Here is a 115,343-nt window from a genome sequence, read left to right as displayed (position 1 = left end):
GAGAGCTCACGCAGCCAGTGGTGGAAGGAGATGGTGTCCAGCTCGCGCGCCTTGGGATGAGCCCACGGCTCGGTGGCGCCCAGCTCCGTAGCCAGCTCATCCAGAATCCCGATCAGCCGGTCCATTTCCGCGATGGTCCGCTCACCCGCGGGGAAGGTGGAGCCCGTGTAGGTGTGCTTGGAGCCATCCGGGGCGATGTAAACGGAATCACCGTTGCGGTAGCGCGGGAAGGTCTCCAGTCCCAGGTCTTCGATCAAGCCCAGAAGCTCGGTCTGGTCCGGGGACACCCATTGCCCACCGATCTCCAGGAAAGCACCGTCAATCACCCGTGACCAAGTCCGGCCGCCCACTCGATCCCGGGCCTCCAACACGGCAACGGTTTTGCCAGCAGCCTGCAAGGTACGGGCTGCCATGAGACCGGCGGGGCCAGCACCCACAATCACGACGTCGCGTTGGATCGCCTCCGCGCTACCCAGTGTGCGTTGATCAGACATGTGGCCCCTTTCACATAAAATGAATGTGATTCATTAAGACGTATCGGGCGGACCAGGTCAAGACCCTCGGGGTAGTTTTTACGAGTCCGCAACGCACAAACCGACCGCAACCCACCATCCACACACCGTGAGGTCAGGCGATGAAAGATCCAGCAGGCAGCCAGCCCGGCGTGACGGGCGCTGGATCAACCCGCGGGCGCGGGCGCCCTGCAACGGCGGTCTTGACCAAACGCCGCATCACCTCCGCTGCCGCCAGGATCATCCACAACCGCGGTGTCAAGAGACTCACCATGGCCGCCCTGGCACGCGAGCTGGGTGTTTCCGTCTCGGCGCTCTACAACCACACCCCGTCCAAGCACCACGTGCTTCTGGGTGTTCAAGATTCACTGAATGCTGAGATTGACTGCTCGGGCTTTGGGCGCCTGCCGTGGGAGCGGGCCCTCACCGCATGGGCGCACTCCTATCGTGCGGTGTACGCCCGTAATGTTGAGCTGATCCCGGTCATGGCCGTACTTCCTGTGGCAGATGCCCCACACACGCTGAGAATGTACGAATCTGTGGCCTGCGCGCTGGTGGAAGCAGGGTTTCCACGTGAGCGGGTGGTCAACATGATCGTGGCGGTGGAGTCGCTGTTGTTCGGCGCCGCTTACGACGCCACCGCACCCGGCAACCTGTTCGACCCCGGGGAACTGGCTGAGTTGGCGCCAACCTTCACCGCCGCAGTGGCCACCCGCACGCCAGACCCAACGGAGGGCGCCGACCAAGCATTCGAGCTAGCCCTGGAAGCCCTACTGACCGGCTTCCAACGCCTCCTCCCCTAACCCCTCCTCGCTGCCGAGCGTCCGATTTTGGTCGTTTCAGCGGCACAAAAACGACCAAACTCGGACGCTCGGCAGTCAGGGTGGCGGGGGGTCCGGGGGTGCCGGCTAGCTACTGGTCTGTAGTGTCACGTAGAGCTCCGCCGCGTCCAGCGCCTCCAGTTGCTCAACTAGGACCTCGGCGGAGAAGGTTCCCTCATCCCGCAAAGTCAACAACGCCTCGCGCTGAGCCCGCACAGAACTCAGAAACTCCTGACTGCGCGCCATCATCTGCTCGCGCCTCTGCTCAATGTCCTCCGGCGAAATGGCCGCGCGCCCCGTGGCTTGATGCAGCGCCTGGCGCAGCTCTTGCCGTTCCTCCGTGGTGTCCGGCGCCATGGCGGGCTTCACCAGTCTCACGACGACGGCCAGCGTGGAACCCTGAAGGAAGAGGGAAGCTGTAGCAATCAAGAACGCCACCAAGACCAGAACTGGACGTCCGGGAGCATCCAGGGGAAGCGTTTGCACGGCTGCCACCGTGACGGCCCCGCGCATGCCCGCCCACACCAGAACGGAGCCTTCGCGCCAACCCAGGGGTTCGGCGTCGTAATAATCCATGTCCGCACGCCGTCTGCGAATCCGGGCCCAGAACTTCTCGGGATCATCAATCTTGCGGTGCGCGAACCGCTCCTCCATGGCCTCCCGATCCTGGAAGAACTCATCCATCGTCTGCCAGCGCTTGCGCCAACGGCGGTGCCGCCGCGCCGTACGCCGCAGAAGCAAGGTCACATAAACCAAGCGAACAGCCAGCACCAGCAGCAGCCCCCACCCGGCGGCCTTGACGGCAATCCACACTCCGGAATGCTGCTCATGGACCACCTGGAAGACGCCATACATCTGCAGGCCCATGACCAGGAAGATCGCGCTTTCCAACACCAACTCCACGGTGGCCCAATTGCGGCTGTCCGTCAGCCTGTGCTCGGGCGGCAGTTCGCGGGGCGCACGACTACTGACCACCAGACCGGCCACCACGGCTGCGACCAACCCGGAGCCCTCCAGCAACTCCACCGGCACGGAGGCCACAAACGGCACAGCCAGGGAGAGCACGGTACCCACCGTGGGTGAGTTCAACCGTGACCTGATTTTGAGATACAGCCATCCCACGCACCATCCGACCACGCCGGCAATCAGAACAGCCCATGCGAACGCACCCATGGCGCCCCAGAAGGAAAAGGATGCGGCCACAGCCGCCACGGCTGTGCGCAAAATGACCAGTGAGGTGGCGTCATTGAGCAAGCCCTCGCCGTCCAGAATGGAAATCACGCGCGGAGAGACACCCAGGCGCTTGGCAATACCCGTGGCCACGGCGTCTGTGGGGGAGACGATTGCACCCAGCGCAATGGCCCAGGGCAGTTCCAGACCGGGGATCACCGCAGCAAAGAAATAGCCCAGTGCCAAAGAGCTGGCCACCACCAACATGACCGAGAGCCGGCTGATGGAGCGGAATTCGCGGCGAAAGTTCATGGTGGGCATGGACACCGCGGCTGCATAGAGCAGGGGTGGCAAGATCCCAGCCAGCACAATCTCCGGATCGACGTGGATGGCGGGTAGCCACGGCAGGAATCCGATGACTGTCCCCGCGCTCACCAACAAGAGTGCTGAGGGGATCTTGGTCCGTTCGGAAATCACCGCACAGGCCACGATGACCAGCAGGCCAAGCAGGATGATGACAAAGATTTCCGTGATGCTCTCCTGAATTCGTGGGCGGCTAGGCCCGTCAGCCCCTCCCTCGGCGACTGCGACGACCGCCGGGGCCGCGGCGGCGGCCGGGGCTGCCGGGGCAACCGCCGAGCGTCCGAGTTTGGTCGCCCTGGATCCCCCGAAACGACCAAACTCGGACGCTCGGCAGTAGTCACAGTCGGGGCAGTCGGCGCGGGGTGGTGTGTGGGTAATTTACTTCAGGAAGCACGTGATCCGAGCCGTACAGATTCGCTCCCCGGTATCATTGACCACCACGATTTCGTGACTGGTGGCCGTCCGCCCCAACCTGATGGCGGTGGCCGTTGCGGTCACAAAGCCTGACGTGGCGGATTTGTGGTGCGTGGCGTTGACATCCACACCAACAGCGGCCTTACCGAACTGCGCGGCGTGCAGGAAGGCCCCTATGGAAGCCACTGATTCGCACAGGGCAATGGTGGATCCCCCGTGCAGCAACCCCATGGGTTGGCGGTTGCCTTCCACCGGCATCTTGGCCACCACCCGTTCCTTGGAGGCCTCCAGATAGGTGACCCCCAGGCGCTCGTCCAACTGGCCGGGATGGCTGTTCAACAGCTCCGCCGGGTCCTCAGCCTCAGCCAGAGCGCGGATCGCGTCCAGGCCGACTCCCGCCGGGGCGGCTGCGGCGTCGTCGTTCGGGGGCATGGCGCCGGCCAGTCGTGGGGCACGGTAATCAGAAGGGGCGGGGTCTTCGCGCAGCCAGCGGTCCGAATCGGCCGCTGTGGGGTCCTCGTGCGTGTGGGGGGTTCGTTCAGCCATCCCTGCTCCTTTGCTGATTATCCAGTGGACTTCGCCGTGAGCTACATCATCTGCCATTGTGGCTGCGGATCGCTAGGCTGGCAGAAACGTGTCACGTCAACTAATTTTGGGGATTGGACCCGGCGTGGACCGCGAACTGGCAGACATTGACATCAAGGAGTGAGCATGAAAATCGGGATCATCATTGGATCAACCCGCGAAGGTCGTAATGGCGAGGCCGTGGGCAAGTGGGTGGAAAAGCATGCAGCGGACAAGGGTGGCGCCGAGTACGAACTCATCGACCTCAAGAGCTTTGACCTGCCGCTGTTCACCTCAGAGACCCTGCCCATGATGGCCAACAAACAGTACGACTCAGAGGCAGTTACCGCCTGGTCGCGCGCCATTGATGCTTGTGACGGCTTCATTTTTGTCACTCCCGAATACAACCACGGAGTCCCGGCGCCCCTGAAGAACGCCGTGGATTCTTTGGGCAGCGAGTGGTCCAACAAGGCCAGCGCGTTTGTGGGCTACGGTGCCGTGGGCGGCGTGCGCGCCGTGGAACAGTGGCGCCAGATCATGCCGAACTTCTCACAGCACGTGGTCCGTTCCGCGGTTGATCTCAACCTCTTCACGGATTTTGAGGACGCAGGCGTTGTGCACAGCGACCTCAAAGTGAAGTCCCTCCACGGCATGCTGGATGAACTCCACGCCGCCGTGCGCCGTCAGGACGCCTGAAGTTTCTCCCGCTACGTGCGGGACATTGAGGGGGTATTGCCCGCGGCTGGTTTCGCGGTGGGCAATACCCCCTTTCCGTTGGGCGGCTCGCGTCTAGCCTGAAAGGCATGAACCACGACGACGGCGCCCTGACGGTGCTCACCCCTTCAACTTTTGATTCCGCTGTTCGGGCGCAGGACGATCTGTTCCGCCATGTCAACGGTCCGTGGCTGGATTCGGTGGAAATCCCGGATGACAAGCCTTTGACCGGCGCGTTCATGGTTTTGCGTGATCGTGCGGAGGAAGCCGTCCGCGAGATCATCACGGGAGTAGAAGCTGGAGAGCCTGGCTCCGTGGAGTCCAAGGTGGCGGACCTGTACGCATCCTTCATGGATGAGGAAGGGATCGAATCCCTGGGGGCTGCGGCATTGCGCCCGGACCTGGAGGCCGTGGAGGCCGTGAACTCGGTGGCCCAACTGCAAGAACTTTTTGGCACGCTGCTCTCCCGCGGGATCGGCTCCATCCTGGGCGTGGACACGGACGCAGATCCGGGAGATCCCACGCGCAACTTGGTCTTTGTGGGCCAAGCGGGACTGGGCCTGCCCGACGAGGAGTACTACCGGGAAGATTCACACGCCCAGATCCGTGAGCAGTACCGCCGCCATGTTCAACGGATGTTTGAGCATGCAGGGTTCCCGGATGCAGCGGATCAGGCCGAACGAGTCTTTGATCTGGAAACGGCGATTGCCGCCCACCACTGGGACAAGGTGGAGGTCCGCGATCTGACCAAGATGTACAACCCATTCACCTGGAATGACTTGAAGGCTTCCACGGAGACATTCGATTGGAACGCCGTCGTTGTCACGGGGTTGGGGTTGCCTGAATCTGCGGTGGAAACCGTGGTGAATGCACAGCCGTCGTTCTTCACGGGAATTGGTGCTCTGCTGGTGGCCGACCGTGTGGAACAGTGGAAATCCTGGGCGCGGTGGCGTGTTATCACGGGGCGCGCGGCCTACTTGTCCAGCGTGTTTGTGAATGAGGATTTTGCGTTTTACGGCACCGTGCTCTCCGGAACTCCCGAGCTGAAGGAACGGTGGAAGCGCGGAGTGGGTCTGGTCAACGGGGTGCTGGGTGAGGCCGTGGGCAAGATCTATGTGGAACGGCACTACTCCCCCACCGCCAAGGAACGCATGGATGATCTGGTGGCCAACTTGCTGGCGGCTTACCGGTCCTCCATTGAAACCCTGGACTGGATGACCGATGACACTCGCGCCGAAGCTCTCAAGAAGCTGGCCGCGTTCACACCTAAGATCGGATATCCGGAGAAGTGGAAGGATTATTCCTCCCTGGAGATTCACGCTGATGACCTGGTGGGCAACATTGTGCGCACCTCGGAATTCGAGCTGGGTGAGCTCATCCGCAAGGCAGGGCAACCTGTGGAAAAGCACGAGTGGCTGATGACGCCGCAGACGGTCAATGCTTATTACCATCCGCTACGCAATGAGATTGTTTTTCCGGCAGCCATTCTGCAACCCCCGTTCTTTGACGAATCTGCAGAGGATGCCGTGAATTACGGCGCAATCGGCGCGGTGATCGGCCACGAAATCGGTCACGGTTTTGATGACAAGGGCTCCACCGCTGATGGGGAAGGCCGCCTCCGTAACTGGTGGACCGACGCCGACCGCTCTGCTTTCGAGGACCGCACCGCCAAGTTGGTGGACCAGTACCACGGCCTGGTGCCCGAGCAGCTTGCCGGTGCTGAAGATGCTCCGTCCGTCAACGGGCAGATGACCCTGGGCGAGAACATCGGGGACCTTGGTGGGCTGTCCATCACCTACAAGGCATGGGAGCACTCCCGCGGAGTGGCCGACCCCGTGCCAGCCTCCGAATCCGTGGCGGACACTGATCCCGCCGCAGCGGACCCCTCCGCCTTCTCCACCACCGACAACGACGGCCTGACCCCCGCGCAGAAGCTCTTTCTGTCCTGGGCCTTCGTGTGGCAACAAAAGGCCCGTGATGAGGCTGTGGCTCAACGTCTTGCGGTGGATGTCCACTCCCCCAACGAGTTCCGGGCGAATCAGACAGCCCGTAACATCGACGCTTTCCACGAGGCCTTTGGGGTGACCTCATCCGATCAGATGTGGCTGGCCCCGGAGGACCGCGTGCGCATCTGGTGAGGTGATGCGACTGGGTGGGGCACGAGGGCTCCGTCGTGACCCCACCCGAGTAACTTGAACACGCGGCTCCGGCTGCCGCGGCCCACCTCAACCGAGCAACTTTGAGCACGCGAGATGCGTTTTCCACGCTTGGAATCCGCATTTCCCATGCCCAAAGTTCCGGCTCGGCTTGCTGCGACTTACGCCTCGGCCTCTGATGCACCTGACTGATCCACCCACAAGCTCGACTTCGGCTCCCACGTACCGTCCCTGCGGTCTCCCGCCAGGATCTGGTTGAGGCACTGGCCTGCAACTTCTAGCGATGCCTCCACGGGGCGGAGTTCAACGGGGTACTCCGCAAAGTCCTTGGCCGCATTCGGAAAGTCGGTCGCCCAATTTGACCCTGGTGCCACGATCTCCGAAGGCAGCTGCATCTTCCTACGGCCTACCTCCCGATCAAGGACCGTGCACAGCCGCTCGGCATCAAAAGGTAGCTGTTGCAATATTCGGACGATGTCTGCCAGGTCACGCATCCTGGTGGACGGTTTCTGTTCTGGACCGTGACGCTCATACATGGCGCAGATCTTGTCTGCCAGGTGATTCTCAACAGGAATGGTAGGAACGGAGACCAAATCACCATGAGCTTGATCAGAGATGACGGCTCGAAGTGGCACTAGATCAACGGGACTGTCCACATGGCGCCGCTGGGTGATGTCGATGCTAAACGATTCAAAAATTTGTGTACCCAAGCGACTAATCACCTTGGCTTTCATCGCCTGTGTACCGTAACCGTACTGATCAGTGCTGTTGTGGACTACGACTCCTTGAATGTCGAAGGACCACAAATCGTGCTCACTCTGGGGCTGACAATAACTCTGTAGTTCATCCTGCAGGGCCGCCTGGTCCGGCAGCTCCCCTTGACGAGCAAGGTCGATGTCCTGCGTGAACCGGCCGCCGCCAGTTCGGATGAGGAGCGCATTGCCACCAAGCAACGCCCAGTCTTCCGCCCCATTGGTGAATAGGCGGTTCAAGAACTCAGTGAAAACATACTGTTTACGGATCAATCCACTCAGGACGTTTCGCCTCTTAGCTTCAGTCCGCAGACGCGCATTCAAGGAAGTTCGGTAGGCACTGAGGTTTGCGGGCTTCGATGGATCAGGTGTCATCATCACTCGACGTCTCCCTTGGTTCGACCTGCCGTTTCCGTGCATGGTTGTCACGAAGCAGCTGTGACACGTCGACCTTGAACGCACCTGCGGGGAACCTCAGGTTCGACTGCAGACCGCCCTCTGCCGGACGCACTACTTGTGCCACCTCCGCGAGTGCCTCGGCCACGGCTTTCGGCATGGCGGCAGAGACGTACTGTTGCGTGAGTTGCTGCAGAACTGGCTTCAGCGTGCGTTCAAAAACTGGGCTCTGGAGAAAATCAGCTATGACTACCGGGTCTCCGGCCCTCTCTAAGCAGGCCTCAATCAAGGAAACTCCGTCCGGGAACCCCATCCGCTTGGCACTGCCATTGAGAGCGGTGGCCAGGTTGTCGTAGGCGACTCCCGAATGGGACAGCCCATCACGGACCACAGATGCCAGATGGTCCAGGTCAATGGCTTCAGAAGCGACGTCAGCAACCGTCCTGCTCACCGATGTGACGGGCAATCCATCAACTAGGGCAACGTCAGCATCGGACATCATCAGACGGTGGAATCGAACGTCATCCTGGGCGGATTGTTTGCGGACTGCTGACGTGAACTCATGGCGCATGGGGATGATGTCCCCTAGTCCGTGAACGGCCGCGGCTGATGAATGCGAGACAACAACATCGGGGCCAGCCAGGACACGTTCCTCACCGCCTCGGCGCCTATCTGTGGCCAACCAGGCGGCGTGGAGATCTTGTAACGGGTCAGAGCCTGCTGATGGCAGCGCGTAAACACCGTGGCGCACGCGTTGAACCACGCCATCTGCCGCCAGACGATTCATAACCACCCTGGAGACACCTAGCACTTGTGCTTGACCAGTGGTAACCAGTCCCCATTGCGTGGAGGCGAACTCCTCCAGCGCCTGTAGTGCAGTCGCAGCCGTCACGACACCCCCCCCATACCTGAGTGCTTCAAATGTATCACTTAGGTGATACATTTGAAGCACTCAGGGGCAATCCTATTGTTATAAAATCAGTACCAGGGCCAGTTCCACGCCAAAAGACCCCACCTCACTCCAGCTCGTGACCGTTGAGCGGCTCGTCGGGGTCACCGTGCGAAGCCGGTGCCCTGATCACGTCCACTAACGGGTGGTTCGTTGACTGCTTGCTCAGCTTGTTGACCGCCTCTGTAAGTGAGTACAAGCTCCCCATCGGCTGCACAGTGGTCTCTCCAATGGCGGCCAGATCGATAATGTATACCAAGTCAGGCACTGGACCGTACGGTCCCACAGCAGACACTGTCACCGACATGGGGCGCGGCTCATCTGGACCAACAACCTCTGCCGCTCCACCGAGTCTCCAGCGGAAGATGTGCCCCGGCGCTATCGACGGTAACCCCTCCCTCAGCTGACGTATGCCGTGGCATCCGGATTCATGAGCGACGTTGGGGTCAGGGTCAAATCGCACCCTGACATCCGTAGCCACAGTCGGCCCTGAGTTGCCAACTTGAAGTTCCAGCGCACCCCGAGTCACGTCACTCGGGACCAGATCAGCCCAAACGTACGGCTGTGCCTGCTCCTCCCGCTGTTGCACCTGAATTTCCAGTGTCCGCTTTGCATGCTCGGTCTGCGCCTTGGCCTCGCGGGCAGAAACGAACGCTGCCCTCGCAGACAGCGCCGCCACAATGACGGAAGCAACCGCCACCACAATGGAGATGATCGCCAAGATCATTTCCGGGCTCACTCCAGCACCAACTCCGGCAGAGAGGCCACCAACGTATTGGTTTCCAAGGACAGCCGCACAATCCGCCCGATCAGATCTACGATGTAGCGCGGCTGGTGGTGCTCACGTGACCAGTCGTTGGGGTCATTCACGATCCCGGATGCCTTGTCCGTCTTGACCTGGTAGCGCTCCAGGATCCAGTCCAGCGCAGACTTGGAGCCCAGCATGTACTCTTGCGCAGCTTCCGGGATGCCCCGCAGCACCACGTGCTTGTTGTACTGCACGGTGGTCTTGTCAAAGGCCCCTGACTTCCCGCCGTACTTCATCTTGGTCACGGCGTAGCGTTCGTATGGGTCGGCAGGTGCGGACGCAGTGCGCTTTTCCTCCAGGGGGTACGGCTCCAGATCCTCGTACCCGATATGCAGGTCGGCCAGCTTTTTCCCGACGACGGCGAAGCCCTCAAACCGTTCCTTCCCCACCACCTGGGGGATACGCGGTAGTGCCTTACGAAGATCCGACTGGTACCGCACCCTGTATTCGGGCGAGTGCAGGAGACCGTAGACGTAATAGAAGATGTCATCCTTGGTGACCTGCGGCCCGTAAACGTTGCGGTACTCCTTCAACGCCCAGTCTGTGATGTTGTCCTGGGCCACCGGTTCACCAAATAGGGAGTCCTGGCCATCCTGGGTGTAGAAGTACCGGGGGAAGAACTGGCCGCCGCTGCCCGCCCCCGTCACATGAAGGTCCGGCAGCGCATCCGTCATCAAGGCGCTAAAAGGGACTGCGGACCCGGAGCCAACGTTGTAGAATCCCACAGTCCCGTGATCCGGCGTGGGGAAGAGTTCGTTGAGACGGTAGACAGTGTTGTTGAGCCGTCGATCGAAGCAAACCTGTTGTTTGCTAAAGGGCCGGTATGTACTGAGACGGACGGAATCTGGGCGCATTTCGTAGGTTTCTCCCCGGCGCAGACGTGGATAATCGGCCCTATCCCAGCTAAAAAGAGCCGGATCCCTGTTTACGAAGCCTTGAGGCGGCCCTGCTGAACTTTGTGCGGCATAGCGGGCCACTTCTGAATTGAAGAAATCGGACATGCGCTCAACATTCGCTTCCACAGCTTGTTTGCTGAAGTTGTAGACCCACGCGTCCCGATTGGTCTTCAGTCCGCCGGAGTTGACATTAAAGATCGTGCGAGGGTTTCCCTTCTCCGCGATCAGTGGGTAGGACTCGTACTTGGGGTCACGGAGATTGATCCAGTCGCCCTGTTCGTTGGGGAATAGCGTCTGCCAGTCCAGGGATTCCAGCGTGGCGTGTTCCACCGTGGCCAGTTTGGTCTTGCGGTCCAGGTAGTCGCCAATGTCCTTGTAATGCAGGTGGCACTTGTCTACAGGTCCAGTGCGTTTGACCAGGAGCAAGATGGCTGTCGTTGTTTTGGACCCCTCACCGAAAATATTGTCTCGCTCTCTGCGTCGCAGCTCTCCGGAGGTGCGTGCGTTACCGCGCAGGTTGTAGACGTAGATGTCGTGGAACTCGTCCGTGAGGCTGAGGCGTAGACCATCTGCGGTGTTGCCGTCGACGTACCCGCCGTTGCTCACGTAGCAGACCACACCGCCGTTCTCCGAACCCAGGACCCGATTGGAGGCCCAGCGGATGGCCCGGATGTAGGAGTCATAGAGCGAGTTCTTGAGCCGAGCGGTGGAACGCGCGGCATACGTGGTGCGGATCGATTCGTCGAGGGACGGATAGGCCATGTTGGCGTTGTTGTCGTTGCCGCTGGTCTGCCCCTTGGAATAGGGCGGGTTGCCCACGATCACCCGGATGTCCAGGGCGTTTTGTTCCACCACACGATCGTTGTTGCTGGTGAACACCTTGGTGTCCAAGGTGTCGCCATCCTCGGTCATCTGAAAGGTGTCCGTTAGCACAATGCCATGGAACGGCTTGAACTCCCTCTCTGAGTACCCCCCCCCGCAATTTTTGAAGAGTCTAGGATGCTGTGAAAAGTAGCCTCAATGTTGATGGCGGCAATGTAATAGGCCATCAACAAGATTTCGTTCGCGTGCAGTTCGTGGGCATATTTTCGCGTCAGATCCTCTGGGGAAATCAGCCCCGATTGCAACAGCCTGGCCATGAACGTTCCCGTGCCGGTGAACGGGTCCAGGATGTGCACGCCTTCGGCCGTAAGCCCTACCCCAAAGTCCTTCTTCAGCACGTCGTCCACGGCGCGCAGGATGAAATCCACCACTTCCACCGGGGTGTAGACAATGCCCAGGGAGTCAGCCACGTGTGGGAAGGCCAGCTTGAAGAATCGCTCGTACAGTTCGGTGATGATCTTCTGCTTGCCTGCGGCGTTGTTGATGCCTTCAGCCCGGACCCGCACGGAACGGTAGAACTCCTCCAAGGAGTCCACTTCCGTGTCCACGTTGTAGGCATCCAATGTGGACACCATGGAGTCCATGACTTTGGAGACCGGATTGTGCGCTGTGAAGTCATGGTCCTCAAACAAAGCATCGAAAACCGGCTTGGTGATCACGTGCTGAACCAGCATGTCCACGGCGTCATCACGGTTGATGCCATCATTCAAGTTGGCTCGCAAGCCCTCCCAGAACACAGCAAATTCCTCCGCCGGACGGGCATCAGTCCCATCCAACAAGGCGCGGATGCGCATGGTCTGGCGGTCGGCGATCTCCTTAACGTTCTTGGCCCAGTCTTCCCAATAGCGGCGATCCCCAACCTTCTTGACCATGCGGGCAAAAATCGCGTTCTGCCATTCGGCGGCATCCCGCTGCAGAGCCAGCGTGCCCTGGGACGGCTTGGGGGCGTCGTCGTCACCGCCACCCGGGCCCTCAACACCGATCACGTCAACGCGGTCATTAGCCTGGCGGTCCAGGTCAATCTTGTTGACCATGGCCTCAAAGCGGTCATCGTGCGCGCGCAGAGCTTGCAGCACGTCCCAGACCACCTTGTACTTCTTGTTGTCGTTGAGCGCGGTCTCCGGATCTTGGGAGGCCGGAACCGCAATGGGCAGAATGATGTACCCGTATTCCTTGTTGGTGGCCGTGGATTTGCGCATCACTCGACCCACGGACTGCACCACGTCCACCTGGGAATTGCGCGGGTTCAGGAACAGCACTGCGTCCAGGGACGGCACATCCACGCCTTCGGACAGGCACTTGGCATTGGTCAGAATACGGCAGACATTGTCTTCGGCCTCCTCCTGCAACCAGTCCAGGCGGTGGGACCGCTCCAGCACATTGAAGGTACCGTCCACATGCTGTGCTTCCAGCTCCAAGGCTGAGTTGCGCCCGCTGTGGTGCTTGACCAATTCAGCGCCCACTTTTTCGAACTGGTCTGCCAGCGCCTTGGATTCCTTGATGTTCCGCGCGAACGCCACGGCGCGGTTCATGGGAGAGGTGTCCGTGATGCTCAACCGTTCACCGTTGACCCCGCGCTTGGACAGCCCGTTCCAGCAACCCACAATCCGCGCGACGTCGTCCAGATTCAGATCACCGTCCTCAGCCAGGAGCTCCTGGAAGGAAGAAGCCACGGATTCCTCGTCCACCGCCAGGATCAGGACCTTGTAGTCGGCCAGGTGACCCATTTCCACAGCCTTGCCAAAGCCCAGGTGGTGGAACTCGGGACCGTACGTGGCGTCGTCGTCCATGGAGTAAACCTGGACGTTGTTCTCCGTGGCCTTTGCCCGTGATGCCTCCACGTAGATGCGCGGAGTGGCAGTCATGTAAAGCCGCTTGGTGGCGCGAATGAAGGCGTCATCGTGAATCCGGACGAATGCCGAGTCATCCGCACCGGGTTGGGAGATGCCTGTGGTGCGGTGCGCTTCATCGCAGATCACCAGGTCGAACTCCGGAAGCCCAAGCTGTTGGGCTCGGCTGATGACGTCAATTGACTGGTAGGTCGAGAACACCACCGTCACGGTGTCCTGACCGGTACTGATGGAGAACCGATTGACTAACTTCTGCGGATCTGTAGTGGCGGGGAAGCCGAGGTCATGGACTGAGACATCCTCGTCATCACGTTTACGGCCCACCTTGGTGTCCGAACACACGGCAAATGGGCGCAAGGCCACATCCGCCTGCGCGGTCCACTCGTTCAGGGTCTGCTGCAGAAGCGCAATGGACGGCACCAAGAACAGCACCGAACCGCCAGCGGGAACGTACTCCTCCACCAATTTGAGTGAGGTGAAGGTCTTGCCGGTGCCACAGGCCATGATCAGGCGGCCGCGGTCGTGCTCCGTGAAGCCAACTTTGACGGCGTCGATGGCTTCCCGCTGGTACTTCCGTGGCTCCTTCGCTGGGCTCTGCGCCATGAGTTCAGGCTGTTCCGGATCAAAAACAGCCCAATCGATGGTTGAATGCGCAAAATCCTGCAGGCGAACCCGTTGGATCTGTTTGGACTGGCGGTTCAGGGCCTCCTCAGCGTGTTTGGACCACAGGTCCGTGGTGGAGACAATCAAGCCTTCACTGAACGTCTCCCGGCCCAGCTCCGTGAAGAAGGAATCAATGTCTCGCTTCTCCAGGCGGCGTTCAGGGTCATAGAACTTGGCTTGCACTGCCGTGAGCTCTCCGGTGTAGCGGTCCTGCGCCACCAGATCTACACCGGTGTCCGGCAGTCCGTCCCGGCCCGGCCACTCATCCCACAGCCACACATTGGAGAAGCGGTCCGCGTACCGGGGCTCCAACTCCAGATACCGCTTGAGCATGCGCTCAAACGCTGCACCGCGCTCCCGATGGCTAGCCTCCATGAAAAACAGGCGATCCATGACCTGGCCAAATGATGGTTCCGGCACAACAACGGTTGACATAGTGCGGTGGTCCTCCATGTGGGGGGCGTACTGCCGTGTGAACACAGCACAGGTGGTGACAGGTCAACTGTGGCACAGCTTCCGGGCAAGATCGGCCTGGGTGCCTCAAGCACCGGGCTTGTGTTGTCCGAGCCCTCTGGTTGCCTACTTTCACCAGTACAAACACGGGAACAGGAGCTCACCATGTTGCTTACCAGAATCGGGATGCAGGCTCTCGGCACCTTATTTTTCTGGGTGTTCGTTCTTTTAGTCTCACTGCCCATCTCCTGGATCTGGGGAGGGCACGTAGCCAACGTCTTCTTCGCTGTTGTATTCCTAGTCGCGCTGGTAGTGGTTCTGGCTGCTTTTTGTGTGCTTCCCCCGCCCACACCGCTGAGCGAGACGTCAATCTTCTTCCAAACAATCCACAGAATATTGCATGGTGTCTGGAGGATGCTCATGTTTGTGGCTGGTACCTATTTTGCAATTCTCATTGCACTGGATACCCGACTTCAGGGAGAACCAGACCACGTGCAGATCAATGCCTTCAATGAGAGCCTTCTGGAGACTGCGGTGCAGATGGCGGGTTTAGCGGCTGGTGTCTGCGGCCTGTTCTTTGTGATGTCAGCTTGGTTGCAGCTCGCCCGGACCCCTCGGCACGAGCGCGTAAAAACATATGAAAGGGAGTTGACTCGACTGAACCGGATCCCGGGCCAGCAGCTGCCGGTAGCTACCCTGGTCAAGGTCTGGGATTTGGGAACGCTGGGTCCACACTCATGCTTCATCTGCTACTTCGCAGTGCCCGCCATCATCCTCATACAGCCATCCTTCACCCAGGTAATGGGCCAACTAATGATCTGACCTGGCGGTGAGGTCCGCAGCGTCGTCGCTCTACCGAGGCTGTGGGGAGCGACACTGTCCGGCTGCCACGCCCGCCCACCTCACCCGAGCAACTTGGGCACGCGAAATGCGTTTTCCGGGGGCTTCCGGCGCATTCCACGTGCCCAAGTTGGCTGGGCACCACCAAGTCAGGCGGTCAAGACCACCTTGACCGCCTGGTGCTCGGCGGCATTGGCAAAGAGGTCATAGGCCTCTTCGATCTGATCGAGCTTGAAGTGGTGGGTGGCCATGGCTCGGGCGTTGAGGCGGCCGGCGCGCACCATGTTGAGCAGCTTTCCCACCGTGTTGCAGTCCACCAAACCCATGCGCAGGGTCACGTTGGAAATCCACAGATTCTGGATGGGCAGCTCCACCGCCTTGCCGTGCACACCGGCGTTGGCCACGGTTCCGTAGGGGCGCACAATGTCCAAGCAGGTCTGGAAGGTCTGCGGGATGCCCACGGCCTCGATGGCAACATCAACACCCAGACCGTCCGGCGCCATGGCACGTACCTTCTCCACCAGCTCCGGATCGGCGGCATTAACAGAATCCGTGGCTCCCAGTTCCAGAGCCTTGTTCATGCGGTTGTCATCCAGGTCAATGGTGATCACCCGGCCGGCACCGCAGAGGTTGGCGGTCATGATGGCTCCCAGACCAACCGGCCCGGCACCCACAACGGCCACGGTGTCCCCGGGCTTGGTGTTGCCGTTGAGAATCCCGATCTCAAATCCTGTGGGGAGGGCATCAGCCAGGAAGATCAGGTCTTCATCATCCAGGCCCTCCGGTGCGCGGTGTACAGAGGTCTCAGCAAACGGAACCCGCACGTATTCGGCCTGCGTGCCATCAATCAGGTGGCCGAACACCCAACCGATACCACCCAGTGTTTGGCAGTGAGACGGCTGGTTGGCCTTGCAGTAGGAACACTTCCCGCAGTTGGTCACGGCGGGCACCAGGACGCGGTCGCCCACAGCAAGGTCGGTCACGGCAGACCCGACCTCCGTGATGGTTCCCACCGCCTCATGCCCCAAAATCCGACCATCCGTCACCGCAGGAACATCACCTTTGAGGATGTGCAGATCCGTGCCGCAGATGGTGGTGGTGTCCACCTTGACGATCACATCCGTGGGGTCCTGGATCTGCGGGTCCGGGACTTCCTCCCACACCCTGTTGCCGGGTCCGTGATAAACCAATGCCTTCATGACGGCGAACCTCCTTGTTCAGCCACCGGCCGGCGGAATGCTAGGCCGGTTGCCTCCATTTTAGATCGCGGCCGTGAGCCGCGTCACCGGGCTGCGTAACCACAACTTGAACACGCGAAATGCGTTTTCCGCAGGCTTCCAGCGCATTTGCCATGCCAGAAGTTCCCACTCAACACGCGGCTCCACCTATCCTCGGTCCAGGGTCAGTTGTTGCCCAGGCCCCACCCCTCAGTCACCAGGAGAGACCCATGGCTGATCAGTTCTTGACCGTTTACCTCAGCTTCCGCGGCCAGGCCGCCGATGCCCTGAACTTCTACGCTTCCGTATTCGGCGGCGATCCGCAGATCATGCGCCACAGTGAGATGGGTGCCGAGGGCCCGGAAGCCGACTGGGTCATGCACGGTCAGCTAGATGCCCCCAATGGCATGCGGATCATGGCAGCGGACGTGCCGTCCTTCATGGATGCCCCTACGGGCGGAGCTGGTGGGGTATCACTGTGCCTCCACGGTGACGACGTCGACGCCCTCCGTGGCTACTTCACAGCCCTGTCAGAGGGTGGCACCGTGAACACCCCGCTGGAAAAGCAAGCCTGGGGCGATGAGTACGGAGACCTGGTGGACAAGTTCGGTATCCAGTGGAGCGCCAATATCGCAGCATCCTGAGCCACATCGCTCACTTCGGCATGGCAAATGCGCCAGAGAGCCTCCCCCAGCGCATTTTCCATGCCGAAGTTGGGTGAGCCGCCCAAGCTCAGCGCACTAGCATCGGTGCTATGTCGGATCAGGAGTCGCAGCCACCCCACCAGCGGCGCACCGGCCTTTCCGCGCGGGTGCTGGGTGGCGGCATCGAGCCCGATCCGCGCTTCACCCTGGCCAACGAACGCACGTTCCTGGCTTGGATTCGCACCTCTCTGGCGTTTCTGGCCGGTGGTGTGGCGCTTGAAGCCTTCACCGGAGACATCTTCCCGACGGTGATCCGCACCGGCCTGGCCATCGCGTTACTCCTGGTCGGCATGATCGTGGCAGCCGGCGCGACCGTGCGGTGGATTCGCCTGGAGCGTGCCATGCGGCGTTCCCTACCCTTACCGCTGCCGTGGATCGCACCGGTACTAGCCCTGGGAGCTGCTGTGGTCACCGGCGTCTTGCTCGCAGTCATGCTGGTGAGATGAGCCAGCACCACCACCCGGTTGACCCCGGTCTACAGCCCGAACGCACCACCCTGGCCTGGAACCGCACCCTGATGGCGTTCGTGGTGGTGGCTGCGTTCTTCCTGCGGTGGAGTGGAGAACAGGGCGGCGTGGTCATCGTGCTCTTTGCCGGAGCCCTGGCCGTGGCGCTGAGCATCTGGGCCACCCAACGCAGACGATATTCGCACCGCACGCACGTCATGCGGGCAACCACAGGTCAGCCCACTGTGGGGCCGACTCTTGCATTGGGAGCCGCCGTGGTCCTCCTGGGTGCAGCCGGCTTGGCAGTCATCGCCTGGTGAGCACAACGACGACGGCCCGCGCCCGCCGTCGTTGTGATCTCCTCAGCCCTGCACATCCTCACGGTTGCGGGAAAGATCAGCGTCCGCCGGGTTCACCCGGTGGGACTTGGTGACCACCTTGTGTCCGATCCAGAAGGCCAGGAACAGCGGCAGCCCGATGTAGGAGGACAGCAGGGACATGGGGGTCACGGTGCCGTTGATGAAGGCCTCGTAACTCTGACCCACGATCACCAGCAAACACATGGCCAAAGCAATGATCGGGCCGGCCGGGAAGAACTTGGCGCGGAAGGGTAGTTCGGAGACGGAGCGCCCCTGCGCCTTGAAGGCCTTACGGAAGTTGTAATGCGTCCAGGCAATACCCGCCCACACAATGAACCCGGCCAGGGCTGAGGCGTTGATCAACCAGGTGTAGGCAGCACCCTCGCCAATGAACGTGGTCAAGAAGGCCAGCAGACCAAAGCATGAGGTGATCAGCAGAGCATTGATGGGCACCCCGCGCTTGTTGAGCTTGCGCAGGAACTTGGGTGCTTTGCCCTCCATGGCCAGGGACCAGATCATACGGGTGGAGGCGTAGAGCCCGGAGTTACCGGCAGACAGGATGGCGGTCAGGATCACGGCGTTCATCACCGACGCCGCAAAGGCCACCCCGGCGTTTTGCAGCACCAGGGTGAACGGGGACATGGCCACTTCCGCCTCCCCGGAGGCCAACAGGTTGGGGTTGGTGTAGGGCAGCAGGAACCCGATCACCGTGATGGCACCTACGTAGAACAGCAGGATGCGGAAGAACACGGTGCGGATGGCCTTGGGCACGGTGGTTTCCGGGTCTTTGGCTTCACCTGCGGCAACACCCACCAGTTCGGTGCCTTGGAAGGAGAATCCGGCCACCATGAAGATGGCCAGGATGGTGATGGGACCACCCACGAATGGAGCTTCTCCGGTGGTCCAGTTGGCGAATCCGGGGCTTTCTCCGCCCAGGATGCCAAAGATCATCAGCACGCCCAGCACCAGGAAGACCACCACGGCAGCCACCTTGATGGCGGCCAGCCAGAACTCACCTTCACCGTAGGCGCGGGTGGACAGCGCGTTGAGGCTGAACACGATGATCAAGAACCCAGCTGACCAGATCCAGGCAGGGACATCCGGGAACCAGTACCGCATCACCATGGCGGCTGCTACTAATTCAGCCGCCAGGGTGATGGCCCAGTTGAACCAGTAGTTCCAGCCAATCGCAAACCCGAACGACGGCGACACATAGCGCCCCGCGTGATCCCCGAAAGACCCGGAGGTGGGCCGCCACGCAGCCATCTCCCCCAGGGACATCATCAGCAGATAGACCATCAACCCGATGGCGACGTATGCCACCAGGGCGCCGCCCGGGCCTGCGGTGTTGATCGAGTTGCCCGATGCCACGAACAAGCCGGTACCGATGGCACCGCCCATGGCAATCATGGTCATGTGGCGGGTGTGCAGACTGCGGCGGAGGTGACGGCCGCCGTCGTCGGGCTGAGTTTCGAGCTCAGCTGAGGAATTCACGGACACAGGCGTGCCTCTCGGTTCAAGGGAAGCGTGGATTTCACGCGGAAGCGTACTCCGTTTGACAGGGAAATGACCGCTCGCGGCAATTCGGAGCGGTCATTTCCCTGTCAAACGCGAACAGAGGTGATCAGTCGATCAGGTCACGCACTTCAATGGTGTGTTCCCGGTCCGGGCCCACACCGATTGCGGAGATACGGGTGCCGGACATGGCTTCCAGCTCACGCACGTAGGTCTGGGCGTTGGCGGGGAGCTCGTCCACGGAGCGTGCCCCTGAAATGTCCTCCGTCCAGCCCGCAAAGTTCTCAAAGATGGGCTTGGCGTGGTGGAACTCGGTCTGGGTCATGGGCATTTCGTCATGCCGCACGCCGTCGACGTCGTAGGCCACGCACACCGGAATGGACTCAATACCGGTCAGCACATCCAGCTTGGTCAGGAAGTAATCGGTGAAGCCGTTGATCCGGGAGGCGTGGCGGGCCATGACGGCGTCGTACCAGCCGGTGCGGCGCGGGCGCCCGGTGTTCACACCGAACTCGCCGCCCACCGACCGCAGGCGTTCGCCCCAGTCATCGAAGAGTTCCGTGGGGAACGGCCCGGCGCCCACACGCGTGGTGTAGGCCTTGATGATGCCAATGGAGCGAGTCATGCGAGTGGGGCCGATTCCCGCGCCCACACACGCACCACCGGTGGAAGGGTTCGAGGAAGTCACAAACGGGTACGTCCCGTGATCCACGTCCAGGAACGTTGCCTGGCCACCTTCCAGCAGCACGGTCTTGCCGGCATCCAGACCATCGTTCAGCAGACGGGTGGAGTCCACGATCATGGGAGCCAGGCGGTCCGCGTAGCCCATGAAGTAGTCCACCACCTCCTGGGTTTCAATGGCCCGCCGGTTGTAGAGCTTGACCAGAAGTTCGTTCTTCTGGCGCAAGGCGCCTTCGATCTTCTGCGCCAGGATGGATTCGTCCAGGACGTCCTGCACCCGGATGCCCAGGCGGCCCACCTTGTCCATGTAGGCAGGGCCGATGCCACGGCCCGTGGTACCGATGGCCCGCTTGCCCAAGAACCGTTCCGTGACCTGATCCATGGTCTGGTGATACGGGGCCACCAGGTGTGCATTGGCGGAAATCCGCAGCTTGGAGGTGTCCGCACCGCGGGCCTCCAGTCCGTCAATCTCCTCAAAGAGGGCCTGCGGATTGACCACCACGCCGTTACCGATCACGGGGGTGGCCTGCTCGGAGAGGATGCCGGCGGGAAGGAGCTTCAGCTCGAACTTCTCACCACCCACCACCACGGTGTGACCTGCGTTGTTACCCCCGTTGGGCTTGACCACAAAGTCAACACGACCACCCAAGATGTCCGTTGCTTTGCCCTTGCCTTCGTCGCCCCACTGGGCACCGACGATCGAGATCGCTGGCATATCTGATGCGCTCCTGAGTTCGGCGCGGGTGGCACCGGTCTGCGGTCGTGTACTGGGCGAGTCTAGCGTGCCGCTCAGCGAGCGCCCATGGTTCCAGACCACTCCTGGCTCTTCACCACATCTGACGGTGTAACCGTCCCGGTGGCATGTCACATGAAGAAATACCTCAAGGGTGAGTCGTTGCAACCCACACGCATTTGAGTTTATAAATGTCTCGCTATCTATCCAGAGCGGCTTAAGAGACCTGGCTCGTTGACGCCGCAGCAACCATCCTGTTCGCAGGAACGGTGCTCCCGCCAGGACCGATGGAGCTTTTACGTGTTCCGTGATCCACAGGACCGTCGTCGTCGGCCTTTACTGAGGCCGTGATGGGCGGCCCTGTGATTGCGTGCACTCTCTGTCGGGGGTACACGCAAAGGAGACCGTACGGTGACCGACCCCCACCACACACCCGGACCACCGGGCTTGGGCCAATCAGCGCCCGCCCTGTCCTACGAACTTTTCCCGCCCCGCAGTGAAGCCAGCCGCGAATCGCTACTGGCCACACTCACGGAATTGGCGCCCACAGCACCCGATTACGTGTCCGTGACAGCGGGGACTGATGGATTACGACGACGGCGAGCCCTGTCCCTGCTCAGCCATCTGGTGCATGAGACGCCCTTCAAGCCCCTGGCACATGTGTTGTGCACCGGGCACACCGAAGCCCAGCTGACCACTCTGCTCCATGAGCTACTGGGCATTGGGGTGCGCGGCATTCTGGCACTGCGTGGTGACCGACCCCAAGGTGTCACGGAGCCCGCCGAGGAAGAACTGCCATTCGCCCGTCACCTGGTGGATTTGATCCGCCAGGTGGAAGCCGAACGCGCCGCTCACCTGTGTGCCGGGCGAGTCTCCGTTGGCGTGGCGGCTTACCCCATCAAGCACCCGGAATCCACCAGCATCCATCAGGACCTGGAGGTCTTGTTGGCCAAGCAGCGTGCGGGGGCGGACTTTGCGATCACACAGGTCTACGGGGATCCGGAGGATTACCTGCGATTCACGCAGAACGCCCGCCGGGCCGGTGTGGAACTGCCTCTGATTCCAGGCATCCTGCCCGTGACCAATCTGCGCAGATACCTCAATGTCTGTTCCCTGGCGGGGCTGGACCCCAATCCGGTACTGGCCCACGCTTTGGAAATCGCCACCTCAGACACCGAACGCCACCGGATTGGCGTGGACACAGCGGTGCACACCGCCCGTGCCGCGCTGGATGCCGGTGCCCCGGGCTTGCACCTCTACACCTTCAACGAACACCACGCAGCACTGGATGTCCTTGAGCACCTGGATCTGCCCCGTCCTCAGCGCCCCTTGGCGGATGACATCACCGCCCCCATTCCCGTCACCCCATCCACTGATCAGGAGATCACCGTGAGCCAGCCCAACACCACCCATCAGCACGCAGCAGAAACCGCGCAGAACAAGTCCTTTCCGTCAGCAACCGTGCTGGGCTACCCACGGCTGGGCCCCAACCGGGAATTGAAGAAAGCGCTGGAGTCCTATTGGGCTTCCACGTCCTCCGCCGCGGAGTTGGAAGCCACGGCCAAGCAATTACGGGAACGTGCCACCCACCAGATCCAGGCTCTGGGCGCTGATGAACCCTCAGCCGTCCCCGCAAGTTTTGCTCTGTACGACCAAGTCTTGGACACCTTGGTGGCGGTGGGTGCGGTCCCGGAACGCTTCACTGATCTGCGCCAGACCAGCGGGGAAGCAGCGGGCTCCGTGGACCGGGACGGTGCTTTTGTGCTGGCCCGCGGTGATGCCGCCCGGCAACCCCTGGAGATGACCAAGTGGTTCGACACCAACTACCACTACCTGGTTCCGGAGATCGGCCCGCGCACCACCTTCACCGCGGCTCCGTATGAGTTGGTGCAGGCCGTCAAGGAAGCTGCCGAGCACGGCACACAGGTACGTCCCACCATTGTGGGGCCGGTGACTTTCCTGGCTCTGGCCAAGGACGACGGCACCCGCGTCACCCCCACCCGACCTCTGGATCGGCTGGAAGACCTCCTGCCCGTTTACGCGCAGATCCTTGCCCAGCTGCACCAGGCCGGGGCGGAATGGGTCCAGATCGAGGAACCGGCCGTCGTCGCAGATTTCTCCCACGTCAGTGGCGAGGACCTTCACCTGGCCATCACCCGCGCAACCACCTACCTGGCGGGACTGACCGAGCGACCCCGCATTCTGGTGGCCACCCCGTACGGTGATGCCGGCGCACTGCTCTCCCCGATCGTGCATTCCGGGGTGGAAGCCGTGCACGTGGATTTGGTGCGCGGCGGCCTCAACCAGGTCCAGTTGAGCCTGTTCACTCAGCCACAGTCACCGGTTCTGGTGGCGGGCGTGGTCAACGGTCGCAACATCTGGCGCACTGAACTGGCCCCCGCCCTGGCCCGTTTGGAGGAACTGCAGAGTGCGGGAGCCCAGGTGTCGGTGGCTACTTCCACCTCCCTCATTCACGTGCCGCACACCCTGGAAGCCGAAGATCAGCTGGAACCCGCCATCCGGGAATGGTTGGCCTTTGCGGATGAAAAAGTGGCGGAGGTGGCCACGTTGGCCCGGGGTCTGCGCCACGGTCACCAGGCCGTGGCCGCCGAACTCGAAGCCTCCGAACAGGCCGCTGCCGCTCGCCGCAATGCGGCTGGTGTCCACGATGACCAGGTGCGTGCCCGCGCCGCGGCGCAGACCCCGGAGGCCACTGAACGTGGGGAGGCCGGGCAACGCCGCACGCTGCAGGCCGAACACGCCTACGGCAAGGGCACCCTCCCGGTGCTACCGACCACCACCATCGGTTCCTTCCCACAGACCGGGGAGGTCCGCAAGGCGCGGGCCGATCACCGCGCCGGAACCATTGACGAGCAGCGCTACCACCAGTTCTTGCGGGATGAAATTGCCCGGGTGATTTCCCTGCAGGAGGAAATCGGCCTGGATGTTCTGGTGCACGGCGAACCGGAACGCAATGACATGGTGCAGTACTTTGCGGAGAACTTTGACGGGTTTGCCGTGACGCACAACGGGTGGGTGCAGTCCTACGGCTCACGGGCCACCCGCCCGTCCATCCTCTGGGGAGACGTCTCCCGCGCCGGCCATGGGCTGCGCGGGGAGGCCTTCACGGTGCCGTGGATCAGCCACGCCCAGTCCCTGACCGAACGGCCTGTCAAGGGCATGCTGACCGGCCCGGTGACCATTCTGGCTTGGTCTTTTGTCCGGGATGACCAGCCGTTGCAGGTCACCGCGGATCAGGTTGCCCTGGCGCTGCGGGATGAAGTGGCTGATCTGGAAGCCGCAGGCACCGGCATCATCCAAGTGGACGAACCCGCGCTGCGCGAACTGCTGCCGCTGCGCCAAGCTGATCGCACCGCCTACCTGGATTGGGCGGTCAACGCCTTCCGCTTGGCCACGGCCGGTGCGGATGACGCCACCCAGATCCACACGCATCTGTGCTACTCAGAGTTCGGGGACGTGATCCAGGGTGTGGATGCCCTGGACGCGGATGTCACCAGCATTGAGGCGGCCCGCTCCCGGATGGAGGTCCTGGCGGATGTACGCTCCGTAGGCTTCTCCCGAGGGCTGGGCCCGGGTGTGTGGGACATTCACTCCCCGCGGGTGCCGTCCGTGGATGAAATTGAGTCCCTGCTGCTGCTGGCCCTGGAGCACGTGGACGCCATCGTGCTGTGGGCCAACCCGGATTGCGGGCTGAAGACCCGCGGCTACCAGGAGACCAAGACGTCATTGGCCAACCTGGTGGCCGCCACCGAACGAGTGCGCGAGCGCCTCAGCGCAGGTGACCACCCTTACCAGCCGGGTGCTGCGGAGCAGTTCAGTTCTGTAGTTGCTGGGCAGCCTCAGGGTCAGAATCGTTGAGGAACTTTTGGATGCGCTCGGCCTCATCTAGCTCGCCGATGGCAGCGGCTGCCTGACCCAGTGCGGCCAATGCGCGGAGGAAGCCACGGTTCGGTTCATGTGAAAACGGAACCGGGCCGTGGCCCTTCCAACCGTGCCCGCGCAGGGCATCCAATCCACGGTGGTAGCCCACTCGCGCGTAGGCGTAGCCCTCCAGGGTCCGCCCGTCAGCCAGGGCTTCTTCTGCCAGCACGGCCCACGGCAGCTGTTCCTTGGGGAAAGAGCGGGCCAGATCCTCGGCCTCGTCCCCGGCTTCGATCCGGGCCACCAGTTGGGTGTTTTCCTCCAGGAGGGTGGGGTTGGGCTCCCCCAGCAAGTTCTTGCCGATCTGACTCATGATGTCCTTCGCATTGTTTCCTAAACTAGGCGTTGACCAGATCGGCCACTTCGGGCATGGACTTTGCCATTGCCTCCCGCTCCCATTCCGTGAGCTGAAACGACTGGTATCCACCGGACTTGCAACCGTCGTACAGCATGCCGATCGTAGATGATCCGCCGACATCGAGATTTCCGTTGCCCGTCGCGTCCTTATCGGCCACGCCCACGGCCATCATGTTGAGCTCACCGCTGCTCCGGAGGATCGCAATTGTCACGGGTGACGGGTGACGGTGCGCTCTGTCCAGGACGGAGGAGATGAGCTCGTCATAGTGAGCAGTAATAATCGCCTGTCCAGAACGGTAGCCGTTCGCCGCGAGGTAGTCGCGTCCTCGCTTCTGGGAGATGAGTCGCCCCACGAGTCGGGCAGCTTCGTTGCGCGCGGCTTGGTAATCCTCAGTCACTCCGCCCACCTTCTTCTGATCTCGTCGTAGCTGTCAACAAGCACTTCGTACTGGGTCGCAAACTGTGCGTCGACGACATTCCAAGGCTCCATCTCGGGTCGGGCGTCAATCTCGCACAAGATCTTGTAATCGGGTGATTCCTTGGACTTGTCCCGTCGGAAATCGTGCCGATGGACCACCCCGTGGCAACAATCTACCCTGCACATCTCGATTGCGTTAGTCCCCTGCGGGTCACCGAGGTACACCATGATTGCGAAGTCCACAGTCAGACCCCGGTAGGTATCTATCCTGACTTGAAGGAACACCTCACCCAAGTCAACCGGGTACTCGGTGCGCTCTGCTGGAGGCACCCCCGGTGGCTTGTACACCAAATCTGGTTCTGGTTGCAGGCCCAAGTCCGGAAGCGCTCGCGTACCACGGCCCTTGTGCTTGGTCATGAGCATGATCCTAATGACGCCGACGTGGGATGAGGTACACCTGAGACCCGTCAGGTAATCCTCGTGACACCAGGTAGGCGGCGTCGTTGTGAATCGCGGTGAGACCAAGATCACCATTGGTGGCGAAAATTGGTGACCGGCCACCCATCGACTCGCCCCGAACGCACCTAATACGCTGGCGCACGCACACCGCTGTGACACAAGGAGTTTCGTGCGCATTTTCAGCCGTTCGCGGGCGCAGGCAGCCAGCGACGACGACGCCCCCCTGATCCGTCCCTGGCACCAGGGCGCCATGACCCCGCCCCGTATGCTGCTGGCGCTCAAAGCGGCCACGGCCTGCACCATCGCCTGGATTGTGGCACCGCACATGCCCGGTGTGGTGGCTCAGTATCCGTTTTATGCACCGCTCGGGGCGCTGTCCGTCATGTATCCCACCTTGCTGGGTTCCATGCGCACGGGCGTGCAGACCATCCTGGGGCTGGCACTGGGCATGTTGTTGGCGCTGGTGGTGCTGCTGACCGATTTGAACACCGTGATCACGCTGTTCATTGTGATTGTGGTGGGCACCATTCTGGCGGGGGTGCGCAAACTGGGTGTCGGGGCGGATTACATCCCCATGACTGCACTGTTCGTGCTGGTGATCGGTGGCCCCAATGCGGATGACTACTCGGTGGGGTATCTGGTTCAGATGACCACCGGAGCGGTGATCGGGCTGGTGGTGCACCTGCTGATTGCACCGCCCGTGGACATTCGCTCCGCCTCTCTGGAACTGGGCCGGGCGGAGAAACTGCTGATGCACTATCTCCGCGACGTTGCCCGTGAGGTTCGCACCCCGGGTTCCACCACCCGCCGCGACTGGGTGGAGGTCAATCAGCAGCTGGCCCAGATGACCACGGAAGTGCGGGGCGTGGTCCAGGAGCAGGCCACGGCCATGAAGGGCAATCCCCGCATGTTGCTGCCCAACTACAAGAACCAGGACCCCAGGCTGGCCCGGCTGATCCGAGTGGAATACGTGGCCTTTTACATGCGTAACCTCACGGATGTGCTGCGTAGGTTGTTCGCCGTGGACGGCTCCCACATGGTGGTACCGGCTGAGGTTTCCAAAGAGCTGGAACGCGCATTGCGCGCCGTGGCCGAGGTGCTGCGCGTGGCTTGGCGCGTGGAGACCGACTCCCTGCAGGGGTTGACCACCGCCATCACCATTGTTCCGCTGACCTTGGACGAGCAGGAGAAGGACGAAGTCGCCATTTTGGCCCGCCGGGCGCGGGCTCGGATCACTGATCTGTCCCAACAGCTGGAGAACTTGGAGATCCGCAACACGTGGGATCACTGGTGGCTGGTTTCGGTCAGTACGGACCTGGAACGCATCCTGCAGACCGTCACCGCGCACGGCGCCAGCAACCCACCGCCCAAGCCCAAACGCACCCGCCAGTTGGCCCTCCCACCGCTCACGCTGTCCCGCCCGGTGAAGTTCTCCAGGATTAAGTGAGGGTGCGGGCTGGGCGCGCGTGGGGCTGCAACACGCACTAGGCTCATAAAGCACTGCCCGTTCCCAGGAGGCCCCAGTGAGCGCAAACCGAGCATCCGAATCCGGATGGGGTGACGTCCCATCCCAGGCTGGTGGTGCACCCGAGGGTCTCAACCCCATCTGGGTGGAGCATCCAGACCTGGAAGCCATGGGCCGCCGCGGATTTGCGCGTTTCCGTGCTGTGTTCAACCGCGAGCCGCAGGGCATCTGGATGTCACCGGGGCGGGCCAACCTCAATGGGGAGCACATTGATTTCCTGGGCGGCCGTTGCCTCCCCATGGCACTGCCCTACGGCACGTTGGTGGCGGCTGCCCCGCGTACTGACGGGCTGCTGCGGATGCGCACCCTGGAACCCAGCCTGGATGACGGGATCGTGGAAGTCCCGGTGGACAGCATTGGTCCCGGCAGCCCTGAAGGCTGGAGCGGATATGTGGCAGGTGCGTTGTGGGCGCTGAAGATCGCCGCTGTGGAGCATCCCGATTTGGCTGTTCCCCCGGGCTTTGGTGCAGACCTGCTGATCCGCTCCACCCTGCCCGTGGGCGGCGGGCTCTCCTCCTCTGCGGCTCTGGAATGCGCAGCCATGCTGGCCTTTGTTGCCTTGGCCACGGGCCGCACAGACTTGGACGATTCCACCCGCGCGGTCCTGGCCCGTGCCTGCATGATGGCCGAGGTGGAAGTGGTGGGTGCTGCCACCGGCGGACTGGATCAAACAGCCAGTCTGCGAGCGCGGCCCGGGCACATTCTGTCCCTGGACTGCCGTGATTTCAGCATCCAGCACTATCCGGCAGCGCCCCTGTTGGAGGGGCACCGTTTGGTGGGCGTGGATACCAATACGCCGCACTGGCTGGGTGGCCACGAATTCAGTTCCCGCCGCCAGGACGCGGAGGCTGCTGCCCGGTTCCTGGGGACGGATCGCCTACGGGACCTGTTACCCGAATCCCCCACCCGGGCAGATGTTGAGGGAGTTTTGCAGCGGTGGGATGCGGCGGCGCCGTCGTCGGATGAAGTGGAGGGCCGGGATCCGCAGGATGCACGACGACGCCTCACCCACGCCCTGACTGAAATGTTGCGCTCCGAACGGATTGACGCCCTGCTGCGCGGTGGCGGCAACCTGCAGGTCCCGGGCGGTCCCCCCGCCGAGCTAGGACGAATTCTCACCGAAGGTCACGCCTCCATGCGGGACGACGCCCAAGCCTCCTTCCCCACGGCAGATCTGATCGTGGAAACTGCTGTGGCAACGGGTGCCGCCGGTGCACGACTGATCGGAGGCGGTTTTGGCGGCTCCGTGTTGACCCTGCTGCCCATGGAGGCAGTGGACACCGTGGTCAGCGCCATTGACCGCGCGGTTCTGGCCGCGGGAATGCCCAGGCCACGGTTTCTGTGCATTGAGCCCAGTGCACCGGGCGGCCAACTGTGCCGCGACTGCGGTTGAGGAAGTTGCCACCTGCTGCGCGGTGGGTTTGCTGTCAGCGCTCAGCAGGGCAGGCGGTCAAACTGCAGCGAGTTCATCGTCAACGTGACCGCCCCGGGCCACCTTTCGGCCAAAATAGATCAAGGGAAACGACGACGCCAGGAGCAGCAGCAGCGGAATGGTCCAACTCCCGGTCCAGCCGTGAATCATCCCAATGAGCAGCGGGCCGAATCCGGCCATGAGGTAACCCACCGGTTGGATGAATCCGGAGACCCGCGCTGTGACATGCGGGTCACGTGATCTGGCAGTGATCAGGGCCAATGCCGTGGGGAAGGCCAATGAGCCCAGCCCCAGGAGGAAGGCCCACACGAACGGCACGGTGTCAGGTGCCACAAGAAGCCCCGCGTAACCGGCCACCATGCACAGGCCCATGACTGTGATCCAGAAAGCCAACCTGGGTGAATGGGACACCAACCAGGACATGGCAAATCCACCGGGAACACCCAACACCGCGATCACCCCCACCAATGCTGAGGCATGACCAAGGCTCAGTCCCGCATCCCGGTAAATCTGGGCCATCCACCCGAACTGGATGTAGGCGTTGGTGGACTGCAAACCAAAAAACAACGCCAAGGCCATGGCCGTGGGTGATTTCCAGATTCGCACTGATGCCACGCTTTGACGCCCAGCGTGAGTCACGTGATGGCTGGACTGGGGAACGGCCTCCCGTTCCGCAGTGGTCAGCGGAGGTTCACTGGGTGTTTCTGCGCTTGCCTCTGTTGAATCCGACTGTGGTTTGGTTCGGCCCAGCTGCCCGCCGGAGCGAAGGAGCAGTACCAACCAGAGGGCGGCTGCCCCAACGGAAAGCCAGCCCCAAGATGCAAGAGCCAGCTGCCAACCGCCGGTCACAGCCAACAGGAAACCGGCCATCAAGAGCGGAGCGGCACCTCCCACTGCCAAACCGGTGGAGTACACACCAGCCAGAAAAGCCGGCCGGTCCCGGCCAAAAATCCTGATGACAGCAGGGACCAACACGTTGCCAATGGCCATCCCGGACAGCGCAATCGCGCTGAGCAAGATGAACAGCACACCCGACCCCAGGTAAGGGCGCAGCAGCAGGCATACTGCGGTGACCATCAGCCCAGCTCCGATGGAGGCCCCAATGCCCCATTTTTTGGACAGCGGAACAGCCAACACACCGGCAGCGGCAAACATGAACCCGGGAAGTGCCGTCAAAATCCCGGCGGAAAAGCTGGTGAGCTCAAGCCCCGCGCTGATCTCCGCAAGCACGGGCCCCACGGAGGTGGCTCCTGGCCGTAGCGTGATGGCTGCGGCCAAGATGGCTAGGGCTACAAGAGCAAGGGCCGGGCCGCGGGTTTTGGTCATTCAGCGATCGTAGCCGCAGGCTCAATGCCACCGCGCAGTGCTTGCCGTGCCGTGCTTGCCGGGCAGCACACTCGCGGACCGGTGAGCCAGGTTGGTCTCAGCTGCGTCCCTTGAAGATCTGGCCTGCCGTGATCCCTTCCTCCACCTTCTCCAAGGACAGTCCACGGGTCTCCGGCAGGAATCGGTAAAAGAACACCACGGCAATCACATTGAGGGCGGCAAAGCCGAAGAACGTAGGGGTCAAGCCAAGGCTGCGCACCATGGGCAGGAACACCAACGCCAGAGTTCCGTTCATGATCCACATGCAGAACACGGACACGCCCATGCCCACGGCGCGCATGTGAAGCGGGAAGATCTCGCTGAGCAAGACCCACGTGGCCACGTTCAGGAAAGTCTGCATGGAACCCACAAAGCCCACGATGAGAACCAGCAGCACATAGGGCCGCGCCGGGACGTCTTCCGGAATGAGCAGTGAAGCCGCAGCGATCAAAACGTGAAATGTGGCGGTGAGCGTATAACCCGTGAGGATGGTGGTCCGCCGGTTGATCTTCTCCATCATCCAGAGGGCTATGAAGGCACCAATCACAGCGATCACGCCGGGGGCAATGTTGGCCACCAGTGCAGCACTGCGGCTGAAGCCGGCTTCTCCCAACACAATCGTCCCGTAGTACATGATCGAGTTGATGCCGGTGAGCTGCTGGAACACAGCAATGGCAATGCCCACCACCAAGATCCGCAGCAGGTACTTGTTCTCCATCACACTGCGCAGACCAGTTGTTTGCACCGAGTGCTCCTGCTGGATCAAGCTCTGTATCTCAGCGATTTCAGCCTTGGCCCGCTCCGGTGAGCGAATGGTCATCAGGACAGCCAGTGCCTCCCGGTCTCTGCCTTTGACCATGAGCCATCGTGGGGACTCGGGCATCCGCAGCATTCCCACGAACAGGAACACCGCTGGGATGGCCGACATGACCAGCATGATGCGCCACACGCCCTCCCAGTGGCTCAGGGCACTGCCCAGCACCGCATTCATCACAAATGCAGCCAGCTGGCCCACCACGATCATGAGTTCGTTGCGCCCGGACAGGGAACCCCGGATTTCGTAGGGCGCCATCTCCGCCAGGAACACGGGCACCACCGCCGATGCCCCACCGACCGCCAACCCCAAGATCGCCCGTCCAGCCAGCAGAACAATCAAGTTGGGGGCAACAAAGCACAGGACGGCCCCCGCAAAGAACATGACAGCCAGTAGCAGCACGGTGCTGCGCCGTCCCCAGGCATCGGACAGTCTGCCGATGCCCAATGCCCCTGCGGCTGCCCCGAACAACAGGGTTGAGGTGACCAAGCTCTGAGCGCTTGTCTCCAAACCCAGTTCGGCAGCCATGGGCTCCAAGGCGCCGTTGATCACGCCTGTGTCGTAGCCAAAAAGTAATCCGCCCAAGGTGGCCACCATGGCCACAACGCCCAGCCGTTGGCTATGAGGGCCTTTGGTGAGCGGCGGCAACGGCACCTTGCTGACCTGGTTAGCACTACCGCTCACATCGGCTCCTTTGTCCACGCCCAGCGGACAGCTGAATCCGCGAGTTCGATAGTAGTCACCCCCTGCACCATCCACTCCCCAAAAAACACGCGAGCTCCCACGCTAAAACGTGGGAGCTCGCGGCTGGATGGGGAGTCGGTCGTTGGAGTGAGCGTTAACCACACCAGCGTCCGGTGCTCACATCACGATGCGCCGGGGTTACTTCCCCGCGAAAGCCTCTTCAATGGGCTGGTCGCCGTCGGTGTAATTCACGGTGCGCCCCACCGCGGCGTCGTTCTGGATGGCGGCCAGAATGGTGCGGGCCACGTTGGCTCGGGAGGTTGAGGAGTCGTCCACGGATTCACCGTCTGCCACCACGTGGATCTTGCCCGTGGGCTCGTCCAGAGTCAGCGTGCCCGGGCCCAGAATGGTCCACCGCAGGGAGGATTCCCGCAAGTGGGCGTCAGCCTCAGTCTTGGACTGGGCGTAGGCGTAGAAGGAGTTGTCCTCCGGGACACCGTGATCCGGCCCGGCGCCCAGGTAGGACACCATGATGTAGCGCCCCACTCCTGCCCGCTCTGCTGCGTCCATGCTGCGGATGGCAGCATCACGGTCCACCGCCCAGGTGCGCTGCGGATCGCCCCCACCGGCTCCTGCGGACCATACGACGACGTCGACCCCCTCAAATGCCCGTTCCAACTCATCGGTGGATGCGTACTGGACGTCAAGAACCACCGGAGTGGCGCCGGTTTGATCAATCTCCGCCGCATGTTCGGGGTTTCGGATCCAAGAGCTGACTTCTTCCCCGGCCTCCACCAACAGGGGCGCGGCCACTAGGGCAACCTTGCCGTGTCCGCCGATCAAAACTACGTTCGTCATGAGAGATCCTTTTCGGGTTGGACAGAGGGCACCACGCCACCACCGATGGGGTGCAAGACGCGGCACCACTGAGTTCCCCACTAGGCTCCCACTTGAGAAGACCTACCGTCAGCCCTGTTCACCTAGAGCTACACACGGGTCATGTGCCGTCACTGATGCACCGTAATCATGCTGCGGTCAGCCACAGGGTTTATTCTTTAGCATCAAAATCAGATCAGTTCTCGTGGAGCATCATGCGTCCCCCTAAGCCGTATTCCTGTTCTCGCTCGGTGGAGATCCCCCTGTCCCTCCAGGAGACGGGTCATTTCATGGAGGATGCACGGTCGTTCCTGGGGTTCTGGGCATCACCGGGAGGCAGAACTTCCTCCTCCACAGAACGTATTGCCCCGGGCACGGTCCTGGAGTATCCGCTGGCTCTGGGCCCCTTCACCCCGTCCTGGATTGCCGTGGTTTCCCAGTTCCGGCGCGAAGAAAAGATCGTGCTGCGCTCCACCCGCGGCCCCGTTGATGCCAGAACCACCGTGGCGTGGGAGCCCGTTCCGGGTGAACCCACCAGGACTCGGATCACCCTGAGTGTGGCCGGCCGCCCGGCGCGCCGTTGGAGCCGATTCCCCGGGCTGCTCAACACCGTGACGGAGCGGTATCTGGCTGCCACCGCACGGCGTCTGGTCAAACACGTGGAACGTCACCGGTAGCCAGAGCGCAGGCGCCACCCCCTGCCCCTGACTTGTCCCTGGCGGTACACTCAGCGCCGTGAGCGAAAACACCCGCAGTGACGCACAGTTGGAAGCCATCCGTACCGGTTACGCCTTTGACGGCGCCACGCTGAACCTGGGGGCCGCTGTGTCCGATGGCCAGCCGGTTCCCGCCGTGCAAGTGGGACTGCCATTGGCCACCATGAACCGCCACGGCCTGATTGCCGGGGCAACGGGCACCGGCAAGACCAAAACCCTCCAGATGATGGCAGAACAGCTCTCCGAGGCTGGCGTGCCCGTCTTCCTGGCAGACATGAAGGGAGATTTGTCCGGGATCGCAGTGGAGGGTCAGGCCAATCCCAAACTGGAAGAGCGCACCAAGGCCATCGGGCAGGACTGGCAGCCCAAATCCGCCCCCGTGGACTTTTTGACCCTTGGCGGCCAGGGCAAAGGCGCACCGATCCGCACCACGGTCACGGATTTTGGTCCGGTCCTCTTTGCCAAGGTCCTGGGCCTGAACCAGACCCAGGAATCGGCGCTGGGGTTGATTTTCCATTACGCAGATCAGGCGGGCCTGGCCCTGCTGGACCTCAAAGATCTACGGGAAGTCATCCTGTTCCTCACCTCGGATGAGGGCAAGGGCGAACTCAAGAACATTGGCGGGGTCTCATCCCAGACCGCTGGGGTGATTCTGCGCGAGCTGACCACCTTTGCCAACAACGGTGCGGACGTATTTTTTGGCGAACCTGAATTCGACACGGCAGATTTGCTCCGCATTTCCGACGACGGCCGCGGAGTCATCTCCAATCTTCAACTACCCGGTGTGGCCTCCCGCCCGGAGTTGTTTTCCACGTTTCTGATGTGGCTGCTGGCGGACCTGTTCCAAGACCTGCCTGAAGTGGGTGACGTTGACAAGCCCAAACTGGTGTTCTTCTTTGATGAGGCGCATCTGCTGTTCAAGGGCGCCAGCAAGGAGTTCCTGTCCTCCATTGAGCAGACCGTGCGATTGATCCGTTCCAAGGGCGTGGGAGTCTTTTTCATCACCCAAACGCCCAAAGATGTCCCGGGGGAGGTGCTGGGGCAGTTGGGCAACCGCGTTCAGCATGCTTTGCGCGCCTTCACCCCGGATGACGCCAAAGCCCTGAAGGCCACGGCACGGACCTACCCCTCTTCTGAGTACGATCTTGAACAGCTCCTGACACAGTTGGGCACCGGTGAGGCCGTGGTGACCGTGCTTTCGGAGACCGGTGCCCCCACACCGGTGGCGTGGACCCGCATGCGAGCACCGCAGTCACTGATGGACGTGGCCCCGGATGCCACGTTCGACGCCGTCATCTCCGCCTCTCCGTTGACACCCAAGTATGCGGAGGCCATCGACCGCGAATCGGCGTACGAAATCCTGCGGGGCCGCCTGGAGCAAGCTCCCCGGGAAACGGAGCAGACGCCCACGGCACAGCAAGCACCCCCTACCCCGCGTGAAACGTCCCGCCGCCAACCTTCTGGGGACACCGAGCAGTCCAGTGGCGGCGGCTTCTTGGACAACCCGGCCGTGCGCTCCATGATGCGTTCGGCAGGTACGGTTCTGGGCCGCGAGATCACCCGGTCGCTGTTCGGAACCGCGCGGCGTCGTCGTTGATCAGCTGCCGTGCCAGACCCAGCAACCCACGGTGCACTCAGGCGGTGACCTGCCCGTCCTGGACCCGGAAGCTCAACCGGACGCTCTGCAAGATGACTTCAGGAGCGCCGTCCATGGCGGCGCGGATCTCCAAGGTGTAGTCGCCATCGCCGCCCAGCTCAACGGTGGTGCGGTTGGAATCTGAATCCTTGCCGGATTCTCCATCGGGACCAACCATGCGCCAGGAGATTTCCGCTGAAGTGTTCTGAGCGGAGGGGGAAGCGTTGATGATCAACTCCCCGGCAGTTGCCTGTTCCACCACAACGGGCAGGGTTCGGGTGTGAGTTTCCGGGACTGCGGCCGTCATGCTGGTGTTGGCAATACTCATGTCCACCACACCGATCCCGGAGATCCATCCTTCGCTGTCCACGTCAAGCAGGGCGATGGTGTACTGGCCGTCTTCCAGCGCGGGGTGATTGGCCACGCCGGAATCCAAGCGCCCAGTGGCCACCCGGGCGGTGTCTGAGTCATCCACGATCACAACGTGACGTCCCGTACCCAGTTCCTCAATGGGGGTCTCCATTTCGGACGGATCCTTGGACTGTTCTGCGGATGGATCCACTTCCTCCAAGTAGGCCTCCGTGGTGGGGTCATTCTCCGGAGTGGCGGTACCGATCCGTCCAGACCCCACCCCACCGGCCGCCATGGTCAGGTCTTGCCCGGGGCCCTGGGCAACCTGGATTTGCAGGCTGGTTGGAGCGGAGGAGTTCATGCGGCCCGTGACGTCCGTTGCTTCTTCACCGGGTCGGCAGCCAGTGAGAACCAGCACGGCAACAGCTGCCACCACGGCACCGGTACGTCGTAGATAGGCAGGGGCTTTCACCTGAGATACCTCTTCCAGCAAAACTTGTGAACTCTTGCCATGGACCGCACACATCCTATGTTCCAGGTCAGGGGACGGGCGTGTCACCCCGGACAAAAGCGGCGAACTCCGGTGTGGCATCCAGGCACACACACTGCTCATGGGGCGTGCCCGGATACAGCAGCACCTGCACGTAAGCCACATCCGCCCCCGCAAGGACCGCAAACATGCTCCTGACAGTGTCCAAACCCTCCGGCTCCTGAGCCCAGGTCCACAGCCGAGCGGACAGCCGGGCTGCGGGCTGGGAAGGCACGGAGAGCTCAACCCGGGACTGCACACCCTCCGGACCAGACACCGGCCTGATCATCAGCCCTTTGCCCTGATTGTCCAGAGCCATGGCCAGCCCCCGCAGCAAAGCCATCAGCTCAGATGATGCTTCCCGCAAAACCGCATCCACGGCAGTCTGCCAGCTCTCCTTGGTGGTCACCCAGCGCTTGAAAAGCCCTCTGCGATCCTGGATGTCGAACCACAGCGCATAATCGCCCTGCTCGATCGGCAGGTACCCCACGGCAAGATCATTTCCACTGGCGTCATGGGAAGACTCAATGCTCTCCAATGCCGAGGTGAGGCAACGCTGAAAGACCTCACGAACACCGGCAAAGGACCGTTGCAGTAGCTCATCCTGGACGCCCACCAGCTCCCCGGCACAGTTACGCATCTGGATACGTGCACGCCAAGCACTGGCGCTACCCACATTCGGGAACCTCATTGACTGCCCTGACAATGAGCCCATGCAGGACCACCCCCTGATCCTCAAGCCCCCAGACCCGCAACACTTCACAGCGTTCCGGGCAATTTCTCTCCTTGAAGGCGGAGACTACCTGCAAACGCATGAACAAGTAGTTCAGAATGTGAAGTTCCCGAGCATGAGAGAGAGCCGCCTACCACTCAGGGGTCAAGTGGCAAGCGGCTCTCTTCTGTCCCCCTCCTGCAACAAGGCTCTTGATGACGACGCACCACCACCGTCATCGTTGCCACAGGAAGCTCAGCAGGTCCGAACCCTCCAGTCGGAGCTGCCGTCCTCTCTTCGAGGTAGCTACTACTTAACCGTGCCTGCCTGGCATCCGGCTGAAACGGGGTTGGTATTTAACCCAAGAAGACCTCAACGTTTCCTGTACGCGGCAGCTCATGACGCTGGATGTGTTGAGCACCACGCCATACGCCGCTCCGGTGCATCACATCGAGCCAAGACCGGCAGAATTTCATGCAGAAGTCGGCAACTTAACGCACCTCTTGACTAATTTTTGGCGCGAAAGCGACCGCAGGGCCCTCCCTCGTGTACCGTCAGATGTAGTTGTTGTAGTAACCCCCGCCATTGCGGGACCCCGCCGTTCGCGGCCGACTGTCCACCGGGACCTAGTCGTGAGGAGCACAACGACGGCAATCGGTCGCCGAAGGTCGGCGCCCGTTACCGTTCCGGAAGGATCGACCAGCAATAATGCAGACCGGCACTGTCAAGTGGTTCAACGCCGACAAGGGCTTCGGCTTCATCAGCCCCGATGACTCTCAGCAGGACGTTTTCGCACACTTCTCCGCCATCAACGGCAATGGCTACCGCTCCCTGGAGGAGAACCAGCGCGTGGAGTTCGAGGTCCAGGAAGGCCCCAAGGGTCTCCAGGCTGCGAACATCACCGTCATCGACTGAGACTAGTTCCAGTCTTCCAATCGGGCTCGGCATCCTTTCGGATGCCGAGCCCGATTGCCATGTACGGACCGACGTGTACGAGCAGGGACGTTCGGGGCGGTACCTGTTCCCGTTCTCCCGCTCATCGGAGCCTCAACGCGGCCCACGATCGCTCCTGACCCACGTTCACTTCCCATCCAGCTGTCGGCTTCCCACAAATGCGCCGAACTCCCACGTTGCGGGCGGTGAACTCGCGGTCAGATGGGAAGTCGGCGGAAAGGGGGCCGAGGGCGGGGACGGGTTCAGTATTCGCCACTCACCGGCGATGGCCGTATGTTGGAATCAATGGGTGTTGCCCCCAGCACACCTTGTGATGACTTCTGATCAAACGGGCAAGGAGAGGATCATGCCGCACAACCCGATCCCCGGACATGACCAGCACCAACAAGCCAATCCGAACAGCGGGCTCCAGAACACCGTCCACAAGGAACACCAGTCCAGCGATGACTCCAGTCCCCTTGATGTGAACGCCCCGGACAGCGCTGGGCAGGATTCACACGCCAGCGCCCAGCAAGAGCACACTAAGGACCGCGGTGCCAGCTACGCGGGTGCCGCCGAGGTTTCCCAGACCTCCCGCGACCCCGACGGCGGCGCACCGGTCAAGGGCAATGATTGGAACCGCCCGGCTGGCTCCAATCCACCCCGTCGTGACCAGTCGGCCAACCACTGGACCGAGGACGATCGCGTTGGTTTGGTGGTTGCCGGCGCCGTGGTGGCCCTGGTGCTCCTGGCAGCATGGGCGGCACACCGCAATGACTGAGCCACACCTGTAACAGGCTCGGTCCCACACCACACACGACGACGGCCGGGTGAACCTTGGATTCAAGGTTCACCCGGCCGTCGTCGTCGTTTGAGAATGCTCAGAGCAAGGGACGCAGCGGCGCCAACGCAGCCTCACCGACCCATGCCAGCGGGTGGCGGGCCTGCCATTCATCCAACGTCAGGCGATGGGCGTTGGAGCTGTCCACCTCAAAGACTCGTTCCATGACAGCGGCAAGGTCATTGTCAATGATCTCCAAGTTGACCTCGTAGTTGAAGGACAGGGAGAGTCGGTCAATGTTTGCGGTGCCAACCGTGGACCACACGCCGTCAATGGTGGCGGTCTTGGCGTGAATCATGGCGTCCTTGTAGAGCAGCAGGGTGACCCCGGCTTTGAGCAAGGTGACGTAGAACCCGCGGGAGCCCCAGTCGGCCAGAACGTGGTTGGAGTCCATGGGAACCAGGATGCGCACATCCACACCACGCTCCTGTGCCCGGATGAGGGCATCCAAGATCTGGTGATCCGGGATGAAGTACGGGGTGGAAATGTAAATGTGGTCCTTGGCGCGGTCGATGGCCTGCAGATACATACCGCGGATGGGGTAAACACGGCGCATGGGCAAGTTGGACCAGCAGCGCACCCGAGAATCCCATTCGGGCGGATCCATGCGCGGAATCTTGTCCTCACGTGCGGCAACGGTATTCCACACAGTCACAAACGACTGCCGCAGCACCCAAGAATCCGGGCCGCGGACCCGCAGGTGGGTGTCCCGCCATTCGGTGGCGTAGGTGGAGCCCAGGTTGTAACCGCCGATGTAGGCCACCTGGTCATCCACAATCAGCAGCTTGCGGTGCGTGAACCCGGAGGCGCGGATGGGAGTGATGAGCAGCCGAGGCCGGAACACCGGGAACCGGTAAACGTGAACGTCCTTGTGAAATTGGTAGAACTTGTCCGGCACCACAAGGTTTCCAAAACCGTCGTACACCACACGCACATCCACACCGCGTTCGGAGGCTCGGTTGACGGCGTCCAAGAACTTCTGACCGTATTCATCCCCCTTCCAGATGAAGGACTCCAGAAAAACGGTCTGCGCAGCGTTGTCGATCTGTTCGAGCATGTCATCGAACAAGTCCGCACCGAAGGTGAAGACATCAACATCCGAGTTGGCAACGTCCGTGCCGTAGTGCCCCGGCTTGGGAAAGCCTGCACGCACTTTACGACTCTTTTTGGTCAGGGCGTCGTAGCCAACCAGCCCACCAATGGTGGCCGCCTGGATTCCGACAAGACCCACGGCGGTGCGCACCAGCGCCTTGCGGACAAATTGACGCAGCGGTGAATTCTCCTGAGCGGCCATGACCTCAGCTTACTGGACCGGCGGATACATGTACGGGGCGGGGACTGGCTTTTCCCAGGTCCTGGCGGCCGCCACAATCCAGGCGATGTTCACGCCGATGAACAGCAGCGCCAAAATGACCAGCAGCATGGCAAGGACGGGACCGTACATGGTCACCCCGATCAAGCCGATCAGAGCCGCCAAGATCCCGAGTCCGGCCAGCACAAAACCCACAATTCGGCCCCAGTTCTTGCCGTAAGTGATGGGAATCAACACCAAGACGTAGAGGCCCATGAAGAACACCATGGTCAGCACGGCACCCAAAAGAAAGCCCACGGCGTTGGCACCGGACACGCTGGAGGCAGCTATCCAACCATCCGCCAGCGGCACAATCCGCATGATCGTATACAGGGCCGCTGAGATCAGCAGAAGCAAATAAACGGGTTTGGTGACCAGATGCACCAGAGCAAAATCCCGTGCTTTGGCCGGCGCATCATGGGGGTTGTACCACTGTGCATACTGCTGAGGAATCGGATAGGGAGTCACCCCGGGGTACGGACCGGCCTGCGCTCCGGGGTATGGACCGGGCTGTGCGCCAGAATAGGTGCCCGGTTGCACTCCGGGGTAGGCGCCGGGTTGTGCACCAGGTTGGGCATCGGAAGATGCACCAGTGTGCGCACCGGCTTGAATGCCTGGCTGCCCCTGGTCGTACCCCTGCGGCTGAGGCGTCGGCTGGCCCTCCGCAGCATGGGGCTGCGATTGCTGTTGCCACTGCTCACTCTGGTGAGGGTTCTCCTGCTGGTGAGGTTGCTCGGGGTTCTGGGACATTGGTTGCCTATCGTGCTCGTCGTTCGGATCTTGGCGTGTGGAGGGTCTGTTGGGCTCTGGATCAGCGTCCGCGAACAGCAGCCACAATCCACACCACATTCACGGCGATGAAAGCCACCACACCCAGGGCAACAACAATTCCGAAGGCGCCATAAAAGAGAATGTTGAACATGCCGAACAAGGCAGCAGCGGAGCCAAGGCAGGCCAGCACAATGCCGGTCACGCGGGCCCAGTTCTTACCCTGCCGCAGGAAGGCATTGATCAAGGCATAGAGCCCCAGAACCACAGCCCACATCAAAAGGTTGGTCACTCCCACCGCAGGCTCAGGAGTCATCGTGACCCCGGACTCACCCATCAGCTCATTGACGGCGGATGTCACGTTTGTTTGGTAAGTCTCCGTGGTGCGGGCAATCACGTGCAGGAGGTTCATCACCAGGTAAGCACCGGCCGAGATCAACAGCCACGTGCTGAGTTTCTTGGAATTGAACTGACCATCGCTGGAACCACGGGGGGACTGCGGAACGGGGAACTGAGACACGAATGGTCCTCTTTTCAAGCGTCAGGAGAGTTGGTCGCGGCCGCGAAACCACAACACCACAGGTTTGGTGAAGGCCACGCTAAGCCACAACAGATTCACAGCCATAAAAACGATGGCAAGGATTACAGCAAAGTGCCCGTAAATCCCCGGGGCTGAGGCAGTGGCCGACCACGGCAGCACCCGCCAGACATTCCAGAGCAGGAACGCCACAGTCAGCGTCAAACCGCTCCACCGCCCCCAATCACTGCCGGACAAGAGCCCAAACAGGACGACGACGAACAGGCTGGTGATCAACAGGCCCAGAACCACGTTGCCCAGGGTGGATGCCAGCAGAGAGTTACGCAGAGCGTCGTCGTGCATGAGATCAGCGGGAACTCCCGCCAAGCTGTATTGCTCCCGTAAAGCATCCAGCATGGGGGCGCTGCGAAGTGCTGCGATGCTGGCAATCGAACCGGCTACGTGCAGGAACAGTGACAGCACCGTGAGACCCACCAACGCATTGACCAACCGTGGTCGGATGGCCCTGTTGATGGGTGTACTGCTGGGCATGCCCCCGCCCGGGACGCATGAATCATGCGTCCCGGGCGGAAACGGGGTTCGTTCAGTCAATGACGTACAGGCTCAGGCGCGGCGTGCCATCCAGGTGGCAATGCTGCGGTTGAAGGCCAAGATCAGCCAGTAGACGTTGACAACCACCAGCAGCAGCGTGATCAGCACCGAACCGATACCCAGCGCTCCGCTGGCTCCGACAATTGCCAAAGAGCTAATGAGGTTCCAGGCGAAGAACAGCGTGGCCACAATGGCCACCACGATGCCCAAAATGCGCGCCCAGTTCCAGCGCTTTTTGATCCCCAGCAAAACCAAGGCGTAGACCACGAGGCCGAGCACGGCGGCGATCGCAAAGACGACAGCACCGCCGATCTGGCTGGCGGCCACCATGTCATCCATGCTCATACCCTGGGGAAGAGCCTGGCCGCTGTCCTCGAACTGCTGACGGAAGAGGTCCCTGGCCTCCGGCTGGAACAGGGCAATGATGCCAATCACGATGAACAGCAGGAACAGCAGCAATGACCCCACGGTCGCTTGGGACCAGCGCTTGATCCGGGGCGGCTCGGTCATCTCGAAGTTCTGGTTGGGGTCATAGCCGGCAGTGCCGTACTTGTTCCCTGCCTGCGCGTATTGCGGGTTCTGGGAGTAGTCAGGGTTCTGTGGTGCGTTTGTCATGGAAACTGCCCTCCTTGAGGTGATGTGTTCGGGGTTGGGGACGGAATCAAATGGATGTTGCGGGGTGGCTCAGAGGCTTCCGATCATTCGTAGCGCAGCGCCTCAATGGGGTCCTTGCGAGCCGCACGCGCAGCCGGCAGGGTGCCCGCGATGAAGGCAATCAACATGATCAGGAGAACAATGCCCACCAGCTGAAGTGGTGCAATGCCGTAGAGCGTCAGACCGGCCACATTGGCCAAAGCTCCACCTTCACCTGTCAGCGTGGCATTGGCCACGGTGCCGACCAGCACGCCGGCACCCACACCAATCAGCGAACCGATCAGACCGATCAGCACAGCCTCGGAGGAGAACAGACCGAAGATCTTGCCCGGGGACATGCCCAAGGACTTCATCAGACCGATCTCACGGGTGCGTTCCTGCACGGACATCAGCAGGGTGTTCACAATGCCGAAGGCCGCGGCCAGCAAAGCTATAAGCGCAAAGCCATTCAGCACCCAGGTCACGGTGTTGATGATGCCGCGGATCACGCCAATTTGGTCCTCGACCGTCATGCCCACCAAACCGTCGTCGGAAAGCTGGTTCTTGACCGAAGTCTGCTGGTCCACGTTCGGCACTGTGGCCACAGCCATGGCAAAGCCCTGACTTTGCACTGCCTCCTCCGGGAGGCCTTGGTTCTGATAGTCGTACAGATCATTGTTGAAAGAAATTGACGGTGTGGGCTGGGAACCTTGGCCTGACAGCATGATCTCCGTGACACCGGAAATGGTGGCATCAAAATCTTGCTGCTCACCCACCGCATCGGTCATCCCAATCTTGACGGAGCCACCGACTGCGTCATCTGCGTTGTTGTAACCCAGCGCGTCCAGCCACGTGGAGGGGACGGTGACTTCGTCCTGCCCGTCCTCCGGAGCCTGTCCGGCTGCGTACTCCAGACTTCCGGCGTCGGTGGGGAAACCCAGGGAGGCGATGTACTTGTCACCGTTCTCAGCCTCAAGATAAGTGGGTGATACGGCGACCACCGGCTCCACTGAATCCACACCGTCAATGCCACGGATGGTCTCAATGTCACTTTCGTTGAGCATCTGCATCCCAAAGCTGCCCTCCCGCGCACCTTGGGCTTGCTCGGGATCATACGATTGGGGTCCGGAATCCGACTGCTGCGAAGTCTGTTGCGAAGATTTCTGCACGTAGATCTGATCCACGCTGCCAAAACCCTGCAGCAAGCGATCAATGTAGTTGTTGATGCCCACACCCAGACCGGAGGTCAAGGTCAAGGTGAAAGCACCAATGAAAATGGCGATCACCGTCAGGATGGTGCGGGCTTTGGAGCGCATGGTGTTGCCAAGGGCGGTGGTGACAACATCTGTGGATTTCATCGGGTGCCCTCCTCACGGTGCTTGGGGCCGTCGTCGGTGCTGAGGTTGGCCCTGGACCAGGGCTCGGTGGCGGTGTAGGTGGGCGCCTGAACAGCATTGGTCTGCGCGGGTTGCGCCTGAGCCTGGGCTTCAGCGGTGTCCAGACGGCCTTCCTCAATGGAGATGATTTCGCCATCTTTGAGATAGATGCGGCGGTCGCACTTGGCAGCAAGGTCGTCGTCGTGAGTGACGATCACCAAGGTGATGCCGCGTTCGCGCTGCAGGCCGAACAAGATGTCCTCCACCACGTCAGAGGTGTTAGAGTCCAGGTTGCCCGTGGGCTCATCCGCAAAAATCACGGACGGGTTGGTCACCAGAGCACGGGCAATGCAGGCGCGCTGCTTCTGACCACCGGACAGGTCTGTTGCCTTGTTACGGGCCTTGTCCGCCATTTCCAGGCGCTCCAGGGCCTCCATGCCGCGTTCATTGCGTTCACGCTTGGGCAGACCCGCAATTTTCAGCGGCAGCACCACGTTTTCCAGAACGGTCTGATTGGGGTTCAGGAAGAACTGCTGGAAGACAAACCCAAAGCTCTCATTACGCAGCTTGTGGATGTCCTTGTTCTTCAATTCGGACACGGGGCGGCCTTCAAGGGCCACAATCCCCTGGGATGGCCGGTCCAACAGCGCCATGAGGTGCATGAGCGTGGACTTTCCCGATCCGGACTTGCCAACTATTGCCACAGATTCACCGCGCTTGATCTCCAAGGTCAATCCTTTGAGCGCGTCAAATCTGTTTTCGCCTCGGCCATACACTTTGACCAGGTTCTCGGTCTCAAGGACAGGCGGTTCCATCGCCTTCGCCTCCTGCGGTTGTTACGTACGCTGAGCCTGCGCACCAATGAACGAACACTTCCATAGTCTCCAACCTTGTGGCCGCACACATCCACCGAGAGGATGAACCGCCGCACTTAACGCCATGTTTCGTGGCGGAGAGTTCCGACTTAGGGATGAACTGGGAGGACGTGGTAGACGATCACCTAAGCTGAGCGCGTGAGCCGACCCCGCCGCAGCTTGGCTTCAGCCAGGACAAACTCAAAGCATCAGAGGCTGCGAACACGTCTCAGTGTTGTGGTGAGCAGCGGATTTCCAGCGGGCACCATTGCTCGGGATGCCCTGATCGCCGCGGGGCTGGCCGAATACACCGTGGTGGTTTTGGGGCCGCAGGGAGCACACCGGGGAGACGGGCAAGCGCTGGAGGGTTCGACGTCGCACTCTGCCACTGGCGGGTCTCCGGCAGGCCGACCTCCCACAGGCCGGTCTCCCACTGGCCAAGCTCCCGCGGGACGCTCTCCCCGGGAGCTGTATGTGGCAGCACAGCAGGCCCGGGAGCTGGCCTCCTCCTGCGCCCACCCGCGAGCGGTGCTGATTCCGGGACCGATGGACCCGATTCCCGGTCGGTGGGTGGAGCAGATAGTGCGAGTCACCCCCATGTACGCACGACAAACCGATCTGTCCGCCGTAGCTGCCGCGGTGGGGCGACCGCGTAACCACGTGCGGCGGGAGCTGGAGAGCACCGACCCCTACGTTCTGGCCAATCTGCTGCGAGCGCGCCGCGCAGTGCTGGTTGAGGGGCCCACGGACCGGGCGGTTTTTGAGGTGCTGCTGCAGCGTTCGGGGCTGAACTTCACGGTGGTGGCCGCACACGGCAAGGTTCAGTTGGCGGCTTTACGCAGTTTGGCGGCGCAGTTGGGGGTGGCCACCTATGTGATTTTCGACGGCGACGCCGGGCCGCTTCCAGCCGCGCCTTCCACAGCCCACCGTGTGCGCCAGACCCGGCGGACACAAACGCTGGCCCTGACCACCGCCCTGCCTTGCTCCCAGGAACAAGCTGACTGGAGCTGCGGTGACCCGGGGAGCATCGGGCCGTTCTGGTGTGCGTGGGAGGAGAGTCTGGAAACCGAACTGAGCACCTGGCCCTCCTTCATGGCCGCTTTGGAGGCGACGGGGGTTGCACTGGCGGACAAGAACCACGGTGCGTTGCGCGCTGCGGCTCAGGAAGCCGACCTCCACGATCTGCCCGAATCGTTCGGCACTTTGATTCAGACTCTGCGAAAGTCGCGCATCCATCAGATGTGAGTCCGGCCACATAAACCCGCAAAATTCTAGTCGTGTCCGCATCCATCCGTCCGCTTTTGCAGGGTCATTCGGCGGCGGATGCTGGATCAATGGCGCACGTGACAGGCGTTGGCCATAACCTACGGGACATGACCGTACTCCCCCACGTTGTTGTGGATGTCTTTGCGCCCTCTCCGTTCCAGGGCAGCCCCATTGCAGTGGTCCTGGATGCCGATGCACTCAGCACGGAGGACATGTCCACCATTGCCAAGTGGTCGGCCTTCACGGAGGTGGCTTTTGTGCTCGCTGCCTCCGATTCCACTGCGGATTACCGCGTGCGATTTTTCAGCCCCACCACGGAGGTCAGGTTTGCCGGGTTGTCCACGCTGGCCGCCTGCCGGGCGTGGCTGGACCACGGCCATGAACCCCGCTCCCCAGGCCAGGTGATTCAGGAATGTGCTGCGGGTACCGTGCAGATTTCTGTAGAGGAGGACAGTCATCTGCAGTTCACCGCACCACCCCTCTACGACCGCGGCGGACCGGATGAGCTGACAGTGGAAATGGCCCGGGAAGTTCTGGGCCTGGAAGCTGGGGACATCAAGGCCACCACCTGGCTGGACAATGGCCCAGGCTTTTTGGGCCTGCTGATCGCAGATGCAGACACGGTCATCAGCATGGATCCCAACATCAACGAACTCGGTCAACTGTGCGTTGGTGTGATGGGTGCCTACCCGGATGGCGGCCCGGCAGATTTTGAGATGCGCTCCTTTGCTCCGTCCCTGGGAGTGAATGAATATCCCGCGGCAGCGGCCCTCAGCGCCAGTTTTGCCACGTGGCTGGTCCCGCAGGAGATTGCGCCCGCTTCCTACACGGTTTCCCAGGGCACCGTTTTGGGTCGATCAGCCAAGGTGCACGTTCACACCCGGGGAGCTGAGATCTGGGTTGGGGGCCCCGTGACCTCCCGGGTGCAGGGCCAAGTCACCGTGGGAGTCACGGTCTGACCCGGTCCTGCACCAGCGCGGCCCGTTCATCAGCTCAGAACGGGTACTGGGGAATCTCCGCCGCCACGGTGACCCACTGGGTTTCGGTGAAGGCCTCAATGTTGGCCTCAGCACCACCGAATCGGGAGCCCGTGCCGGAGGCGCCGACTCCACCAAATGGAGCTTGGGCCTGATCCGCCACGGTCATCTCATTGATGTGCACCTTGCCCGAATGCACGCGGTCGGCCACCTTCATGGCTTCCCCCACCGGTCCGATGACGGACACGGAGAGCCCATAATCGGAGGCATTGACCATTTCCACGGCCTCGTCCACGGAGCCTACGGCGAGCACGGGAGCCACCGGGCCAAAGATTTCGTCCTTCCACGCAGGCATGTCAGGGCTGAGGTCGGTCAAGACCGTTGGCCGGTAGAACAGTCCGTCATGGGTGGCCCCAGCTCTGACTGAACCGCCTGCCATCACGGTCTCCTGGACAATCGAGTCCACATTCTTGAGCTGCTTCTCATCAATGATGGGCCCCAGATGCACGGGACCGGCGGAGGGGTCACCCACCACCAGGTTCTCGGCTCGTTCGCTGAGTTTTGCCACGTAGTCGTCGTAAACATCCTGGTGGACCACGTGACGCCCCGTGGTCATGCAGATCTGGCCCTGATGGAAGAACGAACCCATGGCCCCGGCCGATGCCGCCAAGTCCAGATCTGCCCCCGGCAGCACGACGACGGCGTTGTTGCCTCCCAGTTCGAGATGCGTCCGCTTCAGGTGTTTGGCACCTTCCGCCCCCACAATCCGCCCTGCAGCGGTGGAACCGGTGAAAGAGATGATTCGCACTGCCTCTGCGGCCACGGCAGCGGCACCAACATCTCCACCGCCGGGCAAAACCTGGAGAACCCCCTCCGGGAGTCCAGCTTCCTCAAATACCCGCGCCAGCAGGAAACCACCCGTGACGGTGGTGCGAGGATCTGGTTTCAGCAGCACGCTGTTACCCAGAGCCAAAGCGGGGGCCACTGACCGGATGGAGAGGATCAACGGAAAGTTGAACGGGGAAATCACCGTGACCACACCGGCCGGACGGCGGCGCGCCAAGGACCAATGCGGGGAATCTGAGGACAACCACTGACCCTGCGGGTGGGTGGGAAGAGCCGCAGCCTCAAAGCATTCGGCGGCACCGTTGTGGACCTCCAGACCCGCTTTGGGAGTGATCCCACCGGTTTCACGCACGATCCAATCGGAGATCTCCTCCGCGTTGTCCTCGATGATCTGGCCTGCGCGGCGCAGCACAGCTGCTCGTTCCGATGGTGGAATTTGAGCCCATTGCCTCTGTGCAGCGGCAGCACGTTCTGCCGCGTCATGCACCTGATCAGGCGTCACGGTACCCAGGGTGGTGAGCAGCTCATCATTGGCGGGATTGCGAACGGGAAGGGGATCACCACCGCCGTCGTTCCACTGACCGGTGAAAACCTTGTGCTCAAAAATGGACGTGTCCAGAAGTCCCACGTTCGCTCCTTTGCGCTCGGGTGACCGCAGGCCGGCAGGCCCGCGGAATACTGCCGGGTGCGCGGAGAGGACAACCGGCTGGGACCTGAATCGTATGTGATCCAGGTCCCAGCCGGTCTCATGCACTGGAGGACAGGGCGGGTCTCAGTCCGCGCTGACTACCTCCTGATCCTCGGAAGCCACCCGATTGGAGGTACGCAGCTTGGTTTCCGGCACAAAGAGCATCAGGACTGCACCGATCACCACAAAGGGAACCAGCCAGATGTAAATGGGGATCAGGGCATCGTTGTACGCACCCACCACAATGCTCTGAATCTGCTCCGGCAAGGTGTGCACCAGCTCCGGGGTGAAGCCGGCAGAGGCATCCGTGCCACCTGCACTGGCCATGGCGCCGGCGGGCATCCGGTCGTCCAGCAGGTCCATCAACCGGGAAGCGAACAGGCTGCCCACCACAGCGGAACCCAAGGTGGCTCCCACCTGGCGGAAGAAGTTGTTACCGGCAGTGGCTGTTCCCACCATGACGGGCGAAAACACGTTCTGCACAATCAACACCAGAATCTGCATGGTCATACCCAAGCCCAAGCCCAAAACACCCAGGGCAAGGCACACCCGCCACACGGGCAGGTCCACGGACAGCTGGCCCAACATGACCAGGGCAACACCAATGATCACCATGCCAACCACCGGGAAGAACTTGTAACGCCCGGTCCTGGAAACAATCTGCCCGGACACAATGGAGGTGATCAGCATGGCGCCCATCATGGGGATCATCAGAAGACCGGATTCCGTGGCGGTGGCCCCGTGCACCATCTGCAGATACGTGGGCATGTAGCCCAGGGCACCGAACATGGCAATTCCCATGAACAACCCTGCGGACATGGTCAACACAAAACTGCGGTTGCGGAACAGGCTCAGCGGCAGGACCGGCTGGGCCGCCTTGCGTTCGATCAGCACAAACACCACGGAGAGCACCACTACCGCGCCGAACAGGGACAGAATCTGCCATGAGTTCCAGTCGAACTCACTGCCGCCCCACGTGGCAGCCAGAATCAAGGCAACCGTGGCGGCACCCAAGGTGATCATGCCGGCAAAATCCACCTTCACCTTGTTCTCCGGGCGGGGAAGTTTCAGCAGGAAGGCAAAGAGCCCAAATGCCAACAAGCCCAAGGGGATGTTGATCCAGAAGGCCCAGCGCCATCCGGGGCCGGTGGTCAACCAACCACCCAGCAACGGCCCGGCCACGGAGGCCAGCGCGAACACGCCACCAATCAGGCCCATGTACCGCCCACGGTCACGCGGGGGAACAATGTCTGCAATCACGGTCTGGGACAGAATCATCAAACCGCCGCCACCAAGACCCTGGATCACACGGCCCGTGATCATCCAGTCAATGTTGGTGGCCAGCCCGCTGACGGTGGAGCCCGCCATGAAGAGCGCAATGGCCACCAACAGCACTGGCTTGCGCCCCACCTGGTCACCGATCTTCCCGTACACGGGCATCATCACGGTGGAGGCCAAGATGTAGCCGGTGATCACCCACTGCATCTGATGCACGCCATCAAGGTCTCCCACAATGGTGGGCAGCGCCGTGGAGAAGATGGTCTGGTCCAGCGCGGAGAGCAGCATGGCCACCATCAGGCCCAGGAAGATGGGCAAAAGGCGCTGATTGTTGTGTTCCGCTGCGGGGCGTTTGCCAGGTTCCCAACCCACCACGCTAATCGAGCCCGTGGATGCCCCCACCACGGTGGTGGGGGCTGTTTCCGGGTGTGGAGTGGGGGGCGTGTTCTGTGTTGTGCTCATGACAAGTCCGTTCTGTTCAAAAAGTGATAAGTGTCCACAGCCCGTTGGAAGTCCTGGGGCGTGGGGTCCTGTCCGGGCACGTGTTCCGGCCCGGTCCAGGCGAACCGCAGAATGCTGCCGGCCACCAGAACCAGGAGGCGGACCCGTTCGGAGGTGGGAACGTCGTCGTTTTCCTGCAACTCCGTGTCCCCGGTCTCTGCCAGCCGAGCCAGCAGAGCCTGGCGAACCAAATCCTCCGTGCGATGCAGAGACTGTTTGTGCAGCCCCATGAGCTGCGGATGCTCCGCCAGGAGCCGATGCCGCATGGAATGTTGAGTGGGAGGACGCGCCGAACGCACCACCTGATCCAAAAGGTCCACCACCTGGGAGAGCAGGTCCGGACCCGGTTTCAGCTGCGCCACCACGCTTTCCGGGACCACGGGGTCCTTCAACCCCAGCACAGCGTGATCCTTGGACGGGAAATAGTTGAAGAAGGTCCGCGGGGAGATCCCCACGGCTTGGGCGATCTCCTCCACCTTCACCGCATCCAGTCCGCGGTCCAGCACAGCTTGTGCCGCGTGCTGGTGGATGGACTCCCAGGTTTCTACCTTCTTGCGTTCTCGCAAACTCATTTCTTGCACGCGTGCAATGTTTGCACTCCGGCATTTTTTGCACAACTGCAATTTGAGAGATCTACGCCACGTCCGCGCCTACCCTGGAGGCATGCGTCTTGCCACCATTGGAACCAGTGCCATCACCCTCAGCCTGTTGACGGCCAGCAATCACGTCACGGGAGTTGAACACGGGGCGGTTGTCTCCCGGGATGCCCAACGCGGGCGCGACTTTGCCCAGCAGGCAGCCGCAATCACGGCAACGACGCCGCACGTGGTGACGGACCTGGGGGAGGTTGCAGCCAGCGGGGGGATCGACGCCGTCTACGTCGCCAGCCCCAACGCGGTGCACCACCGGCAGGTCCGCGAACTCCTGGAGGGCGGCAAACACGTGCTGGTGGAAAAGTCAGCCACCTCCAACCGCGCGCAGTTCGCGGACCTGCTCACGGTGGCCCAGCAACACGGGGTGGTGCTCATGGAGGCCATGCGATCCGTCCACGACCCCGGATTCACCAAGATCAAGCACCTGCTGCCCAACTTGGGCGCACTGCGCCGGGCCGAGTTCCGGTTGTGCCAATACTCCAGCCGATATCAGCGCTTTCTGGATGGGGAAACTCCGGCCATCTTTGACCCGAACCTCTCCGCTGGTGCCTTGATGGACATTGGCACGTACTGCGCCCATCCCGCCGCAGCACTGTGGGGTGAACCGGCACGCGTTCACGCGGAGGCCACCATCCTGCGCTCGGGGGCCGACGGCGCCGGGACCGTTGTGTGCGGCTACGACTCTCCTACTGGGCTGGCGGTGAGTCTGCACTATTCCAAGATCACCACCTCACGGTTGCCCAGCACCATCGAGGGCGAACTGGCCACATTGGAAATCGACTCCATCACCACACCGCGCCACCTGAGCGTGATCGGCACGGACGGCAGCCATGAGGACATCACGGTGGATGGACTGGGTGGTGGATCATCTGCCCCGGAGAACATGAGCTACGAACTGGCGGAGTTCACCCGCCTGGCCTCAGCGCAGGAGGAGCAACGCGATCATCAAGCACTCCACCGGCACCAGCAAGCCACCCTGGACACACTGGCCATCCTGGATCGGACGCGGCAAATTCTGGGTGTTCATTTCCCGGATGATCCCTGGTCCGTCAACGGCCTGTGACACGAACCTGCTCACTGCGAGCACAGTTCAGATTCACCACTAGACAGATCTGTCTATTTTGGGGTTGGATGGGGGTGTTCGTCGTCGTCACCCCGTGAGGAATCTGCCATGCCACCACGCACCCCAGCCCGCGAGCGCATCCTGAGCGCGGCCGCGCGCTGCTTTTACGCACACGGCATTGCGGCCACGGGAATCGACACCGTGATTGCGGAAGCCGGAGTGGCCAAGATGAGCCTTTACAACAACTTTGCCAACAAGTCCGCCCTGGTGGAGGGGTACATTGACGCCCGCCACCAGGAGTGGATGGACCTGCACCGTCTACGGGCTGCGGATGCCCACTCACCGCAGGAGCGGGTGCTGGCCGTGTTCGATGCTTATCTGGATCATGCACAGGGCGCTTACCAGAACGGTTTTCGCGGTTGCGGTTTGCTCAATGCTGCGGGGGAACTGCCGGTGGGTGATCCGGCTCGGGCAGCAGTGGCCAGGCACAAAGCTGAAGTGCAGGCCATCGTGATCACCGCGCTGCGTGAGCTGGTGGATGAAACCAGCGCCACCCAGCTCACGGAGCATCTGGCTTTTCTACTGGAAGGCTCCATGTCCCTTGCGGGGCTGGAGGGCTCCCCAGATCGAATCCTGCACGCCCGGACCTTGGCGCAGGCCCTACTGAATGGGTTACAGCGTTGAGCCGCACAGCGCCCGGCACCACTCCGGGCATCTTGGCCGTTGGGGCCACTTCCATCCTGTGGGGCACCACCGGCACCGCTGCCACCTTTGCCCCGGAGGTCAGTCCAGTGGCCATCGGGGCGGTTGCCATGGGGATTGGCGGGTTGCTGCAAGCGGCCATTGCATGGCGGTCAATTCGGCGAGACAGGCCGTTGTTACGCACCCATGCCTGGCTGATGCTGCTGGGGGCCTGCGCCGTGGTGGTCTATCCATTGGCGTTTTACAGCTCCATGCACCTGGCCGGGGTGGCCATTGGCACTGTGGTCTCCCTGGCCAGCGCCCCGTTGGCCTCCGGCCTGCTGGAACGCATCCTTGACGGCCGCAAGTTGGGCATCTGGTGGATGGTGGCCGCCACCCTGGGCATCCTGGGTGGGGCCCTGTTGTGCCTGGCCAAAACGGCCCAGCCGGAGGCCTCCGCCCTGGAGACTTTGGCTGGAATTGGCTTGGGACTGGTGGCCGGTACCAGCTACGCCATGTATTCCTGGGTGGTGCATCGCCTTCTGGAAGCAGGAGTGTCCCGCGGCGCCGCCATGGGCTGCGTTTTCGGCACCGGCGGTCTCCTGCTGCTGCCCGTCCTGCTGGCAACCGGGGCACCGCTGCTGGCCTCACCCGGCAACTTTGCAGTGGGTGCCTACATGGCGCTGGTCCCCATGTTCTTGGGCTATGTGCTGTTCGGCATTGGCCTCACCCGCATTCGCCCCAGCACGGCCACCACCATCACCCTGAGCGAACCCGCCGTGGCAGCGCTTTTGGCCGTCCTGGTGGTGGGCGAACAACTCTCCTCCACCGGATGGGCTGGCCTGAGTGTTTTGGGAATTGCCCTGGTCATCTTGGCTCTTGCCCCGGACACTCCCCCGGCACCCCCTCTGGCACGCACCCCCAACTCTCAGGAGTCAGAGGTTCTGGACACCACCGCGAATTCCTCCACCACCACCGAAGTTGAATCATTCAGCACAAAGTCTGGACCCAATTCAGCCCGCAGCTGCTCAGAACCCCAAAAGGTCTGATGAGCCGCCCGCCATTGCTCCACCGTCTGGAATCCCTCACCTTCGGCCACCGCGTGGGCCAGGGAAACGGAACCCAGGGGTATCACCTCGACCGCTCTGAACTGGATCACGCACACCACCTGACCGGATGAATCCACCACGGCACTGCACTCCCCCACCTGCGGCAACGCCTCCCCCGCAGCAAGGTGCTGCTGCAACAGCGAACTGGTGGTGGTTTTGGTGCCGTCCAGAATGGCCGCAACCAAGGCATCACGCAACGGTCCGGGGAAGGCGAATTCAGCCAGTGGCAGCTCAGACATCGCCCCAGCGTACCGACCAGCTGCCCGATTCACGCCGCAGGGCCAGCGCGGAGAGGCAAGAAGGACGACGAAAATGCCAAGATCATCCCGTGACACATTTTCAGTTTTCCCAGGTGGACGTATTCTCCGCCGATCCTCACCGCGGCAACCCCGTGGCGGTGGTGCACCATGCTGATGCCTTGACGCAGGAGCAGATGCAGCGCTTTGCCCAGTGGACCAACCTCTCCGAGACCACTTTCCTACTAGCGCCCACGGAACCTGGCGCTGACTACCGGGTACGTATTTTCACCCCGGATGAAGAACTGCCCTTTGCCGGCCATCCAACGCTGGGCTCAGCCCGCGCCTGGTTGGCTGTCGGCGGTTCCCCGCACACTGCGGGTCGGCCGGTTCAGCAGTGTGCGGCGGGCCTGATCACCGTGACCGCAGACGACGACGGTGGGCTCGCCTTTGCTGCCCCACCCCTGCTCCGCGCAGGTGAAGTGGCTTCCGAGACCCTGGCCACAGTGTGCGATGCCCTGGGGCTGGCCCCGGGTCAGATTCAAGCCGCCAACTGGGTGGACAATGGCCCAGGATGGATGGGGCTGGTGCTCACAGATGCCCAAACGGTGCTCGGGTGCACCCCGGATCCTGGAGCTTTTGCGCAGCATGATCTGCGGGTGGGCCTGCTGGGTGCCCACTCAACTCAGGGGCAGACAGCTACGGGTGAACAGCCTGCCGACGTGGAGGTCCGCGCGTTGATTTCCATGGGCGGGACCGTGCGGGAAGACCCCGTGACGGGGAGTTTGAACGCGGGATTTGCCTCCTGGTTGATCCCGGCAGGACTGGCACCGGAGAACTACGTTGCAGCCCAGGGCACGGTAATGGGCCGCTCAGGCAGGGTGCAGGTCCACCACGATGGCCAAGACATTTGGGTGGGTGGCCAGTCCCGCGTGCTGATCCAGGGGACCGTGGAGTTTTAGTGTGCTGGACCACCGACCGCGCGCAGTTCCAAGGGATTCATCTCCACATGCCCGTGGAGTTCAGTTCCACAGGTCCGTGGAGTTCAGTTCCACGGGGACACTGCGCGCCCCAGAACGGCTTGTTCATGCTGGAGCAGTCGGCTCCGATGACGGTCTGATCCAGAAGCTTCCCCCGTGGACCCATCCGCCCGGGTGACACGGTGCACCGGGAGGAACAGGGAGACAGGAATGTCCCGGCACGCCGTTCCCACGGCACGGGCTGCTCGCGGAGAGCCGGCCAGTGCAGCAACCTCCCCGTACGTGGCTGTCTGCCCGAACGGAATCTCCTGAATCACCCGGTAGATCTCCAACCGAAAACCGTGCTGCCCGGTCAAATCAGGGGCCACGTCAAAATCTTGGCGGTGGCCATCAAACCACTGCTCCACCTGACTGCGCAGTTCGGCCAGGCTGGCTGCCCCCGGCTGCGGGTAGGAGCCCAGGTCTTGTGCGGACGCCTCCAACACGTGCACTTGCTCAAAGGACTCATCCAGGTGCACCTCATGGGGCGAACCCAGTGCGGCTCCTGAGTTTGCTGCTGCCGTTGGGTCTGTTCGCTTGCGCCCCGGCTCCAGACCCACAGCTCGTCGGGTCTCCTGAACCACCGCCTGCGTGGACCAAAATTCCGTGCGATAGATCCCGCGAGCTGTGGTCACCACCAGCAGATCACCCAGCGGTGTATCCATCCAGGTCCAGGCGGGGTGCGAAGGCAGGTGCATGACTCAATGGTCACACGGCACGGCTTACATCACTCCACAGACCCCGACAATTAGGGCATAGCATCATGACCTAATTGTCGGTCAAGCCTTGACTGCACTCCCACTGAACAGGTTAGGTTCACCTCAGTTGTTGCGACGGCGGAAGCACAAGGAACCCTCAGCACGGGAACCACAAGCACCACTCAAAGACCTGGAGAACCGGATGACACCCCCACGTGAAAGCGCGAACACTCGCAGCCACACCACCGCTGAATCCGGCACCCAGTCCCAGCAGCCCTGCCACCTTGACGTGGCCGCCACGGATGCCGCAGCACGTCTACTCAATGGCGCCGGCAAACTCACCGTGGTGTGTCACGACGGCGAACGCGGCTTCACCCTGGAAACCGCTTTTCACGGTGCAGGCGCAGATGGTCGCCGCTATCTGGTGGCAGCCCCCACTGATGACGCCTGGCCAACCATGGAACCGGGGCGGCCATTACGGGTTGCCATGACCATTGCAGCGGAGGCTCCGGTGGCGGAAATCCGCATGAACACGGCGGAGCTTTCCGGACACGCGTGGCTCACACGCTGCACAGAAGATGAGGAACACGCGCTGTTGGCCGAGGGGCCCCTGCCCTCTGACATCGCTCGAACCCTGGCGTGCTGGCCCGGAGCCCAACTGTGGCACGTGGAGCCACTGCGGATGACCGTTCATCACGTGCACGGCTCGCACGCCCTGGACCATGAAGCCCTCAAGCCGCGTTCTGCATGGCCCACTCCAGAGGTGGAGGTTGAGGCCGTTGAAGCATTGCGCTGCCAGTGGGGAACGTATCTGACGGAGATTGTTCCCGCACTGCGGGCTGCGGCCAGCGTGACCGCAGCCTTCCCTGACGCACCGGGTAGCGTGCACTGCGCCACGGGGCGCGCCTACCCGGTAGCGGTGACTGACCGCGAAATCGCGTTCCTGGTGGCCGAAGGCCCCCGGCGCGAAACGGTGGTGGTTCCGCTGGATCGAACGGTGAAATCGGTTGAAGACCTGCTGCTGGCAGTACGGGATCTCACCGAAATCAACGCCTGACAGCACCACGGAAGACCCCACCCGGCAAGACAACGGTGGCCCGGTGACCTACCCCTACGTGGGGGATCACCGGGCCACTGTTGTGACAACTACAGGCCAGTCTGGCTCTTGTGCGTCAGCAGAAAGGGCTGAAACTCAGCGAGCCTCAAAGGACATGCAGGCTTCCGAGTCCCCCACGGTAATGGCGGAGGCGGTGCACAGCAGGTCCTGGTTGAACTTGCAGTTGGCGCGCTGGCAGGCCCCTACGTGGGCACTGGCGGTGGGCAGGCCACCGCGGGCGTCCAGGGAAATGAAGGTGGCACAGCCGGAATCCGTGATGGTCACGGCTTCCGCGGTGCAGCCCTGGTTGTTGTATGCGCAGGCGGTGACGGTGCAGGTCTTGACGTCGGTGACAGTGGCCATGATGCGATTTCTCCTTGAAGTGAGCTTCGGAACCGGGCGTCCCGTTCAGCGTGGTCTGGAAGTGCGACTGACTGGCTCTTGTGGGTAACCCTTCAATCAACCTGATGCACTCAGACTAAAGAACGTAATCACCTACCACAAGCAAGGAAAGCCTTACAATAATTAGCGAAAGATCATATTTCCTAATCGAGTATTAGGCACCTGACAAGCCGATTCACCATTTCAGTGCGTAATTCAACGTATTAGGTCAATAAAACCTTCGCTAACTCCGGGAACGTAATCGAGCATTAGGCAGGGGTGGAGCAGGAAGTGCTTGCGGCTGCCCGGCTGGATACGGGCCGAATCGCTGCGCATGATCTGCTGAAAGTCCAGCAGCAGCCAAGACAACCTCATCCGGAGGCCCATCCACTCCGATCTCATGCTGATAGATGGCCCGGTAGGCCACCACTTCCTCGTGTGACCGGCCAATGAAGTTCCACCACATCACGATCTCCTCACCCAGCGGAACGCCACCGAGAAGCAGAAGGCGGGTGGGTGCGGCGTCGTCGTCGTGAGTGGTCACGGTCAATGTTGAGCGGCCCGGAGAAAAGTAAGCCAAGTGATCCACGGGTATCTCCACGCCATCCGCGCGTGGTGCACCACGATCCACCAGCAGAGCATGTTCGAAACTGGGGTCAAGGCCCAACTCCACGGAGGCGCCGGGCTCCACCACCAGCTCAGCACCCAGCAGCGGCGGGGTGCGCGTGTCCACGGGTGCCGTGGAACCGGCCAGGGAACCCAGGAACACTCGCAGGCTCCATCCAGAGCCAGCCACCGGCTCCGGAACGTAGTGCACAAAATCGTGCTCACCGTGGCGCGTGGACTCCGGCAGCGCATACCAGAGTTGAGCCCCGTGCAGCACCCTGGTCTGCGCGGTGGAGAACTCCTGGTGTGTGATCCCGCGCCCTGCCAGCATCAGGTTCATTTCCCCGGGCCGCACCACGGCGCTGTTACCGGCGGAATCCAGGTGGTCGATCTCTCCCGTGAACAGCCAAGACACCGTGGCCAGCCCGGTGTGCGGGTGCCGGGCCACATTCATGCCGTTGGATTCTGAGACATCGTCAGGACCGTAACTGTCCAGGAAACACCACGCTCCCACCAGGGAACGTTTGCGCTGCGGCAAGGTACGGCGCACCGTCATGCTCCGCGGTCCACCCAGGGGAACCATGCGCGGTGGCAGGATCTGAATGTCTTGACCCCCATCCGAGCTACAGACAGTCTCCAAGGGGACGGGTTCGGTGTTGCTCATGATCTCCTCAGCGGGTCAGGTGCTGATAATCGGTGTTCTTACGCAGCCAGATTCGGATGTAAGGGCATGTGGGGATCACTTTCCGGTCGGCTGCGGCCGCAGCATCCATGGCTGCCCTGACCAGCTGAGCTGCCAGACCTTGATTGCGATACTCAGGACGCACCCCGGTGTGGATCAGGTTCCAGGCCGGTGAACCATCGGCCAGCTGAGCCTCCTGATAGTTGAGTTCACCGATCACCTGATCCTCATGGAGCAGTTCAAAAACCTGTCCGGCGGGATTGTGCCGCACGGAAAACGAGGTGTCCGGAATCTGGGTCATGATCTGGCCTTTCGGCAGTTGTGGGAGCCGTGGGACTGACGCGCGGGCTGGCAGCGCCGCTTTCCGCGACTCCAAGGATTGGGTGACACTTCACGTAACGGGAGCGGTGATCCGAGTATTCCTGGCAGCATGTCACGATGTCCCCTGACAGACGAGCCGCGCAGCAGTGGTGCGCAAGGCATGGATCGGGGAAGGTAGCCGGTGGATTTTTTGGAGCGCCACCAGGTGGGTTTTTACCTGGGTTCCGTGGCGGTGGGGCTACTTCTGGGCTTGACGGTACCGACCTTTGCCACAGGTTTGGAGGCGCTGATCAATCCCGCCATTGCCGTCATGCTGTGGAGCACTTTCCTGGCCATCCCAATGGTTCGAGTGGTTCAGGCGTTGCGGGACATCAAGTTTCTGGGGCTGCTGCTGGGATTGAACTTCCTGGTGGTCCCGGCGGTGGTGTGGCTACTGACCCGCCCCTTGACCGATCACCCCGCTCTGCTCCTGGGGGTTGTGCTGGTGTTGCTGGTTCCCTGCGTTGACTGGGTCATTGTGTTCACCGGATTGGCCGGCGGAGACAGCGCCCGTATGACGGCAGCAACCCCCGTGCTGATGGTGGCTCAAATGCTGGTTCTGGCCCCGCTGGTGGTACTGATCGGAGGACCGGAGCTGGTGGTGGACGTGGCACCCGGGCCGTTCATCACCGCACTGCTGGTCTTGCTTGTGCTCCCCCTGTTGCTTGCCGCAGGCGTGCAGTCCTGGGCGACTCGGAGCGCTGCGGCTGCTCGGATACAGCGGGTGGGCCAGGGCGCCATGGTCCCGTCCCTGATGGTGGTCCTGGTCCTGGTGGTGGCTTCCCAAATTGCCGGTGTGGGCTCGCGGTGGGTTGAGGTGATCTGGACCGTACCCGTATTCGTCGCCTTCGTGGTGACCATGACGGCCTTGGCAACGTTGAGCACGCGCGTATTCCGCACAACGACGTCGCCTGCCCGAGCCATTGTTTTCAGCTGTGTGGCGCGCAATTCCCTGGTGGTATTGCCCTTGGCCTTGGCGCTGCCGGAGCAGTTCGATCTGGTGCCTCTGGTGGTGCTGACTCAAACCGTGGTGGAACTGGCCGCCATGGTGCTACTGCTGCGGGTGGTCCCGGCCTTGGTACCCGAACGTGGGATTGCGGAGTGAACTTTGCGCACGCCAAATGCGTTTTCCGCCCTGCCACAGCGCATTTGCCATGCGCAAAGTTCCCAGGGTCCGTGGCATCTCAGGTCCGTGGCAGGAGTCATCCCGTAGTGATGTCCCGCCGGCTTACCAGGGCCGCCGCAGCCAGCGTTCCCACCACACCCACCCCGGCCAGCAACCCCATCTGCGCCCAGGGCCAGCTGTCCCCGGGTGCCGGCGCCCAAGCGTAAAGACCGAGATTCCGGATCCACTGCGGAAGATTCACCAACCCACCAAAGGTTTGCAAGAACGCTGAAACGGCAATCACGGCCCAGATGGCACCGGCCGCCCTTGGCACCAGTGCAATGAGCAGGGCTGCCCCACCGATTCCAGCCATCACCGCTGGAAGTTGTCCAAAGGTTGACGTCATGGATTGCCGGAAGGGCTCACCGGCTCCGACGTCGTTGGCCATTTGCAGCTCCCCCAGCCAGCCCATGACACCGGCTGCGGCGGCCAGCAGGAAAGCAGAGCTGAACATTGCAACCGTGCAGCGGGCCAACAGCGAGCGCCAGCGGCGAGTTCCCGCCGTCAGCTCCAGATCCAGGTGGCCAGATTTTTCCTCCACCCGCCATTTCAGCACCGCAGAGATGGCGAACACAGCCACCAGGAGGGCCACGTAGAACCCCAAGAACTCGTAATACTGGGCAAGGAGGTAAGCGGGATCTGAGACCTGCTGCTGCGGCACCGAACCACTGGCGGACATCTGTTCAATCAAGTCTCGCGTGGGCTGGCTGTCCCGCAAGGTCTGCACCAATCCTGCCGTCATGGAGCCGAACAGGGCAGCCACCAACAATACGGCAACAAACCAGCCGAGCACATGAGGGCGCCCGGAGGCCCAGCTCCACCCCTCCACCGTGGCCACGCTCAGTCTGCGCCGCGACGCCGAACGATTGGGGAGAACTGCGGCCAGGTACTCCCGGGAACGGTAGAGCGCAGTGACCACTGCCAGCAGCACCACACACACTCCCGCAAACACAGCCAGGGTCCACAGCCGGTCTTCCGTGTACGGGGAAACCACTTGTTTCCAGCCGAACGGAGTCCACCAGTTGAGCGTCTTCAACCACTGGGGCCACGCGGAATCGGCAATGGCTTGATCCGCCACCACCCGCATCAGGAACGCCACACCCAGCCCGGTGAACGCCAAGGCCCTGGCGCCGCGTGCCTCATCGCGCAGTTGGGCACAGAGTATGGCCGCCAACCCAACAGTGAATGCTGCGAGTGTGGTCACGGCTCCGAAGCCCAAGGCCCCACTCACGGTGAGTTCGGTGGTGGAGGTCATCTGCACCAACAGGATGGCTGCGGACCCGCCGCCCACCAGCGCACACGCGGTGAACACCAGGATGACGGCTCCCACCAGCGGTGCTACAGGATGCACCCCGGAGGTACGTACCAGTTCCAGACCTCCGGAATCCTCCTCCCCGCGAGTGGTGGAGATTCCCAACAGCAGTGCCATCACGCACGTCAGGATCACCACGTAGGAGCCCACCTCCCACGTGAACAATTGCCCCAGAGTCCCGGGATCATTGAGAATCCCGTAGAGCAACCGCATACCATCCGTGTTTTGCATCTGAGCCACCAACGGTGCTCTCTGCTCCAACCCGGGATAGGTGCTTTGATAAGCCGGAACGGTGATGGCAACCATCAGCAGCAACGGCACACACCAAGCCACCAATGCCACTCGATGCCGCCGGAACATCAGCGCCGTGGCGGCCCGGACACCCCATGATGGGTGACGCTGGGCGCTTGCAGCTCGGTGGTTTGCAGTGCTGCGGGAGGCTCGGACAGTCATCGTGCATCCACCTGGTAATGCCGCAGGAACAGATCCTCCAACGACGCCGCTGCAACCGTCACGTCCGTGCAGCCCGCGGCCGCCACTTCCGCAAGTGCTGCGGGCAGAGTGGAGCGTTCAAGCTGGATAGTGAGGGTGGTTGCGTCGGCTTGGCCCGCATCTGACAGGTTCCCGGTGGGCGGCACAGGTTCTACGTCAACACTCCCCGGGCGTGCACCATTGATCCCCCGCGCGGAGAGGGTTCGGGCCAGAGAGGTGAGGGTGGCGGCGTCGTCGTGAATGGTGAGCTGCACGGCAGCCAAATGCTGCAAATGCGCCAAGGAACCGGACTCCACCACTCGACCGTCCTTGATGATGGTTACATCCGTGCAGAGACGTTCGACCTCGCTGAGGATGTGGGAGGAGAGCAAGACCGTGCGGCCGTGAGCAGCTGCCTCCTCCACACACTCCTGAAAGACCTGCTCCATCAACGGGTCCAAACCGGACGTGGGTTCATCCAGGATGAGCAGGTCCGTTGGCGCAGCAAAGGCGGCAACCAGCATGACCTTCTTGCGGTTACCCGTGGAGTAGGAGCGAACTTTCTTGGTGGGGTCCAGGGACAGGCGCTCGATCAGCTCACGCTCCCGGCTCTTGTCACGCGTCCCTCGCAGCCCAGCCAACACATCCAACACCTGGTAGCCAGTGAGATTGGGCCACAGCGCGGTGTCCCCGGGGATGTAGGACACCCGGCGGGTGACCTCCGCGGGGTGCTTGCCGGGGTCCATGCCCAGCACCGTCACCGTGCCCCGGGTGGCTCGGTACAACCCCAGAAGCACCCGAATGGCCGTGGACTTCCCGGCCCCGTTGGGGCCCAGAAAACCGTGCACCGATCCACGTTCAACAGCCAGATCCACACCATCCAAAGCACGGAAGGGTCCGAAAGTCTTGACCAGGTTCTCAACCTGAATGGGGATTTGGTGAGTCATGACGTTACTCCAGTGATGGTTGCTCCACTGATGGGGACCGGACCCGCGGGGTGTCTCTGACGTGGATTCCCCTCAAAAACACCTTGCTCTATGAGCTGTGTCAGCCCCTCCAAGGTCCGGTTCAGCAGCATTCGTTGATGGGGATCGCGGTACTCCAGCATCAACAGGCGCATGACCACGGAGCGAACTGCCGGCACCTGCCACCCGGGGATCACTGCCAGGTAGAGCCGCACCAGATCCGGGTGATCCTGGCACCACACCAGCATGTCCTCGGACAATTCAACGACGGCGGGGCCCACCGCCTCTCCCTCCATCTCTTTGAGCGCCACAAATCTGACCAAGAAGTCCACGCACTGCTCAATATGGGCTTCCTCCATATCCAATGCCTCCACCAGATCCCTGTGGATCAGCCCGCGGTGACACAGCATCTCCGCCATGCGCCGCTCCCTGCGCAAAACGCGCTGGATGTGAGGATCGTCAGGGACAGCTTGTTCAAAACGGGTGTAGATGCGGTCAATACGCAATGGAACGGAGCTCAACCCCCGGCCAGATTTGGCCGATTCGATCAAGTGCAGAATGCGGTCGCGCTGGTGGTGGAGTTCTTCCATGGAGGCCTCCACCTGAGCCAGCGCGGCTTGCAGATCGCTGAGACCGGCCACAGGCGTGGGAGTGCTCTCCTGGACGGCCACGACTGTGCCGGTTTCAGACCTGCCGGGGCTCTCCCGGTCAAGGAGATCACGCACGCTGCTCAGTGGTAGGCCGGCTTGCGCCAACCAGCGAACCCGGAGAATGCGAGCAATGTGGGGGAGGTCGTAATCACGACGACCACCCTGGACCTCCGGGACCGGCACCAGTCCCTCACGGTGGTACCACCGGATGGTACGCACCGTGGTGCCGGTGAGTTCAGCGGCATCTTTGATCTTCATGCTGCCATGGTGCGCTGTGACGCAACGTCACAGTCAACGGGGCCGTGAAATTGCCGTACTTGCCAAGGGTCAGGCACCCACACCGAACTTTGCGCACGCCAAATGCGTTTTGCGGACTGTCACAGCGCATTTGCCATGCGCAAAGTTGCCAGGGTCAGGTGGAGAAGTCACTGTCAGGTGAAGAAGAAGCGCACCAGGTGGAAGAACACGGGTGCGGCGAATACCAGGGAGTCGAACCGGTCCATGATGCCGCCGTGCCCCGGGATGGCTGAACCAAAGTCTTTGACCCCGCGGTCACGTTTGATGGAACTCATCACCAGTCCGCCCAGGAATCCCATCACGCAGGAGACCAGCGCCAACAAGGCTGCTTGCCACGGGCTGAACGGGGTGGCCCACCACAGCGCAGCACCTAGTGCGGTGGCGCTGAGTACCCCTCCGATCAGACCCTCCCAGGTCTTGTTGGGACTCACCGACGGCGCCACGGGGTGCTTGCCCAGGGTTTTGCCCCAGACGTATTGCAGCACGTCAGAACCTTGAACCACGATCACCAGGAACAGCATCAACGCCGCCCCCTGCACTCCACCGGATCCCGGCGCCGAGCCTTCTGCGGCAGCGCGTCCCAGTTCCATCCCCACGGGAAGCTGCAGCAATGCCGGAACATGGGAGACCGCGTAAACACAGACCATCAACGCCCACTGAACGGAAGCCGCGCGGTACATGAAGTTGCGAGTCTGGCCTTGCAGCGCAGCCACCGCGGGTAAGAACAGGAAGGCGTACACGGGGATGAACACTGCAAACATGCCGTACCAGTGCTCCCACAGGAACCAGTAGTGCAGCGGGGTGATCACAGCCAGCCACACGATGGTGTGACGATCCCGTTTTCGATCCGGCAGCAGTGCCGCCATCTCCCGCAACCCCACCAGGGAGAGCACAGCGAACATCACAACGACGGCGGTCTCCCCCACCAACAGCATGAGACCCAATGCGCCAATCATGATCCACCAGGCCCAGGTGCGCTGGCGCAGCTCAGATTTGAACGCGGGCTTGTTCTTGAGCCACACGGCGCTGATGGTTTCCACGATCACGGTGGCCACCAGCAACACGGACACCGCCCCGAACAGAAGCCACGCAGACTGGCCGCCGATGAGACCGATGGGTGCGGCGTCGTCGAAAAATTGGTGAATCCAAGTCATGGTGCAATGCCCCCTGAAGCCTGCTGGCGCAGGTCAGCGGCGATTTTACGGAGGCGCACCACCACGGTGACCAGGGACCCCAGTGCAATCGCACCCAGTGCCACCACCAAGAATGTGCCCGGCGGAAGGTTCAACTGTGCGGTGGTGGCCGGCTCGATGGTGGCCAGCACACAACCCGAGGCCAGAATCCACATGCGGCGCGGTTTGGACATGGGGCCGTCAAAGTAATTGGACAACCCCTGGGCCGCACCCAGAGCGCGCACATACGCGGTCAACACGGCCAATGAGGCAGCCACCCAGCCCAGCGTGACCCCGCCGGGTACCTGCGTGGCGGCATATCCGGCACCGGCCAGAAACAGGATGTCCGACAGCCGATCGGGAAGTTCGTTGTAGAGATCACCCACCGGCGAGCTCATGCCACCTTCCACCGCGAGCATGCCGTCCAGCATGTTGGCCAGCAGTCGCAAAGGTGCGCACAACGCCGCGCAGAGGAGAAGAAGGGAGCGGGTGAGGGCGTCGTCGTTGATTCCGGCCAGGACCAGGCATGCGCAGCCAACGGCGGCGATGATCACGGAGGCCACGGAAATCATGTTGGGCGTGACGTGCAGGTTTTTCAGGATGACGGCTGTACGTTGCGCCCAGCCAGTGGTGCGTTGGGGAACGTGCCGGCGCATGGTGCGATCTTGCTGAGTCACGGGGCGTCCTCTCCCGACGATTGGTGCTCAGGTACTCTCCCCTATACTTTACACAAGCAAACTCAGGGAGGGTGTTGTGAACAATCGCAGGCGGTTGCGGGATCACGGGATTGCTTTCGGGTGGGGAGTGGCTGAGGCCACGGTGTTTTTTGTGGTGCCGGACGCCTGGACCTCCTACCTCGCGCTGCATAAACCACGGCGCGGATTCATCACGACGGCGACCGCCACCGCGGGTGCCCTACTGGGCGGTGCCGTGGTGCATCGGTGGGCCTCCATGGTTCCGGCAGCTCACTCCGCTGAATGGGCTGCGCGGATTCCGGCCATCAACACCGCGATGGTGAGCAAGGTTGACCGGCAGATGGCCGAACACGGGTTGAAGTCGCTCATGATCGGGCCGTTCACGGGTACTCCGTACAAGCTGTATGCACGGTCAGCGGGGGTCCAGGGCTTTGCCTTGGTGCCGTTCGTGGCATGGTCGATTCCCGCGCGAATGACACGGTTTGTGCTGGTCACGGGCGTTGTGGGAGCGCTCGCGGGAACGGCCCGGCGAATCGGTGTCTCCGGACCGGGGCGGGGGCTGGCCCGGATTCCCGGAGTCACGGCGGAAGGTGCTGAGCGCGTGGTGTTCGTAGCGAGCTGGGCGGCGTTCTACGCGTGGTTCTTCCGGTCCGTGGGACGGTGAGGTCTCGTGTTGTCCCGGCTGGTTCAGTGCCGCTCAGTGCCGCGGGCAAGCCGTGCGCAGTTTGATACCCCATCAGGGCTGATGGAGTATCAAACTGCGCACGGCTTGCCCTTACAACTCTGCCCAGAATCGTGACATGGTGGGCCCAGACTTCGGACATCACAAACCACGGAGGCTCGTTTGAAGATCTCGCTGGCTCAGATCAACACCACGCCGGACGTGGACCAAAACCTCTCCCGTGTGGTGACCGCAATCCAGCAAGCCGCCCAAGACGGCGCTGAGGTGGTGGTGTTTCCCGAGGCCACCGCCTGTTCATTCGACGGTGACTTTTCCGGCTTCGCCCGCGAACGCTCGGACAGCTTCCATCAAGCCGTTCAAGCCGCTGCCAACAAACATCAGATTGCAGTGATCCTGGGGTCCTTCACTCCCAATACGGAGGACGCCCGAACATCGAACACGCTGGTGGTGGCCCGCCCCGACCGGGAGCTGGTGCTCTACAACAAGATTCACCTCTTTGATGCCTTCGGATTCAAGGAATCAAAAGGCATTGCCCCTGGTGATCAGACTGTCACCGTGGAGATCAACGGTGTGACAGTCGGCTTAGCCATTTGTTATGACCTGCGCTTCCCAGAACTCTTCACGCGATTGGCGCGGGAGGGGGCAGAGGTCGTCGTCGTTATTGCATCCTGGGGGGACGGACCGGGGAAGGCCGAGCAGTGGGACTTGCTGACGCGAGCCAGGGCCCTGGATTCGACGTCCTTTGTGGTGGCCTGTGGGCAAGCGGTTCGGGATCTCCGCCGAGAGGGAGAAGCCACGCGGACCCCGCTGGGAGTCGGCCACAGTGCGGTGGTTGGACCCAACGGCGCCGATATTGCGCGCCTGGACGGCGCTCAGGCGCAGCGCACGGTGCTTCTGGACCTGGACAACGTGAATCAAACCCGCGAATCCATCCCGGTGCTGGCCAACCACCGCTTGTAATCGAACTGGCCGGCCCCTTCACGGCAACGACGACGGCCCGCGACCGACAATCGTCGAGCAGCATCTTGCCCGCATGAAAGTCCTGATGCCGCACAAATAGTTACCACGGTCACACGCGTTGCAGAGCCATACCCAGGGTCATGCCCACCACCACGGCAGCCACCGCCGCTAAAGCGGACCCCGTCAGATAAGCCGCAGCAAGCCATCTCTTGCGCTGATAAAACAACTGCGTCACCTCAAACATGGCGGTGGAAAAAGTGGTGAATCCCCCGCAAAATCCCACCACTGCAAGGCCCGTCAAGGACCATGCGTACCCGGGGCCAGCACCCTGAAAAGCCACCACCGCCGGAGAAATCACCGCACCGGCCAACCCCACGGTCAGCCCCAGCAGCAGAGATCCCATCAGGTTGATCAGCAGCGTGGACAGCGGCAGGGCGCCGTGCCATCGCAGCCGAATCTCACCGTCCACCACAAACCGTGCGGCTGCACCCAGGCCTCCGGCGCTCGCAGCCAGCAGCATCAAGATCACGGACGACCCTCCCGCGACTGCACCATCTGCCTGCCCACCTTGGCGCCCAACCACACGCCCACAAACGCCAGGACCAAACCACCCACCAGACTCACCGCCAGATAAAGACCCGCAGCCACCAACGGCGCAGCGGACCCAAACCCGCTGGCAGAGCTGACAGCCAACGACGGCGACCACCCCAACAACGTGATCGTGTCCAAAGCAAAGCCCGAGTACGTGGTGAAACCACCGAAGAAGCCGGTGCCCAGAACCAGCCTCATGAGCCGACGCCCGGGGCCTTCCTGCCCGACCTGGACCAGAGCCTGCAGCAGAACCCCCAAACCAAAGGCCCCCAGCAGATTCACCACCACAGTGGCCAGGGCCGCGCCGCCAAACCACAACGTCAGCACATCCCCTAGCGCCAGCCGCATTCCGGCACCCAGCGCACCGCCCAAGGTCACGGCAAGAATCAGCCCGGGGCGCCTGTGCAGCAGCATCGGTGCTCCGCGGTCTGCAGCCTTGAAACGACCGCGTTGGGCCTGACTCAGTGATCCATGCTGGGCCCGCCACATCCGGCCGCAGGATGCCAACTCTGGGTCACCGTGATCCTTCACGACTTCACCCGCGCCAGCGATCCAAGGCGCGAGCCAGACGGTCCAGTCCTTCACTGATGACTTCCGGTGGGTTGGTCACGTAGGACAGACGCATGGTGGAACGGTCGGGATCATGGGCAAAAAAAGATTCGCCGGGCACAAACGCCACGCCCTCCTGCACGGCAATCGGCAACAGCGCAGTGGTGTCAATACCGTTGCCCAACGCCGCCCACAAGAACATGCCACCATCCGGTGAGGTCACGGTGGCACCTTCGGGCACAATCTCCAGAATCTCCCGCCGCATCCCGTCACGCCGTTGTTTGTAAACCTCCACCACGGTGCGGATGTGGGCGTCGACGTCGTACGCCTCCAGATACCGCGCCACCGCCAGCTGGTCCACCACCGAGGAATGCAGCCCCATGGCCTCCTTGGCAATGGAAATGGTGTTCATGATCGGCCCTTCACCGCGAATCCATCCCATCCGGATTCCGGGCGCCATGATCTTGGAAATCGAGTTCAGCAGCAGGCTTTGATGCGCCATGCCCGGCAGGGCCGAAATCTGCGGGATGGGTTCGCCCGCAAACCGCAACTCGCCGTAGGGGTCGTCCTCCACCAGCGGAGTTCCGGTGCGCAGCAGCACGTCCGCGATCTCCTGGCGCCGCACGGCCGGCATGCACACCCCGGACGGGTTCTGAAACGTGGGGATCAGGTACACAAACTTGGGCTGGTGTTCGCGGATCAGGTCTTCCAGCGCATCGGGGCGAGCGCCGTCGTCGTCCGCGGGAATGCCGATCATCCGGGCACCGGAGGATGCAAAGGCTTGCACCGCGGCAAGGTAGGTGGGGCGTTCCACCAGGACGACGTCGCCCGGGTTCAGCATGGCGTTACCCACCAGATAAATGGCCTCCTGGGAGCCTGTGGTCACCTGAATCTGATCGGCTCGGGTGGGGATGGAGCGTGAAACCCGCGCCGCGGCCTGTTCGCGCAACTCCGGCTCACCCGGTGTGGAGGCGTACTGCAACGCCTTGGCGGGGCGGTTGGCAAATACCCAATCGAAGCTGGCGCGGATGTCCTCCGCAGCAAAAAACTCCGCGGCCGGGGCGCCGCCCGCAAAGGAAATGACGTTGCCCTGGGAGAGCACGTCCAACAGATCCCGCACCGCTGTGGTGGTCACTCCGGCGTAGCGGTCAGCCACGGGGAAGGTCACGGGCGGGTTCTGGGGTGCGGCGGCAGACAGGTCAGACATACCCACGATCATCCCACTCCGGCCCGCAACGCACGCCACCGCGCAGCACTTCTTGCACATTCAGCTGCGCATCGAACACCACCAGATCCGCACGCGCCCCCGCTTGGATGCGCCCAACACCTGCCAGTCCCAGCACCTGAGCCGGGATCGACGACGCCGCCCGCACGGCCACTTCCAGCCCCACCCCCACCGTCTGGATCGCATACTGCACGGCCTGGTCCAGCGTCAGGGTGGACCCAGCGATGGCCCCGGTGTCCCGGATACGCGCCACCCCATCCACCACGTCCACGTCCAGCGGCCCCAGGCGGTAGGAACCATCCGGTTTCCCCGCGGCGGACATGGCATCTGTGATGAGCGCAAACCGCCCCTGGGCGGCAGCAACGGCCATCCGCAGGACGGAGGGGTGGACGTGGACGCCGTCGGCAATCAGCTCCACCACCACGGTTGGATCGGAAAGGAGCTGTGGGATAGGCCCTGGCTTGCGATGATGCACGGAAGGTAAAGCATTGAACAGATGCGTTCCAACGGTGGCTCCGGCGTGGATGGCTGCCTCCGTCTGCTCATCGGAGGCATCGGTGTGTCCCACAGCAGCCACCACCCCCCGCGAGTGCAACACCTTGATGGCCTCCGAGGCACCGGGGCGTTCGGGAGCCAGCGTGACCATCCGGATGTGCCCGTCTCCTGCATCAAGCAGTCGGTTCAGGTCTGCCAGGTTGGGGTCGATCAGCAAGTCAGGATCGTGGGCACCGCAGCGGCGCGGAGAAAGCCACGGGCCCTCCAGATGGATGCCCGCCAGCTCACCGGCTTGGCACAGCGGGACCAACTGCCAGATTTGCCGTTCCAGATTGTTGATGGTGTCTGTGACCAGGGAGGCCACCATGCTGGTGGTGCCGCGCGCACGGTGTGCAGCCAAAACCGCTTGGGCGGCCTCCCCGCCTTCCGTGAAAGCTGCTCCTCCCCCACCGTGTACGTGCATGTCAACCAAGCCCGGGGCCAGGATGTTCTCCCCGAGTCTGCGAACCTCAGCGCTCCCGTCGTGATCCGGAACCCCGCCAGGTCCCGCGTCAACGATCTGCGAACCACGCACTTGCACCCATCCGGGGCGCGCCGGACCCTGGGGGAAGATCACCCGCTGGGCATGCAGGATCAGCTGCTCTGCTCTCACAGTCCCTGCCAGTCCGGCTTGGACTCCCAGGCCTGCCGAGCGTAGGAGGCCAACTGCAGACGGCACGCCGCGGCCTCATCCAGAACCACCGTGACATGCGGGTGGAACTGCAAAGCGGTGGCAGGCCACATGGCGGACACGGAGCCTTCCACCAGGTGATGCACGGCCTCCGCTTTGGCCTGCCCAAAGGCCAGCAGCACCAGATGACCGGCCTCCATGATGGTGGCAACACCCTGGGTGAGGCAGTGCCGGGGGACCGTGGCGACGTCGTTGTCAAAGAACCGAGCGTTGTCCACCCGGGTCTGTTTTGTCAGGGTTTTCAAGCGCATCCGCGAGCCCAGCGATGACCCGGGTTCGTTGAATGCAATGTGACCGTCCGAACCTATGCCCAATATCTGAAGGTCGATTCCACCGGCGCCGGCAATGGCACGTTCGTAATCGGCGCAGGCAGCAGCAATGTCCTGTGCCGCACCGTCAGGGCCGTGAACATTCTCCGGTTTGATGTCTGTTGGTCGCACGAATTCACGGTCGATCACCGTCCGGTAGCGCTGCGGGTGATCAGCACTCAGGCCAACGTACTCATCCAGCATGAAGGCCTGAGCCGATGCCAGGCTCAGTTCCCCCGCCGTCACCCGCCGCCCCAGCTCACGGTAGACCGCACCCGGACTGGAACCCGTGGCCACCCCCAGCACCGGGTTCGGCTTGGACTGCACCAATTCAACGACGGCGTCTGCCACCAAGGCGCCGGCCTGTTCCTGGCTTTCCACAATGACAACTTCCATGGGTCAGACCTGCCCTTCAGGGTTCGGCTGATCGGATGCGGGGTTGTTGCGGGGGCTGGGTTCCTTGGCACGCCCAGACCCCGCCTTTGCACTCTTGGCTCCAGCCTTCTGCAGCTGCGGGTCCACGGCCATGGAGGTGTCGCCGTCGCCCTCACGGCCGGGAGTCCGCAGATTCCAGAAGCGAATGACCACCCGGAAGAGGATGTAGTAGATCACCGCATACATCAGTCCAATGGGAATCAGCATCCATGCACGCTGGCCAAGCCCAAAGTTCATGACGTAGTCAATGGCACCCGCTGAGAAGCCAAAACCCATGTGAATGTCCAACGCATTGACCAGCGCCAAAGAGGTACCGGTCAGCACTGCGTGCACCAGATAAAGCGGCCAGGCCACGAACATGAAGACAAATTCCAGGGGTTCGGTGATACCCGTGACAAATGCGGTCAGCCCCACGGAGAGCATCACACCACCCACGGCCTTGCGGTTCTCCGGACGAGCCTCATGGGTGATGGCCAAAGCGGCTGCGGGAAGGGCAAACATCATGATGGGGAAGAAACCCGTGGTGAAGATTCCGGCAGATGGATCACCCGCAAAGAACCGGGCAATGTCCCCGTGGGCACCCTCAAAATCACCCAGCTGGAACCACGGAAAGAAGTTCCACAGGTGGTGCAATCCCAATGGGATGAGCAGCCGGTTGACGAATCCAAAAATTCCGCCGCCCAAAACGGCGTTGTCCGCCACGGTTTCACCGGTCCACAACAGACCCGAGGCAAACAGGGGGTAGGGGAAAGCCAGGAGAACGCCCAGGATCACGGCGGCCCCGGCCACCATCATGGGCACAAGGCGGCGCCCACCAAAGAATCCCAACCAGTCCGGCAACTTGGTTCTGTGAAACCGCTCCCAGAGTTTGGCAGTCACCAAACCGATGATGATGCCTGCCAGCACGCCGTAGTTGATGACCGGCGGTGCACCGTCCGGGCCTGCGGGAAGCACCACAGGGGCCATGGCATCAAAGACCGCCAGCAGGACGAGGTAACCCACCACAGCGGCCAAGGCCGTGGAGCCATCGCCCTTCTTGGCAAAACCGAAGGCGATACCCACCGCGAACAGCAGCCCCAGGTTCTCGAACAGCGTGCTACCGGCTGAACCAATGACGGCCGCCACCGTGTGAAGGCCGTCGAACCGGCCCAAGAGATCGTCCTGCCCCAGCCGCATGAGCAGTGCTGCCACGGGCAAACTGGCGATGGGCAACATGAGGCTACGGCCCAGGCGTTGCAAGACCTGCAGCGTCTTGGACGGTTCCTTACCTTCAGCTTTTTGATGGGCGCTGGCACCCAGAATCCCCAGCAGCGGCATGGACTGGCCCTCTCCGTCTCCCGTACAGTGCATTCAACTGGTCATAACCAGTGTTGTTGGTCACTGTGACGGACCACATGAGAAGCTGTCAATAGTCTGGGAAACAGCTCAACACATCAATCCCGGATGTACTTGCGCAAGGAGGAGTCATGTCCAAGCCCCAAGAGATTCTGGCCGCCCTGGGTGGCGCTGAGAACGTGGAAGAAATCGAAGGCTGCATCACCCGCCTGCGCACGGAGGTGGTGGACAGCTCCCTGGTGGACCAGGAGACCCTGAAGTCTCTGGGAGCCCACGGGGTGATGGTGGCAGGCACAGTGGTTCAAGTTGTGGTGGGCCCGGAGGCGGAAAACCTGGCCGAAGACATCCAGGATCTCCTGTGAGCACGCCCGTCCTCACCCCGTTCGGCGGCACTGCCGTCGCCTTGAGCGATGTCCCGGATCCGGTGTTCGCCCAGGGGATGCTGGGCCCCGGTGCCGCAGTGATTCCCGACGACGACGTTGCGCACCTGACCGTCGTCGCCCCCATTTCCGGCACGGTCATGAAAGCCATGCCGCATGCTGTGGCCTTGGTGGCTGAATCCGGCCTGGGGGTTTTGGTGCACGTGGGGATTGACACTGTTCAGCTCAAAGGTGCCGGTTTTGAAGTCCTGGTGGAGAAAAGGCAGACCGTGACGGCCGGCCAGGCGATGCTGCACGTGGACGCCGCAGCGGTGCGCGCTCAGGGTTACAACCTGATCAGCCCGGTCGTGCTCATGGACGGGGATTCGGGTCAGATCACGCAACCCACCGTGGGGCTGGTGGTCCCCGGCCAGCCGCTTTTCCAGTTGAGCACCTGAGCACGGCAGGTGAGCACACCATCAGGGGCAAAACACGCTCAGCTACGTGATGCGCTGGAACACATGATCCAGCAGGACCTCACGGTGGGTGACAGATTGCCCGGCGAACGTCAATTGGTGGTGGACTTTGGCGTTTCCCGAATCACGGTGCGCCACGCCATAGCTCAGCTGGTCAACGACGGTCTGCTGATCCGGGAACATGGGCGCGGAACTTTTGTGGCCCACGGCATGGCCAGGTCGCGCCTTCATCTGGCTTCATTCAATGAGGACATGCGCGCCGCAGGGTTGAGGCCATCAACCCGCGTGGACCTGGTTCAGGAGGGACAAGCCCCGGAACATGCCGCTGCCCACCTTGGGGCAGACCGTGCCCTGCGGGTCCGGCGGCTGCGCTTGGGAGACGGGGTTCCCGTGAGCGTCGATGACAGTTGGGTGCCCACCGGGGTGTTGCCGGTCAGCTCCGACTGGGAGCACTCGTTGTACGCCATGCTGAGCCGGGCTGGAACCCCCGTGACTCGCGCCGAGCAGACGGTTCAAGCCCAGGCGGCCACCGCAACCGATGCAGCCCTCCTGCAGATAACCCCGGGTACCCCGGTGCTGGTGTTTCATCGCCGATCATTCAGCACCCCTACACAGCCTCACCCGAACGACCGTGAAATACCCATTGAGTATTCGATTTCCGTGTACCGAGCGGATCGCTACCAACTCCACATGGAAGTGGTGGCGTGATCTGCGACTGACCCGCAGGTGGTCACAGATCAGGTTTAGGCTCCAAGAACACCAGCAGGATCCAGCAAAGGAACCGTCACCCATGGCCGAGCACCCGGAATCCACCCCATCAAGCAGCGCCAGCCCACTGGGCGGTACTGGCCCGATGAGTAGTTGCAGCCCGGTGAGTAGTCCCGGAACGCTGAGCAGCAATGTCACAGACACCGCTCTGATTTTTGAGGGCGGCGGTATGCGCGGCAGTTACACCGCCGGCGCCGTGACCACCCTGCTGGGGGCCGGTATCCATTTTGACTGGGTGGGTGGCATCTCCGCCGGTGCCAGTCACACGTGTAATTACATTTCCCGGGACGCCCCCCGGGCACGCCGCACGTTTGTGGAGTTCTCCCAAGACCCCCAATTCGGCAACTTGCGCACCTTTGCCCGCGGGCAGGGCCTGTTCAACGCGGAGTACATTTACGAAAAATCCGGGTTGCCCAACGCCTCCCTACCGTTTGACTACCAAACCTTCACCCGGAACCCCGCCCGGTACAGAATCGGAGCGCTCAATGCCTCCACCGGAGAGCACGTTTATTTCTCACGGGAGGATTTGGAGTCCCAGCGGGATTTGATGGTTCAGGTCCGGGCGTCGTCGTCCATGCCGGTGCTGATGCCACCGGTGCACTACCGGGATGCCACGTGGGTGGACGGGGCCCTGGGGCCTACGGGAGGCATTGCCATCGACGCCGCCCGGGCGGATGGCTTCTCCAAGTTCCTGGTGATCCTGACCCGGGAGCGCAGCTACATCAAACAGCCCGAACGATTCGCCTCCGTGTACCGGCGGCAGTTCCGCAACCACCCCGCCGTCGTTGAAGCGCTGGATGCCCGCCCCGCCAACTACAACCGCACGCGGGAGGAGCTGTACGACCTCCAGGATTCCGGGCAGGCCATGATTTTCACCCCGGCCACCATGCCGGTGTCCAACGGTGAGCGGCGGATCAACCGGCTCCAGGCCGCGTACGCCGCCGGGTACGTCCAGGCTCAGCGGGAGCTACCGCGGTGGCGGGAGTTCTTAGGGCTTTAGACAGCGGGGCGAGTCCGCGCGGCAATCGACGGGCGGAAGTCAGCTCTCAGCCGGCGGCCAGGAGGCCCTTGTTCCGAATTGTGATCCAGCGGCCAGAGCCCAAGGACAGCGCACCTTGATCGGACAAACTGCGCAGGCGCCGGGACAGGGTTTCCGGTGTGGTCCCGATCAGGCTGGCCAGATCCTTCTTGCTGATCGGTAGCTCAAAGGGCTGATCCACCACCCCGTTGGAGGTTGTGATCAGGTAATCGCCCAGCCGCTGAGCCACGGTGCGGTCAGCCAGGGAAGCCAACTGAGCTTCCGTTTCTTCCAGGCGCCGCGTGACCGCTTGCAGCATGTTCACCGCCATTTGCGGGCGCTGATCCAACCACTGCTGAACATCCAAGCGGGACAGGGTGCACACCTGGGCTTCGGTCAGGGCAGCGGCCATCCGTGGTGCCGGGGTGCCTGTGAGGACCGAGTGCTCCCCCATGAACTCCCCCGGACCCAGGATGCGCAGCAGACGTTCGGAACCATCAGCGGCAAGACGCACCTGCTTGACCTGACCGGCATGCACAATCTGCAACGCCGGCATGGCACCTTGGGCCTGAACCACCTCACCGCGGGAGACAACTCGTGCCGTGATCCTGGAGGCAATGCTGCGCCGCTCTTGAATGGGCAGATCCCGGAACAGGGGAACTTTGCTCACGCACGCAAACCGCGATTCCAGATCCAAAGCCAAGTTCCCGGAGGCATCCGGGGTTGCGCGGGCACACCCACAACCGCAGCTGGTGGACAAGAAATACCTCCTGTTTTGCATCAGCGTCACTGCTGATACCTGATGAAGCCACTTGCATACTTCTTCTTTGAAATGCCAGCGATATTTTGCCTGTCATGCCTCAATCAGCACGCCATGGGTGCCAATACTTGCCTGTATGGCCTTGGTCACCCTGTTTTTTTGCGGAGTCTTCCGGCCGTCACTTTTGCCCGGGCACCGGTGTTCAGGCCGTAGTGTTTGCGAACATGAGCACTTCTCTGGACGACGTCGCCGGCCTGGGTAATCCCGCGCGCAGCGCCCTACGCGCTGCCGGGTACAACACGTTGGAAGACCTGAACGGTGTGGCTTACAAAGACCTCCTGGCTCTTCACGGAGTGGGAGCCCGCGGGTTGGAGAGGGCCCAAGGCGCGCTGGTGGAGCGCGGATTGTCGCTGGACGGGGCGCCCGTTCCGCAAGATCGTTCCGCTGTGGTCACCCCAGGTAACACCGGCATCGGGGCGGCCGACCTCAAAACCCATCCGACTGCCGTGGAACCGGCTGAGTTCATCCGCTCGTTGGAATCACCGCGCCGGGTGCAGCAAGGACTGGCCTTGTTGGCCATGTTCAACCAGGTCACGGGAGAGCAGCCCGTCATGTGGGGGCCGTCCATGATCGGTTACGGGCAGGTCCATTACCGCTACGCCACCGGCCGGGAGGGCGACACCTTCCACATGGGCTTCAGCCCGCGCAAGGCCGCGATCAGCCTTTACGGGCTGCAGAATCACCCGCGGTCAGAAGAACTGCTCAGCCGCCTGGGCAAGCACCGCACCGCCGTGAGCTGCATCTACATCAACCAATTGCACGACGTCGACCAGCACGTCCTGCGCAAATTACTCACCCACGCGTGGGAGGCGGAGCCAAAGGTCTGCTGACCCCCTGCCCCTGCCCCTGGCTGCCGAGTGTCCGAGTTTGGTCGATTCGGCGCCCTGGAATCGACCAAACTCGGACACTCGGCAGCCAGGGGTGCGCGCACGTGGAGAAATCGCACAGAGTGCGTACAGGAACCCGAAAGCAGCAGCAAAACATCCAGGCATTTGATGTGTTCCATGATGAACACACAGATGAATACCCCTTTCCGCACGCGCCAGTGGCGTCAGCGCACCACCAAAGTGGTTGCATCGTTGGCTCTCCTGGGCGGGCTCACCCTGACCGGTTGCGCGCAAGCCTCCACCACCAGTGACTCAACCAGCGCATCCAACACTTCCACCACAGCGGCCGCCCAGAGCAGTGCCGCCGCCACCAGTTCGGGCAGCACCACCACGGCTGAGACCATCAGCTCCACCACCGAAGCCAGTGAGGCTTTCCTGTCCACGCTTTCCGATGAGCAGCGTGAAGCCGTCCTCTACGACTACGACGACGACACCAAATCCACCTCCTGGTCCAACTTCCCTGTGACGTTTGTGGACCGCGCCGGGTTGAACCTCAGCGACTTGACCGAGGAACAACAGCAAGCTGCCTTGGCGGTACTGCAAGAGCTGATGAGTGAAGAGTCCTATGCCACCGTGGAAGGCATCATGGGCGGAGACCAGTACCTCAACGACAACAGCAGCACCACGGAAGATTCTCTGGGCCAGTACTACATTGCGTTCTTCGGGGACCCGTCAGACACAGAAGCCTGGTCCCTACAATTCGGTGGTCACCACCTGGGAATCAATGCGGACCTCAATGGCACTGAGGACACCATCACTTTTGCCCCCACCCATTTGGGCGTGCAACCGGCCGTTTACACCAATGAAGACGGCGAGGAAGTGCAGCCTTTCGACGGCATCTACACTGACGCCTTTGCCTTCTACAACAGTCTCAGCGCTGACCAGCAGGAAACCCTGACCTCGGGCGAGGTCACCATGTGCGCCCCCGGTGACACCTGCGACTTTGAGACCGGCTCAGGCCTGTCTGGCTCAGACCTGACCGATGAACAAAAAGACCTGCTGTTGGAGCTGATCGCCAATTGGGCGGGAATGTCAGATGAACAGACCAATGAGACGGCCATGGCGGAGATCGAGGCAACCCTTGATGACACCGTGATCGCCTGGTCCGGTGAAACCACCTATGACATGAGCACCGGCGACGGCATCTCCTTCTCCATCTCAGGGCCCAATGTTTACGTAGCCTTCCAGGCCCAGTCTGGTTCAGCTGGAGCGGATGTGGAGGGCGTGTCCACCTCCGGCTGGGGCCACGTGCACACCATCTACCGTGACCCCACCAACGATTACGCAGGCAGCGTCACCCAGGAAGCAGCCACCGGAATGGGCGCTGGAGCCCCGGCCGGCGCCTGACCTCAGCCAGCACCCCCACCCCCTGCTGCCGAGTGTCCGAGTTTGGTCGATTCCAGGGCGCTGAAACGACCAAACTCGGACACTCGGCAGTCAGGGTGGGGTGGGGTTAGCGGGGGTAGACGCGTAGCCATCGGACCGAGTGCGGCGGGAGGTCCACACCGTCTGCCAGGTCCAGGATGCGGTCATCCAGCAGGGAGATGGCTTCCCGCTCAAAACCGGACACGGTAATGGGCTCCACCCGGTGGGCGTAGTCATCCACATTGGCCAGGCACAGCACCGTGCTGGGCCAGCCCTCCGGGTCCAGGCCCGGGCGTTGGTAGGCCACCACGTGCTGGTTGTTGGGCTCAAAGCCGATCAGATCGGCGCCGTCGAACTCCGTGACCTGCTGGCGCACCCGCAGCAGGTGTTGAATCCCCTGAAACACCCGACCCGCAACCGTGCTGGAGTTCTCACGATCCCGGTATCCCTGTTCCGGGAATCGAGGGCGGTGAGCCCACCGGGAGTCATTGCCGTTGGCTGGGTCAAGGTGCCAGTCCGGATCATTTGTCTGGGCCAGCTCATCCCCCAGGTAGAGCAGCGGCAACCCTCCCGTGGACATGGCGATGGCGTGAGCCAACAGAACCCGGTTGACGCCGTCGTCCGGGTTGCCCGTGGTGGTTCCCGCCAAGGAAGCGGTGGTGCCACAAACCCGTGCGTCCCCGGTTTTCGGGTTGTACTGGAAGGCCACACCGTCCGCAAAGGAGCCCGGGAAGCGGCCCGTGTAGAAGTCGTTGAGGAACCGCCGGTGGTGGTAGCCGTCTATGCCGCGGCGGGCGGCGTCCTCATCAGAGAAGGTCCAGCCGATGTCGTCATGACTGCGCACGTAATTGACCCAGGCGGTACCGGCCGGGAGGCCGTGGCGCTCGCTGATGGCATCGTTGAGCAGGGAAGCCTGACGGGTGGCCAGAGCCTCCCAGGTCAGCGCCATCTGCAACGGGTTGTAGGAGATCTGACATTCGTCCGGGTGGATGTACTGCACCACCTCGTCCGGGTGCACAATCGCCTCCGACTTGAAAATGGTGGCCGGAGCCGCAATCCGGCACACGCGGTTGAGCATCTGCACAATCCAATGCGCCTGCGGCAGTGACTCGCAGGAGGTACCCAGCTCCTTCCAGAGGAAGGCCACCGCATCAAAGCGCAGCACCTCCGCGCCTTGATTGGCCAGGAACAACATTTCCCCCGCCATGGCCGCCAGAACTTCCGGGTTGGTCCAATTCAGATCCCACTGGAAGTCATGGAACGTGGTCCACACCCAACGGTGATCCCCGGGAGCCACCGGAGTGAAGGAACCCGCGTGGTCATCCGGGAAGATCTCCCGCGTGGTCAACTCAAAGGCATCCGGCATGGTGCGGTCCGGGTAGATCCAGTAGTAATTCTGATACTTGGGATCCCCCGCACGGGCGGCTTGCGCCCATTCGTGATCATTGGCGGTGTGGTTGAGCACAAAGTCCACCACCAGGCTGATTCCGCGATCACGCAGGTCACCGGAGAGTTCGGCCAGCTCATCCATGGTGCCCAACCGGGGATCTATCTCCCGGTAGGAGGAGACTGCGTAGCCGCCGTCGTTATTACCCTCCGGAACCGCAAAGGCGGGCATCAGATGCAGGTAAGTCAGCCCCAGTTCTTCCATGTAGGGGATTCGCTCCCGCAGACCCGCCAAGTTTCCCGCCCAACGGTCCACGTAGCACACCCCACCCAGCTGATGCCGGGAGAGGAACCAATCCGGGTCCGAACTGCGGCGTTCGTCCAGTTCACGCAAGTCCGCCGAGCGTTCACCCCAAGAACGCGCCAACGCAGCGCCCAGCCCCACCATCACGGAGGTCACGTGCTCCCCGGAACCGTAGGTGCGCCGCACCAGATCAATCAGTGCCGGGTAATGCAGGTCCAGGCGCTGCACAAAACCCAACGCCTCCGATTCCTCCACGGTTCCGGCTGCCATGAGTGCTTCCAGGTGCTCCAGGGCACCCGCCTTGGCAGCCTCCACCACGGCTGTGGTGTTGTTCAGGTCCGTGGGCTGCTCGGTGGAGGGCGGCACGGGCGTGGAGGACCAGAATCCATCGGGTGATGATTGCATTGCACTATGGTCGCCTGTCCCGGTCAGTCACGGCAAAAGTTGACAGGTCATCGGGTCAAGATTTGCGTCACGTTGGGGCGCGTCGAGCGCGAATGCGCAGGCTTAGGGCCGCTGACGCGCGCACGGGCCTCAGAACTGGCAGTTCGACACGGTCAGCCGCCCGGAAGACCACCTACCCAAGGACCGCACGCATCCTGGGATGCTGGTGGCAGAACGCGGATCAAGGAGGCACCGCATGACAGTCCCCACTCGTCCCCGGCGCCCCGGCGCAGCACGGCAGGATCCCCTCCTGGAACAGCTACGAGCCTGGCCCGGGGACACTGTCACCTCCGAGCTGCAGCGGCTGACCACCGCTCACGATGCCTCTCACTACCTCCTTTATCCACGCGCCCTGGTGCGCCCCCACACGGCCGCCCAAGTTGGTTCCCTGCTCCGCATTCTGGAGCGCCACGGTGCGGGGCTGACATTACGCTCAGGTGGCACCTCCCTGTCCGGGCAGGCGGTCACGGATCAAGTTCTGGTGGATGTGCGGCGGCATTTCCGGGGATTCGAGATCCTTGACGACGGCGCCCGCATCCGTATTCGCCCCGGCTCCACCGTCCGTGAGGCCAATACGGCCCTGGCCCCGTACGGGCGCAAGTTGGGGCCGGATCCCGCCTCTGAGTCGGCCTGCACCGTGGGTGGAGTGATTGCCAACAACTCCTCCGGAATGCACTGCGGAACGGAGTTCAACACCTATCAGACCTTGGAATCCATGGTGCTGGTGACCCCCAGCGGAACGGTGGTGGACACCGCCGTCCCTGATGCTGACCAGCTCTTGCGAGAGGCCGAGCCCGAACTCCACGAAGGGTTGCTGCGTCTGCGGCAGCGCGTGAGAGAGAACGCGGATTCGGTGGCCACCATCCAGCGACTTTTCGCCATGAAAAACACCATGGGGTATGGACTCAACGCTTTCCTGGATCAGGCCGTACCGGTCAAAATCCTGGAGCGGTTGATGATTGGGGCGGAGGGCACCCTGGGGTTTGTGGCGGAGGCCGTGTTCCGCACCGTGCCGATTCACCCTCATGTGGCCACTGGTTTACTGGTGTTCCCCGATCTGTATGCGGCAGCTGAAGCCGTTCCCCAGTTGGTGGCAACACACTCCGGGACCGTGGAACTCATGGATGCCACGTCCTTGAAAGTTGCCCAGGCCTCCGGCCAGGCACCACGCGCCATCACCGGGATCGCCGTGGATCAACACACCGCTCTGCTGGTGGAATACCAAGGTGATGACACGGAGGAGTTGGCCCAACGCACCCACGGCGCCCACCACCTGTTTGCCCAGCTTCCACTGGTCGCACGTCCGGAGCTGACCCAGGACCCCGCCGCCCGCGCTGGTTTGTGGACCGTACGCAAGGGTCTCTACGCCGCGGTTGCGGGACACCGCCCCTCCGGCACCAATGCTCTGTTGGAGGACGTGGTGGTTCCGGTGCAGCGGTTGGGCAGCACGTGTGAAGCTCTCACGGAGATGTTCAGCGCCCATGACTACCGGGATTCAGTGATCTTTGGTCACGCCAAGGACGGCAATGTCCACTTCCTGCTCAACGAAGACTTCTCCGACCCCACCTGCTTGGCCCGTTACGAACGGTTCACGGAGGACATGGTGGACCTGATCCTGGGCCACGGGGGATCACTGAAGGCCGAACACGGCACCGGGCGCATCATGGCCCCCTACGTAGAGCGCCAATACGGGACCGAGTTGTACGCAGTCATGCGGGAACTGAAAACCCTGGTGGACCCCGGTGGGCTGTTCAATCCGGGGGTCATCCTCAACAGTGACCCCCGCTGTTACCTCCAAGACCTCAAAATTGCCCCCACCCTCACCGATCCGGCGGAGGCAGAAGCTGACCGCTGCGTGGAGTGCGGGTACTGCGAACCCGTCTGCCCCTCCAAGGACCTCACGCTCACCCCGCGACAGCGCATTGTGGGTCGCCGTGAAATCACGGCAGCCCACAACCGCGGGGATCACGACGACGCCGCTGCCCTCCTCACCGAGTACTCCTACCAGGGCGAACAGACATGTGCCGTGGACGGCATGTGTTCCACGGCCTGCCCCGTGTTCATTGACACCGGGGACTTGGTGCGGAAGCTGCGGACCGAAAACACCGGTTGGTCAGAAGGAAAAGTGTGGGATGCAGCGGCCAAGAACTGGGGGTCGGCCGTCACGGCGGCCTCCACGGCACTGAGCGTGGCCAAGGCCGTCCCGCCCGTGCTACCGCGCACGGCCACTTCACTGGGTCGCAAGATATTGGGGGCAGATCGCGTACCCGAATACGTGGCTGGGTTACCGCGGGGCGGTGAGTCGCGGCCCAGCGGGGTGAAGGCAGAAAATCCCGTGGCGGTGTTCTTCCCTGCCTGCGTGTCCACCATGTTCGGGGCATCTCCCGCACGGAGAGGGACTGATCAGGCAGACCGTGGGGAGCGGGAGGAGGGTGCGGCGTCGTCGTTGTCCTCGGCCCAAGCGTTCCTGGCGCTGTGTGAGCGGGCGGATGTTGAAATCACGGTTCCGGACAATGTCTCCGGAGCGTGCTGCGGAACCCCGTGGAAATCCAAGGGAAAAACCGCCGGGTACACACGGATGCAGGAGATCACCCTGCCGCTGCTGTGGGAGGCCACGGACCGTGGGCGGTTGCCCGTGGTGTGCGATGCTTCCTCCTGCACGGAAGGGTTGGAGGTGATGAAGGCTCACGCGGCGGCTTCCGAGTTCAGCGATCTGCGGTTTGTGGATGCCGTGGAGTTCGTGGCCAATCAGGTGCTGCCGGAGCTCACTGTCCGCCGCAGGAAAGGGTCCATGGCGCTGCACCCCACGTGCTCCTCCACGCAGCTGGGGCTCAATGGCGCGCTGAACGTATTGGCCCAGGCGGTGGCGGAGGAAGTGGTCACCCCGGTGGCCTGGAACTGCTGCGGCTACGCCGGGGACCGCGGAATGCTGCACCCGGAACTGACCGCCTCCGCCACGGCCCGGGAGGCCGCAGAAATCACCCAGCGCGACTTTGACGCCTACGCCTCCCTGAACCGCACCTGCGAACTGGGAATGACTCAGGCCACCGGCAAGCCGTACCGCCACATCCTGCAACACCTGGAGAACGCCACCTCCCCCACCTCCCCCTGACTGCCGAGTGTCCGAGTTTGGTCGTTTCTAGCCGTCAGAAACGACCAAACTCGGACACTCGGCAGTCAGGGGGTGGTGGGGGTGGGGGCTTCTGCACGCTTGGGCACAAAGAAGGACACCGCAATGGCCAGCACGGAAATCCCCGCCGCCACCAGGAACGCCACGTGGATACCGTGAGCCTGAGCGGCAATCGCGTCTGATCCCGCGGCAGCAGCACTCACCGCGCCCAGGGACATCAAGGTGATGAACAGCGCCGAACCAGCTGCGCCGGAGACCTGCTGCAAAGTGTTGAGCAGAGCACTGCCGTGGGAGTACAGGGACTGCGGCAGGCTACCCAACGCGGAGGTCATCAACGGGGTGATCAACAAGGCCAGCCCGGAGCTCATGACCACGTGAGCGGCCACAATCAGCCACAGCGCAGTGTCCTGCCCCACCGTGGCAAAAGTCCACATGGCAATGCTGAGCACCACGGTCCCGGGAATGACCAGGACCTTGGCTCCGTGACGGTCATAGAGCCGCCCCACAAAGGGAGCCAGAAGACCCATGATCAGACCACCCGGAAGCATGGTCAGACCAGTGGTCAGGGTGGAGTGACCCAACACGTTCTGCATGTAAAGCGGCAGCAAGATGACCACGCCGAACAGCGTGCTGAAGGAAACGATCATCAAGCCCAAGGAGATGCTGTACGTGGGCTGCTTGAAGGGCCGCAGGTCCAGCAGCGCCCGATTCTCCCGCTGCAGACGCAGCTGACGCCACACGAACAACGTCAGGGAAATGACCCCCACCACCAGCGCCGGAACCGGCGGGACACCGCCACCGGTCTCCGCGGATTGGCCGGCATGGCTGCCAAAACCGCTCAGACCCATCACCAGGCCGCCAAAGCCCAGCACGGAGAGCACCACGGAGAGCAGATCCAGCTTGACCTTACGGGGCGTTCCCATGGAAGGCATCATCAAGGCACCCACCACAAGGGCGGTTATGGCAATCGGCAGCATGATCAGGAACAGCCAGCGCCAGGTCAGTGCACCCAGAATGATCCCGGAGATGGTGGGGCCAATGGCCGGGGCCACGGAAATCACCACGGAGATCATGCCCATGACCGACCCACGGCGTTCGGCAGGCACCACCGTCAGCACGGTGGTCATCAGCAACGGCAGCAGAAGAGCGGTTCCGGAGGCCTGGATCACTCGCCCGGTCATCAGCACCGGGAAGTTGGGGGCGGCTGCGGCCAACATGGTGCCTGCCGTGAACAGGGACAGTGCGGTCATGAAAACCACACGGTGCGGCAGACGCTCCAACAGGAAGCCTGTGGTGGGAATGACCACCGCCATGGTCAGCATGAAACCAGCAGTCAACCACTGGGCCGTGGTGGCGGGGATCTGCAGATCATCCATCAGATCCGGCAATGCCACGGAGAGCACCGTCTCATTGAGAATCACCACAAAGGCAGAGACGATCAGCACGCCCAGCAGCGTCCGGACACGCTGAGGTGCCAGATCTGTGGAAGATGCTGATGAGTCCACGCCTGCCACGCCCTCAGTGTTCTGGCCTGGGCTGGGGACCTGGGGAAGTGAACCGGTGTGGGTCACGGACATGTGGTGCTGCTCCTCAAGAAAAGCCCGGCCAGACGCGTTGAGGTGGCCGGGAGCGCGGGAGATTTCCCGAGCACTGAACAGTACAACTTCAGTGATGCGTCCCGTAAGTGGTTCAGCGCAGGTGTGACGCATCGGACAGCACACCTGCCGCCACCCTCTCAGCGGCAGCCCTCAGTGACAGCCCCAGCAGGCAGCCATGAACCCACAGCAATGTCAGCAGGCGCTCACCGCAACCTCACTTCTTCTTGCTGCGAACCTTGGCGGCAGCACCCTTCTCCGTGCGGGCACCGGCGTTGGCCAGTTCGCCGCCGTCGTTCTCCAGGTGGGCGCGCACAAACCACTGGAAGAGCTCCAGTTCCTTGACCTGCCCAATCAGCATGTCTTCCGTGACCGGGTCAATGTCCCCGGCCTTGGCCAGAGCCTTGCGATGGTCCTCCAACAGACCCGTGTAGACCAGGTCCAGGGCCGCCAGGTGCTCGTACACCCCCGCGCGGCCAATGCTGTAGTCATCCCAGGAACGTTCGGCCACAATGGCCCCGGACAGCCCGTTCGGGGCGTACCCCAGGGTGGCAATGCGCTCGGCGACCTCGTCCACAAAGCCGCGAACCAGCTCCACCTGCGGGTCCAGCATTTCGTGCACGCTGATGAAGCCGCGGCCGGTCACGTTCCAGTGGGCGTGTTTGAGCACCAGCTGCAGATCGTTGAGGGCATGCAGACGGTCCTGCAGCACGGAGGCCAGTTCCAAGCCCTGCTGATCGGTCAGACCCGGAACGGTGTAGTGCGCAACTTCGGTTTTCTTCTTGGCAGTCTTTGCGTTCTTGGCAGCCATTCTTGCCTCCCTTGGCTCGGCGCCCGCCGTCGTTGGCAGGGTGAGCACACCCCAACAAACGACGACGACGGTGGGTGTCACCCACCGTCGTCGCTCTCAGCAGGCTACTGATGATCTACGTAACCATCATGAGCCAGCGGTTTGATCCGTGTAAACGCTGTTCGCTGACAGGCTCAGCAAACCTCACCTGCGGGAGCGGCCCAACGCCGAGTCGATCTCCGCATCCACGGACTCCTGGGCCATGCGCTGGTCCCGCGCCTCCGGAGACTCCACCGGCGTGCGGTCCTGATGCAGCGAATCGCCCTCCACGTCCACGTTGGGCAGGATCTTGTCCAGCCAGCCGGGGAGCCACCATGCCTTGTCCCCCAGCAGGGTCATGAGCGCAGGCATGATGGTCATGCGGACCACAAAGGCGTCCAGCAGCACGCCCACGGCCAGGCCAAAGCCCATGGGGCGAATCATGGACAGGTGGGAGAACATGAAGCCTGCAAAAACGGAGGCCATGATGATCGCCGCAGCAGTGACCACTGCTCGTCCACCCACCAAGCCGCGAACCACCGCCACCCGGGCTGGGTGCCCGTGGACGTAGGCTTCCCGCATCCCCGTGGCAATGAACAGCTGATAGTCCATGGCAAGGCCGAACAGGATGCCCACCATCAACGTGGGGAGGAAGCTCAACACCGGCCCGGGGTCAGACACCCCGAACAGCGAGCCCAACCAGCCCCACTGGTACACGGCCACCAGGGCACCCAAACCACCCAGCAGGGAGAGCAGGAAGCCCAGGGAAGCGATCACCGGGACCACAATTGAGCGGAACACGATCACCAGCAGCACCAGGGAAATGGCGATCACCACGCCCAGGTACACAGGCAGGGCATCCGCAAGAACCTGAGAGATGTCAATGTTGGCTGCGGTCTGGCCGGCCACCCCAATGGAGGCATCGTCCGAGGACTGGAAGTCTGCCGAGAGCCCCCGGATGTCATTGACCAAAGTTTCCGTGGCTTCATCTGCGGGACCGGAATCCGGGACCACCTGGAGAATGGCCAGGTTGGTGCCGTCCTCAATGGGCGCGGGGACCACATTGTGCACGTCATCCAGTTCAGCAATGCGTTCGCCCACGTTGAGCTGAAGGTTGGTGGCATCAGCCGTGGAGGTGCCCTCCGGGTATTCCACCACCACGGTCATGGGACCGTTGCGCCCGGCACCAAAGGTCTCATCCACAATCTGGTAGGCCTGGTACTGGGTGGAATCGGCCGGCTCAGAAGAACCGTCCGGCAGGCCAAGGCGCATGCTCATCACCGGGATGGCCAGCAGGATCAGCGCCACGGAGGCCACCAACACGGTCACCAAAGGACGCCGCACTGCGCGCGGAGTCTTGACGTGAGCCGCCTCCTCCACCAGGTGGCCGGCCCGGATCTCCTCACGCTGTGCGGCAGGCAGCAACTTGAAGCCCACCAGGCCCAACAACGCCGGGGTCAAGGTAATGGTGATCAGCACGGCCACCAGCACGGAGAATCCGGCAACACCACCCATCAGGGCCAGGAACGGAATCCCCGTGACCGTCAAAGCCACCAGAGCAATCATCACCGTGCAACCGGCAAACACCACGGCCGAGCCCGCAGTTCCGGTGGCCAGGCCAATGGATTCGTAGAGTTCAACGCCACGGTGCAACTGCTGACGGTGCTTGTTGAGCACGAACAGGGAGTAATCAATCCCCACGGCCAGCCCCAACATCAGGCCCAACACCGGAGTCACGGAAGCCATCTGCACCACACCGGACAGTGACAGCGCGGCGGTGGCGGCAACGCCCACCCCCACCAGGGCGGTCAGCACCGGAAGGGCGGCACCAATGAAGGTGCGCAGCATGATGAACAGCACGATTGCAGCCACAATCAGACCGATCACCTCAGCTGCGCCAAAGACCTCCAGGTTTTGGGCCAGTTCGGTGGAGTAGTTCACCTCAACGCCACTGATGTTGGCATCGTCAATGGCGGACATGACCCCGTCTTTTTCTTCGGGTGCAATGTCCGGCTGAGCTGCGTGGAAGTTCACCGTGGCAATGGCAGTGGTGCCGTCCCCGGAGACAAATCCGTAGTCACCCATCAGGTCCATGGAACGCTGACCGGTCTCCAGCTGCGCTTCCTGTTCCGTCACGGTTTCCGCGGTGGTGCCCTCGGGTACCGCCCCGGCGGCTACCGCTCCTTCCAGCTGCCCGGAGTCACGCAGTTCAATGAGCTGCCCCAGTTGCTGTTCGCCGTCGGAAATTTGCTGCCGCTGAGAGTCCAACTGGTCCTGGGCCTCGAACGGGTTGGTCACGGAGGCCACCCCGGAGACCTCCCTGGCGTCCTGAAGAGCTTGGCCGATCTGTTCACGCTGCGAATCCGTGAACGCAGAGCCGTCCTCGGTGCTGAACACCACGGTGCCCACGCCCTCGTTGGCTTCCGGAAGCTCCTGGGAGAGCTGATCGGCCAGTCGTTGAGTCTCCGTTCCTGGGATCTCGAACTGGTTGGTCAGGTTGCCACCAAAGCCAATGAATGCGCCGATGGACAGAGCCAGGATGACCACCCAGGCCGCCACCACGGCCCACGCCTTCCTGGCGGCCCCCAGGCCGAGACGGTAGAGAAATTTAGCCATTGATCAGGCCTTTCAGTGCATATCCCGGACTTGCGGCCCGGGCCGGTTGAGGTTGTTTGTGGATGCTGTGATGAGTTGGTCGGTGAAAATTGGGTTGGGTAGGTAGGGCTGCGCCTGACGACGCCGCTAGGTGGCGATTCCCTTGCCCAAGGAATCCATGCCCTGGCGCAGAAGCTGCTGCCACAGAGCACGGGTTTCCTCAGTCAGCTCTCCATGTGTGGCGGCAAACCATCGGTCCGCGCACACGGTGATGGTGGTGATCAGGTACTCGCCCAACAGGTGGGCCTGGAACGGGTCTGCGTGATCCACCCGGTCCTGCAGGATGCTCACAATTTCGCGCGCGGTGGCATCCGTGGCACGCACGGCCAACAGTTCAATGTCCGTGGTGGCCTGGCCGGGAATGTTCGCGGGTTTGTAATCGACCGATTGAGCACGGGGCTTGCCCTGACCCTCCGGAAGAAACGGGGCGATGGCCTGACACACCGTGCCCACCACGTCCAGATGAGACGCCTCCTGGGCAAACTGCCGGAAGGCCGTGGGCAGATCAGGAAAGCGCTGCTCCCCCAAGCTGGTGCGGAACTGGGCGTACAACCCCGCAATGGCGTCCAGGAAGGAGGCCTGAACAGCCTCCTCCACTCCACCAAAGTGATTGAAAACGGTCCGGCGGGAGACCCCGGCAGCCTGCGCCAAGTCATTGACCGTGAAGCCCTGGAGGCCGCGTTCGCGGGCCAGCTGGGCTGCTGCCACCACAATGGCGCGGCGGTTGTGCCATTTCAGCGCTTCACGCTTGTCACTTGGAGGGGTGCCTTGGGTCAAATCCACGGGATAGAATCTACTCAAGTTCTTGCACACCGTGCAACATCATTGAATGTGAGGTACATCCCATGCCGCGCAGCAGCGCCACTCACCAGTCCGTGGGGCCCATCAAACGAGCCCTGACCTCCCCCAAAGCACTGGCCGTTGGCATGTCTCTGTGGCCGCCCTACTTGGGCGCCGGTGTCCAGGTGCAGGAGATTTCTCCGGATTGGCGTCGCGTGCGAATTAGCATCCGTGCCCGCCCGTGGACCTCCAATTACGTGGGCACGGTATTCGGCGGGACCATGCTTTCGGCCACCGATCCGTTCTGGATGCTGATCCTCATGAAGAACTTGGGCTCCGATTACATCGTGTGGGACCGCCAGGTGGAGGCCCGCTTCCGCAAGCCCGGCCACGGCCACCTCCATGCCGAGTTCGCCATGGACCAGGAGACTCTGGAAGAACTGCGCGCGGCAGCGGACACCGGCGAGCGCGTACTGCGCTGGTTCAGCACCGACCTCAAGAACACCGACGGTCAGGTGGTGGCCACCGTGCGCCGGGAGATTTACGTCAAGCGGAAGGGTTGATGCAGCTCTTTCACCGCTCAGCTCACCAAAGGCGCACCCCAACCGGCTCTCAGCCCGCTTTCTGCTCCAGTCACGCTCGGTGCTAAGTTCGCCGTCATGACTTCTACCCCCAGCGGCTCGCGCAACACCCCCGCGCAGTCCTCCACCGCAGGTTCAGGCACCACCCCGGAGGCTGTCGCTGACGCAGCAACACCACACGTCACCAGCCATCTGGGTACCTCCATGAAGGCCCGCCACCTGGTGATGATGAGTTTGGGCTCTGCCATTGGCGCGGGTCTGTTCATCGGTTCCGGCGCGGGTATTGCGGCGGCGGGGCCTGCGGTGTTGCTGTCCTACGTGATTGCCGGTCTGGTGGTCATCATCATGATGCGTGCGCTGGGGGAAATGGTGGCCGCTGCCCCCGCCTCCGGCGCTTTCTCCGTGTATGCGGAGCGCGCACTGGGCCCGGCGGCCGGATTCACGGTGGGCTGGCTGTGGTGGATTCAGCTGTGTCTGGTGATTGCGGCCGAGGCCACCGCCTCCGCCCAGCTTCTGGTGGGCCTGTGGCCTGTGGTCCCCCAGTGGGTGCTGGCGCTGGTGTTCATGGTGGTGTTCACCGCCATCAATCTGATGGGCGTGGGCAAGTTCGGCGAGTTCGAGTTCTGGTTCTCCATGCTCAAGGTTGGCGCCGTGGTGGCATTTTTGATCGTGGGTGTGGTGTTCCTGTTCGGCGGCACCCCCGCCGATCCCCCGGGCTTCAGCAACCTGACCGAGCACGGTGGCTTCTTCCCCATGGGCATTGCCGGAGTGGCAGCGGGACTTTTGGTGGTTGCCTTTGCTTTTGGCGGCATTGAGATTGTGGCCGTGGCCGCGGCCGAAACCTCCGACCCCGCCCGCAATGTCTCCCGCGCCATCCGCACCATTGTGTGGCGCATCCTGCTGTTCTACATGGGCTCGGTGGCCCTGATGGTCATTGCACTGCCCTGGAACTCGGAGTCATTGGGCGCTTCTCCGTTCGTGGCCACCCTGGATGCGGCTGGCCTGCCGGGGCTGGGGGCGGTGCTGGGCATCGTGATCGTGATTGCTCTGCTGTCCTCCCTCAACGCCAACCTGTACGGCGCCTCCCGCATGGTCTTCTCCCTCTCCGAGCGCGGCCTGGCACCGCGCGCTCTCCACCAGGTCAACAAACGCCGCGTCCCCGTGGCGGCAGTGATGGCTTCCACCGCCTTCGGTTTCCTGTGCGTGGGCCTGAACTACCTCTGGGCGGAAGCCATCCTGGGCATCTTGCTCAACATTGTGGGTTCAACACTGATCGTGACCTGGCTGGCCACCTTGATCTCCCACCTCATTCTGCGCCGCCGCGCGCACCGCAATGGTGAGCCCTGGCCCTACGCAACCCGGCTGTTCCCCTGGTCCAACGTGGTGGCTCTGGTTGTGGTGGCTGCCATTGTGGGCCTGGGCCTCACCGTTCCGGAGGTCCGTTTCCAGATTGTGGCCACCACAGCGCTGGTGGTTGCGCTCATGGTCATCGGCACCGTGATCGCCAGACGCCATGGCGGCAAGCGCCTCATGGAGGCACACACCGGTTCCCAGGCGCGCACCCCCGCACCGTGAGCCTCCCGCCCAGGTGTGCGGGCGTCGTCGTGACCTGGCAACTCCCACCCAACGACGACGCCCCCACCCCACCCTGCGTAGTCTGGAACCATGCGCACATTGATCTCTTTGATTCTGAACATCATCTGGCTCATCACGGCGGGGTGGTTGCTGTTCCTGGGCTACGTGCTGGCGGGGATTGTGGCCTGCATCCTGATTGTCACCATCCCGTTCGGGCTGGCCTCCTTCCGCATTGCCGGGTTTGTGCTGTGGCCGTTCGGGCGGGAAGTGATTGACACGGGCAAGCCCAGCGGGTTGAGCACTCTGGGCAATGTGATCTGGTTTGTGGTGGCAGGTCTGTGGCTGGCCATCGGACACGTGCTGACCGCCATTCCCCAGGCTCTGACCATCATTGGGCTGCCGTTGGCCTGGGCAAACCTCAAGCTCATTCCCGTGACCTGTTTCCCGTTCGGCAAGCAGGTGGTCTCCTCCTCTGACGCTCGGGCACAGATGCTCCCGGTGGCCCGGAGCTGACTTCCGCCTGCGTTTGAAACACGTTTTTGGCCGCATCCACGTGTTTGGATGCGGCCAAAAACGTGTTGGGACCGAGCACCATGGCCTATGCTGGCGTGCATGTGGACGTGACTGACAACCCATCCCGCGACTGAGGCTTTTTGCTTGACCCTCGCTGCCAATCGGCACGCATAGGACCCAAAGCTGCGCGCCCGGCGGGTACGTCACCACGCTACGGAGCACCATGCCCAGCCCCAATCCACCACGTTCCGCCACGCGCCCTCTGCCCAAGCCCACGGCTCAATCCACCCCGCCCATACTGCTGGATGGCCTGTCCTTCACGTATTCGAGTGCATCAAGGGCCACCATCACCAATCTGTCCTTGACCGCCCAACCGGGACAGGTCACCGGCCTGATCGGAGAGAACGGCAGCGGGAAGTCCACCGTGCTGCGCCTCGTCGCCGGTCACTTGGAAGCACCGGTGGGGATGGTCCGGGCGCCGTCGTCGTTGGGTTATCTCAGTCAGCGCGCCAAAGGCCCCGGAATCGGCACCATCACGACGGCGATCCACCAGGCCACCGCATCCATCAGGGCCTTGGAGCGGGACATTGAAGCTCTTTCAGAGCAGCTGGCCACCCAGGCCGAGAATCCTGAGATCGCCCAGGCTTGGGACACCACCCTGGCCCAGGCAGAACTGCGCGGACTGTGGAGCCTGGACGCCCGTATCAACAACATCCTCGAAGGACTGGGGCTCGGAGACCTACCACGCAGCAAACCACTCGCGGAAATGTCCGGAGGGCAGCGCCGTCGTCTGGATCTTGCCCTCACTTTGGTGGAGCGCCCCGACGCCCTGGTCTTGGACGAACCCACCAACCATCTGGACGACGCCGCAGCGGACTTCCTGGTGTCCGAACTCCAGACCTGGCGCGGGCCCGTGCTGGTGGCCAGCCACGATCGCTGGTTCTTGGATGCAGCAGCCCAAGCACTGGTTGATCTGGACCCGGGACTGGACCCCCACGGGCGCGGCGGTGACCTTCAGGGCACGGCCTACCGTGGTAATTACACAAATTATTTGAAGCAGCGCGAGGCCTTGCGACTGCGGTGGGCCCACCGGTTCACCGATCAAGAAGAGCAACGCGAGCGGTGGCAGGCCGAGGCCGAGTTGGAGGCCGGCAGCGTGTTCCACCGGTCAACGGCAAAGTCAGAGGCCCGAATAGCGCAGAAGTTCTACGCCGACCGCGCTGCCTCCACCCTCACACGACGTTCCCGCAATGCCCTGCGCCGACTGGAGGCAATCGAGCGAGAAGAAATCTTGCCTCCGCCAACGCCGCTTCGGATCGGTCCCGTAGAAGCCAACGCTGTGGAACACGCCGCGGACACCGCCATCACCGTCAGCCAGGTGGCGGTCACCGGTCGGCTCGAACCGGTGTCATTCGAGCTGACTCCCGGCGAACACCTGCTGCTGACCGGGCCCAATGGGGTGGGGAAATCCACTCTGCTCAAGGTGCTCAGTGGTGCCCTCCGCGCCGATGCCGGCACCGTCCGGGTTGATCCTCATTCAAGAATCGGCCTTCTGACGCAGGAACTCAGCGACCGCGGGGCCTGTCCACAGGAGGACCTTCCACCTGCCCGGAACACCCACGTGGAATCCGAGCACGATCAACACCTGAGCCCGGGATTACGACGACGCCGCGAACTCCAGCGCCTTCTGGCCGATCCGCCGGACATCCTGCTCCTTGATGAGCCGACCAACCACCTGTCGCTGGGACTGTCTGAAGACCTGGAGGCCGCGCTGAGCACGTGGGAAGGCACCTTGATCCTGTGCACCCACGACCGCTGGATTCGACGTCGCTGGCAAGGCCGCCGCTTGGAACTGCCCGTCTGATGCTCCAAGCCCAGCTGAGGGGCCTTCTCCGGCAATCGCCATAACAATGTCGATCGGACTCAGGATGTTCAACAGAAACCGTTACAGGTGTGGTCCATCTGTAACAGATTCCGTCGGTCCGAGGATGACCTTGGGCGTTGCAAGTTGCCAAGCGCGTTCCACGGGGTTCCATAGAGCTTCAGCCTCCAAGCCGCTGAGAACCGGATCCACAAACCCAGCCACGGCCGCCACCGTGTCGGCAAACTGCGAGGGGAGACTTCCACCTACCTCACCCAAACCTTTCCGGTAAGCGGCATAAGTCGAGTCACGCAACTCACCGAGCCCGTCAGCGGCACGTTCCAGTGGGATCAAGGCAGTTGCCCGAAACTCGGCGGTTGCCGCGAGTGCATCACGGAGTGGACCGCACTTGAGAACCTGGGTGCCGGTCAGAAGGTAGAGATCAGCGAAATCGCGCACGCGTGTGTTCGCTCTTCCCAGCTCGATTGCAGTGGTGAGCTTTTCAGCAAGCACGGTTTCTATCGGGTACCCCAGGAGGCGGATCGGTGGGGAACCTGGCCGCAATGTTGGCAGATCGACCGTACGCGGAGAAGGAGTGACGGGGTCGCCGAAATTGATGTCCAAGCGCAACTTGACCTGAGCGGTGGCAAGCTGCGCCGTCATTGTCACTCGCACGCCGGAGTACAGGGCGTCATCACGAATCACCGCGGTAGTAATGGTCTGGGGCAGGAACTCCACGCCGTCGTCAGGGTCTTTCATCGCGGCAATCTCGGCAACACGGGAAGCGACCGATTCTTCGTCGGATGCCATGTTACGTGCGAGCGCATCGGCATCGACTGTTGGACGGCGTGTGCCGAATGAGGCCAACAGCATCCCACCCTTCAAGATGAAATCTTCCGCGTATGCGGAACGGGACATACGCGACAGCCACCGCTCGACCACGTACATCGTGAGGAGTTCTTGCGTGCCCCGCTTCTGACGGCGAGCCTGGTTTTGCAAATCGAGGTATGCGCGTCCCGCCGCGCTGTCTCGTGTTGGTCGGCTCATCGGGCACTCGCAATATCAACCGCAGCACGCATCGGGCCGAACGCCCCCAGCGTGTCCGCGTAGTCCAACAGGAGTGCGGGCCGCGCACCTGGCGCGGCCATGTAGCGGCGCAAGGCTGCGTGCGCAATCGGCTCACCAAAACGCCTCCGAAATCTCATGAGATCCACCACCGTCCTCGCCGCGTCATACATGCGCACCGACTCTCCCGGTCCCGCCTCGAACGAGGTCAGACCGAGCTCGAACGCAGCCTCCTCGAAGCGGAACACCGTCACCGGTGGGTATGAGATCACCGGTGTATGTGATCGCTTGGGTACAGCGATCTGTACCGATGCCGGCATCTCATCCGTCAGGTCATGGATCGCCGCCGCCGAGATACAGCACACGATGGCCCGAGGTGCCCGATGCGCCACTGCGACCAGGTCTGGGTAGGACGCCGGTGGTGCATCAGCCCGACGGAAGACTCCCCGTGAGAGTTCAATGATCTCTCCCTGGTCGCGCCAGACGTAGAGGTCGCGCGGATGTACTCCGTGTGCCCGTGAGGTCTCCGTTGTGAACGTTGACGGGAGTGACTCGGCCAGCTTCTTCATGGATACAATCCTTACACACATCTCACGCCTGTGTGCTGTTTTTATCCACTCTCCGATCGGTCCACGGTCGGAATGAGCATCAATCGCTGAGGGCTTTCGGCCTACAGGCACCTGGCGTAGACCCGCGCTTGCCGGAAACGTCCCACAGCACCCGGACATGACCGTGGGGCACCCAAGTCCACCCTCGGGTACCCCACAGCTGGGCCTTTTCAGCGCCCTGGAGGTGATCGGCGGGACACGGACGGAACCGGTCGATCACCTCACATCTATGTCATCACATCTTAGATGCGATCCGTGCGACCACCCCGGTGGCCACCATCAGTTTCCTGACCGTCAACGCTGCCAGCCCGGTCATCAGCGACGTCGGCGTCGTTGATCACCTCAACCTCTTCGCGCTCCACCGGGACCGTGATGGTTTCCTGCTCGGTCACAACGCGCTTGCGCAGACGGGCCCGGCCGGTCTGTACGCGCTCGGTGCCCACGTTGACCTGCTCTTCGTGACGGACCACGGAGTTCTCCTCCGCACCCGGCGCCTGGTTGCGTGGTTGATTCTCTGCGCTGCGATCCTCCGCGCAGTCCAGCCCGTGCTGACCCTGGTCACCTTCATGGACGTACTCGCCGCGCTCATCTGGATAGTCGCCGGCAGCACCAGCTTGCTGACCCCGCGTGTACTGACCTTGGGATTCCGGGGTGTCATCGTGACCCAGACGCGCCCGGTCATCCTCCACATCACGTTCCTGGTGTGACGCGGCAACACCACCCGCTGCCCCGGCCGCACCCGCGGCACCAGCAGTTCCGGCGGCACCAGCACTTTCAGCGGTGCCATCAGCGTCCCCACGCTCTCCCAGACCGTCATGCTGGCCGGCCTGTCCCGCATCCGTGGTGCCGCCGATCAAACCGTAATAGCGGTACAACTCGTCTTCCTGGTGCTCATCAATGTGAGCGTCTGCGTCCAGGTTGGGGGCATCCTTGATGAAGTCTTTGGGGTAGGGCACGTGAATTTCGCCGTTGTTCACGCGGGCCTGATCCAGCGGCACAAAGGTCTCATTCGTGCCAAACAATCCGGTGTTCACGGTGACCCAGTTGGGCTCACCGGTGGCGTCATCCAGGTACAGCTGGGCAACGTCACCCACCTTGCTGCCGTCCTGGTCGTAGAGGGTTCCGTTTTCGAGCTCTTCAATGTTGAACGTGGCCACGATGACTCCTGATTCATGCTCGGGAAAACAATAAGACTGCTTCGCAATCCATCAGTAAACTTATCGTTTATTGTGTTTGCCGTCACGCGATACTTTGAGTTCACAGCCAATTTCCGGGAACCCTTCAGGTCTTCACTCGGGAACTCCCACCACCCAGTCCCCGCAAGCCCGCCAAGCACCCCTCACCGCAGCGGCAACTGCGCAGCCAGCCGCGCTGCCGCCTCCTTCAGCACCGGGACCTGCCCCTCCAGGTCAGCGCGTTCACAGCGAAACATCGGGGCCGCCAAAGCCACCGCACCCAACAGGCAACCACCGGCGGTCACAACAGGCACGGCCACTGCCCCCATACCGACGTCGTGCTCCTCCCACTGGGAAGCCCACCCCCGAGTACGGGCCTGAGCCACCTCCTCCCGCAAGCGTTCCCGATCCACCAGAGAACCGGGGGTCCGCGGGGTGAGGTCAAGGGAGTTCAGCAGCTTTTCACGCTGCGCCTGTGGCGCAAACGCCAGAAGGGCCCGCCCCAGAGCGGATGTGTGCAGGGGCCCACGATCACCTGGATCAGTAGTGGTTCGGTACTGCGGACCATCCACCGTGTGCACCGTGAGGAAGTGATCGCCGTCCAACACGGCCAGTAGCGCACTCTCCCCCGTGCGCTCGGTGACGGTGCGCAGAACGGCGAGCGCGACGGCGTCGTACCCCCTTGCGCTGGCCACCCGCTGGCCGAGTTCAAAGACCCGCAGCCCCAAGTGATAGCGCTTGGTCACTGCATCCAATTCAACGTATTCAGCTTCCACCAAGGTGTTGAGTAGCCGGTAGGCGGTGCTGAATGGCAGGCCCGATTCCTGCGCCACCTCCCCCGCGGTGGCACCGTGCGGGTGCTCGCCCAGGAGCGAGAGCGCAGCAAGTCCCTTGTGAATGGTGCCCGAGGTCTGCCCCATGACAGCCGCCTTTCTTGTTCTAACGAACTTGCTATTCCCATGCCGCAGGTGAATTTCGCCCAGACGGCCACGCGTGGCCCATGCGCCCCGTACAGGACGCACTCCATGAACAATTCAAGCGCGTCATGTTCACAATGCGTACAAATTGGCACTTGACGTACACGTGTGACTCACATCATGCTTAGCGCGCAGTTATTCGGCAACTGTTGCCACATATTGGAAATCACGCTGGCACCAACTGTTGCAGACCCGCCCCCAGACATGAGGGACAGGCCCGCACCCTTGCTTGAAGGAAGTTCCCATGTCCGCCACCGCCGCCACCCCGGAAGCCGGGCGCCCGCAGAAGACACCCCGGAAGGCCGCCCTGGCGGCTTGGGTGGGCTCAGCCCTGGAGTATTACGACTTTGCGGTTTACGGCACCGCCGCTGCACTGGTGATCAACCACCTTTTCTTCCCGCCGGACTCATCCCCGGGCGTGGCCATCCTGCTCTCCATGTCCACCGTGGGCATCGCCTACGTGGTCCGCCCCCTGGGCGCGCTGATCATGGGGCCGCTGGGGGATCGTTACGGGCGCCGTTTTGTGATGATGTTGACCCTTTTCATGATGGGTGCCGCCACCTTTGTGGTGGGCTGCCTCCCCACGTACGACCAAATCGGCATGCTGGCCCCAGCACTGTTGGTGCTGTGCCGCATTGTGCAGGGCCTCTCCGCCTCCGGCGAGCAAGCCTCTGCCATCTCCGTGTCCCTGGAACATGCCAATGAGGAACACCGTGCGCTGACCACCAGCTGGACCCTGCAAGGCACCCAGTTCGGCACGTTGCTGGCCACGGCCGTGTTCATCCCCTTCACGTTGATTCTCACGGAAGAGCAGCTGTTCTCCTGGGGCTGGCGCATCCCCTTCTGGATGTCCGCCCTGGTGGTGGTGGCCGCCTACATCATTCGCCGCACTCTGGAAGAGCCCCCGCAGTTCAAGGAAACTGTGGCCCACAAGGACCAGTCCACGCCGCTTGGCCACTTGATTCGCTTCCACAAGGCAGCCGTGATCCGCATTGCCTGCGCTGCCATGATCAACACCGTGCTGATTGTGTTCCAGGTCTGGGCGCTGTCCTACGGCACGTCCGTGGTGGGCTTGGACCGCTCCACCATGCTGTTGGTGGCGGTGCTGGCCAACGGCGTGGCCTTGGGCGCCATCCCGCTGGCAGCCATGGTGGCCGATCGCATTGGACGCCGCCCCGTGTTCATTGCGGGAACCATTGGGTCCGCTGTGATGACTTACCCGTATCTGGCCGCCGTGTCCTCCGGGAACTGGACCCTGATTTTCCTGATCGGCGCCACCATGGCCGGGTTCTTCTACTCCATGGCCAACGGCATCTGGCCCTCCTTCTACTCGGAGATGTTCCCCACCCGGGTCCGGGTGACCGGCCTGGCCCTGGGCACGCAGATCGGCTTTGCCGTCTCCGGAGGTTTTGCACCGCTGGTGGCCTCCGCACTGGCCGGCGAGTCCGGAAGCAACTGGGTTGCGGTGGCCGTCATGGTCTCTTGCGCCTGCCTGATCTCCGGTGTGGCTGCATTCACCGCCACAGAAACCAAGGACCGTACCTTGGATCAGATCGACAACCTCCACACCTCCCGCACCGGGGCTCTGGTTCTGGGGGATCTCAGCACCAAACGCTGATCCTGTGGGCCTACTCTGGGTTCCATGACTCAAGAGCAGAGCCCTGTGACGGCACCCGTTCAACCGCTGGTCCTGGCAGTCGTGCAATCGCATGAACCCGCACCGGACCAGCGGTTGCTCGTTGGCAGGGATGGGTCCACCGTGGTGGCCCTGTCCCGTGACCTGGCCTGCGATCAGCAGCGGGCCTGGGACTTTCTCACGACGCCGGCGGGGCTGGCCGCATGGTCACCCTGCGTACCGGATCGCAGTTTGGCAGAGACCGGAGCGGCCACCATGCGGGAGAACCCCACCGATGACCCGGTGGACGGCACCGTGGAGGCCGCCCAAGCGCCGTCGTACCTGGTGCATCAGTGGGGTCCGGAACGGTTGGAGTGGCATCTGACGCCCACCGCCCAGGGCACTCGCTTGGAGCTGATCATGGACTGCACCTCGGCGGAGATGGCCGCGGCCTGCGGTGCCGGGTGGCATGTGTGCCTGGCGGTTCTGGAGGTTCTGGCCCGGGGAGAGCAGGCCGACCGCGTGGTGGGCTATGACGCCTTTGGTTACGGGTGGGAGGCCATGAACGCCTCTTACGCCGATCATGTGGAGCGGGCCCAGTGAGCGCCACACGCTCCGGGCAACCCACCAAGGCAGCCGCGATCGCCGATGCCACGGGCTTGCAGTGGGCGCGGTGGGCACAGATTCTCGACGACGCCGGTGGCGCCCAGCTGACTCACAAACAACTGGCCGAGGTGGCGTATGCAGCCATGCCGGCATCGGTGGACAACGGGGGCTGGTGGGCGCAAGCCGTGACCGTGGCCTACGAACAGTGGATCGGGCGCCGTGTCCCGGGCCAGGCCCATGACGGCACCTTCCAAGTTTCCGCCACGCGCACGGTTACCGGTGACATGCAGGAAGTCTTTGACCGCTGGTGCGCCTTGGCGGCTGACCTCACGCAGCTGGACGGGACAGAGGTCAAGGACGGCCCGCGCACCTCCGGCACGGCAAAACGTCTGCACTGGGGTGTGACCTTGGTGGATGGCAGCCGCGGCAGCGTGGACGTCAGCCAGAAGAGCGCGGACAAGGTGCTGGTGGCGGCCTCGCAGGTGAATCTGAAGGCTGCCGATCAGGTGGACCGGTGGCGTGCGGTCTGGAAGGACCAGCTCAAAGGCCTGTGAGGGCACCCGCCCTCGACCATCCAGTCCCGTTGCCCATAAGCACACATGGTCTGTTAACGGTTAAGGGTCTAACCTTTAACAAGGAGAGGCTGAGATGAAGGATCAACAGAGCGGGCCCGGACCGTCACCGTGGGCCACGCAATGGGAGCAACGGCCCTGGAACGGTGGGACAACCCGAACGGAACCCATGTCCAGGCGGATGCAATTGCGCTCACGCGGACCGTATGACGCCTGCATTCCGGTCCCATTGGCGCAGATGAAGATTGACCTGCCCGCAGAAGTCACAGCTGAATCCGAAGACGCCCTGACTGAGATCATCAGATTCGACGCCGAATTGGCCACTGCCCTCCCTGTGCCAGAGCGCGGGCACCAGCAGTTGGCCCCTTTGTCAGCTGTGCTGCTTCGCACGGAATCCGCATCCTCGTCACAGATCGAGAAGATCACAGCGGGAGCAAAAGCACTGGCCCTGGCCAGTATTGGGGCTTCCAGCGGGCCCAACGCACGCCTGGTGGTGGCCAATGTGGCCGCAATGGAAGCCGCACTGGAGCTGTCTCAGAACCTCTCCGAGGATTCCATCAAGGCGGCGCATGCCGCGTTACTGGATGGCCAGGAGGCACTGGATCCTGGACGGTATCGGAGCCAACAGGTATGGATCGGGGGATCAGCTCCCACCCCGCACACCGCGACCTTTGTTCCTCCGCATCCGGACCGGGTGCCGGCAGCCATGAGCGACTTGCTGCGTTTCATCCGCCGGACAGATGTCCCCGTTTTGACGCATGCAGCGCTGGCCCATGCTCAGTTTGAGACCATCCACCCTTTTGCCGACGGCAACGGCCGAACGGGCCGGGCCCTCATCCACGCCATGCTGCACTCCGCTGGTCGAACAAACAGCCTGACCATCCCGGTTTCTGCCGGGTTGCTCAGCAATACGTCCGCCTACTTTGCGGCACTGATGGATTTTCGCAACGGTGACCCCGCACCAGTGGTTCAACAACTGGCTCGTGCAGGTTTCAAAGGTGTCCACAACGGGCGACTCTTGGCACAGGACATCCTGGACATGCACGGCACTTGGCAGGATCGGGTCAGGTCCCGCCGCGGCGCCAGCGTGTGGGCGTTGTTACCGTTGCTGATTGCCCAACCGGCAATCACCACAGCTTTTGTGGTCAGCCAGCTGGAGATCAGCACCCCTGCCGCCCAAACCGCCATTGACCACCTGGTGGAGATCGGTGTTCTGCAACCAGTCAGTTCAGCCGCCCGGAATCGCGTGTGGGTTGCCGGGGAAGTCATTGCCGCACTGGATGCCTTCGGCAAGCGGGCCCGACGAGCCTGACCACCCAGCCGCGTTGCCCTGCAAGGACCGGACCGTCCAGCAGTGAGTTGTGCCGCCCGCTGATGGGCGGCACAACTCGACGCTCAGTGAGCGCTGGGCATGCAGCTCAGCGGCGCAGCCACACCGTGGTCTCCCCCGGCAGCATCCGGCCTTCCAAGGGTTGGCTGCCCACCACGACATCGCCGTCCTCCGGCAGCTCCACCGGCTCCGTGCCGAAATTGGTCACGGACTCCCAACCACCGGGACGCACCAGGTGCACCACGTGACCGCCGTTGAGTCCACCCCATTCCAGTTCCTCAGCAGACTGCAATGCCCGGCGAGCCGCCAGGGCTGAACGGTAGAGGTTCAGCGTTGACTCGCGGTCTTCGCTTTCGACGTCGGCGGCGTGATCGGCAAACCACGCCGGCTGCGGCAGATGTGCGCGGCCACCAAACCCAAAGTCATCTGCTGACTTCTCCCAGGGCAGTGGTACGCGGCAGCCGTCACGGCCCTGATCCTTGCCCGGGTTGCGGAAGAAGGAGGGGTCTTGGCGGTCGACGTCGTCAATCTCCACCACTTCATACAGCCCCAGCTCGGAGCCCTGGTAGATGTAGGCGGAGCCTGGGAGGGCCAGCACCAGGAGTTCAGCGGCACGGGCACGGCGCAGGCCGCGTTCCCGGTCCAGCAGGTCATCCGGGGAGCCCAAAAGCAGCCATTTCTTGGCGGCCACACTCAAATCGGTACCGCCGGAGGGCGTCAAGGGCCGTTCCTCCAGACGTCCCAGGAGGGCTTCCAGGTTCAGGCCGTAACGGGTGGGGTGACGGACGATGTCGTGATTGGAGAGCACCCACGTACTGGACGCCCCGCTGCGGTGAGCTTCATCCAGGTTCTTGGTGATGGCCGTGCGGAAGTCCTCAGCGGTGAACGGGACTTCCAACAGGTCAAAGCTGAAAGCCTGCCCCAACCCGTCCGGGCTGGCGTAGCGCGCCAACCGATCCGGGTGCACCCAGGCCTCTGCCACCGCAGTGCGGGGTGGGTTGTACTGGTTGAAAACCTCCCGCCATTCCGCGTAAATCTCATGCACTTCATCCCGGTCCCAGAACGGGTGAGCACCAAAGTTCTCAAACTCGTTGGGCAGCTGAGCGGTGTCCGTCAGCTCCTCCCCCAAGTCCTTGGCCAGAGCGTGGGCAACGTCAATCCGGAATCCATCCACTCCGCGATCCGCCCAGAAGCGGATGGTGGTCAGGAACTCCCGGTGAACATCCGGGTGATCCCAATTCCAGTCGGGCTGCTCACTGGCAAAAATGTGCATGTACCACTGCCCCGGCGTGCCATCCGGTTCGGTGACGCGAGTCCACGCCGGACCACCGAACAGGGACTGCCAATCAGATGGCGGCAGTTCCCCGTGCTCACCGCGGCCTTCGCGGAAAATGTAACGCTCCCGCTCCGGCGAACCTGGCCCGGCGGCAAGTGCGGCCTGGAACATCTCATGCAGGTTGGAGCTGTGGTTGGGCACAATGTCCACCACAACCTTGATCCGACGCTCATGCAGAGCCGTCACCATGGCGTCAAAGTCGTCCAGGGTGCCCAGGCGGGGATCAACGTTGCGGTAGTCATCCACGTCATAACCGCCATCTGCCAGCTGCGACGGATAGAACGGGCTCAGCCACACGGCGTCCACCCCCAGATCCCGCAGGTAATCGGCCTTGGCCGTCACACCTTTGATGTCGCCCAGACCATCCCCGTTGGCATCGTAAAAACTGCGGGGGTAAATCTGATAGACCACCGCCTGCCGCCACCAGTCGGGGCTTGCGAACAGGTCAGCGCGCTCGGCCTGTTCAGTTGCGGTGGAGGTGGCATCAGATGCGGTCAAGGGTGCACTCCTCATGGTGGTTGCAGGTCACGACGACGACGCCCCGAACAGCTCGGGGTGTCCCACCAGGCTATGGGCCAGACACGTCCAGGGGCCAGCCGTGAGGAGACAGGGATGTGCGCGCAGAAACACTGACACCCGTTCTCAGATCAGTGCTGCCGCTCCCCCCCTTCTGCCGAGTCCCCACCCCACCGCGAAATCACCGCCCGCAACGTGGGAACTCGGCGCATTAATGGGGAGTGAACGACTGGGTGCGAACCTCAGCCACCGTACGGGGGGATGGTGATGGATTCACCGGCCACAATTCGATCCGCGGAGGCCAGGTCGGAGTTGGCATTGACGATCTCATCAACGGAGACCCCGGAGCGCTCGGCGATCGAGCTCAGGGTATCCCCGGCCTGCACTGTGTAGTCACCTGCAGGGATGGAGCCAGCGGCGGAACCACCAGTGCCCTCAGCGCCACCGGAGCCCGCAGACCCGTCAGCGATTGAACCTTCGGCACCAGCACCGTCAGAGCCAGCGCCTGCACCACCTGCACCAGAACCGGCCCCATCAGCGCCGTCGGCAGAACCGTCCGCCCCGGTCCCGTCAGCACCCGTGCCATCAGCACCGGTCCCATCAGCACCGGTCCCACCAGCACCATCGGAACCAGCTACACCAGTGCCACCGTCAGCAGAACCGTCCGTTGCACCGTTGGTCATCGCAGCGGTGGCCCCACCCGTGGCACCGTCAGTGGCAGCATCGGTGGCGCCACCCGTTGCATCTGCGGTAGCGGTGTTGGTGGCTTGGGCCGTGGTGGTGGTTTCGGTGGCCGTGGCGTCACCACTGGCGTCGTCGTTTCCGCCGCCGCAACCAGCCAGTGCCAAGCCCAGGCCTACTGCCAGGGCAATCGGTGCGAGTCGAAGGTTTTTGCGTTCCATGGTCTCGACCTTTCGTCGTGAGTTCCACCGATTCGTCTCACCGCGGCCCCTGAGACCTGCATGACAAATCGATTGAGGACTGCCGTCCTCGGCCCACCCTAGTTGTCATGTGCAAATATGACCCGCATCACAGGTGAAAGGAAGTGGTGTGTCTTCTGATGCAACTTGGGTGGTCAAAGGCTGACAGGCAGGCATACGGTCGAAAGGTGACCACAGCCTCCCAGCACCAGTCCCTCCCAGCAGCCACTCAAGATCGCCACGGCACGGTGACAGTTCACGGCCATGCCGCAGCCGTTGCCGTGGCGCAGGATCCGCAGACCTTTTCCAATGCGGTCTCCCGCCACCTCCAGATCCCCAACGGTCTGGACGGGGCCGAGCACCGGCGGTACCGGGCCTTGATCGACCGCTATTTCACCCCGGAAGCCATGGCGGATTTTGCACCTGCGTGTCAAGCGGTTGCCCAACGCATTGCGGGCCAACTGCCGCTTGGCACGGTGTTCGACGCCGTGGAAGACCTGGGCATGCGGTTTGCGGTGGAAGCGCAGTCGGCGTGGCTGGGCTGGCCGGTTGAGCTCGCGGATTCCCTGGTGACGTGGGTCCGGGAGAATCAAGCAGCCACCCGCTCCGGTGACCCGGCACGCACCGCGCAGGTGGCCCGGGATTTTGACCGGATCATTCACAGCCTGATCGAGCCCCGCCGGAATTCGGATGGCTCCGCTGACCTCACGGACCAGTTGATTCACGACGACGCCGCCGGCCAACTGTCGGATGAATACATTGTGTCCATCCTGCGCAACTGGACTGGCGGGGATCTGGCCTCGATTGCCCAGTGCACTGGAGTGATCCTGCATCACTTGGCGCACAACCCCCGCATCAGCGCACGGATTGCGCAGGGGGTATCTGATGCTGAGGTGGATGCCATGGTGGAGGAGTTCCTGCGGATCGAGGACCCTTTTGTGTCCAACAGACGTGTGGCCACCCAGGACACCCACATTGCCGGATGCCCCGTTCCCAGCGGCACGCGTGTGGTGATCAACTGGGCTGATGCCAACCGTGACCCGGAGGTTTTTGCGGACCCGTATGCCTTTGATCCACACGGAAATGCTGCCGCCAACCTGGTCTACGGGATCGGTCCGCACGTGTGCCCGGGGCGGCCACTGGCCCGCCTGGAGTTACGAGAGTTGACTCGCGCAGTTCTTGCCGTGGGAACACCCCAACCAGCCGGGGACTCCGCGCGGGAGGAGGCTCCCATGGGAGGTTTCCGCACCGTGCCTGTGGTCTTGACCTGACGGAAAGCACGGGCATGTGGGCTCACAGGACTCAGCGCTGACCGTGCTCCAACACAATGATGGCCACCTGCACTCTGTTGGTCACATCCAGCTTGGTGAAGATCCTTGCCACATGCGTTTTCACGGTGGTGATGGACAGGAACATCTCCTCCGCGATCTCAGTGTTGGTTAGCCCGCGCGCCACGGCGTCGGCAATCTCCCGCTCACGTTCGCTCAGTGCATCCAAAGGATTGGGACCAGCCGCAGCCGACGACGTCGTGACCTCCGCAGCCCCGCTGACTTCACCTTCCAGTGGCTCACCGCTGTCAGGCGGCCCGGCATCAAATCCGGGCCGCCGCCCGTGGGCCGTGGCCACGGCAATCAGCCGGGACAGCACCGACGGGGACACGCTGGAGGTCCCCTGGGCCGCGTCCTGCACCGCTTGCACCAGTTGCCGCGGCGGGGTGTCTTTCAGGAGAAAACCCAGTGCTCCAGCCTCCAGGGCCTCCAAAATGAAGGCATCCGTGTCAAAGGCCGTGAGCATCAACACCTGCGGGGCCTCCGGAAACTCCCGAACCGCCCGGCATCCGTGAATGCCGTCCGTACCGGGCATCCGAATGTCCATGAGCACCACATCTGGGCGCAGTGCCCGGGCTTGCTCGGCTGCCTCAGCCCCATTTCCGGCCTCACCCACCACGCGAATGTTCTCCGCACCGTCCAGAATGAGTCGCAGGCCGGTGCGCATGAGGGCTTCGTCGTCCACCAGAAGCACTCGGATCTGCCCGGAGTCTGCCTGAGTGGGTTCAGAACTGCCTTGTGAAGCGGTATGTGTGGACTCGGCATTGTTCAGCTGCGGCATGGGACGGAGGCCTCCAGTCGAAACTCGGTTGCGGTTTTGGTGGTCTTGACGTTACCGCCCAAGGCCTTGGCACGTTCCTCCAGGCCGATCAGTCCAAAACCACTGCTGAGGCTTTGCCCGGGATGATCCAGCCCGGTGAGTGGATTGGTCACGGTCAACTCCACGGTGTTCTCATCCCCACCCCACTCAACCCGCACTGGTGCACCGGGGGCGTGCTTGACCGCATTGGTCAGCGCCTCCTGCAGCATGCGGTACAGCGTGCGGGAGGTGGTGTCCGGCAAAGTACCTGCCGCTGGACCGGCCACGGTGGAGTCCACGCGCACGCCGGTGGCGCGAACCTCCGCCAACAAACCATCCAATTGGGTGAGATCCGGCTCCGGGCGGGTGTCCGCAGGATCATCGCGCAACACATCCAGGACGGTACGCAGCTCAGCCGAAGCCGTGGCAGCCGTCTGCTGGACCAGCCGGGCCGTGGAACGCACCGTCTCCCGGTCCAAATCCTCCCGATAATCCAGAGCTCCCGCATAAGTACTGATCAAGGCCAGCCTGTGGGAGAGGGTGTCGTGCATTTCGCGGGCAATCCGGGTCCGCTCCTCAGCGCGGGTTTTTTCAGCGCGCGCCTGTTCGGCTCGAATCACCGCTTGCGCCTCCCTTTGGGCGAACGCCGCCTCCGAACGCAATGCCCTGATTTGCCGACGCCGCGACCACCGCAGCAAACCAATCACGATGGGCAATGCGGTCATGGCCAGGTACAACGCAAACACCAAGGCGACTTCCCAGAACACGGAAGAGCTGGGTGTCACCACAAAACTCAGGACAATGGAGAGCACTGCCACCGGGGGAATCCAGTAGATCCAACGCCGGATACCCCGCGAACTGATGGAGATGACGGCAATGAACCACGCTGGGAACGCAGCGGCGGAGGTTGCCACCAACATCCCGATGATCAAGGCCACCACCAACGCGGAGGTCGGTTCTTTGAGGTGATGGATGGAACGGTCCCGCCCGGGGTCCAACACCCCAGACTCTGGGGCACGGCGTAAGGCGAAGGGCAGCAGCACCACGGCCACCACTCCCACGCCCACATCCAGAATCATCCTCCACATCAGCTCGCTTTCGGAGTACGGAAAATCAGCGAACTCCGGATCACCACTGGCCAAGCCAAGACTGAACAACCCATACAGGCCCACTGAAAGCACGGGGCCCAGGAAGAAAGCCAGCGCAGTCAACACCGCGACCACCGCGCCGCGGGGCATCCCCGAGCTCTCCGGCTGGTGGCTTGAGCTGAACGGTGGCCGGGTTGGGCTGGCTGCCGGGTGGCCTGGGCTGGTAGTTGGCGTACCTGAGCTGATCGGTGGCTGGGCCTGAGCTTCCCCACCGGTTTCCGCGGCCTTGGACCACGGAGCGTGCTCCACATCAGATGTCATGACGCCAGATTAGGCGCCCGGCCGTCACTCGCGCGTCCTCCGCAAGCAGGATGCCTGCTGGCCGGAAGCATGAGAATCATCAGCCTCTGGGTCAGCCGCTCACATGGCCGGGAACTGCGTACCAGTGGCGGCCTGGGCAAACTCCCAGAACACGTCCGCCAACTCAGGGTTGGAGGCATGGGCTGATCTTCCCACCAACGACGGCGCCCCCTTCATTTCCCCCCGCCCGTCCGGCCCCACGTAGCTGCACTCGGGCAGATCCCTGGTGGCTGCCACCAGAATGTTCTGCGCACCGTCCTGAGCAGACTGTCCACCAAAGATGGCAGCCGCTCCCACCAGTCCGCTGACCACCTTCCACGAGGTTTGATTCTGCAAGTTGGTGTGCGCCCAACCGGGGTGGGCCAACTGGACGGCGGGGTGGGCGTCGTCGTCGTTCAAGCGATGTGCAGCCGGTGTACGGGCGCTCGTGGGGATCACGGCGGCGGGAGGTGTGCGTGCCAGCCTGCGGGACAAACCCAACCCCCACAACATCCCAGCCAGTTTGGACTGGCCGTACCCCACCTGGAAGGAGAACTTGCGCCGAGTGAAGTGGGGGTCCGCAAAATCCATCCGGGTCCAGCGGTGGGCACCGGAGCCCACAATCACAATGCGGTCTTTGACCAGCGGCAATATCAAGTTGGTGAACGCAAAAGGGCCCAGAGCATTGGTGCCGAGCATCAGCTCAAAGCCATCAACCGTCTCCCGCCGCTGACCGGACACCGTTCCCGCATTGTTCACCACAACATCCACGGGCTCGGTCACAGCCGCGGCGGCTGCACGCACGGAAGCCAGATCGGCCAGGTCAAGTGGCACCACGGAGGCGTCACTGAGCCCCCGGGCCACCTGCTGACCGCGTTCTACATCACGCACTGCAAGGAGCACTCGCGCACCCGCTGAAGCAGCTGACTGAGCCACTTCACGACCCAGTCCGTTGGTGGCACCGGTGACCAGCCAGGTCCGTCCCGATTGGTCCGGGAGGCTCAGCGGTGGCAAAGAGTTACGCACAAGTCCAGAGTATGGCCGATCAGGCCATACTTCAGCGACCCCAAGCCTCCCGCAAGACTGCCAAGGAATCCTCCGCAAGTTCCGCCGTGGAACCCACCGGTGCAACTATCAGCTCATCTGCCTGCGAGCGCTGGGCGAACTGCTCCAGGTAGGTCTTGACCGCGGCACCATCGCCCACTGCGGTGTATTTGAGCATGTGCAAGATCTGCTGACCGGCAGCGGAGTGCATGACAAGATCCAACTCATCGTCAGTGAGCGTGCGGCCCCGCCCCGCCATGAGCTTGACGCGATTACGGCGGTACCACTCGTTCTCCGCCACGGCAACATTGGGGTCACGGTGTGCCACCACGTTGACCGCCGCCATCATGTACGGCTCAGACAGCTGCTCGGAAGGCTCGAACTCCGCTCGGTACACCTCCGCAGCCTGTTCCAAAGCGTCCGGGGCAAAGTGGGAGGCAAAGGCGTACGGCAGACCGAAGGCGGCCGCCAGTCGAGCCCCGAACAGGGAGGACCCCAGGATGTAGAGCGGAACGTTGGTGCCGGCACCCGGAATTGCGCGGATACCTGGAATCTTGGACTCATCCCGCAAGTAACCCTGCAGTTCCTTGACGTCTGCGGGGAACTCTTCTGCGGCACGCGGATCACGCCGCATGGCCCGCACCGCCACCTGATCCGTTCCGGGCGCGCGGCCCAATCCAAGGTCAATGCGATTGGGGTGCAATTCCGCCAGAGTTCCGAACTGTTCGGCAATGGTCAGCGGTGAGTGGTTGGGCAGCATCACACCACCGGAACCCAAACGAATCGTGGTGGTCTGGGTGGCAACGTGTGCGATCAGCACGGCGGGCGCAGCCGAAGCAATCGCGCCCATGTTGTGGTGTTCGGTGTACCAAACACGGGTGTAGCCCAGCTTTTCTGCCACCTGCGCCAGACTCACGGACTCTTGGAAGGCCTCCCCCACGGAGTGATCCGGACGAACGGTGGCAAAATCAAGAACGGACAGCGGCAAAGCCATGACAGTAGACCTTTCACGGACTGGATCGGGCCCGCGGGTACCCCACGGGTGTTACCTGACCTTTACAGCCACGCTCCACCCGCGGAGATTCCCGACGCCGCCCGGTCCCCCTGTGATCTTGCTGTCAGCGAATCTGAGCCTCGGCCAGCTTTGGCCGGCAACCGGCTGTGCTCGTCAGCCGATTGTGGCCATCAGCCAGCCGCACCCGTCAACCGATGGTGACTATCCACCAGTTTTTGGTCATCAGCCACCGTGAGAGTTACTTCTGCAGCGCGCCGCCGTAGATTTCGTCAATGATCTCCTGGTTGTTGGTCAGCACATGGCGACGCCGCAGCTTCATGGACGGAGTCAAGGTGCCGTCCGTTTCGGAGAAATCATGGTCCAGGATGCGGAACTCCCGGATCTGTTCCGCGCGGGACACATTGTCATTGGCCTTGGTGATGGCTTCCTGAACAGCCTGTTTGACATTGTTGTCCTGGATGGCCTGCTCAACGGTCAAGCTGCTGTCCAGCCCGTGAGCTTCCAACCAGCCCGGAAGGGCCTCCTCATCCAGGGTGACCAGAGCGGCAATGAAGGGGCGGTTTTCCCCCACTGCAATGCACTGTGAAACCAGCGGATGAGCCCGGACCTGATCCTCCAAGACCACCGGACTGACGTTCTTGCCGCCGGCGGTGACAATGAGCTCCTTGATGCGGCCGGTGATGCGCAGATAGCCGTCCTCATCCAGGCTGCCCAGGTCGCCGGTCTTGAACCAACCATCCTCGTCAAAGGTCTCCCGGGTCTTTTCCTCATTGCGCCAGTAGCCATTCATCACACAGATGCCCTTGGCCAGGACTTCGCCGTCGTCGGAAATCTTGACCGCATTGCCGGGCAGGGGGGTTCCCACCGAGCCGATCTTGATCTTCTGGACCGTGTTGACCGTGATGGGTGCGGTGGTTTCGGTCAGGCCGTAGCCCTCCAGAACCAACAGGCCGATGCCGTGGAAGAAGTGTCCCAGTCGCTCGCCCAGCGGCCCGCCACCGGAGACCGCATACTCCACCTGGCCACCCATGGCTGCGCGGAGTTTGCCGTAGACCAGCTTGTCGAACAGCTTGTGCTGCAACTTCAGGGCCAGGGGCACCTTGCCCGCTTCATCAGCGCGGGACCATTCAATGGCCACATTGGCCGCCCGGTTGAAGATCTTGCCCTTGCCTTCGCCCTCGGCCTTTTGCTGGGCGGAGTTGTAGACCTTCTCGAACACACGCGGAACCACCAGCAGGAAGGTGGGCTGGAAGGATTTGAGATCACCCAGCAGATCCTTGATGTCAGCAGTGTGCGCCACATTCACCCCGGCGCCCACGGCCATGACCTCAATGAAGCGGGCAAACACGTGGGCCAGCGGCAAGAACATGACCGTCTTGGCGCCCTCGTGCACGGGTTCCTTCATGGCCGCAGCTGCATTGTCCGCCAGCTCCACAAAGTTCCCGTGGGTCAGCTCACAGCCCTTGGGTCGTCCGGTGGTGCCCGAGGTGTAAATGATGGTGGCCAGATCATCCAGATTGGCCAGCTGGCGGCGTCGTTCAATCTCTTCATCCGGAACGTCCACGCCACCTTGGCGGAGATGATCCATACCGCCTTCATCCATGCACCACACGCTGTGAACGTGGGACAGGTCCTCGTTGTGGGCAGCCCGTTGCCACACACCCTTGTGCGCTTCCGTCTCCACCACCAGGGCCACGGCACCGGAATCGGACAGGTTCCACGCCAGCTGAGTGGGCGCGGAAGATTCGTAGACGGGAACCACCACGCCACCGGCAAACCAGATGGCAAAGTCCAGCAGGGACCATTCCAGTCGGTTCTTGGACATCAGAGCCACGCGGTCCCCGGGCTCCACGCCGGCTGCCACCAGGCCCTTGGCCAGGGAAATCACATCCGCCATGACCTTGCTGGCCGGGATGGATTCCCATTGGTCAGGGCCCACCTTCTTGGAAAACAGCGCTGGATCGCTGGACTTACGCGCATTGCGCACCATCAGATCGGTCGTATTGGTACTGGGCGGTGTCTCCACCAGTAGTGGCAAGCTGATCTCGCGCAAGGGTGCTCCTTGGATCGGGGGCGGTGGCTGCTCAGACGGTGGATCACCGCCGTCGCAGGCCGCGCGCTCCCACTGAGCGCACGGCAGGCCACCGTGATTGACGTGCCGTGACCGTTGAGGACAACCACCGCGCGTCAAAGGACGTCCTACAAATCTAGGGCATTGTGAGTACGGTCACAAAGTGACCTGTTGCTGCCCATGGCGGACATTGCCACGCATCAGATGGGGTCACGGGCGACACATGGGCGAATTGGCGCCACAAAAATTGGTTCGGGCGTGGTTGGCTGTTAGTTTTTTGACACCGTTCCCCAAAAGTGAGGTTCACCACATGTCATCACCCAGTGCAAGTTCCAGCCCGCCCACGGCGGAACACCAAGTGGCCGTGACCGACGGCAAACAAACCCCCGCCAACCAAACCGGCAAACTGTGGCTCTTCCGCCTGCTCGGTGTGGTGGCGTTTTTCCTGGTCTGGTTCCTTCTGGGCACCACCGACCTCTCCAACGATGCTCGCACAGTGGGAGCCATCGGCTCCCTCATGGCCGTCTGGTGGATGACCGAAGCAATGCCGCTTCCCGTCACCTCCCTGATGCCCATTGTGTTGTTCCCCGTCCTCACTGAGATCACCCCGGCAGAGGCCACCACGCCTTACGCCAACCCGATTGTCTTCCTGTTCCTGGGGGGCTTCCTCATTGCCATTGCCATGCAGAAGTGGAACCTCCACCGCCGTATTGCTCTGCTCACGCTGCGCGCGGTGGGCACTCAACCGCGTCAAATCATCTTGGGCATGATGATCGCCACGGCGTTCCTGTCCATGTGGGTTTCCAACACCGCCACCACCTTGATGATGTTGCCCATCGGTTTGAGCGTGCTGACCCTGGTGGTGGAAAACAGCCAGAAGCAGGGCAAGGCCGAGGACGTGGACACGGCCTCCATCACCACCGATCTCACCGCCACGGAAACCCTCAGCGAGGTCATCGACAATCCGGACATCCGTAAGTTCGGTGTGGCCCTGGTGCTCTCCATCGCGTGGGCAGCAACCATCGGCGGCTTGGGCACCCTGCTGGGCAGCCCGCCCAACGCCATCGTGGCCGGTTACATCAGCGAGGAACTGGGGCAAACCGTCGGCTTTGCCCAGTGGATGATCCTGGCCGTGCCGATCGTCGTCGTTTTCATTGGCATCTCCTGGTTCCTGATCACCCATGTGGTGTTCCGCTTCAATCTCAAAGAGATCCCCGGTGGCAAGCAGCTGATCCAGAAGGAAATCAACGATCTTGGGCGCATGACCCAGGGCGAATGGGTGGTGCTGGCTGTTTTTGTGGCCGCTGCATTCTTCTGGATCGTGCCCGGCATCCTGGCCGGTATCCCGGAGATCGGCGACAGCGAAAGCTGGGCCTTCCTGGGCCGCTTCAATGACACCGTGATCGCCATTGCAGCCGGCGTGCTGCTGTTCCTGATCCCCGGGGACAAGCGCGGCAACATGACCCTGAAGTGGAAGGACGCAGAGGAAGGTCTGCCCTGGGGCGTTCTGCTGCTGTTCGGCGGTGGCCTGTCTCTGGCCGCAGCCGTTGCTGCCACCGGCCTGGATGCCTGGTTCGGCGACCAGGTGGGCGGCCTGGGTGCCCTACCCCTGGTGGTTCTCCTGGCGGTAGTGGTGGGCATTGTCCTGCTGCTGACGGAAATCACCTCCAACACCGCAACTGCGGCGGCCTTCATCCCCATCCTGGGCGGTGTGGCCATCGGCTTGGGAATCGACCCGATCACCCTGCTGATTCCGGCCGCACTTGCCGCCACCTGCGCCTTCATGCTGCCCGTTGGTACTCCCCCCAACGCCATCGTGTTTGCGTCCGGGCATGTGAAGATCGCGGAAATGATCCGCGGCGGCATTGTGCTCAACGTGGTGGGCATTGTGCTCATCACCCTGTTCACCGTTCTGCTCGGCCCTCTGGCCTTCGGGATGGTGTTCTGAGACCCTCCAGCTGACGCGGCTTCCGCCGGCGTCGGCACTGAGTACGCAAATCGCCACGAAACGGACTGTTTCGTGGCGATTTGCGTACTCACCGCCGCAGTCTGGCCTCCCACCGCCATGGAACCTGAGCCACCCAGTTGCCTGTGACCGCAAGTGCACCGCGAGCTTGGGTACCGTGGCGGTAAGCAGTGACCACAAACCAGCGAGCCGGATGGTGGATACCAGCATGAACGTGTTGTGGGGCCTGGGCGGGATGGTTTTCATCGTCGCCATTGCCGTGTTGTTTTCCGTTGATCGCCGCAAAATCAGGCTGCGCACCGTATCGCTGGCGCTGCTCACGCAGATCTTGTTTGGCGTGTTGGTGCTCTACGTTCCCATTGGCCGCGCGGTGCTGGAGACCTTGACCGGGGGCGTTCAGGCGGTGATCGACTCCGCCAACGCCGGGATCAGCTTCCTGTTCGGCCCCATCCTGCCGGAGGAAGGTTCCGTCTTTGCCTTCCAAGTGCTGCCGGTGATCGTCTACTTTGCCTCCCTGACCGCAGTGCTCTACTACGTGGGCGTGCTGCAGTGGGTGGTCAAGATCATTGGCGGGGCCATGGCCAAACTGTTCGGCACCACCGTCCCGGAATCCATGAATGCGGCAGCCAATATCTTCTTGGGCCAGTCGGAGGCACCGCTGCTCATCAAGCGCCATTTGCCCAACCTCAAAACCTCCGAACTGTTTGCCGTGATGGTGGGCGGTATGGCCACGGTGGCCGGCTCCGTGATGGTGGGCTACTCGCTGCTGGGGGCTGAGCTGCAATACCTGATCGCGGCCAGTTTCATGGCTGCCCCCGGCGCCTTGTTCATGGCCAAGATCATTGTTCCCGCCGGATCGCTGGAGGGCGCCCAGTGGCAGGGCAACGGCGG

General features: G+C 62.5%; 103 protein-coding genes, 1 pseudogene and 1 riboswitch (2 of these 105 cut by a window edge). Of the genes and pseudogenes, 42 read left to right on the top strand and 62 right to left on the bottom strand.

Features of this window, described 5'->3' with window-relative positions:
• Positions 1-494, bottom strand: partial view of a flavin monoamine oxidase family protein gene (locus Q4G32_RS05490; RefSeq protein WP_303349834.1) — the 5' end (the start) only. Its footprint begins 952 nt before the window's first position; the window shows 494 of its 1,446 coding nt (coding positions 1-494); its start codon is at positions 492-494; its stop codon lies off the left edge, out of view.
• A 140-nt stretch (positions 495-634) separates the two neighbouring features.
• Here Q4G32_RS05490 and Q4G32_RS05485 point away from each other — a divergent pair, with 140 nt between their 5' ends.
• Positions 635-1,315, top strand: coding sequence for a TetR/AcrR family transcriptional regulator (locus Q4G32_RS05485; RefSeq protein WP_303349833.1), 681 nt, complete (start codon positions 635-637; stop codon positions 1,313-1,315).
• Positions 1,316-1,420: 105 nt separating this feature from the next.
• Here the strand turns inward: Q4G32_RS05485 and Q4G32_RS05480 are convergent, their stop codons facing one another.
• Both Q4G32_RS05480 and Q4G32_RS05475 read right to left on the bottom strand, forming a co-directional pair.
• Positions 1,421-2,992 (bottom strand): cation:proton antiporter, encoded by a 1,572-nt coding sequence (locus Q4G32_RS05480; RefSeq protein WP_441327465.1) that lies wholly within the window; start codon positions 2,990-2,992, stop codon positions 1,421-1,423.
• 252 nt (positions 2,993-3,244) lie between these two features.
• The gene (locus tag Q4G32_RS05475) at positions 3,245-3,826 is read right to left on the bottom strand and encodes a PaaI family thioesterase (RefSeq protein ID WP_368660364.1); all 582 of its coding nucleotides are present in this window, start codon (positions 3,824-3,826) and stop codon (positions 3,245-3,247) included.
• 165 nt (positions 3,827-3,991) lie between these two features.
• Between Q4G32_RS05475 and Q4G32_RS05470 the strand changes: the two genes are divergently transcribed.
• Both Q4G32_RS05470 and Q4G32_RS05465 read left to right on the top strand, forming a co-directional pair.
• Complete coding sequence (locus tag Q4G32_RS05470) at positions 3,992-4,540, top strand: NADPH-dependent FMN reductase (protein WP_303349832.1); 549 nt, start codon at positions 3,992-3,994, stop codon at positions 4,538-4,540.
• 107 nt (positions 4,541-4,647) lie between these two features.
• Positions 4,648-6,696, top strand: a complete 2,049-nt coding sequence (locus Q4G32_RS05465) for a M13 family metallopeptidase (RefSeq protein ID WP_303349831.1) — start codon at positions 4,648-4,650, stop codon at positions 6,694-6,696.
• 179 nt (positions 6,697-6,875) lie between these two features.
• Here Q4G32_RS05465 and Q4G32_RS05460 read toward each other — a convergent pair whose 3' ends face one another.
• The 5 genes from Q4G32_RS05460 to Q4G32_RS05440 form a co-directional block, all read right to left on the bottom strand.
• Positions 6,876-7,706, bottom strand: a complete 831-nt coding sequence (locus tag Q4G32_RS05460) for a nucleotidyl transferase AbiEii/AbiGii toxin family protein (RefSeq protein ID WP_303349829.1) — start codon at positions 7,704-7,706, stop codon at positions 6,876-6,878.
• A gap of 124 nt (positions 7,707-7,830) precedes the next feature.
• Positions 7,831-8,805 (bottom strand): type IV toxin-antitoxin system AbiEi family antitoxin domain-containing protein, encoded by a 975-nt coding sequence (locus tag Q4G32_RS05455; protein WP_303349828.1) that lies wholly within the window; start codon positions 8,803-8,805, stop codon positions 7,831-7,833.
• Positions 8,806-8,878: 73 nt separating this feature from the next.
• Positions 8,879-9,538, bottom strand: a complete 660-nt coding sequence (locus Q4G32_RS05450; protein WP_303349827.1) for a hypothetical protein — start codon at positions 9,536-9,538, stop codon at positions 8,879-8,881.
• A gap of 8 nt (positions 9,539-9,546) precedes the next feature.
• Positions 9,547-11,427, bottom strand: a complete 1,881-nt coding sequence (locus tag Q4G32_RS05445) for a type ISP restriction/modification enzyme (RefSeq protein ID WP_303349825.1) — start codon at positions 11,425-11,427, stop codon at positions 9,547-9,549.
• 14 nt (positions 11,428-11,441) lie between these two features.
• Positions 11,442-14,345 (bottom strand): restriction endonuclease, encoded by a 2,904-nt coding sequence (locus tag Q4G32_RS05440; RefSeq protein ID WP_303349823.1) that lies wholly within the window; start codon positions 14,343-14,345, stop codon positions 11,442-11,444.
• 69 nt (positions 14,346-14,414) lie between these two features.
• Between Q4G32_RS05440 and Q4G32_RS05435 the strand changes: the two genes are divergently transcribed.
• The gene (locus tag Q4G32_RS05435; RefSeq protein WP_303349821.1) at positions 14,415-15,185 is read left to right on the top strand and encodes a hypothetical protein; all 771 of its coding nucleotides are present in this window, start codon (positions 14,415-14,417) and stop codon (positions 15,183-15,185) included.
• A gap of 167 nt (positions 15,186-15,352) precedes the next feature.
• Here Q4G32_RS05435 and Q4G32_RS05430 read toward each other — a convergent pair whose 3' ends face one another.
• Positions 15,353-16,402: a zinc-dependent alcohol dehydrogenase family protein gene (locus Q4G32_RS05430; RefSeq protein ID WP_303349819.1), complete on the bottom strand. Its 1,050-nt coding sequence runs from the start codon at positions 16,400-16,402 to the stop codon at positions 15,353-15,355.
• A 248-nt stretch (positions 16,403-16,650) separates the two neighbouring features.
• Here Q4G32_RS05430 and Q4G32_RS05425 point away from each other — a divergent pair, with 248 nt between their 5' ends.
• From Q4G32_RS05425 to Q4G32_RS05415, 3 genes are all read left to right on the top strand, one after another.
• On the top strand, positions 16,651-17,064 hold the full coding sequence (locus Q4G32_RS05425) for a VOC family protein (RefSeq protein WP_303349817.1): 414 nt from the start codon (positions 16,651-16,653) through the stop codon (positions 17,062-17,064).
• A gap of 110 nt (positions 17,065-17,174) precedes the next feature.
• Positions 17,175-17,570 (top strand): YidH family protein, encoded by a 396-nt coding sequence (locus Q4G32_RS05420; RefSeq protein ID WP_303349816.1) that lies wholly within the window; start codon positions 17,175-17,177, stop codon positions 17,568-17,570.
• A complete protein-coding gene (locus Q4G32_RS05415; RefSeq protein ID WP_303349815.1) occupies positions 17,567-17,890 on the top strand; it encodes a DUF202 domain-containing protein in 324 nt (107 codons plus the stop codon). The genes Q4G32_RS05420 and Q4G32_RS05415 overlap by 4 nt, the downstream gene beginning before the upstream one ends.
• A 42-nt stretch (positions 17,891-17,932) precedes the next feature.
• Here Q4G32_RS05415 and Q4G32_RS05410 read toward each other — a convergent pair whose 3' ends face one another.
• Both Q4G32_RS05410 and Q4G32_RS05405 read right to left on the bottom strand, forming a co-directional pair.
• Positions 17,933-19,423: an amino acid permease gene (locus Q4G32_RS05410; protein ID WP_303349814.1), complete on the bottom strand. Its 1,491-nt coding sequence runs from the start codon at positions 19,421-19,423 to the stop codon at positions 17,933-17,935.
• 130 nt (positions 19,424-19,553) lie between these two features.
• The gene (locus Q4G32_RS05405) at positions 19,554-20,840 is read right to left on the bottom strand and encodes an adenylosuccinate synthase (protein WP_303349812.1); all 1,287 of its coding nucleotides are present in this window, start codon (positions 20,838-20,840) and stop codon (positions 19,554-19,556) included.
• A gap of 218 nt (positions 20,841-21,058) precedes the next feature.
• Positions 21,059-21,152, top strand: a riboswitch (SAM riboswitch).
• Between the two features lie 117 nt (positions 21,153-21,269).
• On the opposite strand from Q4G32_RS05405, the gene metE reads away from it, so the two are divergent.
• A complete protein-coding gene (metE, locus tag Q4G32_RS05395) occupies positions 21,270-24,737 on the top strand; it encodes a 5-methyltetrahydropteroyltriglutamate--homocysteine S-methyltransferase (protein ID WP_368660363.1) in 3,468 nt (1,155 codons plus the stop codon).
• On the opposite strand, the gene Q4G32_RS05390 is transcribed toward metE, so the two are convergent.
• Genes Q4G32_RS05390 through Q4G32_RS05380 form a run of 3 tightly spaced genes read right to left on the bottom strand, consistent with a single transcriptional unit; the run spans position 24,694 to position 25,992 of the window.
• Entirely contained in the window at positions 24,694-25,113 is a 420-nt protein-coding gene (locus Q4G32_RS05390; RefSeq protein WP_303349810.1) for a DUF3151 domain-containing protein, read from the bottom strand. The two genes, metE and Q4G32_RS05390, sit on opposite strands and share 44 nt — an antisense overlap.
• A 25-nt stretch (positions 25,114-25,138) precedes the next feature.
• Positions 25,139-25,555: a hypothetical protein gene (locus tag Q4G32_RS05385; RefSeq protein WP_303349808.1), complete on the bottom strand. Its 417-nt coding sequence runs from the start codon at positions 25,553-25,555 to the stop codon at positions 25,139-25,141.
• Positions 25,552-25,992: a hypothetical protein gene (locus tag Q4G32_RS05380; RefSeq protein ID WP_303349806.1), complete on the bottom strand. Its 441-nt coding sequence runs from the start codon at positions 25,990-25,992 to the stop codon at positions 25,552-25,554. The genes Q4G32_RS05385 and Q4G32_RS05380 overlap by 4 nt, the downstream gene beginning before the upstream one ends.
• 211 nt (positions 25,993-26,203) lie before the next feature.
• Here Q4G32_RS05380 and Q4G32_RS05375 point away from each other — a divergent pair, with 211 nt between their 5' ends.
• Positions 26,204-27,481 (top strand): FUSC family protein, encoded by a 1,278-nt coding sequence (locus tag Q4G32_RS05375; protein WP_303349804.1) that lies wholly within the window; start codon positions 26,204-26,206, stop codon positions 27,479-27,481.
• A gap of 76 nt (positions 27,482-27,557) precedes the next feature.
• Positions 27,558-28,952 carry a galactokinase gene (locus tag Q4G32_RS05370; protein ID WP_303349802.1) on the top strand — a complete coding sequence of 465 codons (1,395 nt, stop codon included), beginning with the start codon at positions 27,558-27,560 and terminating at the stop codon, positions 28,950-28,952.
• Positions 28,953-29,009: 57 nt separating this feature from the next.
• Here the strand turns inward: Q4G32_RS05370 and Q4G32_RS05365 are convergent, their stop codons facing one another.
• From Q4G32_RS05365 to Q4G32_RS05355, 3 genes are all read right to left on the bottom strand, one after another.
• Positions 29,010-30,317, bottom strand: coding sequence for an MFS transporter (locus Q4G32_RS05365; RefSeq protein ID WP_303349801.1), 1,308 nt, complete (start codon positions 30,315-30,317; stop codon positions 29,010-29,012).
• 97 nt (positions 30,318-30,414) lie between these two features.
• Positions 30,415-31,854: a sugar porter family MFS transporter gene (locus Q4G32_RS05360; RefSeq protein ID WP_303349800.1), complete on the bottom strand. Its 1,440-nt coding sequence runs from the start codon at positions 31,852-31,854 to the stop codon at positions 30,415-30,417.
• Positions 31,855-32,052: 198 nt separating this feature from the next.
• On the bottom strand, positions 32,053-32,712 hold the full coding sequence (locus tag Q4G32_RS05355; RefSeq protein WP_303349799.1) for an SDR family oxidoreductase: 660 nt from the start codon (positions 32,710-32,712) through the stop codon (positions 32,053-32,055).
• 233 nt (positions 32,713-32,945) lie between these two features.
• Here Q4G32_RS05355 and Q4G32_RS05350 point away from each other — a divergent pair, with 233 nt between their 5' ends.
• Positions 32,946-33,407, top strand: a complete 462-nt coding sequence (locus Q4G32_RS05350) for a hypothetical protein (protein WP_303349797.1) — start codon at positions 32,946-32,948, stop codon at positions 33,405-33,407.
• A gap of 58 nt (positions 33,408-33,465) precedes the next feature.
• Positions 33,466-35,043, top strand: a complete 1,578-nt coding sequence (locus Q4G32_RS05345) for a helicase HerA-like domain-containing protein (RefSeq protein ID WP_303349795.1) — start codon at positions 33,466-33,468, stop codon at positions 35,041-35,043.
• A 37-nt stretch (positions 35,044-35,080) separates the two neighbouring features.
• Here Q4G32_RS05345 and Q4G32_RS05340 read toward each other — a convergent pair whose 3' ends face one another.
• On the bottom strand, positions 35,081-35,905 hold the full coding sequence (locus tag Q4G32_RS05340) for a hypothetical protein (protein ID WP_303349794.1): 825 nt from the start codon (positions 35,903-35,905) through the stop codon (positions 35,081-35,083).
• A gap of 67 nt (positions 35,906-35,972) precedes the next feature.
• The gene (locus Q4G32_RS05335; protein WP_303349792.1) at positions 35,973-36,638 is read right to left on the bottom strand and encodes a hypothetical protein; all 666 of its coding nucleotides are present in this window, start codon (positions 36,636-36,638) and stop codon (positions 35,973-35,975) included.
• Between the two features lie 744 nt (positions 36,639-37,382).
• On the opposite strand from Q4G32_RS05335, the gene Q4G32_RS05330 reads away from it, so the two are divergent.
• Positions 37,383-37,589, top strand: coding sequence for a cold-shock protein (locus Q4G32_RS05330; protein ID WP_047691429.1), 207 nt, complete (start codon positions 37,383-37,385; stop codon positions 37,587-37,589).
• A 385-nt stretch (positions 37,590-37,974) separates the two neighbouring features.
• Positions 37,975-38,388 carry a hypothetical protein gene (locus tag Q4G32_RS05325; protein WP_303349789.1) on the top strand — a complete coding sequence of 138 codons (414 nt, stop codon included), beginning with the start codon at positions 37,975-37,977 and terminating at the stop codon, positions 38,386-38,388.
• Positions 38,389-38,488: 100 nt separating this feature from the next.
• Here the strand turns inward: Q4G32_RS05325 and Q4G32_RS05320 are convergent, their stop codons facing one another.
• From Q4G32_RS05320 to Q4G32_RS05290, 7 genes are all read right to left on the bottom strand, one after another.
• The gene (locus Q4G32_RS05320; protein ID WP_303349786.1) at positions 38,489-39,742 is read right to left on the bottom strand and encodes a phospholipase D-like domain-containing protein; all 1,254 of its coding nucleotides are present in this window, start codon (positions 39,740-39,742) and stop codon (positions 38,489-38,491) included.
• Between the two features lie 9 nt (positions 39,743-39,751).
• The gene (locus tag Q4G32_RS05315; protein WP_303349784.1) at positions 39,752-40,549 is read right to left on the bottom strand and encodes a hypothetical protein; all 798 of its coding nucleotides are present in this window, start codon (positions 40,547-40,549) and stop codon (positions 39,752-39,754) included.
• Between the two features lie 61 nt (positions 40,550-40,610).
• Positions 40,611-41,087 carry a hypothetical protein gene (locus Q4G32_RS05310; RefSeq protein ID WP_303349783.1) on the bottom strand — a complete coding sequence of 159 codons (477 nt, stop codon included), beginning with the start codon at positions 41,085-41,087 and terminating at the stop codon, positions 40,611-40,613.
• Positions 41,088-41,108: 21 nt separating this feature from the next.
• Positions 41,109-41,636, bottom strand: coding sequence for a hypothetical protein (locus Q4G32_RS05305; RefSeq protein WP_303349781.1), 528 nt, complete (start codon positions 41,634-41,636; stop codon positions 41,109-41,111).
• Positions 41,637-41,708: 72 nt separating this feature from the next.
• Positions 41,709-42,311: a hypothetical protein gene (locus Q4G32_RS05300; RefSeq protein WP_303349780.1), complete on the bottom strand. Its 603-nt coding sequence runs from the start codon at positions 42,309-42,311 to the stop codon at positions 41,709-41,711.
• An 83-nt stretch (positions 42,312-42,394) separates the two neighbouring features.
• A complete protein-coding gene (locus Q4G32_RS05295) occupies positions 42,395-43,687 on the bottom strand; it encodes an ABC transporter permease (protein WP_303349779.1) in 1,293 nt (430 codons plus the stop codon).
• Positions 43,684-44,520 (bottom strand): ABC transporter ATP-binding protein, encoded by an 837-nt coding sequence (locus tag Q4G32_RS05290; protein ID WP_303349777.1) that lies wholly within the window; start codon positions 44,518-44,520, stop codon positions 43,684-43,686. Before Q4G32_RS05290 ends, Q4G32_RS05295 begins: the two co-directional genes overlap by 4 nt.
• 279 nt (positions 44,521-44,799) lie before the next feature.
• Here Q4G32_RS05290 and Q4G32_RS05285 point away from each other — a divergent pair, with 279 nt between their 5' ends.
• Both Q4G32_RS05285 and Q4G32_RS05280 read left to right on the top strand, forming a co-directional pair.
• Positions 44,800-45,804 (top strand): TOPRIM nucleotidyl transferase/hydrolase domain-containing protein, encoded by a 1,005-nt coding sequence (locus tag Q4G32_RS05285; protein WP_303349775.1) that lies wholly within the window; start codon positions 44,800-44,802, stop codon positions 45,802-45,804.
• Between the two features lie 128 nt (positions 45,805-45,932).
• Positions 45,933-46,784, top strand: a complete 852-nt coding sequence (locus tag Q4G32_RS05280) for a PhzF family phenazine biosynthesis protein (protein ID WP_303349773.1) — start codon at positions 45,933-45,935, stop codon at positions 46,782-46,784.
• Positions 46,785-46,818: 34 nt separating this feature from the next.
• Here the strand turns inward: Q4G32_RS05280 and Q4G32_RS05275 are convergent, their stop codons facing one another.
• From Q4G32_RS05275 to Q4G32_RS05265, 3 genes are all read right to left on the bottom strand, one after another.
• Positions 46,819-48,276: an aldehyde dehydrogenase family protein gene (locus tag Q4G32_RS05275; RefSeq protein WP_303349772.1), complete on the bottom strand. Its 1,458-nt coding sequence runs from the start codon at positions 48,274-48,276 to the stop codon at positions 46,819-46,821.
• 144 nt (positions 48,277-48,420) lie between these two features.
• Complete coding sequence (locus Q4G32_RS05270) at positions 48,421-50,076, bottom strand: MDR family MFS transporter (RefSeq protein ID WP_303349770.1); 1,656 nt, start codon at positions 50,074-50,076, stop codon at positions 48,421-48,423.
• Positions 50,073-50,687: a TetR/AcrR family transcriptional regulator gene (locus Q4G32_RS05265; protein WP_303349768.1), complete on the bottom strand. Its 615-nt coding sequence runs from the start codon at positions 50,685-50,687 to the stop codon at positions 50,073-50,075. The genes Q4G32_RS05270 and Q4G32_RS05265 overlap by 4 nt, the downstream gene beginning before the upstream one ends.
• 91 nt (positions 50,688-50,778) lie before the next feature.
• On the opposite strand from Q4G32_RS05265, the gene Q4G32_RS05260 reads away from it, so the two are divergent.
• The 3 genes from Q4G32_RS05260 (at position 50,779) to Q4G32_RS05250 (ending at position 53,561) form a co-directional block, all read left to right on the top strand.
• Positions 50,779-51,831: a Gfo/Idh/MocA family protein gene (locus Q4G32_RS05260; RefSeq protein ID WP_303349766.1), complete on the top strand. Its 1,053-nt coding sequence runs from the start codon at positions 50,779-50,781 to the stop codon at positions 51,829-51,831.
• Positions 51,832-51,939: 108 nt separating this feature from the next.
• Positions 51,940-52,515, top strand: a complete 576-nt coding sequence (locus Q4G32_RS05255; protein ID WP_303349765.1) for a TetR/AcrR family transcriptional regulator — start codon at positions 51,940-51,942, stop codon at positions 52,513-52,515.
• Positions 52,512-53,561 (top strand): DMT family transporter, encoded by a 1,050-nt coding sequence (locus Q4G32_RS05250; RefSeq protein WP_303349763.1) that lies wholly within the window; start codon positions 52,512-52,514, stop codon positions 53,559-53,561. Before Q4G32_RS05255 ends, Q4G32_RS05250 begins: the two co-directional genes overlap by 4 nt.
• On the opposite strand, the pseudogene Q4G32_RS05245 reads toward Q4G32_RS05250, so the two are convergent.
• Positions 53,522-53,860: pseudogene (locus Q4G32_RS05245) on the bottom strand (ASCH domain-containing protein); the annotation flags it as partial. The gene Q4G32_RS05250 and the pseudogene Q4G32_RS05245 sit on opposite strands and share 40 nt — an antisense overlap.
• Before the next feature lie 89 nt (positions 53,861-53,949).
• Here Q4G32_RS05245 and Q4G32_RS05240 point away from each other — a divergent pair.
• On the top strand, positions 53,950-54,819 hold the full coding sequence (locus Q4G32_RS05240; RefSeq protein WP_303349761.1) for a PhzF family phenazine biosynthesis protein: 870 nt from the start codon (positions 53,950-53,952) through the stop codon (positions 54,817-54,819).
• A gap of 83 nt (positions 54,820-54,902) precedes the next feature.
• Here the strand turns inward: Q4G32_RS05240 and Q4G32_RS05235 are convergent, their stop codons facing one another.
• Positions 54,903-55,574 (bottom strand): methylated-DNA--[protein]-cysteine S-methyltransferase, encoded by a 672-nt coding sequence (locus Q4G32_RS05235; protein ID WP_303349759.1) that lies wholly within the window; start codon positions 55,572-55,574, stop codon positions 54,903-54,905.
• 202 nt (positions 55,575-55,776) lie between these two features.
• Between Q4G32_RS05235 and Q4G32_RS05230 the strand changes: the two genes are divergently transcribed.
• Positions 55,777-56,631: a hypothetical protein gene (locus Q4G32_RS05230; RefSeq protein WP_303349757.1), complete on the top strand. Its 855-nt coding sequence runs from the start codon at positions 55,777-55,779 to the stop codon at positions 56,629-56,631.
• Positions 56,632-56,766: 135 nt separating this feature from the next.
• Here the strand turns inward: Q4G32_RS05230 and Q4G32_RS05225 are convergent, their stop codons facing one another.
• The 3 genes from Q4G32_RS05225 to Q4G32_RS05215 all read right to left on the bottom strand — a co-directional run bounded on the left by Q4G32_RS05225 (position 56,767) and on the right by Q4G32_RS05215 (position 58,640).
• Positions 56,767-57,033 (bottom strand): DUF1540 domain-containing protein, encoded by a 267-nt coding sequence (locus Q4G32_RS05225; RefSeq protein ID WP_303349755.1) that lies wholly within the window; start codon positions 57,031-57,033, stop codon positions 56,767-56,769.
• A gap of 262 nt (positions 57,034-57,295) precedes the next feature.
• Positions 57,296-58,321 carry a pirin family protein gene (locus Q4G32_RS05220; RefSeq protein ID WP_303349753.1) on the bottom strand — a complete coding sequence of 342 codons (1,026 nt, stop codon included), beginning with the start codon at positions 58,319-58,321 and terminating at the stop codon, positions 57,296-57,298.
• 7 nt (positions 58,322-58,328) lie between these two features.
• A complete protein-coding gene (locus tag Q4G32_RS05215; RefSeq protein WP_303349752.1) occupies positions 58,329-58,640 on the bottom strand; it encodes a GNAT family N-acetyltransferase in 312 nt (103 codons plus the stop codon).
• A 201-nt stretch (positions 58,641-58,841) separates the two neighbouring features.
• Here Q4G32_RS05215 and Q4G32_RS05210 point away from each other — a divergent pair, with 201 nt between their 5' ends.
• Complete coding sequence (locus Q4G32_RS05210; RefSeq protein ID WP_303349751.1) at positions 58,842-59,804, top strand: arsenic resistance protein; 963 nt, start codon at positions 58,842-58,844, stop codon at positions 59,802-59,804.
• A 97-nt stretch (positions 59,805-59,901) separates the two neighbouring features.
• On the opposite strand, the gene Q4G32_RS05205 is transcribed toward Q4G32_RS05210, so the two are convergent.
• The 5 genes from Q4G32_RS05205 to Q4G32_RS05185 form a co-directional block, all read right to left on the bottom strand.
• On the bottom strand, positions 59,902-61,629 hold the full coding sequence (locus Q4G32_RS05205; RefSeq protein ID WP_303349749.1) for an ABC transporter permease: 1,728 nt from the start codon (positions 61,627-61,629) through the stop codon (positions 59,902-59,904).
• Positions 61,626-62,594 carry an ABC transporter ATP-binding protein gene (locus tag Q4G32_RS05200; protein ID WP_303349747.1) on the bottom strand — a complete coding sequence of 323 codons (969 nt, stop codon included), beginning with the start codon at positions 62,592-62,594 and terminating at the stop codon, positions 61,626-61,628. The genes Q4G32_RS05205 and Q4G32_RS05200 overlap by 4 nt, the downstream gene beginning before the upstream one ends.
• Positions 62,591-63,520, bottom strand: a complete 930-nt coding sequence (locus Q4G32_RS05195; protein WP_303349745.1) for a MerR family transcriptional regulator — start codon at positions 63,518-63,520, stop codon at positions 62,591-62,593. Before Q4G32_RS05195 ends, Q4G32_RS05200 begins: the two co-directional genes overlap by 4 nt.
• Before the next feature lie 173 nt (positions 63,521-63,693).
• Positions 63,694-64,713 (bottom strand): phosphatidate cytidylyltransferase, encoded by a 1,020-nt coding sequence (locus Q4G32_RS05190; protein WP_303349743.1) that lies wholly within the window; start codon positions 64,711-64,713, stop codon positions 63,694-63,696.
• Positions 64,710-65,408: a CDP-alcohol phosphatidyltransferase family protein gene (locus Q4G32_RS05185; RefSeq protein WP_303349741.1), complete on the bottom strand. Its 699-nt coding sequence runs from the start codon at positions 65,406-65,408 to the stop codon at positions 64,710-64,712. The genes Q4G32_RS05190 and Q4G32_RS05185 overlap by 4 nt, the downstream gene beginning before the upstream one ends.
• A 76-nt stretch (positions 65,409-65,484) precedes the next feature.
• On the opposite strand from Q4G32_RS05185, the gene Q4G32_RS05180 reads away from it, so the two are divergent.
• Positions 65,485-66,090 carry a hypothetical protein gene (locus tag Q4G32_RS05180; protein ID WP_303349739.1) on the top strand — a complete coding sequence of 202 codons (606 nt, stop codon included), beginning with the start codon at positions 65,485-65,487 and terminating at the stop codon, positions 66,088-66,090.
• 180 nt (positions 66,091-66,270) lie between these two features.
• A complete protein-coding gene (locus Q4G32_RS05175; protein ID WP_303349737.1) occupies positions 66,271-67,068 on the top strand; it encodes a carbon-nitrogen hydrolase family protein in 798 nt (265 codons plus the stop codon).
• A 109-nt stretch (positions 67,069-67,177) separates the two neighbouring features.
• Here Q4G32_RS05175 and Q4G32_RS05170 read toward each other — a convergent pair whose 3' ends face one another.
• From Q4G32_RS05170 to Q4G32_RS05145, 6 genes are all read right to left on the bottom strand, one after another.
• The gene (locus Q4G32_RS05170; protein WP_303349876.1) at positions 67,178-67,588 is read right to left on the bottom strand and encodes a fluoride efflux transporter FluC; all 411 of its coding nucleotides are present in this window, start codon (positions 67,586-67,588) and stop codon (positions 67,178-67,180) included.
• A 5-nt stretch (positions 67,589-67,593) separates the two neighbouring features.
• On the bottom strand, positions 67,594-68,073 hold the full coding sequence (locus Q4G32_RS05165) for a fluoride efflux transporter FluC (protein ID WP_303349735.1): 480 nt from the start codon (positions 68,071-68,073) through the stop codon (positions 67,594-67,596).
• 121 nt (positions 68,074-68,194) lie between these two features.
• Positions 68,195-69,415: an aminotransferase-like domain-containing protein gene (locus Q4G32_RS05160; RefSeq protein ID WP_303349733.1), complete on the bottom strand. Its 1,221-nt coding sequence runs from the start codon at positions 69,413-69,415 to the stop codon at positions 68,195-68,197.
• Entirely contained in the window at positions 69,408-70,580 is a 1,173-nt protein-coding gene (gene nagA / locus Q4G32_RS05155) for an N-acetylglucosamine-6-phosphate deacetylase (protein WP_303349731.1), read from the bottom strand. The genes Q4G32_RS05160 and nagA overlap by 8 nt, the downstream gene beginning before the upstream one ends.
• A complete protein-coding gene (gene nagB / locus Q4G32_RS05150; protein ID WP_303349729.1) occupies positions 70,577-71,362 on the bottom strand; it encodes a glucosamine-6-phosphate deaminase in 786 nt (261 codons plus the stop codon). The genes nagA and nagB overlap by 4 nt, the downstream gene beginning before the upstream one ends.
• Positions 71,363-71,365: 3 nt before the next feature.
• A complete protein-coding gene (locus Q4G32_RS05145) occupies positions 71,366-72,718 on the bottom strand; it encodes a PTS transporter subunit EIIC (protein WP_303349874.1) in 1,353 nt (450 codons plus the stop codon).
• Positions 72,719-72,867: 149 nt separating this feature from the next.
• Here Q4G32_RS05145 and Q4G32_RS05140 point away from each other — a divergent pair, with 149 nt between their 5' ends.
• The 4 genes from Q4G32_RS05140 (at position 72,868) to Q4G32_RS05125 (ending at position 75,339) form a co-directional block, all read left to right on the top strand.
• The gene (locus tag Q4G32_RS05140; RefSeq protein WP_303349727.1) at positions 72,868-73,098 is read left to right on the top strand and encodes a glucose PTS transporter subunit EIIB; all 231 of its coding nucleotides are present in this window, start codon (positions 72,868-72,870) and stop codon (positions 73,096-73,098) included.
• On the top strand, positions 73,095-73,553 hold the full coding sequence (locus Q4G32_RS05135; protein WP_303349726.1) for a PTS sugar transporter subunit IIA: 459 nt from the start codon (positions 73,095-73,097) through the stop codon (positions 73,551-73,553). The genes Q4G32_RS05140 and Q4G32_RS05135 overlap by 4 nt, the downstream gene beginning before the upstream one ends.
• Before the next feature lie 9 nt (positions 73,554-73,562).
• A complete protein-coding gene (locus Q4G32_RS05130; RefSeq protein WP_303349724.1) occupies positions 73,563-74,279 on the top strand; it encodes a GntR family transcriptional regulator in 717 nt (238 codons plus the stop codon).
• A gap of 163 nt (positions 74,280-74,442) precedes the next feature.
• Positions 74,443-75,339: a patatin-like phospholipase family protein gene (locus tag Q4G32_RS05125; protein WP_303349722.1), complete on the top strand. Its 897-nt coding sequence runs from the start codon at positions 74,443-74,445 to the stop codon at positions 75,337-75,339.
• 46 nt (positions 75,340-75,385) lie between these two features.
• Here the strand turns inward: Q4G32_RS05125 and Q4G32_RS05120 are convergent, their stop codons facing one another.
• On the bottom strand, positions 75,386-76,117 hold the full coding sequence (locus tag Q4G32_RS05120; protein WP_303349720.1) for a Crp/Fnr family transcriptional regulator: 732 nt from the start codon (positions 76,115-76,117) through the stop codon (positions 75,386-75,388).
• 224 nt (positions 76,118-76,341) lie between these two features.
• On the opposite strand from Q4G32_RS05120, the gene Q4G32_RS05115 reads away from it, so the two are divergent.
• Both Q4G32_RS05115 and Q4G32_RS05110 read left to right on the top strand, forming a co-directional pair.
• On the top strand, positions 76,342-77,007 hold the full coding sequence (locus Q4G32_RS05115) for a DUF1801 domain-containing protein (protein WP_303349719.1): 666 nt from the start codon (positions 76,342-76,344) through the stop codon (positions 77,005-77,007).
• A 189-nt stretch (positions 77,008-77,196) separates the two neighbouring features.
• Positions 77,197-78,411 carry a DUF3500 domain-containing protein gene (locus Q4G32_RS05110; RefSeq protein WP_303349717.1) on the top strand — a complete coding sequence of 405 codons (1,215 nt, stop codon included), beginning with the start codon at positions 77,197-77,199 and terminating at the stop codon, positions 78,409-78,411.
• 106 nt (positions 78,412-78,517) lie between these two features.
• Here the strand turns inward: Q4G32_RS05110 and Q4G32_RS05105 are convergent, their stop codons facing one another.
• Complete coding sequence (locus Q4G32_RS05105; protein ID WP_441327468.1) at positions 78,518-80,389, bottom strand: alpha-amylase family protein; 1,872 nt, start codon at positions 80,387-80,389, stop codon at positions 78,518-78,520.
• A gap of 370 nt (positions 80,390-80,759) precedes the next feature.
• Between Q4G32_RS05105 and Q4G32_RS05100 the strand changes: the two genes are divergently transcribed.
• Positions 80,760-83,675, top strand: coding sequence for an FAD-binding and (Fe-S)-binding domain-containing protein (locus Q4G32_RS05100; protein WP_303349713.1), 2,916 nt, complete (start codon positions 80,760-80,762; stop codon positions 83,673-83,675).
• Positions 83,676-83,740: 65 nt separating this feature from the next.
• Here Q4G32_RS05100 and Q4G32_RS05095 read toward each other — a convergent pair whose 3' ends face one another.
• The 4 genes from Q4G32_RS05095 to Q4G32_RS05080 all read right to left on the bottom strand — a co-directional run bounded on the left by Q4G32_RS05095 (position 83,741) and on the right by Q4G32_RS05080 (position 89,555).
• Positions 83,741-85,270 carry an MDR family MFS transporter gene (locus Q4G32_RS05095; RefSeq protein WP_303349711.1) on the bottom strand — a complete coding sequence of 510 codons (1,530 nt, stop codon included), beginning with the start codon at positions 85,268-85,270 and terminating at the stop codon, positions 83,741-83,743.
• Between the two features lie 235 nt (positions 85,271-85,505).
• Complete coding sequence (locus tag Q4G32_RS05090; RefSeq protein WP_303349709.1) at positions 85,506-86,099, bottom strand: Dps family protein; 594 nt, start codon at positions 86,097-86,099, stop codon at positions 85,506-85,508.
• 183 nt (positions 86,100-86,282) lie between these two features.
• Positions 86,283-88,733, bottom strand: coding sequence for an MMPL family transporter (locus tag Q4G32_RS05085; protein WP_303349707.1), 2,451 nt, complete (start codon positions 88,731-88,733; stop codon positions 86,283-86,285).
• A gap of 126 nt (positions 88,734-88,859) precedes the next feature.
• On the bottom strand, positions 88,860-89,555 hold the full coding sequence (locus Q4G32_RS05080) for a TetR/AcrR family transcriptional regulator (protein WP_303349705.1): 696 nt from the start codon (positions 89,553-89,555) through the stop codon (positions 88,860-88,862).
• Between the two features lie 62 nt (positions 89,556-89,617).
• Here Q4G32_RS05080 and Q4G32_RS05075 point away from each other — a divergent pair, with 62 nt between their 5' ends.
• The 4 genes from Q4G32_RS05075 (at position 89,618) to Q4G32_RS05060 (ending at position 94,085) form a co-directional block, all read left to right on the top strand.
• Entirely contained in the window at positions 89,618-90,115 is a 498-nt protein-coding gene (locus Q4G32_RS05075; protein WP_303349703.1) for a DUF4442 domain-containing protein, read from the top strand.
• A gap of 222 nt (positions 90,116-90,337) precedes the next feature.
• Complete coding sequence (locus Q4G32_RS05070) at positions 90,338-91,708, top strand: amino acid permease (RefSeq protein WP_441327467.1); 1,371 nt, start codon at positions 90,338-90,340, stop codon at positions 91,706-91,708.
• A gap of 90 nt (positions 91,709-91,798) precedes the next feature.
• A complete protein-coding gene (locus tag Q4G32_RS05065; protein ID WP_303349699.1) occupies positions 91,799-92,221 on the top strand; it encodes a YccF domain-containing protein in 423 nt (140 codons plus the stop codon).
• A gap of 223 nt (positions 92,222-92,444) precedes the next feature.
• Positions 92,445-94,085 carry an ABC-F family ATP-binding cassette domain-containing protein gene (locus Q4G32_RS05060; protein WP_303349697.1) on the top strand — a complete coding sequence of 547 codons (1,641 nt, stop codon included), beginning with the start codon at positions 92,445-92,447 and terminating at the stop codon, positions 94,083-94,085.
• Positions 94,086-94,166: 81 nt separating this feature from the next.
• Here Q4G32_RS05060 and Q4G32_RS05055 read toward each other — a convergent pair whose 3' ends face one another.
• The 4 genes from Q4G32_RS05055 to Q4G32_RS05040 form a co-directional block, all read right to left on the bottom strand.
• Positions 94,167-95,000, bottom strand: a complete 834-nt coding sequence (locus tag Q4G32_RS05055; RefSeq protein WP_303349695.1) for a nucleotidyl transferase AbiEii/AbiGii toxin family protein — start codon at positions 94,998-95,000, stop codon at positions 94,167-94,169.
• A 125-nt stretch (positions 95,001-95,125) separates the two neighbouring features.
• Positions 95,126-95,716 (bottom strand): type IV toxin-antitoxin system AbiEi family antitoxin domain-containing protein, encoded by a 591-nt coding sequence (locus Q4G32_RS05050; protein ID WP_303349693.1) that lies wholly within the window; start codon positions 95,714-95,716, stop codon positions 95,126-95,128.
• A 281-nt stretch (positions 95,717-95,997) separates the two neighbouring features.
• Positions 95,998-96,912 carry a DUF2382 domain-containing protein gene (locus Q4G32_RS05045; protein ID WP_303349692.1) on the bottom strand — a complete coding sequence of 305 codons (915 nt, stop codon included), beginning with the start codon at positions 96,910-96,912 and terminating at the stop codon, positions 95,998-96,000.
• Positions 96,913-97,094: 182 nt separating this feature from the next.
• On the bottom strand, positions 97,095-97,850 hold the full coding sequence (locus Q4G32_RS05040) for an IclR family transcriptional regulator (RefSeq protein WP_303349690.1): 756 nt from the start codon (positions 97,848-97,850) through the stop codon (positions 97,095-97,097).
• Between the two features lie 301 nt (positions 97,851-98,151).
• On the opposite strand from Q4G32_RS05040, the gene Q4G32_RS05035 reads away from it, so the two are divergent.
• The 4 genes from Q4G32_RS05035 to Q4G32_RS05020 all read left to right on the top strand — a co-directional run bounded on the left by Q4G32_RS05035 (position 98,152) and on the right by Q4G32_RS05020 (position 102,012).
• Entirely contained in the window at positions 98,152-99,525 is a 1,374-nt protein-coding gene (locus Q4G32_RS05035) for an MFS transporter (protein WP_303349688.1), read from the top strand.
• 24 nt (positions 99,526-99,549) lie between these two features.
• Entirely contained in the window at positions 99,550-100,125 is a 576-nt protein-coding gene (locus tag Q4G32_RS05030) for an SRPBCC domain-containing protein (RefSeq protein WP_303349687.1), read from the top strand.
• Positions 100,122-100,682, top strand: a complete 561-nt coding sequence (locus Q4G32_RS05025; protein WP_303349685.1) for a hypothetical protein — start codon at positions 100,122-100,124, stop codon at positions 100,680-100,682. Before Q4G32_RS05030 ends, Q4G32_RS05025 begins: the two co-directional genes overlap by 4 nt.
• Positions 100,683-100,776: 94 nt before the next feature.
• Complete coding sequence (locus Q4G32_RS05020; protein WP_303349684.1) at positions 100,777-102,012, top strand: Fic family protein; 1,236 nt, start codon at positions 100,777-100,779, stop codon at positions 102,010-102,012.
• 106 nt (positions 102,013-102,118) lie between these two features.
• On the opposite strand, the gene Q4G32_RS05015 is transcribed toward Q4G32_RS05020, so the two are convergent.
• Together Q4G32_RS05015 and Q4G32_RS05010 are read right to left on the bottom strand one after the other, a co-directional pair.
• The gene (locus Q4G32_RS05015) at positions 102,119-103,879 is read right to left on the bottom strand and encodes a glycoside hydrolase family 13 protein (protein WP_441327464.1); all 1,761 of its coding nucleotides are present in this window, start codon (positions 103,877-103,879) and stop codon (positions 102,119-102,121) included.
• Between the two features lie 245 nt (positions 103,880-104,124).
• A complete protein-coding gene (locus Q4G32_RS05010) occupies positions 104,125-104,784 on the bottom strand; it encodes a LysM peptidoglycan-binding domain-containing protein (RefSeq protein WP_303349683.1) in 660 nt (219 codons plus the stop codon).
• 206 nt (positions 104,785-104,990) lie between these two features.
• Between Q4G32_RS05010 and Q4G32_RS05005 the strand changes: the two genes are divergently transcribed.
• Positions 104,991-106,073 carry a cytochrome P450 gene (locus Q4G32_RS05005; protein ID WP_303349682.1) on the top strand — a complete coding sequence of 361 codons (1,083 nt, stop codon included), beginning with the start codon at positions 104,991-104,993 and terminating at the stop codon, positions 106,071-106,073.
• A gap of 31 nt (positions 106,074-106,104) precedes the next feature.
• Here Q4G32_RS05005 and Q4G32_RS05000 read toward each other — a convergent pair whose 3' ends face one another.
• From Q4G32_RS05000 to Q4G32_RS04980, 5 genes are all read right to left on the bottom strand, one after another.
• Complete coding sequence (locus Q4G32_RS05000; RefSeq protein WP_303349680.1) at positions 106,105-106,911, bottom strand: response regulator transcription factor; 807 nt, start codon at positions 106,909-106,911, stop codon at positions 106,105-106,107.
• Positions 106,899-108,338, bottom strand: a complete 1,440-nt coding sequence (locus Q4G32_RS04995) for a sensor histidine kinase (RefSeq protein WP_303349679.1) — start codon at positions 108,336-108,338, stop codon at positions 106,899-106,901. The genes Q4G32_RS05000 and Q4G32_RS04995 overlap by 13 nt, the downstream gene beginning before the upstream one ends.
• Positions 108,339-108,437: 99 nt before the next feature.
• On the bottom strand, positions 108,438-109,382 hold the full coding sequence (locus Q4G32_RS04990; RefSeq protein ID WP_303349676.1) for an SDR family NAD(P)-dependent oxidoreductase: 945 nt from the start codon (positions 109,380-109,382) through the stop codon (positions 108,438-108,440).
• 31 nt (positions 109,383-109,413) lie between these two features.
• Positions 109,414-110,394, bottom strand: a complete 981-nt coding sequence (locus tag Q4G32_RS04985) for an LLM class flavin-dependent oxidoreductase (protein WP_303349674.1) — start codon at positions 110,392-110,394, stop codon at positions 109,414-109,416.
• Between the two features lie 259 nt (positions 110,395-110,653).
• On the bottom strand, positions 110,654-112,468 hold the full coding sequence (locus tag Q4G32_RS04980; RefSeq protein ID WP_303349672.1) for an AMP-dependent synthetase/ligase: 1,815 nt from the start codon (positions 112,466-112,468) through the stop codon (positions 110,654-110,656).
• A 328-nt stretch (positions 112,469-112,796) separates the two neighbouring features.
• Between Q4G32_RS04980 and Q4G32_RS04975 the strand changes: the two genes are divergently transcribed.
• Both Q4G32_RS04975 and Q4G32_RS04970 read left to right on the top strand, forming a co-directional pair.
• A complete protein-coding gene (locus Q4G32_RS04975; RefSeq protein WP_303349670.1) occupies positions 112,797-114,434 on the top strand; it encodes an SLC13 family permease in 1,638 nt (545 codons plus the stop codon).
• Positions 114,435-114,660: 226 nt separating this feature from the next.
• Positions 114,661-115,343: the start of a NupC/NupG family nucleoside CNT transporter gene (locus Q4G32_RS04970; protein WP_303349667.1), read on the top strand. Its footprint extends 757 nt past the window's final position; the window shows 683 of its 1,440 coding nt (coding positions 1-683); it begins with the start codon at positions 114,661-114,663; its stop codon lies beyond the right edge, outside the window.

It is taken from the genome of Kocuria sp., from assembly GCF_030538595.1.
GTDB lineage: Bacteria > Actinomycetota > Actinomycetes > Actinomycetales > Micrococcaceae > Kocuria.
Note: the sequence above shows the minus strand (reverse complement) of the source record. Positions and strands in the feature narration are given on the sequence as shown.

What these genes read in the sequence shown, in the direction of transcription:
- Q4G32_RS05485 (WP_303349833.1), top strand. Translation starts at nt 635, where the DNA reads ATGAAAGATCCAGCAGGCAGCCAGCCCGGCGTGACGGGCGCTGGATCA.
- Q4G32_RS05475 (WP_368660364.1), bottom strand. Translation starts at nt 3,826, where the DNA reads ATGGCTGAACGAACCCCCCACACGCACGAGGACCCCACAGCGGCCGAT.
- Q4G32_RS05470 (WP_303349832.1), top strand. Translation starts at nt 3,992, where the DNA reads ATGAAAATCGGGATCATCATTGGATCAACCCGCGAAGGTCGTAATGGC.
- Q4G32_RS05465 (WP_303349831.1), top strand. Translation starts at nt 4,648, where the DNA reads ATGAACCACGACGACGGCGCCCTGACGGTGCTCACCCCTTCAACTTTT.
- Q4G32_RS05455 (WP_303349828.1), bottom strand. Translation starts at nt 8,805, where the DNA reads ATGTATCACCTAAGTGATACATTTGAAGCACTCAGGTATGGGGGGGGT.
- Q4G32_RS05450 (WP_303349827.1), bottom strand. Translation starts at nt 9,538, where the DNA reads ATGATCTTGGCGATCATCTCCATTGTGGTGGCGGTTGCTTCCGTCATT.
- Q4G32_RS05445 (WP_303349825.1), bottom strand. Translation starts at nt 11,427, where the DNA reads ATGACCGAGGATGGCGACACCTTGGACACCAAGGTGTTCACCAGCAAC.
- Q4G32_RS05440 (WP_303349823.1), bottom strand. Translation starts at nt 14,345, where the DNA reads ATGTCAACCGTTGTTGTGCCGGAACCATCATTTGGCCAGGTCATGGAT.
- Q4G32_RS05430 (WP_303349819.1), bottom strand. Translation starts at nt 16,402, where the DNA reads ATGAAGGCATTGGTTTATCACGGACCCGGCAACAGGGTGTGGGAGGAA.
- Q4G32_RS05425 (WP_303349817.1), top strand. Translation starts at nt 16,651, where the DNA reads ATGGCTGATCAGTTCTTGACCGTTTACCTCAGCTTCCGCGGCCAGGCC.
- Q4G32_RS05420 (WP_303349816.1), top strand. Translation starts at nt 17,175, where the DNA reads ATGTCGGATCAGGAGTCGCAGCCACCCCACCAGCGGCGCACCGGCCTT.
- Q4G32_RS05415 (WP_303349815.1), top strand. Translation starts at nt 17,567, where the DNA reads ATGAGCCAGCACCACCACCCGGTTGACCCCGGTCTACAGCCCGAACGC.
- Q4G32_RS05405 (WP_303349812.1), bottom strand. Translation starts at nt 20,840, where the DNA reads ATGCCAGCGATCTCGATCGTCGGTGCCCAGTGGGGCGACGAAGGCAAG.
- Q4G32_RS05390 (WP_303349810.1), bottom strand. Translation starts at nt 25,113, where the DNA reads ATGAGTCAGATCGGCAAGAACTTGCTGGGGGAGCCCAACCCCACCCTC.
- Q4G32_RS05380 (WP_303349806.1), bottom strand. Translation starts at nt 25,992, where the DNA reads ATGACCAAGCACAAGGGCCGTGGTACGCGAGCGCTTCCGGACTTGGGC.
- Q4G32_RS05365 (WP_303349801.1), bottom strand. Translation starts at nt 30,317, where the DNA reads ATGACCAAAACCCGCGGCCCGGCCCTTGCTCTTGTAGCCCTAGCCATC.
- Q4G32_RS05355 (WP_303349799.1), bottom strand. Translation starts at nt 32,712, where the DNA reads ATGACGAACGTAGTTTTGATCGGCGGACACGGCAAGGTTGCCCTAGTG.
- Q4G32_RS05350 (WP_303349797.1), top strand. Translation starts at nt 32,946, where the DNA reads ATGCGTCCCCCTAAGCCGTATTCCTGTTCTCGCTCGGTGGAGATCCCC.
- Q4G32_RS05330 (WP_047691429.1), top strand. Translation starts at nt 37,383, where the DNA reads ATGCAGACCGGCACTGTCAAGTGGTTCAACGCCGACAAGGGCTTCGGC.
- Q4G32_RS05325 (WP_303349789.1), top strand. Translation starts at nt 37,975, where the DNA reads ATGCCGCACAACCCGATCCCCGGACATGACCAGCACCAACAAGCCAAT.
- Q4G32_RS05320 (WP_303349786.1), bottom strand. Translation starts at nt 39,742, where the DNA reads ATGGCCGCTCAGGAGAATTCACCGCTGCGTCAATTTGTCCGCAAGGCG.
- Q4G32_RS05315 (WP_303349784.1), bottom strand. Translation starts at nt 40,549, where the DNA reads ATGTCCCAGAACCCCGAGCAACCTCACCAGCAGGAGAACCCTCACCAG.
- Q4G32_RS05305 (WP_303349781.1), bottom strand. Translation starts at nt 41,636, where the DNA reads ATGCCCAGCAGTACACCCATCAACAGGGCCATCCGACCACGGTTGGTC.
- Q4G32_RS05300 (WP_303349780.1), bottom strand. Translation starts at nt 42,311, where the DNA reads ATGACAAACGCACCACAGAACCCTGACTACTCCCAGAACCCGCAATAC.
- Q4G32_RS05295 (WP_303349779.1), bottom strand. Translation starts at nt 43,687, where the DNA reads ATGAAATCCACAGATGTTGTCACCACCGCCCTTGGCAACACCATGCGC.
- Q4G32_RS05290 (WP_303349777.1), bottom strand. Translation starts at nt 44,520, where the DNA reads ATGGAACCGCCTGTCCTTGAGACCGAGAACCTGGTCAAAGTGTATGGC.
- Q4G32_RS05280 (WP_303349773.1), top strand. Translation starts at nt 45,933, where the DNA reads ATGACCGTACTCCCCCACGTTGTTGTGGATGTCTTTGCGCCCTCTCCG.
- Q4G32_RS05270 (WP_303349770.1), bottom strand. Translation starts at nt 50,076, where the DNA reads ATGAGCACAACACAGAACACGCCCCCCACTCCACACCCGGAAACAGCC.
- Q4G32_RS05265 (WP_303349768.1), bottom strand. Translation starts at nt 50,687, where the DNA reads ATGAGTTTGCGAGAACGCAAGAAGGTAGAAACCTGGGAGTCCATCCAC.
- Q4G32_RS05260 (WP_303349766.1), top strand. Translation starts at nt 50,779, where the DNA reads ATGCGTCTTGCCACCATTGGAACCAGTGCCATCACCCTCAGCCTGTTG.
- Q4G32_RS05255 (WP_303349765.1), top strand. Translation starts at nt 51,940, where the DNA reads ATGCCACCACGCACCCCAGCCCGCGAGCGCATCCTGAGCGCGGCCGCG.
- Q4G32_RS05235 (WP_303349759.1), bottom strand. Translation starts at nt 55,574, where the DNA reads ATGCACCTGCCTTCGCACCCCGCCTGGACCTGGATGGATACACCGCTG.
- Q4G32_RS05230 (WP_303349757.1), top strand. Translation starts at nt 55,777, where the DNA reads ATGACACCCCCACGTGAAAGCGCGAACACTCGCAGCCACACCACCGCT.
- Q4G32_RS05225 (WP_303349755.1), bottom strand. Translation starts at nt 57,033, where the DNA reads ATGGCCACTGTCACCGACGTCAAGACCTGCACCGTCACCGCCTGCGCA.
- Q4G32_RS05220 (WP_303349753.1), bottom strand. Translation starts at nt 58,321, where the DNA reads ATGAGCAACACCGAACCCGTCCCCTTGGAGACTGTCTGTAGCTCGGAT.
- Q4G32_RS05215 (WP_303349752.1), bottom strand. Translation starts at nt 58,640, where the DNA reads ATGACCCAGATTCCGGACACCTCGTTTTCCGTGCGGCACAATCCCGCC.
- Q4G32_RS05205 (WP_303349749.1), bottom strand. Translation starts at nt 61,629, where the DNA reads ATGACTGTCCGAGCCTCCCGCAGCACTGCAAACCACCGAGCTGCAAGC.
- Q4G32_RS05200 (WP_303349747.1), bottom strand. Translation starts at nt 62,594, where the DNA reads ATGACTCACCAAATCCCCATTCAGGTTGAGAACCTGGTCAAGACTTTC.
- Q4G32_RS05195 (WP_303349745.1), bottom strand. Translation starts at nt 63,520, where the DNA reads ATGAAGATCAAAGATGCCGCTGAACTCACCGGCACCACGGTGCGTACC.
- Q4G32_RS05190 (WP_303349743.1), bottom strand. Translation starts at nt 64,713, where the DNA reads ATGACTTGGATTCACCAATTTTTCGACGACGCCGCACCCATCGGTCTC.
- Q4G32_RS05170 (WP_303349876.1), bottom strand. Translation starts at nt 67,588, where the DNA reads ATGCTGCTGGCTGCGAGCGCCGGAGGCCTGGGTGCAGCCGCACGGTTT.
- Q4G32_RS05165 (WP_303349735.1), bottom strand. Translation starts at nt 68,073, where the DNA reads ATGCTGCTGCACAGGCGCCCCGGGCTGATTCTTGCCGTGACCTTGGGC.
- Q4G32_RS05160 (WP_303349733.1), bottom strand. Translation starts at nt 69,415, where the DNA reads ATGTCTGACCTGTCTGCCGCCGCACCCCAGAACCCGCCCGTGACCTTC.
- nagB (WP_303349729.1), bottom strand. Translation starts at nt 71,362, where the DNA reads ATGGAAGTTGTCATTGTGGAAAGCCAGGAACAGGCCGGCGCCTTGGTG.
- Q4G32_RS05145 (WP_303349874.1), bottom strand. Translation starts at nt 72,718, where the DNA reads ATGCCGCTGCTGGGGATTCTGGGTGCCAGCGCCCATCAAAAAGCTGAA.
- Q4G32_RS05140 (WP_303349727.1), top strand. Translation starts at nt 72,868, where the DNA reads ATGTCCAAGCCCCAAGAGATTCTGGCCGCCCTGGGTGGCGCTGAGAAC.
- Q4G32_RS05115 (WP_303349719.1), top strand. Translation starts at nt 76,342, where the DNA reads ATGAGCACTTCTCTGGACGACGTCGCCGGCCTGGGTAATCCCGCGCGC.
- Q4G32_RS05110 (WP_303349717.1), top strand. Translation starts at nt 77,197, where the DNA reads ATGAATACCCCTTTCCGCACGCGCCAGTGGCGTCAGCGCACCACCAAA.
- Q4G32_RS05105 (WP_441327468.1), bottom strand. Translation starts at nt 80,389, where the DNA reads ATGGCAGCCGGAACCGTGGAGGAATCGGAGGCGTTGGGTTTTGTGCAG.
- Q4G32_RS05100 (WP_303349713.1), top strand. Translation starts at nt 80,760, where the DNA reads ATGACAGTCCCCACTCGTCCCCGGCGCCCCGGCGCAGCACGGCAGGAT.
- Q4G32_RS05095 (WP_303349711.1), bottom strand. Translation starts at nt 85,270, where the DNA reads ATGTCCGTGACCCACACCGGTTCACTTCCCCAGGTCCCCAGCCCAGGC.
- Q4G32_RS05090 (WP_303349709.1), bottom strand. Translation starts at nt 86,099, where the DNA reads ATGGCTGCCAAGAACGCAAAGACTGCCAAGAAGAAAACCGAAGTTGCG.
- Q4G32_RS05085 (WP_303349707.1), bottom strand. Translation starts at nt 88,733, where the DNA reads ATGGCTAAATTTCTCTACCGTCTCGGCCTGGGGGCCGCCAGGAAGGCG.
- Q4G32_RS05075 (WP_303349703.1), top strand. Translation starts at nt 89,618, where the DNA reads ATGCCGCGCAGCAGCGCCACTCACCAGTCCGTGGGGCCCATCAAACGA.
- Q4G32_RS05070 (WP_441327467.1), top strand. Translation starts at nt 90,338, where the DNA reads ATGAAGGCCCGCCACCTGGTGATGATGAGTTTGGGCTCTGCCATTGGC.
- Q4G32_RS05065 (WP_303349699.1), top strand. Translation starts at nt 91,799, where the DNA reads ATGCGCACATTGATCTCTTTGATTCTGAACATCATCTGGCTCATCACG.
- Q4G32_RS05060 (WP_303349697.1), top strand. Translation starts at nt 92,445, where the DNA reads ATGCCCAGCCCCAATCCACCACGTTCCGCCACGCGCCCTCTGCCCAAG.
- Q4G32_RS05055 (WP_303349695.1), bottom strand. Translation starts at nt 95,000, where the DNA reads ATGTCCCGTTCCGCATACGCGGAAGATTTCATCTTGAAGGGTGGGATG.
- Q4G32_RS05050 (WP_303349693.1), bottom strand. Translation starts at nt 95,716, where the DNA reads ATGAAGAAGCTGGCCGAGTCACTCCCGTCAACGTTCACAACGGAGACC.
- Q4G32_RS05040 (WP_303349690.1), bottom strand. Translation starts at nt 97,850, where the DNA reads ATGGGGCAGACCTCGGGCACCATTCACAAGGGACTTGCTGCGCTCTCG.
- Q4G32_RS05035 (WP_303349688.1), top strand. Translation starts at nt 98,152, where the DNA reads ATGTCCGCCACCGCCGCCACCCCGGAAGCCGGGCGCCCGCAGAAGACA.
- Q4G32_RS05030 (WP_303349687.1), top strand. Translation starts at nt 99,550, where the DNA reads ATGACTCAAGAGCAGAGCCCTGTGACGGCACCCGTTCAACCGCTGGTC.
- Q4G32_RS05020 (WP_303349684.1), top strand. Translation starts at nt 100,777, where the DNA reads ATGAAGGATCAACAGAGCGGGCCCGGACCGTCACCGTGGGCCACGCAA.
- Q4G32_RS05015 (WP_441327464.1), bottom strand. Translation starts at nt 103,879, where the DNA reads ATGAGGAGTGCACCCTTGACCGCATCTGATGCCACCTCCACCGCAACT.
- Q4G32_RS05010 (WP_303349683.1), bottom strand. Translation starts at nt 104,784, where the DNA reads ATGGAACGCAAAAACCTTCGACTCGCACCGATTGCCCTGGCAGTAGGC.
- Q4G32_RS05000 (WP_303349680.1), bottom strand. Translation starts at nt 106,911, where the DNA reads ATGCCGCAGCTGAACAATGCCGAGTCCACACATACCGCTTCACAAGGC.
- Q4G32_RS04995 (WP_303349679.1), bottom strand. Translation starts at nt 108,338, where the DNA reads ATGACATCTGATGTGGAGCACGCTCCGTGGTCCAAGGCCGCGGAAACC.
- Q4G32_RS04985 (WP_303349674.1), bottom strand. Translation starts at nt 110,394, where the DNA reads ATGGCTTTGCCGCTGTCCGTTCTTGATTTTGCCACCGTTCGTCCGGAT.
- Q4G32_RS04975 (WP_303349670.1), top strand. Translation starts at nt 112,797, where the DNA reads ATGTCATCACCCAGTGCAAGTTCCAGCCCGCCCACGGCGGAACACCAA.